At 60.5% G+C, this 114,200-nt stretch carries 106 protein-coding genes, 2 tRNA genes and 1 other RNA gene (2 of these 109 running past the window's edge); 60 read left to right on the top strand and 49 right to left on the bottom strand.

Translation table 11 applies throughout. From position 1 onward, the window contains the following. Both ACJ8HN_RS08120 and ACJ8HN_RS08115 read left to right on the top strand, forming a co-directional pair. Positions 1-203, top strand: partial view of a glycine zipper 2TM domain-containing protein gene (locus ACJ8HN_RS08120; RefSeq protein WP_004928798.1) — the final stretch only. It extends 334 nt beyond the left edge of the window; 203 of the gene's 537 nt are visible here — the last part of the coding sequence; its start codon lies beyond the left edge, outside the window; the stop codon is at positions 201-203. Between the two features lie 264 nt (positions 204-467). Continuing rightward, complete coding sequence (locus ACJ8HN_RS08115) at positions 468-947, top strand: RrF2 family transcriptional regulator (RefSeq protein ID WP_025302433.1); 480 nt, start codon at positions 468-470, stop codon at positions 945-947. Positions 948-1,012: 65 nt separating this feature from the next. On the opposite strand, the gene sdeB is transcribed toward ACJ8HN_RS08115, so the two are convergent. Continuing rightward, positions 1,013-4,156, bottom strand: a complete 3,144-nt coding sequence (gene sdeB, locus ACJ8HN_RS08110; protein WP_039566581.1) for a multidrug efflux RND transporter permease subunit SdeB — start codon at positions 4,154-4,156, stop codon at positions 1,013-1,015. A gap of 24 nt (positions 4,157-4,180) precedes the next feature. After that, complete coding sequence (gene sdeA, locus ACJ8HN_RS08105; protein ID WP_039566579.1) at positions 4,181-5,368, bottom strand: multidrug efflux RND transporter periplasmic adaptor subunit SdeA; 1,188 nt, start codon at positions 5,366-5,368, stop codon at positions 4,181-4,183. A 294-nt stretch (positions 5,369-5,662) separates the two neighbouring features. Here sdeA and ACJ8HN_RS08100 point away from each other — a divergent pair, with 294 nt between their 5' ends. After that, positions 5,663-6,019: a helix-turn-helix domain-containing protein gene (locus ACJ8HN_RS08100; RefSeq protein ID WP_442523249.1), complete on the top strand. Its 357-nt coding sequence runs from the start codon at positions 5,663-5,665 to the stop codon at positions 6,017-6,019. Between the two features lie 219 nt (positions 6,020-6,238). Here the strand turns inward: ACJ8HN_RS08100 and ACJ8HN_RS08095 are convergent. From ACJ8HN_RS08095 to ACJ8HN_RS08085, 3 genes are all read right to left on the bottom strand, one after another. Beyond that, positions 6,239-6,358, bottom strand: a non-coding RNA gene (locus ACJ8HN_RS08095) — RtT sRNA. Between the two features lie 46 nt (positions 6,359-6,404). Further along, a tRNA-Ser gene (locus tag ACJ8HN_RS08090) sits at positions 6,405-6,494 on the bottom strand. A 475-nt stretch (positions 6,495-6,969) separates the two neighbouring features. Beyond that, a tRNA-Ser gene (locus ACJ8HN_RS08085) sits at positions 6,970-7,059 on the bottom strand. A gap of 447 nt (positions 7,060-7,506) precedes the next feature. Here ACJ8HN_RS08085 and ACJ8HN_RS08080 point away from each other — a divergent pair. The 6 genes from ACJ8HN_RS08080 (at position 7,507) to ACJ8HN_RS08055 (ending at position 14,395) form a co-directional block, all read left to right on the top strand. Beyond that, a complete protein-coding gene (locus ACJ8HN_RS08080; protein WP_039567114.1) occupies positions 7,507-8,973 on the top strand; it encodes a peptide MFS transporter in 1,467 nt (488 codons plus the stop codon). Between the two features lie 126 nt (positions 8,974-9,099). Continuing rightward, entirely contained in the window at positions 9,100-10,041 is a 942-nt protein-coding gene (gene ghrA / locus ACJ8HN_RS08075) for a glyoxylate/hydroxypyruvate reductase GhrA (protein WP_060429243.1), read from the top strand. Positions 10,042-10,130: 89 nt separating this feature from the next. Continuing rightward, positions 10,131-10,868: a phosphatase gene (locus ACJ8HN_RS08070; protein ID WP_033638063.1), complete on the top strand. Its 738-nt coding sequence runs from the start codon at positions 10,131-10,133 to the stop codon at positions 10,866-10,868. 42 nt (positions 10,869-10,910) lie between these two features. After that, positions 10,911-11,489, top strand: coding sequence for a TorD/DmsD family molecular chaperone (locus tag ACJ8HN_RS08065; protein WP_033646428.1), 579 nt, complete (start codon positions 10,911-10,913; stop codon positions 11,487-11,489). 150 nt (positions 11,490-11,639) lie between these two features. Further along, positions 11,640-12,293, top strand: a complete 654-nt coding sequence (locus ACJ8HN_RS08060; RefSeq protein WP_033638740.1) for a tellurite resistance TerB family protein — start codon at positions 11,640-11,642, stop codon at positions 12,291-12,293. 68 nt (positions 12,294-12,361) lie between these two features. Beyond that, complete coding sequence (locus tag ACJ8HN_RS08055) at positions 12,362-14,395, top strand: S9 family peptidase (protein ID WP_041034674.1); 2,034 nt, start codon at positions 12,362-12,364, stop codon at positions 14,393-14,395. A gap of 35 nt (positions 14,396-14,430) precedes the next feature. Here ACJ8HN_RS08055 and exoX read toward each other — a convergent pair whose 3' ends face one another. Further along, positions 14,431-15,099: an exodeoxyribonuclease X gene (exoX, locus tag ACJ8HN_RS08050; RefSeq protein WP_004928833.1), complete on the bottom strand. Its 669-nt coding sequence runs from the start codon at positions 15,097-15,099 to the stop codon at positions 14,431-14,433. A gap of 424 nt (positions 15,100-15,523) precedes the next feature. Here exoX and dksA point away from each other — a divergent pair, with 424 nt between their 5' ends. Continuing rightward, entirely contained in the window at positions 15,524-15,949 is a 426-nt protein-coding gene (gene dksA / locus ACJ8HN_RS08045) for an RNA polymerase-binding protein DksA (RefSeq protein WP_033653830.1), read from the top strand. Between the two features lie 193 nt (positions 15,950-16,142). Further along, the gene (pip, locus tag ACJ8HN_RS08040) at positions 16,143-17,096 is read left to right on the top strand and encodes a prolyl aminopeptidase (RefSeq protein ID WP_033646426.1); all 954 of its coding nucleotides are present in this window, start codon (positions 16,143-16,145) and stop codon (positions 17,094-17,096) included. Positions 17,097-17,127: 31 nt separating this feature from the next. Here the strand turns inward: pip and ACJ8HN_RS08035 are convergent, their stop codons facing one another. Next, complete coding sequence (locus ACJ8HN_RS08035; protein ID WP_033642715.1) at positions 17,128-17,358, bottom strand: DNA polymerase III subunit theta; 231 nt, start codon at positions 17,356-17,358, stop codon at positions 17,128-17,130. 345 nt (positions 17,359-17,703) lie between these two features. Here ACJ8HN_RS08035 and ftnA point away from each other — a divergent pair, with 345 nt between their 5' ends. From ftnA to ACJ8HN_RS08010, 5 genes are all read left to right on the top strand, one after another. Further along, positions 17,704-18,222 carry a non-heme ferritin gene (gene ftnA, locus ACJ8HN_RS08030; protein ID WP_025302449.1) on the top strand — a complete coding sequence of 173 codons (519 nt, stop codon included), beginning with the start codon at positions 17,704-17,706 and terminating at the stop codon, positions 18,220-18,222. Positions 18,223-18,547: 325 nt separating this feature from the next. Continuing rightward, positions 18,548-18,931: a CopC domain-containing protein YobA gene (yobA, locus tag ACJ8HN_RS08025; protein ID WP_004940886.1), complete on the top strand. Its 384-nt coding sequence runs from the start codon at positions 18,548-18,550 to the stop codon at positions 18,929-18,931. A 2-nt stretch (positions 18,932-18,933) separates the two neighbouring features. Further along, on the top strand, positions 18,934-19,815 hold the full coding sequence (gene copD, locus ACJ8HN_RS08020) for a copper homeostasis membrane protein CopD (protein ID WP_060425631.1): 882 nt from the start codon (positions 18,934-18,936) through the stop codon (positions 19,813-19,815). 68 nt (positions 19,816-19,883) lie between these two features. Then, positions 19,884-20,225: a YebY family protein gene (locus ACJ8HN_RS08015; RefSeq protein ID WP_025302452.1), complete on the top strand. Its 342-nt coding sequence runs from the start codon at positions 19,884-19,886 to the stop codon at positions 20,223-20,225. A gap of 479 nt (positions 20,226-20,704) precedes the next feature. Next, entirely contained in the window at positions 20,705-21,109 is a 405-nt protein-coding gene (locus ACJ8HN_RS08010) for a hypothetical protein (RefSeq protein WP_442523248.1), read from the top strand. Here the strand turns inward: ACJ8HN_RS08010 and ACJ8HN_RS08005 are convergent. Together ACJ8HN_RS08005 and ACJ8HN_RS08000 are read right to left on the bottom strand one after the other, a co-directional pair. Further along, on the bottom strand, positions 21,106-21,300 hold the full coding sequence (locus ACJ8HN_RS08005; protein ID WP_442523247.1) for a hypothetical protein: 195 nt from the start codon (positions 21,298-21,300) through the stop codon (positions 21,106-21,108). The genes ACJ8HN_RS08010 and ACJ8HN_RS08005 overlap by 4 nt on opposite strands. A gap of 86 nt (positions 21,301-21,386) precedes the next feature. Beyond that, positions 21,387-21,545: a hypothetical protein gene (locus ACJ8HN_RS08000; protein WP_442523246.1), complete on the bottom strand. Its 159-nt coding sequence runs from the start codon at positions 21,543-21,545 to the stop codon at positions 21,387-21,389. Positions 21,546-21,837: 292 nt separating this feature from the next. Between ACJ8HN_RS08000 and ACJ8HN_RS07995 the strand changes: the two genes are divergently transcribed. From ACJ8HN_RS07995 to ACJ8HN_RS07975, 5 genes are all read left to right on the top strand, one after another. Continuing rightward, a complete protein-coding gene (locus ACJ8HN_RS07995) occupies positions 21,838-22,188 on the top strand; it encodes a DUF4377 domain-containing protein (RefSeq protein ID WP_060438790.1) in 351 nt (116 codons plus the stop codon). A 183-nt stretch (positions 22,189-22,371) separates the two neighbouring features. Continuing rightward, positions 22,372-23,571: an enoyl-ACP reductase FabV gene (fabV, locus tag ACJ8HN_RS07990; protein ID WP_033638117.1), complete on the top strand. Its 1,200-nt coding sequence runs from the start codon at positions 22,372-22,374 to the stop codon at positions 23,569-23,571. 227 nt (positions 23,572-23,798) lie between these two features. Next, entirely contained in the window at positions 23,799-24,017 is a 219-nt protein-coding gene (locus tag ACJ8HN_RS07985; protein WP_033646423.1) for a hypothetical protein, read from the top strand. A gap of 171 nt (positions 24,018-24,188) precedes the next feature. Continuing rightward, a complete protein-coding gene (locus ACJ8HN_RS07980) occupies positions 24,189-24,494 on the top strand; it encodes a hypothetical protein (RefSeq protein WP_101426800.1) in 306 nt (101 codons plus the stop codon). Positions 24,495-24,537: 43 nt separating this feature from the next. Continuing rightward, complete coding sequence (locus ACJ8HN_RS07975) at positions 24,538-24,873, top strand: hypothetical protein (protein WP_033638120.1); 336 nt, start codon at positions 24,538-24,540, stop codon at positions 24,871-24,873. A 37-nt stretch (positions 24,874-24,910) separates the two neighbouring features. Here the strand turns inward: ACJ8HN_RS07975 and dcuR are convergent, their stop codons facing one another. The 3 genes from dcuR to ACJ8HN_RS07960 form a co-directional block, all read right to left on the bottom strand. Beyond that, positions 24,911-25,630: a two-component system response regulator DcuR gene (dcuR, locus tag ACJ8HN_RS07970; protein WP_033638121.1), complete on the bottom strand. Its 720-nt coding sequence runs from the start codon at positions 25,628-25,630 to the stop codon at positions 24,911-24,913. After that, positions 25,623-27,236 carry a sensor histidine kinase gene (locus ACJ8HN_RS07965; protein ID WP_033653834.1) on the bottom strand — a complete coding sequence of 538 codons (1,614 nt, stop codon included), beginning with the start codon at positions 27,234-27,236 and terminating at the stop codon, positions 25,623-25,625. The genes dcuR and ACJ8HN_RS07965 overlap by 8 nt, the downstream gene beginning before the upstream one ends. A gap of 125 nt (positions 27,237-27,361) precedes the next feature. Beyond that, complete coding sequence (locus tag ACJ8HN_RS07960) at positions 27,362-28,204, bottom strand: class I fructose-bisphosphate aldolase (protein ID WP_033653835.1); 843 nt, start codon at positions 28,202-28,204, stop codon at positions 27,362-27,364. A gap of 484 nt (positions 28,205-28,688) precedes the next feature. Between ACJ8HN_RS07960 and ACJ8HN_RS07955 the strand changes: the two genes are divergently transcribed. The 5 genes from ACJ8HN_RS07955 (at position 28,689) to ACJ8HN_RS07935 (ending at position 34,124) form a co-directional block, all read left to right on the top strand. Then, the gene (locus tag ACJ8HN_RS07955) at positions 28,689-29,618 is read left to right on the top strand and encodes a sugar ABC transporter substrate-binding protein (RefSeq protein WP_033638124.1); all 930 of its coding nucleotides are present in this window, start codon (positions 28,689-28,691) and stop codon (positions 29,616-29,618) included. Positions 29,619-29,693: 75 nt separating this feature from the next. Further along, entirely contained in the window at positions 29,694-31,178 is a 1,485-nt protein-coding gene (locus tag ACJ8HN_RS07950; RefSeq protein WP_033646419.1) for a sugar ABC transporter ATP-binding protein, read from the top strand. A gap of 15 nt (positions 31,179-31,193) precedes the next feature. Further along, positions 31,194-32,234, top strand: a complete 1,041-nt coding sequence (locus ACJ8HN_RS07945) for an ABC transporter permease (protein ID WP_025160279.1) — start codon at positions 31,194-31,196, stop codon at positions 32,232-32,234. 65 nt (positions 32,235-32,299) lie between these two features. Then, positions 32,300-33,220, top strand: a complete 921-nt coding sequence (locus tag ACJ8HN_RS07940) for a sugar ABC transporter substrate-binding protein (protein WP_033653836.1) — start codon at positions 32,300-32,302, stop codon at positions 33,218-33,220. Positions 33,221-33,359: 139 nt separating this feature from the next. Beyond that, positions 33,360-34,124 carry an SDR family oxidoreductase gene (locus tag ACJ8HN_RS07935; RefSeq protein ID WP_342124222.1) on the top strand — a complete coding sequence of 255 codons (765 nt, stop codon included), beginning with the start codon at positions 33,360-33,362 and terminating at the stop codon, positions 34,122-34,124. A 29-nt stretch (positions 34,125-34,153) separates the two neighbouring features. Here the strand turns inward: ACJ8HN_RS07935 and lhgO are convergent, their stop codons facing one another. The 5 genes from lhgO to metQ form a co-directional block, all read right to left on the bottom strand. Further along, entirely contained in the window at positions 34,154-35,344 is a 1,191-nt protein-coding gene (gene lhgO, locus ACJ8HN_RS07930; protein WP_060425640.1) for an L-2-hydroxyglutarate oxidase, read from the bottom strand. Then, complete coding sequence (locus ACJ8HN_RS07925; RefSeq protein ID WP_033638129.1) at positions 35,344-36,063, bottom strand: FadR/GntR family transcriptional regulator; 720 nt, start codon at positions 36,061-36,063, stop codon at positions 35,344-35,346. Before ACJ8HN_RS07925 ends, lhgO begins: the two co-directional genes overlap by 1 nt. Continuing rightward, on the bottom strand, positions 36,060-38,015 hold the full coding sequence (locus tag ACJ8HN_RS07920; protein ID WP_442523245.1) for a TRAP transporter permease: 1,956 nt from the start codon (positions 38,013-38,015) through the stop codon (positions 36,060-36,062). Before ACJ8HN_RS07920 ends, ACJ8HN_RS07925 begins: the two co-directional genes overlap by 4 nt. A gap of 13 nt (positions 38,016-38,028) precedes the next feature. Beyond that, positions 38,029-39,063, bottom strand: a complete 1,035-nt coding sequence (locus ACJ8HN_RS07915; protein WP_033638131.1) for a TAXI family TRAP transporter solute-binding subunit — start codon at positions 39,061-39,063, stop codon at positions 38,029-38,031. Between the two features lie 185 nt (positions 39,064-39,248). Continuing rightward, positions 39,249-40,064 (bottom strand): methionine ABC transporter substrate-binding lipoprotein MetQ, encoded by an 816-nt coding sequence (metQ, locus tag ACJ8HN_RS07910; protein ID WP_442523244.1) that lies wholly within the window; start codon positions 40,062-40,064, stop codon positions 39,249-39,251. 236 nt (positions 40,065-40,300) lie between these two features. On the opposite strand from metQ, the gene ACJ8HN_RS07905 reads away from it, so the two are divergent. Continuing rightward, entirely contained in the window at positions 40,301-40,819 is a 519-nt protein-coding gene (locus ACJ8HN_RS07905) for a hypothetical protein (protein WP_033638133.1), read from the top strand. A 147-nt stretch (positions 40,820-40,966) separates the two neighbouring features. Further along, positions 40,967-41,392, top strand: a complete 426-nt coding sequence (locus ACJ8HN_RS07900) for a universal stress protein (protein ID WP_033638134.1) — start codon at positions 40,967-40,969, stop codon at positions 41,390-41,392. A gap of 43 nt (positions 41,393-41,435) precedes the next feature. Here ACJ8HN_RS07900 and ygjK read toward each other — a convergent pair whose 3' ends face one another. Continuing rightward, positions 41,436-43,811 carry an alpha-glucosidase gene (gene ygjK, locus ACJ8HN_RS07895; RefSeq protein WP_442523243.1) on the bottom strand — a complete coding sequence of 792 codons (2,376 nt, stop codon included), beginning with the start codon at positions 43,809-43,811 and terminating at the stop codon, positions 41,436-41,438. Between the two features lie 17 nt (positions 43,812-43,828). Beyond that, positions 43,829-44,899 (bottom strand): protein YgjJ, encoded by a 1,071-nt coding sequence (ygjJ, locus tag ACJ8HN_RS07890; protein WP_342170593.1) that lies wholly within the window; start codon positions 44,897-44,899, stop codon positions 43,829-43,831. 337 nt (positions 44,900-45,236) lie between these two features. On the opposite strand from ygjJ, the gene ebgR reads away from it, so the two are divergent. From ebgR to ACJ8HN_RS07855, 7 genes are all read left to right on the top strand, one after another. Then, complete coding sequence (ebgR, locus tag ACJ8HN_RS07885) at positions 45,237-46,217, top strand: transcriptional regulator EbgR (RefSeq protein WP_161765123.1); 981 nt, start codon at positions 45,237-45,239, stop codon at positions 46,215-46,217. A gap of 166 nt (positions 46,218-46,383) precedes the next feature. Then, positions 46,384-49,473: a beta-galactosidase subunit alpha gene (ebgA, locus tag ACJ8HN_RS07880; RefSeq protein WP_442523242.1), complete on the top strand. Its 3,090-nt coding sequence runs from the start codon at positions 46,384-46,386 to the stop codon at positions 49,471-49,473. Beyond that, positions 49,470-49,922, top strand: coding sequence for a beta-galactosidase subunit beta (locus tag ACJ8HN_RS07875; protein ID WP_033646409.1), 453 nt, complete (start codon positions 49,470-49,472; stop codon positions 49,920-49,922). The genes ebgA and ACJ8HN_RS07875 overlap by 4 nt, the downstream gene beginning before the upstream one ends. A gap of 58 nt (positions 49,923-49,980) precedes the next feature. After that, a complete protein-coding gene (locus ACJ8HN_RS07870; protein ID WP_197656064.1) occupies positions 49,981-51,483 on the top strand; it encodes an amino acid permease in 1,503 nt (500 codons plus the stop codon). Between the two features lie 109 nt (positions 51,484-51,592). After that, positions 51,593-51,907, top strand: a complete 315-nt coding sequence (locus tag ACJ8HN_RS07865; protein WP_033646407.1) for an ArsR/SmtB family transcription factor — start codon at positions 51,593-51,595, stop codon at positions 51,905-51,907. Continuing rightward, entirely contained in the window at positions 51,904-52,233 is a 330-nt protein-coding gene (locus tag ACJ8HN_RS07860; RefSeq protein ID WP_033646406.1) for an SRPBCC family protein, read from the top strand. The genes ACJ8HN_RS07865 and ACJ8HN_RS07860 overlap by 4 nt, the downstream gene beginning before the upstream one ends. Before the next feature lie 43 nt (positions 52,234-52,276). Further along, the gene (locus ACJ8HN_RS07855) at positions 52,277-52,870 is read left to right on the top strand and encodes an ATP-dependent Clp protease proteolytic subunit (protein ID WP_033638144.1); all 594 of its coding nucleotides are present in this window, start codon (positions 52,277-52,279) and stop codon (positions 52,868-52,870) included. Positions 52,871-52,875: 5 nt separating this feature from the next. On the opposite strand, the gene ACJ8HN_RS07850 is transcribed toward ACJ8HN_RS07855, so the two are convergent. The 6 genes from ACJ8HN_RS07850 to ACJ8HN_RS07825 form a co-directional block, all read right to left on the bottom strand. Then, complete coding sequence (locus ACJ8HN_RS07850; RefSeq protein ID WP_033638145.1) at positions 52,876-53,742, bottom strand: hypothetical protein; 867 nt, start codon at positions 53,740-53,742, stop codon at positions 52,876-52,878. A gap of 45 nt (positions 53,743-53,787) precedes the next feature. Then, positions 53,788-54,537 carry a fimbrial biogenesis chaperone gene (locus ACJ8HN_RS07845; RefSeq protein ID WP_060427653.1) on the bottom strand — a complete coding sequence of 250 codons (750 nt, stop codon included), beginning with the start codon at positions 54,535-54,537 and terminating at the stop codon, positions 53,788-53,790. Further along, positions 54,537-55,877, bottom strand: coding sequence for a fimbrial protein (locus ACJ8HN_RS07840; RefSeq protein WP_442523241.1), 1,341 nt, complete (start codon positions 55,875-55,877; stop codon positions 54,537-54,539). The genes ACJ8HN_RS07845 and ACJ8HN_RS07840 overlap by 1 nt, the downstream gene beginning before the upstream one ends. Before the next feature lie 29 nt (positions 55,878-55,906). Then, a complete protein-coding gene (locus ACJ8HN_RS07835) occupies positions 55,907-58,441 on the bottom strand; it encodes a fimbria/pilus outer membrane usher protein (protein WP_442523240.1) in 2,535 nt (844 codons plus the stop codon). Between the two features lie 20 nt (positions 58,442-58,461). Then, positions 58,462-59,184 carry a fimbrial biogenesis chaperone gene (locus ACJ8HN_RS07830; RefSeq protein WP_230120579.1) on the bottom strand — a complete coding sequence of 241 codons (723 nt, stop codon included), beginning with the start codon at positions 59,182-59,184 and terminating at the stop codon, positions 58,462-58,464. A gap of 89 nt (positions 59,185-59,273) precedes the next feature. Next, positions 59,274-59,807, bottom strand: a complete 534-nt coding sequence (locus tag ACJ8HN_RS07825; RefSeq protein ID WP_015377562.1) for a fimbrial protein — start codon at positions 59,805-59,807, stop codon at positions 59,274-59,276. Between the two features lie 375 nt (positions 59,808-60,182). On the opposite strand from ACJ8HN_RS07825, the gene ACJ8HN_RS07820 reads away from it, so the two are divergent. Further along, positions 60,183-60,866, top strand: a complete 684-nt coding sequence (locus tag ACJ8HN_RS07820) for a helix-turn-helix transcriptional regulator (protein ID WP_226884614.1) — start codon at positions 60,183-60,185, stop codon at positions 60,864-60,866. Between the two features lie 179 nt (positions 60,867-61,045). Here the strand turns inward: ACJ8HN_RS07820 and ychF are convergent, their stop codons facing one another. Beyond that, on the bottom strand, positions 61,046-62,137 hold the full coding sequence (ychF, locus tag ACJ8HN_RS07815; RefSeq protein ID WP_033646394.1) for a redox-regulated ATPase YchF: 1,092 nt from the start codon (positions 62,135-62,137) through the stop codon (positions 61,046-61,048). 334 nt (positions 62,138-62,471) lie between these two features. Between ychF and ACJ8HN_RS07810 the strand changes: the two genes are divergently transcribed. Beyond that, a complete protein-coding gene (locus ACJ8HN_RS07810) occupies positions 62,472-64,001 on the top strand; it encodes a SulP family inorganic anion transporter (RefSeq protein WP_164096380.1) in 1,530 nt (509 codons plus the stop codon). A 37-nt stretch (positions 64,002-64,038) separates the two neighbouring features. Here ACJ8HN_RS07810 and pth read toward each other — a convergent pair whose 3' ends face one another. Then, positions 64,039-64,629, bottom strand: a complete 591-nt coding sequence (gene pth / locus ACJ8HN_RS07805; RefSeq protein ID WP_004941053.1) for an aminoacyl-tRNA hydrolase — start codon at positions 64,627-64,629, stop codon at positions 64,039-64,041. A 301-nt stretch (positions 64,630-64,930) separates the two neighbouring features. Between pth and ychH the strand changes: the two genes are divergently transcribed. Further along, a complete protein-coding gene (gene ychH, locus ACJ8HN_RS07800) occupies positions 64,931-65,209 on the top strand; it encodes a stress-induced protein YchH (RefSeq protein WP_025302491.1) in 279 nt (92 codons plus the stop codon). Positions 65,210-65,394: 185 nt separating this feature from the next. Here the strand turns inward: ychH and prs are convergent, their stop codons facing one another. From prs to lolB, 3 genes are all read right to left on the bottom strand, one after another. Further along, positions 65,395-66,342 carry a ribose-phosphate diphosphokinase gene (prs, locus tag ACJ8HN_RS07795; RefSeq protein WP_004941061.1) on the bottom strand — a complete coding sequence of 316 codons (948 nt, stop codon included), beginning with the start codon at positions 66,340-66,342 and terminating at the stop codon, positions 65,395-65,397. A gap of 174 nt (positions 66,343-66,516) precedes the next feature. Next, complete coding sequence (gene ispE, locus ACJ8HN_RS07790; RefSeq protein ID WP_060438775.1) at positions 66,517-67,383, bottom strand: 4-(cytidine 5'-diphospho)-2-C-methyl-D-erythritol kinase; 867 nt, start codon at positions 67,381-67,383, stop codon at positions 66,517-66,519. After that, complete coding sequence (gene lolB / locus ACJ8HN_RS07785; RefSeq protein WP_033638163.1) at positions 67,380-68,003, bottom strand: lipoprotein insertase outer membrane protein LolB; 624 nt, start codon at positions 68,001-68,003, stop codon at positions 67,380-67,382. Before lolB ends, ispE begins: the two co-directional genes overlap by 4 nt. 468 nt (positions 68,004-68,471) lie before the next feature. On the opposite strand from lolB, the gene hemA reads away from it, so the two are divergent. The 6 genes from hemA to kdsA are packed head-to-tail and all read left to right on the top strand — an operon-like array spanning position 68,472 to position 73,846. Continuing rightward, positions 68,472-69,734, top strand: a complete 1,263-nt coding sequence (gene hemA, locus ACJ8HN_RS07780) for a glutamyl-tRNA reductase (RefSeq protein WP_033638164.1) — start codon at positions 68,472-68,474, stop codon at positions 69,732-69,734. A gap of 31 nt (positions 69,735-69,765) precedes the next feature. Continuing rightward, on the top strand, positions 69,766-70,851 hold the full coding sequence (prfA, locus tag ACJ8HN_RS07775; RefSeq protein ID WP_033646391.1) for a peptide chain release factor 1: 1,086 nt from the start codon (positions 69,766-69,768) through the stop codon (positions 70,849-70,851). Further along, entirely contained in the window at positions 70,851-71,684 is an 834-nt protein-coding gene (prmC, locus tag ACJ8HN_RS07770; protein WP_033646390.1) for a peptide chain release factor N(5)-glutamine methyltransferase, read from the top strand. Before prfA ends, prmC begins: the two co-directional genes overlap by 1 nt. Positions 71,685-71,725: 41 nt before the next feature. Next, a complete protein-coding gene (locus tag ACJ8HN_RS07765) occupies positions 71,726-72,127 on the top strand; it encodes a SirB2 family protein (protein WP_170310367.1) in 402 nt (133 codons plus the stop codon). Continuing rightward, complete coding sequence (gene sirB1, locus ACJ8HN_RS07760; protein ID WP_442523239.1) at positions 72,124-72,933, top strand: invasion regulator SirB1; 810 nt, start codon at positions 72,124-72,126, stop codon at positions 72,931-72,933. The genes ACJ8HN_RS07765 and sirB1 overlap by 4 nt, the downstream gene beginning before the upstream one ends. A gap of 58 nt (positions 72,934-72,991) precedes the next feature. Then, entirely contained in the window at positions 72,992-73,846 is an 855-nt protein-coding gene (gene kdsA / locus ACJ8HN_RS07755) for a 3-deoxy-8-phosphooctulonate synthase (protein WP_004941087.1), read from the top strand. Positions 73,847-73,893: 47 nt separating this feature from the next. Here the strand turns inward: kdsA and dauA are convergent, their stop codons facing one another. The 4 genes from dauA to ACJ8HN_RS07735 all read right to left on the bottom strand — a co-directional run bounded on the left by dauA (position 73,894) and on the right by ACJ8HN_RS07735 (position 80,183). Then, complete coding sequence (dauA, locus tag ACJ8HN_RS07750; RefSeq protein ID WP_033646387.1) at positions 73,894-75,582, bottom strand: C4-dicarboxylic acid transporter DauA; 1,689 nt, start codon at positions 75,580-75,582, stop codon at positions 73,894-73,896. Between the two features lie 232 nt (positions 75,583-75,814). After that, positions 75,815-76,300 carry a heme-degrading domain-containing protein gene (locus ACJ8HN_RS07745; RefSeq protein WP_033646386.1) on the bottom strand — a complete coding sequence of 162 codons (486 nt, stop codon included), beginning with the start codon at positions 76,298-76,300 and terminating at the stop codon, positions 75,815-75,817. A 138-nt stretch (positions 76,301-76,438) separates the two neighbouring features. Then, complete coding sequence (gene mfd / locus ACJ8HN_RS07740) at positions 76,439-79,912, bottom strand: transcription-repair coupling factor (RefSeq protein WP_442523238.1); 3,474 nt, start codon at positions 79,910-79,912, stop codon at positions 76,439-76,441. Positions 79,913-79,934: 22 nt separating this feature from the next. After that, positions 79,935-80,183 carry a hypothetical protein gene (locus ACJ8HN_RS07735; protein ID WP_048321471.1) on the bottom strand — a complete coding sequence of 83 codons (249 nt, stop codon included), beginning with the start codon at positions 80,181-80,183 and terminating at the stop codon, positions 79,935-79,937. Between the two features lie 38 nt (positions 80,184-80,221). Between ACJ8HN_RS07735 and lolC the strand changes: the two genes are divergently transcribed. Genes lolC through cobB form a run of 5 tightly spaced genes read left to right on the top strand, consistent with a single transcriptional unit; the run spans position 80,222 to position 85,190 of the window. After that, positions 80,222-81,424: a lipoprotein-releasing ABC transporter permease subunit LolC gene (gene lolC / locus ACJ8HN_RS07730; protein WP_442523237.1), complete on the top strand. Its 1,203-nt coding sequence runs from the start codon at positions 80,222-80,224 to the stop codon at positions 81,422-81,424. Next, positions 81,417-82,121, top strand: coding sequence for a lipoprotein-releasing ABC transporter ATP-binding protein LolD (lolD, locus tag ACJ8HN_RS07725; protein WP_442523236.1), 705 nt, complete (start codon positions 81,417-81,419; stop codon positions 82,119-82,121). The genes lolC and lolD overlap by 8 nt, the downstream gene beginning before the upstream one ends. Then, on the top strand, positions 82,121-83,368 hold the full coding sequence (gene lolE, locus ACJ8HN_RS07720; protein WP_442523235.1) for a lipoprotein-releasing ABC transporter permease subunit LolE: 1,248 nt from the start codon (positions 82,121-82,123) through the stop codon (positions 83,366-83,368). Before lolD ends, lolE begins: the two co-directional genes overlap by 1 nt. A gap of 53 nt (positions 83,369-83,421) precedes the next feature. Beyond that, positions 83,422-84,342: an N-acetylglucosamine kinase gene (nagK, locus tag ACJ8HN_RS07715; RefSeq protein WP_033638181.1), complete on the top strand. Its 921-nt coding sequence runs from the start codon at positions 83,422-83,424 to the stop codon at positions 84,340-84,342. Between the two features lie 11 nt (positions 84,343-84,353). After that, on the top strand, positions 84,354-85,190 hold the full coding sequence (gene cobB, locus ACJ8HN_RS07710) for a Sir2 family NAD+-dependent deacetylase (protein WP_033638183.1): 837 nt from the start codon (positions 84,354-84,356) through the stop codon (positions 85,188-85,190). A gap of 48 nt (positions 85,191-85,238) precedes the next feature. Here the strand turns inward: cobB and potD are convergent, their stop codons facing one another. Then, positions 85,239-86,282, bottom strand: a complete 1,044-nt coding sequence (potD, locus tag ACJ8HN_RS07705; RefSeq protein WP_033638184.1) for a spermidine/putrescine ABC transporter substrate-binding protein PotD — start codon at positions 86,280-86,282, stop codon at positions 85,239-85,241. 236 nt (positions 86,283-86,518) lie between these two features. Between potD and ACJ8HN_RS07700 the strand changes: the two genes are divergently transcribed. Beyond that, complete coding sequence (locus ACJ8HN_RS07700; RefSeq protein ID WP_033638186.1) at positions 86,519-87,220, top strand: MurR/RpiR family transcriptional regulator; 702 nt, start codon at positions 86,519-86,521, stop codon at positions 87,218-87,220. Positions 87,221-87,232: 12 nt separating this feature from the next. Here the strand turns inward: ACJ8HN_RS07700 and ACJ8HN_RS07695 are convergent, their stop codons facing one another. From ACJ8HN_RS07695 to ACJ8HN_RS07670, 6 genes are all read right to left on the bottom strand, one after another. Beyond that, the gene (locus ACJ8HN_RS07695; protein ID WP_033646380.1) at positions 87,233-88,618 is read right to left on the bottom strand and encodes a family 4 glycosyl hydrolase; all 1,386 of its coding nucleotides are present in this window, start codon (positions 88,616-88,618) and stop codon (positions 87,233-87,235) included. Positions 88,619-88,642: 24 nt separating this feature from the next. After that, positions 88,643-90,202 carry a PTS transporter subunit EIIC gene (locus tag ACJ8HN_RS07690; protein ID WP_033638189.1) on the bottom strand — a complete coding sequence of 520 codons (1,560 nt, stop codon included), beginning with the start codon at positions 90,200-90,202 and terminating at the stop codon, positions 88,643-88,645. Positions 90,203-90,421: 219 nt separating this feature from the next. Then, complete coding sequence (potC, locus tag ACJ8HN_RS07685) at positions 90,422-91,204, bottom strand: spermidine/putrescine ABC transporter permease PotC (protein ID WP_442523234.1); 783 nt, start codon at positions 91,202-91,204, stop codon at positions 90,422-90,424. Then, positions 91,201-92,061 (bottom strand): spermidine/putrescine ABC transporter permease PotB, encoded by an 861-nt coding sequence (gene potB / locus ACJ8HN_RS07680; RefSeq protein WP_033646379.1) that lies wholly within the window; start codon positions 92,059-92,061, stop codon positions 91,201-91,203. The genes potC and potB overlap by 4 nt, the downstream gene beginning before the upstream one ends. Continuing rightward, positions 92,045-93,160 (bottom strand): spermidine/putrescine ABC transporter ATP-binding protein PotA, encoded by a 1,116-nt coding sequence (gene potA / locus ACJ8HN_RS07675; RefSeq protein WP_033646378.1) that lies wholly within the window; start codon positions 93,158-93,160, stop codon positions 92,045-92,047. The genes potB and potA overlap by 17 nt, the downstream gene beginning before the upstream one ends. Before the next feature lie 25 nt (positions 93,161-93,185). Continuing rightward, entirely contained in the window at positions 93,186-93,458 is a 273-nt protein-coding gene (locus ACJ8HN_RS07670) for a hypothetical protein (RefSeq protein ID WP_101456414.1), read from the bottom strand. Positions 93,459-93,515: 57 nt separating this feature from the next. On the opposite strand from ACJ8HN_RS07670, the gene pepT reads away from it, so the two are divergent. The 5 genes from pepT (at position 93,516) to ACJ8HN_RS07645 (ending at position 100,226) form a co-directional block, all read left to right on the top strand. Further along, positions 93,516-94,745, top strand: coding sequence for a peptidase T (pepT, locus tag ACJ8HN_RS07665; protein ID WP_004941154.1), 1,230 nt, complete (start codon positions 93,516-93,518; stop codon positions 94,743-94,745). A 299-nt stretch (positions 94,746-95,044) separates the two neighbouring features. After that, positions 95,045-96,184 (top strand): tail fiber domain-containing protein, encoded by a 1,140-nt coding sequence (locus ACJ8HN_RS07660; RefSeq protein ID WP_442523233.1) that lies wholly within the window; start codon positions 95,045-95,047, stop codon positions 96,182-96,184. Between the two features lie 205 nt (positions 96,185-96,389). Further along, positions 96,390-98,615 carry an S-type pyocin domain-containing protein gene (locus tag ACJ8HN_RS07655; protein WP_442523232.1) on the top strand — a complete coding sequence of 742 codons (2,226 nt, stop codon included), beginning with the start codon at positions 96,390-96,392 and terminating at the stop codon, positions 98,613-98,615. Further along, positions 98,615-98,872: a hypothetical protein gene (locus tag ACJ8HN_RS07650; protein WP_048321477.1), complete on the top strand. Its 258-nt coding sequence runs from the start codon at positions 98,615-98,617 to the stop codon at positions 98,870-98,872. Before ACJ8HN_RS07655 ends, ACJ8HN_RS07650 begins: the two co-directional genes overlap by 1 nt. A 265-nt stretch (positions 98,873-99,137) precedes the next feature. Next, positions 99,138-100,226, top strand: coding sequence for a malate/lactate/ureidoglycolate dehydrogenase (locus ACJ8HN_RS07645; protein WP_033647436.1), 1,089 nt, complete (start codon positions 99,138-99,140; stop codon positions 100,224-100,226). 77 nt (positions 100,227-100,303) lie between these two features. Here ACJ8HN_RS07645 and ACJ8HN_RS07640 read toward each other — a convergent pair whose 3' ends face one another. From ACJ8HN_RS07640 to phoP, 5 genes are all read right to left on the bottom strand, one after another. Continuing rightward, positions 100,304-102,097: an ATP-binding cassette domain-containing protein gene (locus ACJ8HN_RS07640; RefSeq protein ID WP_442523231.1), complete on the bottom strand. Its 1,794-nt coding sequence runs from the start codon at positions 102,095-102,097 to the stop codon at positions 100,304-100,306. A 181-nt stretch (positions 102,098-102,278) separates the two neighbouring features. Then, positions 102,279-103,070, bottom strand: a complete 792-nt coding sequence (locus ACJ8HN_RS07635) for a Fic family protein (protein ID WP_442523230.1) — start codon at positions 103,068-103,070, stop codon at positions 102,279-102,281. A gap of 185 nt (positions 103,071-103,255) precedes the next feature. After that, positions 103,256-104,377, bottom strand: a complete 1,122-nt coding sequence (locus tag ACJ8HN_RS07630) for a ribosomal protein uL16 3-hydroxylase (protein ID WP_442523229.1) — start codon at positions 104,375-104,377, stop codon at positions 103,256-103,258. Between the two features lie 84 nt (positions 104,378-104,461). After that, positions 104,462-105,919 (bottom strand): two-component system sensor histidine kinase PhoQ, encoded by a 1,458-nt coding sequence (phoQ, locus tag ACJ8HN_RS07625; RefSeq protein WP_033638202.1) that lies wholly within the window; start codon positions 105,917-105,919, stop codon positions 104,462-104,464. A 5-nt stretch (positions 105,920-105,924) separates the two neighbouring features. Then, complete coding sequence (phoP, locus tag ACJ8HN_RS07620) at positions 105,925-106,596, bottom strand: two-component system response regulator PhoP (RefSeq protein ID WP_033638204.1); 672 nt, start codon at positions 106,594-106,596, stop codon at positions 105,925-105,927. A gap of 380 nt (positions 106,597-106,976) precedes the next feature. Between phoP and ACJ8HN_RS07615 the strand changes: the two genes are divergently transcribed. Beyond that, positions 106,977-107,996, top strand: a complete 1,020-nt coding sequence (locus ACJ8HN_RS07615) for an ADP-ribosylglycohydrolase family protein (protein WP_033653865.1) — start codon at positions 106,977-106,979, stop codon at positions 107,994-107,996. 21 nt (positions 107,997-108,017) lie between these two features. Here ACJ8HN_RS07615 and ACJ8HN_RS07610 read toward each other — a convergent pair whose 3' ends face one another. After that, positions 108,018-108,782, bottom strand: coding sequence for a GntR family transcriptional regulator (locus ACJ8HN_RS07610; protein WP_033646376.1), 765 nt, complete (start codon positions 108,780-108,782; stop codon positions 108,018-108,020). Between the two features lie 139 nt (positions 108,783-108,921). Between ACJ8HN_RS07610 and pdxR the strand changes: the two genes are divergently transcribed. The 3 genes from pdxR to ACJ8HN_RS07595 all read left to right on the top strand — a co-directional run bounded on the left by pdxR (position 108,922) and on the right by ACJ8HN_RS07595 (position 111,724). Beyond that, positions 108,922-110,436 carry a MocR-like pyridoxine biosynthesis transcription factor PdxR gene (pdxR, locus tag ACJ8HN_RS07605; protein ID WP_442523228.1) on the top strand — a complete coding sequence of 505 codons (1,515 nt, stop codon included), beginning with the start codon at positions 108,922-108,924 and terminating at the stop codon, positions 110,434-110,436. A gap of 115 nt (positions 110,437-110,551) precedes the next feature. Further along, positions 110,552-111,004, top strand: coding sequence for a GNAT family N-acetyltransferase (locus tag ACJ8HN_RS07600; protein ID WP_049235126.1), 453 nt, complete (start codon positions 110,552-110,554; stop codon positions 111,002-111,004). Positions 111,005-111,019: 15 nt separating this feature from the next. Continuing rightward, complete coding sequence (locus tag ACJ8HN_RS07595; RefSeq protein ID WP_354620390.1) at positions 111,020-111,724, top strand: GNAT family N-acetyltransferase; 705 nt, start codon at positions 111,020-111,022, stop codon at positions 111,722-111,724. Positions 111,725-111,775: 51 nt separating this feature from the next. On the opposite strand, the gene purB is transcribed toward ACJ8HN_RS07595, so the two are convergent. Both purB and hflD read right to left on the bottom strand, forming a co-directional pair. After that, positions 111,776-113,146, bottom strand: a complete 1,371-nt coding sequence (gene purB / locus ACJ8HN_RS07590) for an adenylosuccinate lyase (RefSeq protein WP_033638215.1) — start codon at positions 113,144-113,146, stop codon at positions 111,776-111,778. Between the two features lie 22 nt (positions 113,147-113,168). Beyond that, positions 113,169-113,795 (bottom strand): high frequency lysogenization protein HflD, encoded by a 627-nt coding sequence (hflD, locus tag ACJ8HN_RS07585; RefSeq protein WP_033638217.1) that lies wholly within the window; start codon positions 113,793-113,795, stop codon positions 113,169-113,171. Positions 113,796-114,126: 331 nt separating this feature from the next. Between hflD and kup the strand changes: the two genes are divergently transcribed. Beyond that, positions 114,127-114,200, top strand: partial view of a low affinity potassium transporter Kup gene (gene kup / locus ACJ8HN_RS07580; protein ID WP_033646371.1) — the beginning only. Its footprint extends 1,795 nt past the window's final position; the window shows 74 of its 1,869 coding nt (coding positions 1-74); the start codon lies at positions 114,127-114,129; the stop codon falls past the right edge of the window.

Here is a 114,200-nt window from a genome sequence, read left to right as displayed (position 1 = left end):
TGCAAGGGGCGATGCAGAATAACGACGTCACCACCAGCGTGCAGCAGCGTTGCAAAACGGTCTATGACAAGTCTCAGAAAATGCTGGGCTATGACGTGACCTACAAGATCGGCAATCAGCAGGGCAAGATCCGCATGGATCACGATCCGGGCACGCAAATCCCGTTGGATAAAAACGGCCAGCTGGTGCTGAACAGAGCCTGATCGCCACATTCGAATTAAGCCCGCGGGCAGTGTTAGTTCTGATCGTTTAACCCGGTTAAGCGAGCGGCGTTAACATTGACGCGGGTTTCTGTTTTCTGCCCGCCCAACAATTTGCGATCGTTCTAATGTCTGCGTGCGATATCACTGGGCAAAACTTCAAAAAAGCCCCCGCGTTTGTTATATTATTGTGCAATTAAGCGGTGTTATCGGCGCCAATCGCCACACCGGCCAAACCTGAGTATTTCGTCTCGCAGAGATAACGACATGTTAGATTTTCGCTTTCCGACAGCGTTGCAAATGGTCCTTAGCGTCGCCGTAGCTGAGAAGCAGGGCATGCGTTCGACGAGCGCCACCCTTGCCGCCGCTCTGGAAGCCAACCCCAGCTTTATCCGCAAACTGATGGTGCCGCTGACCAAAGACGGCATCATCGTTTCCACCCTGGGCCGCAACGGCTCTATCCACCTTGGCCGCCCGGCGGAAGAGATCACCCTGCGGGACATCTATCTGGCGGTGATCGACGACAAGCGCATCTGGGCTTCCCGTCCTGAAGTGCCGGCCCGTTGCCTGGTGAGCGCCAACGCCTGCTGGTATTTCAAATCGGTGGTGAACGAAGCCGAACAGGCTTCGCTTGCGGTGCTGGCGCGCCATACCGTGGCCGATTCGCTGGCCGAACTGGAGCGGGGCGACAAGCGTGCCTGCGCGGAGTACGCCGCCGCGCAAGAGGCTGAAACCGCCGACAAATAATCGCGGTTCGCATGCATAAAAAAAGGTCGGGCAATGCCCGACCTTTTTGCATTTTAACGCCGCGTTCAGACGGTCTGCGGCTGCGCTTTGCGCGCCACCAGGCGCCGCAGCGTGACGTAGAACACCGGCGTCAGGAACAGCCCGAACAGGGTGACCCCCAACATGCCGGAGAACACCGTGATGCCGGTGACGCCGCGCACCTCGGCGCCGGCGCCGTGGCCGAGGATCAGCGGGATGGTGCCGGCGATGAAGGCGATGGAGGTCATCACGATCGGCCGCAACCGCAGGCGACAGGCCTCCAGCGCCGCCTCGACGATGCCTTTGCCCTGCATTTCCAGCTCGCGGGCGAACTCGACGATCAGAATGGCGTTCTTGCAGGCCAGCCCCATCAGAACGACCAACCCGACCTGCACGAACACATTGTTGTCGCCGCCGGTCAGCCACACCCCGAACAGCGCCGACAGCATGGTCATCGGCACGATCAGGATCACCGCCAGCGGCAGCGTCCAGCTTTCGTACAGCGCCGCCAGCGCGAGGAACGCCAGCAGCACCGCCACCGGGAACACCACCAGCGCGGCGTTGCCCTGGGTCGATTGTTGGTAGCTCAGATCGGTCCACTGGATGTTCATGCCGTTCGGCAACAGTTTGCCGGCCATCTGCGTCAGCGCGCCCATCGCCTGGGTAGAGGAAAGCACGCGCGGATCGGCGTCGCCGATCAGATCCGCCGCCGGGAAGCCGTTATAGCGGATCACCGGATCCGGGCCGTAGGTAGTGCCGATGTTGACCATGCTGCCGATCGGCACCATTTCACCCTTGTCGTTGCGGGTGCGCAGGTTGGCGATGTCCTCTACGCTGTCGCGGAACTGGCCGTCTGCCTGCGCCATCACTTTCCAGGTGCGGCCATAGCGGTTGAAGTCGTTGATGTAAGACGAACCGAGGTAGGTCTGCAGCGTGCTGAACAGCGCATTGAGCGGCACCCCCTGCGCCTTGGCCTTGTCGCGATCGATTTTGGCGTCCAGCTGCGGCACGTTGGCCTGATACGAGGAGATCGGGAACCCCATCCCCGGCGTTTGCATAATGGCACCGGACATGGTGTTGATCGCCGTTTGCAACGCGCCGTAGCCCAGCCCGGCGCGATCCTGCACGTACAGCGAATAGCCGGAGCCCTGGCCGATGCCGAGGATCGGCGGCGGCATGATTGAGAAGGCGAAGCCTTCCTGGATCTGTGAAATGCGCGCGTTGATCTCGGCGTTGATCTGCGCCGCGGTACGGGTACGGGTGCTCAACGACTCCAGCGCGAAGAACACCGTGCCGGTATTCGGCGTATTGGTGAACTGCAGCGCGTTCAGGCCGGGGAAAGCCACCGCATCGGTGACGCCGTCCACGCTCAGGCCGATGGCGCTCATCTTGCGGATCACCGCATCGGTGCGTTCCAGCGAGGCGCCTTCCGGCATTTTCACGCCGCCGATCAGGTACAGCTTGTCCTGCGTCGGGATAAAGCCGCCGGGCACGGTCTTGAACATCACCCCGGCGGCGGCCAGCAGCAGCAGGTAGACGACAAACACCGCGCCGCGCCGGCCCAGCACGCGGGAGACGCCGCGCTGGTAGCGTTGCGAACTGCTGGCGAAGAAGCGGTTGAACGGCCGGAACAGCCAGCCGAACAGCCGGTCGATCAGGCGCGACGGCAGATCTTTCGGCGCGCCGTGCGGTTTGAGCAAGCGCGCCGCCAGCGCCGGCGACAGAGTCAGCGAGTTGATGGCGGAGATCACCGTCGAGATGGCGATGGTGACGGCGAACTGCTTATAGAACTGCCCGGTAACGCCGGAGAGGAACGCCATCGGTACGAACACCGCACACAGCACCACGGCGATGGCGATGATCGGGCCGGAGACCTCGCGCATCGCCTGGTGCGCCGCCGCCAGCGGCGACAGCCCCTCTTCGATATTACGCTCGACGTTTTCCACCACCACGATGGCGTCATCCACCACGATGCCGATCGCCAGCACCAGCCCGAACAGGCTGAGGGTATTGAGCGAGAAGCCCAGCAGATACAGCGCGGCGAAGGTGCCGACCACGGAGATCGGGACCGCCAACAGCGGAATGATCGAGGCGCGCCAGGTCTGCAGGAACAGTATGACCACCAGCACCACCAGGATCACCGCTTCCAGCAGCGTATCCACCACAGCACGGATCGAATCGCGCACGAACACCGTCGGATCGTAAGGCGATTTCCAGCTCATGCCGTCCGGGAAGCGGGTCGCCAGCTCGGCCATCTTGCCGCGCACCGCGTCCGACAGCTCGATGGCGTTGGCGCCCGGCGACTGGAAGATACCGATACCGACCGCATCCTTGTTATTGAGCTGGGCGCGCAGCGCGTAGCTGCCGGAGCCCATTTCGATGCGTGCCACGTCGCGCAGCCGCACGATCTCGCCGTTGTCGCCGCTCTTGAGGATGATGTTGCCGAACTCTTCTTCGGTTTGCAGGCGACCCTGGGCATTGATCGACAGCAGATAGTCGCTGCGCGTCGGCATCGGCTCCGCGCCGAGCTGGCCGGCGGAGACCTGCACGTTTTGCTCCTGCATGGCGCTCACCACGTCGGAGGCGGTCAGCCCACGCGCGGCGACCTTGTTCGGATCGAGCCAGATGCGCATCGCATACTCACCGGCGCCGAAGATCTGCACCTGGCCGACGCCCGGCAGGCGGGCCAGCTCATCCTTGACCTTCAGGGTGGCGTAGTTGCGCAGGTACAGCGAATCGTACTTGCCGGAAGGCGAGACCAGATGCACCACCAGCGTCAGCGCCGGGGACTGTTTCTGAGTGGTGATGCCCTGGCGGCGCACGTCTTCCGGCAGGCGCGCTTCGGCCTGCGCCACGCGGTTTTGCACCTGCACCTGGGCCTGATCGGGATCGGTGCCCGGGCGGAAGGTGACGGTGGTCACCAGCACGCCGTCGGAACCGGCGACCGATTTCATGTACATCATGTTTTCGACGCCGTTGATCGCTTCTTCCAGCGGCGTGGCCACTGTTTCAGCGATCTCTTTCGGGTTGGCGCCCGGGTATTCTGCGCGCACCTGCACGCTGGGCGGCACCACGTCCGGGTACTCGCTGATCGGCAGCAGCGGGATGGCTATCACCCCGGCGACAAAAATCAGTATCGACAGCACCGCGGCAAAGATCGGTCGGTCGATGAAAAAGCGGGAAAAGTCCATGGGTCAGAAGTCTCTGCTGGGAGCTTAGTTAAGTGCGGAGGCGATAGGGTTCATGGCGACGGTTTTCGCGTCGACCGGCATGCCCGGCATAAATACTTTCTGCATGCCGTCGACGATCACCCGATCGCCGTTTGCCAACCCTTTCTGCACGATGCGCAATCCTTCGGCCATGCGGCCCACGTCGATGTCGCGGCGCTGCGCCTTGCCGTCTTTATCGACGATGTACACGAACTTGCGGTTCTGGTCGGTCATCACCGCTTTATCGTCGATCAGCATGGCGTTGAACTCGGCGCTGCCGGGCATCTGTACCCGGGCGAACAGCCCCGGCGTGAAGCGGCGATCGCGGTTATCGAGCAGGGCGCGCATGCGGATGGTGCCGGTTCCGGCGTTCAGCTGGTTATCGGTGAAATCCACCAGCCCCTGATGCGGGGTGCCGTCTTCGCCTACCAGGCCGACTTTCACCGGCAGGCGCGCGTCGTGCCGGCCCTGCTGCTGATAGCGCAGGAAGGTGGCTTCATCCACGTCGAAATAGACGTAGACCTTGTCGAGCGACACCAGCGTCGTCAGCACGCTGGCGCTGTCGCCGGCGGTGACCAGGTTGCCGGCGGTGATCATTGCGCGGCTGGCGCGCCCGTCAATCGGCGCGGTAACGCGGGTAAAGTCGAGATTCAGCTGCGCCATGTCGAGCTGGGCCTGCGCTGCCAGCACGTTGCTTTGCGCCTGCGCGGCGGATGACCGGCGCTGTTCCCAGACTTCCTGAGAGATGGCCTGAGTGCCGATCAGTTTCTCGGTGCGCGAGGATTCGCTGCGCGCCAGGGCGGCCTGGTTGCGAGCCCGCACCAGCTCGGCCTGCGCCTGTTCGCGTGCGGCGCGGTAGGTGCGATCGTCGATGGTGAACAGCACCTGGCCTTTTTTCACCTCGTCGCCTTCGGTGTAGTTGACCCGTTCGATGTAGCCGGAGACCCGTGGGCGCAGCTGTACGCTCTGCACCGCTTCGACCCGGCCGTTGAAGGCATCCCACTGGCTGATCGGTTTGACCACCACGCTGGCGGCGCTGACCACCGGCGGCGGTGGCGGGGCGTTGTGCGCGACGCTGTTGTCGCACCCGGCGAGCAGGGCGGCCAGCAGCGCCACCCCGGAGAGCCGCTGGCCCAGAGCGACGGCGCGCGAGCGGCCGCCGGCGTTGAACGATGAGTTTGGTTGATTTGCCATTATTTTTATTCCGATGAGTAAGTGCGGTCAGGCCCCATACCCGGCCCTGTTCTCCGGGATTCGCCCCGCGCCGGCGTGCGGTGAGGGGGCGGCTGCGCCATGCAGCGGCGCAACGTTAGGTTTTGAAACACATTGGTGTCACATTAATGTATCAATATCGGTTACATTAATTGGGTGGAGTATAGTGGCGGCTTTCCGGTAAATGCAATAATAAAAATTGCATTTAAAGCGAAACTGTTGCAACGTATGTGCATCGGGCAGAGGGGAACCCTGCCAAATGATGGGAGCATCAGCATGAACACTATGGGCTTTATTACCGATTTGAAGGCGTGGATCGACAACAATCTGGAAGAGAAACTGGATATCAACACCGTGGCGGATCGCGCGGGCTATTCCAAATGGCACCTGCAGCGCATGTTCAAACGCCAGACCGGCTACGCGCTGGGGGAGTATATCCGCATGCAAAAACTGAAAGTGTCGGCGGAGCGCCTGGCCAACAGCGGCGAGCCTATCGTCAGCGTGGCGATTTCGCTCGGCTTCGATTCACAGCAGTCGTTCAACCGCAGCTTCAAACGCCAGTTCGGCCAAACGCCGGGCGACTGGCGCCGCGCGTTGGCGCAGCCGGCGTCTATGGGGCGCACGCATCACTGAGCGGTTGGGCAGTGGGGATAAAAAAGCCTGAATTTGCGTTCGGGCTTTTTTGTCTATGTGGAAGGAGGGATAGATTCGCTGCGCTCACCCTGCGGGCCGCCGTTGGCGGTCCAAAACGCAGGCGTTTTGTCGAACCCTGTCGAGGGTTCTCACCCTCCCGGTCGGTGCGCTATGCATACAAAAAAGCCTGAACGTGAGTTCAGGCTTCTTCGTAGAATATGGCGGTGAGGGAGGGATAGATTCGCTGCGCTCACCCTGCGGGCCGCCGTTGGCGGTCCAAAACGCAGGCGTTTTGTCGAACCCTGTCGAGGGTTCTCACCCTCCCGATCGGTGCGCTATGCATACAAAAAAGCCTGAACGTGAGCTCAGGCTTCTTCGTAGAATATGGCGGTGAGGGAGGGATTCGAACCCTCGATACACTTTCGCGTATACACACTTTCCAGGCGTGCTCCTTCAGCCACTCGGACACCTCACCATATTTTTTTGTTGCGAAATCATCGCTGCAACGGGGCGCTACTATAGGGAGTGGGGCCGATCCGGTCAAGAATAATTTCTGTGTTTTTGTTCGTCCGCTCAAGCCGTGCGCACTTTGCTGAAAACTGCGGCGAACGGCAGGGCAGATGTCATGAATAGGCGAGAAAATCAGCGGTAAGGTTCGTGGATAACCGGCGGAAATGGGGAGCGCGGTCGCAGAGGGTGGGGAGATGCGCTGCGCGCACCCCTCTCGGCGGTGCACCGTGCAAAAAAAAAAGCCTGGACGCGAATCCAGGCTTTCTCTTTGAATTTGGCGGTGAGAGAGGGCTTGATTCGCTGCGCTCACCCTGCGGGCCGCCGTTGGCGGTCCAAAACGCAGGCGTTTTGTCGAACCCTGTCGAGGCTTCTCGCCTCTCTCGGCGGTGCGCCATGCAAAAAAAAAGCCTGGACGCGAATCCAGGCTTTCTCTTCGAATTTGGCGGTGAGAGAGGGGTTCGAACCCTCGATACACTTTCGCGTATACACACTTTCCAGGCGTGCTCCTTCAGCCACTCAGACACCTCACCGTTTTGTTGCCGAAAACGCTTTGCGCTGTCGACGGGCGCTAATGTAGGAGAATCTGATCTCAGCGTCAACCCTCTTATTTCATTCTCATGACTGTTTAGCCAAACTTGCAGCAATTTGCTGATTTACCGAACGATATTCCCACTCGCGGCCGCCAGCGGGCAGGGCTGGCAGCGGTAAGAATCCATGAAAGACGATCGCTTGACCTTTTTCTGTGCAGATAGCTCAATATATCGCCATTGAGGTTGGGTTGTTTGCTGTTATATGCATTAATACTGGATTATTAGTCAGATGTGTCGCTAAATGGAATCATGTCGGCGCGGCGTTTTTGGCAAGGAACATCACGTCGCCGCGCAGATTGCCGGGTGACAGGCCGGCGATATCGCAGACAGGGACAGACTCATTACATAATAATGCAGTAGAGGTTCGTTGTGACTCCTTCAGATGCCATACCGGCGCCGCAAGCGCGCCATGCCATTCCCCCCGGTGCGGGGGCGCTGTTCTTCATCCAAATCTTCGCCACGCTAGGCTTCGCCGTGCTCTACTCCACGCTGGTGCTGTACGCCACCAAGCGATTGGGTTTCAACGAAAGCAGCGCCAACGCCATGATGGGCGTGTTCGGCGCCTTCAACTATGGCCTGCACATGTTCGGCGGTTACCTCGGCGGCCGATTCCTCAGTAACCGCAATCTGTTCGTGCTCGGCATGGTGCTGCAGGTGATCGGCTGCGCGCTGATTGCCGTCGCGGGCGTGTGGGGGCTGTACTGGGGGCTAGCGATGTTCCTGACCGGCAGCGGCCTCAACGTCACCTGCATCAATATGATGCTCACCCAGCGTTTCAAGCCGGACGATGATCGGCGCGAATCGGCGTTCCTGTGGAACTACGCCGGTATGAACCTCGGGTTCTTCGTCGGCTTTACCGTTGCCGGTTATTTCCAACTGACGGAAAACTACCGCGCGCTGTTCCTGTTTGCCACGCTGGGCAACGCCGCGGCGATCGTCGTCGCCGTCTGCCGCTGGCGCATTCTGGCGGATCTCAATACGCCGCTGCGCGACGCCAGCCGCAGCCAATACCGTTGGCGCATGCTGGTCGGGCTGGCGGTGCTGGTGGCGCTGGTGCCGATCATCCGTGTGATGCTGACCCACGCCGAGTTCAGCGGCCACTTCGTGATCGTGCTCGGCGCGCTGATCTTCCTGATGCTGTGCGTGGTGACGCTGCGCCACCATCCGCGCGATGAGCGCCGCAGAATGGCGGCCTATCTGATCCTGGCGCTGGGCTCGCTGGTGTTCTGGGCGCTGTACCAGCTGGCGCCGATGGGGCTGATGCTGTTCTCCGAGCACAACATCAACCTGAACGTTTACGGCATTCAGGTGGCGCCGCAGTGGATCCAGAACATCAACACGCTGGTGATCGTGGTGGGCGGCCCGCTGCTGGCCTGGTGGTTCAACCGCTTGCGCGCTCGCGGTTGCAACATCGACATTCCGCTGCAGTTCTCCGGATCGCTGTTCTGTATCGGGCTCGGCATGCTGGTGCTGCCGCTGGGCATCAGCATGGCGGGCGGCGATGGGCTGGTGGCGTTTAAATGGATCGTCATCAGCTATGTGCTGCAAAGCGTCGGTGAATTGATGATCTCGCCGATCGGTTACGCCATGATCGGCAAGCTGGCGCCGCCGCGCTATCAGGGCGTGATGATGGGCTGCTGGATGATGGTGACCGGCGTCGCCTCGGTGCTGGCGGGCTACGTCTCCGGCCTGATGCCGGAAAACAGCGGCAGCACGCCGCTGCAGACCAACCCCGGCTACAGCGAAATCTTCAGCGCGCTGGGCTGGGGGGCGACGGGCGTCGGCGTTGCGATGCTGATTCTCATTCCGCTGCTGCGGCGCCTTATCCGGCGCGACGGCCCGTCTGCCGCCTGATTGGCTAACATGCACAACAGCCCCACTGGTCGGGGCTGTTTTTATTTTGGGCTTTAACGCTTGCATCCGGCGGCGAATCACGGAAGGCTGGAGGTAAACCAATAAAAACAAACGGGAGCCCGCAGTATGAACATCATTTATTACCACCCCTTGTTTAACGCCCAGGAATGGCTGGCCGGCATCAAGCAACGCCTGCCGCAGGCCGAGATCCGCGAATGGCAGCGCGGCGACGAGCGGCCGGCCGATTACGCGCTGGTGTGGCGCCCGCCGCACGAGATGCTGGCCAACCGCCGCGATCTGAAAGCGGTGTTCGCCCTCGGCGCCGGCGTTGACGCGATCCTCGATCAGGAGCGCAAACACCCCGGCACGCTGCCTGCCGGCGTGCCGCTGCTGCGGCTGGAGGATACCGGCATGGCGCAGCAGATGCAGGAATACGCGCTGAGCTATGTGCTGCGCTATTTCCGCCGTTTCGACGAGTATCAGGCGCTGCAGCAGCGGCAGGAGTGGCAGCCGCTCGATCCGCACTCGCTGGATGATTTCACCATCGGCATCCTCGGCGCCGGCGTGCTGGGGCAGAGCGTGGCGCGCAAGCTGACCGAGTTTGGCTTCAGCGTGCGCTGCTGGAGCCGCAGCGCCAAACAGATCGATGGCGTGCAAAGCTTCGCCGGGGAGGCGCAGCGCGCCGCCTTCCTCGATGGCGTCAAATTGGTGATCAACCTGCTGCCCAATACGCCGGAGACCGTCGGCATTCTCAACCGCGAGCTGTTCGCGCAGCTGAGTTCGGGCGCCTATCTCATCAACATCGCGCGCGGCGCGCACCTGGTGGAAGCCGATCTGCTGGCGGCGCTGGAGCAGGGGCAACTGGCCGCCGCCACGCTGGACGTGTTCGCCCGCGAGCCGCTGCCGCAGGATCACCCGTTCTGGCGTCATCCGCGTGTCACCATTACCCCGCATATTGCTGCCATCACGTTGCCGCAGCAGGCGATGGATCAGATCGCCGCCAACATCCGCGCGCTGGAGGCTGGGCATGCCCCGGCCGGCGTGGTCGACAGGCAACGGGGGTACTGATCCTTCTGCCGCCGTTCGGTAGCTGATAAGCTGTTATCGTCATCGCGCCTGCCCGTGCCTTTGCGGGTGGCCCTCTGGAAGGAGAAACAATGTACCCCGTTGATTTGCATATGCACACCGTCGCCAGCACCCACGCTTACAGCACGCTGCACGATTACATCGCCGAAGCCCAGCAGAAGGGCATCAAGCTGTTCGCCATCACCGATCACGGCCCGGACATGGCCGATGCGCCGCACTACTGGCACTTTATGAACATGCACGTGTGGCCGCGCCTGGTGAACGGCGTGGGCATCTTGCGCGGCATCGAAGCCAACATCAAAAACCTGCAGGGCGACATCGACTGCACCGGCCCGATGTTGACCGCCACCGACGTCATCATCGCCGGTTTCCATGAGCCGGTGTTTGCGCCGCAGGATAAAGCGTCCAATACTGAAGCGATGATCGCCGCGATGGCGCAGGGGGACGTGCATATCATCAGCCACCCCGGCAACCCGCGTTACCCGATCGACATTCCCGCCGTTGCGGCGGCGGCGGCCAAATACGAGGTGGCGCTGGAGCTGAATAACTCGTCGTTCACCCACTCCCGCAAGGGCAGCGAGGCCAACTGCCGGGCGATCGCCGCCGCGGTGCGCGATGCCGGCGGCTGGCTGGCGCTGGGCTCGGATTCACACGTCGCCTTTTCGCTGGGTAACTTTGAGCACTGCGAGCGCATTATCGAAGAGGTGGGCTTCCCGCAGGCGCGTATTCTCAACGTCAGCCCGCGCCGGTTGCTGGACTTTCTCGAGCGGCGCGGCAAGCCGGCGATTGCGGAATTGGCCGATTTGTGACATCGTCCCGGCAAAATTTTCCGTATTGTATAAGGCATTATCATGAATGAGTTTTCCATTGTCTGCCGCGTGCTGGGTACGCTGTTCTACCGTCAGCCGCAGGATCCGCTGCTGGTGCCGCTGTTCGCGCTAATCAAAGAGGGCAAGCTGCAGCAGCACTGGCCGCTGGAGCAGGATGATCTGTTGAAGCGCCTGCAGCAGGGCTGCGACGTCAACCAGCTGGCGACCGACTTCAACGCGATGTTCGTCGGCAGCGAGTGCAGCGTGTCGCCGTTCCGCTCCGACTACGTCGAAGGCGCCAGCGAAGCGGACGTGCGCACCTTCCTGCAGCAGCGCGGCATGCCGCTGGCGGAGGCGCCGGCCGACCATTTCGGCCAGCTGCTGCTGGCGGCGTCCTGGCTGGAGGATCAGTCGCAGGAAGATGAAGCGCAGGCGCAGATCGCCCTGTTCGACGAGTTCCTGCTGCCGTGGTGCGGCCGCTTCCTCGGCAAAGTGGAAGCACACGCCACCACCGGTTTTTACCGCACGCTGGCGCTGATGACCCGCGACGCTATCCAGGCGATGCGCGACGAGCTGGCGGAGTACGAGCAGGACGACGAAGCGGGCGACGAAGAAGCGTAACGCCGCAGCTTACCCAGGCGGGCCGCCCGGCCCGCTAAACACAGGTTTGCATCCCCCAGACGTAAATTGACAAAAGATCCCTTAATCTGGCGGTTTACCGTCGGCTCGGCCGCGCCTGCGCGCCGCGCTTTTTCACGCAAGGGGCAGATGATGAAAAGTAACTGGATGCAGCAGATTCAAACGTTGATCGGGCAGAAGGCCGGCGCGATGGGCGGGGCGGAAGGCATCGGCAAGCTGCTGGCGCCCACGGCGCTGGGCGGCCTGGTCGGCGTGCTGTTGGCCAACAAGTCCTCGCGCAAGCTGGTGGGCAAGTTCGGCAAGAATGCGCTGATTATCGGCGGCAGCGCGGCGGTGGGCGCGGTGCTGTGGAACAAGTATAAGCAGCGGGTGAAAGAGACCCATCAGGACGAACCGCAGTTCGGCCTGCAAACCACGCCGGTGGATCTGCGCGCCAAACGCCTGGTGCAGGCGCTGGTGTTCGCCGCCAAGAGCGACGGCCATATCGATGCCGACGAGCAGCGCGCCATCGATCACAGCCTGGCGCAGCTGCAGGTGGGGGAAGAGGCGCAGGGCTGGGTGCAGGAAGCGATCGAGCAGCCGCTCAACCCGGAATTGATCGCCCGCAGCGTGCAAAACGAAGACGAGGCGCTGGAGGTTTACTATTTGAGCTGCCTGGTGATCGACGTCGATCACTTTATGGAGCGCGGCTACCTCGACGCGCTGGCGCAGGCGCTGAAGATCCCGGCGGACGTCAAGCAGGGCATCGAGAGCGACGTCAACGAGAAAAAGCGCGAGCTGGCGTAGCGCCGCTTGGCAAGCCGGGGGGAATCGTGTCACTCTTGCCGCAATCTATGTAAGCGGATGATTTAGCAATGATGACCCCACCGAAAGCGGAAAAACGCCCTTATCCCATCACCATCCACGGCGACACGCGCGTGGATGACTATTACTGGCTGCGCGACGACGAGCGCGCAGACCGCCAGGTGCTGGACTACCTGCAGGCGGAGAACGCCTACACCGATGCGATGCTGAAACCGCAACAGGCGCTGCGCGAAACCCTGTATGAAGAGATGGTGGCGCGCATTCCGCAGCAGGAACATTCGGTGCCTTACGTGCGCCACGGCTATCGCTATCAGACGCGCTATGAGCCGGGCAATGAATACGCGATTTCCGTGCGCCAACCGCAGGCCGAGAGCGAGCGCTGGGAGGTGCTTATCGACGGCAACCAGCGCGCCGAGAATCACGAGTTTTACACCCTGGGCGGGCTGGACGTCAGCCCCGACAACCAGCGGCTGGGGGTGGCAGAGGATTTCCTGTCGCGCCGCCAGTATGACATTCGCTTCAAGAACCTGGCCGACGGCAGTTGGGCGGACGAAGTGCTGGAGAACACTTCCGGCAGCTTCGAGTGGGCCAACGACTCCTCGACGGTGTACTACGTGCGCAAGCACGCCAAGACGCTGTTGCCGTATCAGGTTTATCGTCACGTGGTGGGCAGCGATCCGCAGCAGGACGAGCTGATTTACGAAGAGCTGGACGATACCTTCTACGTCGGGCTGGAGAAGACCACCTCTGAGCGCTTTATCCTGATCCACCTGAGCAGCACCACCACCTCGGAGATCCTGCTGCTGGACGCCGACCGTGCGGACGCCAAGCCGCAGCTGTTCGTGCCGCGCCGCAAGGATCACGAATACGCCATCGATCACTATCACCAGCATTTCTACATCCGCTCCAACAAGGACGGCAAGAACTTCGGCCTGTACCAGAGCGAACAGGCGGACGAAGCGCAGTGGCAGACGCTGATCGCCCCGCGCGCCGACGTGATGCTGGAGGGCTTTAGCCTGTTCCGCGACTGGCTGGTGGTGGAGGAGCGCAGCGCCGGCCTGACGCTGCTGCGCCAGATCCACTGGCAGACTGGCGAAGAGAAGCGCATCGCCTTCGACGATCCGACTTACACCACCTGGCTGGCGTACAACCCGGATCCGGAAACCTCGCTGCTGCGCTACGGCTATTCGTCGATGACTACCCCGACCACGCTGTACGAGCTGAATATGGACAGCGGCGAGCGGACGATGCTCAAACAGCAGGAAGTGAAGAACTTCACGCCGGAAAACTACCGCAGCGAGCGAGTGTGGGTGAAGGCGCGCGACGGCGTCGAGGTGCCGGTATCGCTGGTGTATCGCCAGGACAGCTTCCAGCGCGGCGCCAACCCGTTGATGGTGTACGGCTACGGCTCCTACGGCAGCAGCATGGATCCGGCGTTCAGCGCCAGCCGCCTGAGCCTGCTCGATCGCGGTTTCGTGTTCGCGCTGGCGCACATTCGCGGCGGCGGCGAGCTGGGGCAGCTGTGGTATGAAGACGGCAAGCTGTTCAACAAGCAGAACACCTTCAACGATTTTATCGACGTGACCGAAACGCTGATCGCCCAGGGTTACGGCGACGGCAAGCGGGTGTTCGCCATGGGCGGCAGCGCCGGCGGCCTGCTGATGGGGGCGGTGATCAACCAGGCGCCGCAGCTGTTCCACGGCGTGGTGGCGCAGGTGCCGTTCGTCGACGTGGTGACCACCATGCTGGATGAGTCGATCCCGCTGACCACCGGCGAATACGACGAGTGGGGCAACCCGAACGAGCAGGCCTATTACGACTACATCAAGCAGTACAGCCCGTACGATCAGGTGAAGGCGCAGGCATACCCGCATCTGCTGGTGACCACCGGCCTGCACGATTCGCAGGTGCAGTATTGGGAGCCGGCCAAGTGGGTGGCCAAGCTGCGCGAGCTGAAAACCGACGATCGGCAGCTGCTGCTGTATACCGACATGGATGCCGGCCATGGCGGCAAGTCCGGGCGCTTCAAGGCCTATGAGGATATTGCGCTGGAGTACGCCTTCATTCTGGCGCTGGCGGAGTAACGGCATTCGGCGGGCGGCCTGCGCCGCCCGCCGTGTTAGCCAATCAGATAGTATTTCAGCGTGTGTTTCATGTCCGGGCTCAGATCGTCGATGGATTTCAGCATCCAGCGCAGATAGCCGGGATCTTCCTGGGCGATGCGATCGATCTCCTGCCCGCGATACTTGCCGAATTTGAACTTCTTCAGCAGCACCGGTTGTTCGGTGATCTGCACCATTTGCTCCGGCGTCCAGCCCGAATCCTTGATGATGCGTTGCAGCAGCGCGGCGGTGACGTAGCAGTCGTACAGCGCGCGGTGCGGGTACAGCGTGGCGTCTGCCGGCAGCTGCACGTCCAGGTTCAGCGCGTAGCGCAGATATTGGTTGCCGTACTTGATGTCCGGATACAGCGTGCGCGCCAGCTTGAGCGTGCAGATCCAGGCGCCGTTCATCTCCGGCAGCACGCCGCGATCGAAAGCGGCGTTGTGCGCCACATAGTAGGGGCTGCCCTGATAGCGGCCGATTGCCACCGCAATGCGCGGTTTGCCTTCCACCATCTGTTCGGTGATGTGATGAATCGCCATCGCGTCGAGGCTGATGGGGCGATCCGGGCTGACCAGATCGCTCATCGGGTTGGTCAATTGGCCGTCGAGCAGATCGAGGGAGGCCACTTCCACCACGCCGCCGTCCAGCCCGCAGGTCTCGGTATCTATTACGCGTAACGTCATGTTTTCCTCCGCGTTGCCGTCAGCCCTCAGCTTAACCGGCACAGGCGGCCGTGCCAACCGCCCCCTCGCTACAGGCAATAAAAAACCCGCCTTGGCGGGTTTAATGACGGATGGAAGGACGCTTACTCACCAGACGGATGCGCTTTTTTGGCGCGTTTCTCCGCACGTTTCTCAGCTGGGGTTTTCAACGGCTTCTTCTTCGCATTCTTTTTGCTATCCATTCCCTTACTCATGATGGCCTCTCGTTACCTATGATTGGGTGGCTTGCTCAGCCATTAACCGCCTAAAGCCAAGAGGATGCAAGCGGCAAAGTGCAGGTTTAGGTTAACCGGCTGTTTGTGCATGAAATTTTGTTTTTGGATGACCGGGTGCTAAAAATAAATATTATGTTATAATGTTACACTTTTGGTGTTGGGAGAGCGCAATGACAGTCATGACGTTACCGGATGCGCAGCAACTGCTGGCCATGCCGGATTCTGATTATATGAACTCGGTTCAACGGGCGTTTTTCCGCCAACTGTTGCAGGACGAGCGGCAAAAGTTGCTGCTGCACATCGATGAGCTGAAAAAAGAGATCGACGGCGGCGAAGCGACGGGCGATGAAGCCGACAAGGCGGCGCGCGAAGAGGATCTGCGCCTGCTGTTCCGCCAGTTGGATCGCGAAAGCCGCCTGCTGCCGAAAATCGACGCGGCGCTGGCAAGGTTGCAGAACGGCGAGTACGGCTACTGCCGGGAAACCGGCGAACCTATCGGGCTGGCGCGCCTGCTGCTGCGCCCGACGGCGGAACTGAGCATCGAGGCGAAAACCGCGCAGGAGATGCGCGAGCCGCATATGCGCAAAGGTGGCTAACTGAGTTCCCGGGGGGGCGAATGCGCCCCTCAACCGATAGGGCCTGTGGGCATTTTGCAGGCAGGTCGTTGCGATTTTGAGCAAACGCGCGCTGAGTTCTCGGCGCGCGTTCTAGTTTTCGGGTTTTACCGTTGACCTGCCGGGCGGCTTCCGCTTTGATGAAAGCATGACTCACAGAGAGACGGAAAGCGCCATGGAACAATTACGAGGTTTGTACCCGCCGTTAGCGGCATACGACAGCGGTTGGCTGGACACTGGGGATGGCCACCGGATCTACTGGGAGCTGAGCGGCAACCCGAACGGTAAGCCGGCGGTCTTCATTCACGGCGGGCCGGGCGGCGGCATCTCCCCGCATCATCGCCAGTTGTTCGATCCCGAACGCTACAAGGTGCTGCTGTTCGATCAGCGCGGCTGTGGCCGCTCCCGTCCGCACGCCAGCCTGGACAACAACACCACCTGGCATTTGGTGGCCGATATCGAGCGGCTGCGCGAAATGGCCGGCGTCGATCAATGGCTGGTGTTTGGTGGTTCCTGGGGGTCGACGCTGGCGCTCGCCTATGCGCAGACCCACCCGGAGCGCGTCAGTGAAATGGTGCTGCGCGGCATTTTCACCCTGCGCAAGCAGGAGCTGCATTGGTATTACCAGGACGGCGCGTCACGCTTCTTCCCGGACAAATGGGAGCGCGTGCTGTCCATTCTGTCGGATGAAGAGCGTAAAGATGTGATCGCCGCCTACCGGCAGCGGCTGACCTCGGCCGATCCGCAGGTGCAACTCGAAGCGGCCAAGCTGTGGAGCGTGTGGGAAGGGGAGACGGTCACGCTGTTGCCGAGCCGCGAATCCGCTTCGTTCGGCGAGGATGATTTCGCGCTGGCGTTCGCCCGCATTGAAAACCACTATTTCACCCATCTGGGCTTCCTGGAGAGCGATGACCAGCTGCTGCGCAACGTGCCGCTGATCCGCCATATCCCGGCGGTGATCGTCCACGGCCGCTATGATATGGCCTGCCAGGTGCAGAACGCCTGGGATCTGGCCAAGGCCTGGCCGGAAGCGGAATTGCATATCGTGGAAGGGGCGGGGCATTCGTATGACGAGCCGGGCATCTTGCACCAGCTGATGATCGCCACCGACCGGTTCGCCGGCAAGTGACGCAAAAAAACCGCCGTAACGGCGGGTTTTGTTATTTGGCCTTCGGCTCGTACGGCAGGCGCGAAAACTTGTGGGATTCCGCGCGGTAGTGCGCCACACGCTCGCGAAAATAGTCGCGCAGCGGTTCCGGCTGCTCGCGCTCCACCACTTCCGGGATCACCGGCATGTTGTAGCGCTCTTTATACGCCACGCCTGAGGCGGCGAGATCCACGTTCACCCTGTCCATCTCTTCTTTGGACAGCTCGGCCAGATTGTAACCCACGCTATGCTCCTTACTTACTTTGCCGTATTGAACCTGCGCAGAAGGTAATCCACCCGGCGACGCTTGGCAAGCCCGTAGCGCCGCCGCGGCGGACGATATTTTCCAAAGAGTAATGCAATCTATTTATTCTTTTAAATAAGAATGATTCACTTTTTGATTAAAATAAAAGATGGGAATAATTATCATAATAATTAGCGTGAATTTCTATATGATTTTATGTGTTTGATTTTAATTAAATAAATAATTAATATTGATCGGGTGTAAATAAGGTGTTTTTATTTTTACGGCAGCAGGGCATAATGCGCGGAAATTAAATTCATGACCTGCAAAATAAAAGGAATCATTATGCTGACGCAAGAAATGACTCAAAAGCTGAATGAGCAACTGAATCTGGAGTTCTACTCCGCCAACCTGTACCTGCAAATGAGCGCATGGTGCAGCGATAAAGGCTTTGAAGGCGCCGCCGCATTTCTTAAAGAGCACTCTCAGGAAGAGATGCAGCATATGCAACGTCTGTTCGACTACCTGAGCGACACCGGCTCTTTGCCGCTGCTGGGCAGCATCGCCGCGCCGCCGGTGGCGTTCGAATCGCTGGCGGACGTGTTCCAGCAGACCTACGAACACGAACAGCTGATCACCCGTCAGATCAACGAACTGGCGCACGCCGCCATGACCGCACACGATTATTCCACCTTCAACTTCCTGCAGTGGTACGTGGCGGAGCAGCACGAAGAAGAGAAACTGTTCAAATCCGTGCTGGATAAGCTGGCGCTGGTGGGCACCAGCGGCAAAGGCCTGTTCTTCATCGACAAAGATCTGAAGAAAATGGGCGCGATGGGCCAGGGCGGCAACGGCCAGGCTTAATCTGCAACAAAACACCGAAAAACCGCGCGCGGGCGAGCCTGACGCGCGGTTTTTTTTACCCTGCGTTTATCGCGGTTATGCGGCGATACGTGCTGCCGGATCGCAAAATGCCAGCGATGCGCTCGACTTGCCGCAGCACGGTCGTTATGATTTACCGCGATACGCTACAGGGATGGTAGAGTCAAAACAGCGGGTTAGCCGATACAACCCGTTTTTCTGTTTACCCGTGGCGCAATCATTTGCGGTGGGTTGGGGCCGCTGATACATCGCCTTGGCTGTGGCCTTAACCCTTATGACCCTCTTTATACTGTTAAGGGATACCACTGTGATCGGTAAAATTCGTTCCTCTTGTCGCCTGCTTTCCACCGTTTTCGTCCTGTTCGTCGGCCTGTCTTCGCAGCAAGCGCTGGCGCACGCCCACCTGAAAGTGGAAACGCCGAAGGCCGACGCCAGCGTCAGCCCGGCGCCGAAGGCGCTGACCCTCAGCTTCTCCGAAGGCATCGAACCGAACTTCAGCGGCGTGAAAATCACCGGCCCGGACAACGCCGTGGTGAAAACCGGCAAGCTGCAGCTCGATCCGAACAACAACACCCAGGTCAATGTGCCGATCGAAGGCGAGCTGAGCGCGGGCAAATACAACGTCAGCTGGCATGTGGTTTCGGTCGACGGGCATAAAACCAAAGGCCAGTACAGCTTCACCGTAAACTGATCGTGAGTCTGGCGACCCTGTTCGTTCTGTGTCGCTTGGTGCACTTTGCGGCGGTGATGCTGATGTTCGGCATCAGTCTGTTCACCGCCTTATTGTCACCGCAGCGCCTCTCCCCGATCCTCTCCCGCGATGTGCGCCCGCTGCTGCTTGCCGGCACCTGGATTGCCGGGCTTTCCGCCGTGGCGCTGCTGGCCATTCAGGCCGGGCAAATGGGCGACGGTTGGGAAGACGCCTGGCGGCTGGAGGTCTGGTGGGCGGTGCTCGGCACCACCTTCGGCGAAGTGTGGCGCTGGCATCTGGGGCTGTCGCTGCTGGCGATCCTGAGCCTGCTGCTGCCGGAACGGCCACGTGCGCAGGCGTTGGCGCTGTGTTCGGCGCTGCTGCTGGTCAGCCTGGCGTTCATCGGCCACGCGGCGATGCACGAAGGCGCGCTGGGCGCGCTGCACCGCGCCAACCATGCGGTACACCTGCTGGCCGCCGGCTACTGGTTCGGCAGCCTGGCGCCGCTGCTGGTTTGCCTGCGCTATCTGCAGCCGCCGCAGTGGCGCAGCGACGCCATCACCACGCTGATCCGTTTCTCGCGCTGGGGACACCTGGCGGTGGCGGCGGTGATCGTCACCGGCATCGTCAACAGCCTGATCATTCTCGGCGGTTGGCCGCTCAACCTCAGCTCGCCTTATCAGCGCCTGCTGCTGATTAAAACCGCGCTGGTGGCGCTGATGGTGATGGTGGCGCTGGCCAATCGCTACGCCATCGTGCCAGCAATGAGCCGCGTACCGGCGCTGGCGCAGCGCGGCGTGGTGCTGGCCTGCTGGCTCGAAGTCGGGCTGGGGGGGGCGGTGCTGCTGCTGGTCAGTTTATTTGCAACCTATGCGCCGGTTTGAATTTCGGCTTGCCGCAACCGGGCAAGCTGCGGGAAAATCGACGTGAATAGCAACCTTAAGGCCAACACATGAAATCGGTATTACTCGGCATTACGCTGCTGGCAACCGCGACCGGCGCGCTGGCGGCAGACAAACTGGTGAACATCACCAAACTGGAGTACGGCAAACAGTGGGCGTTCACCAAGGAAGAAGTGACGCTGCAGTGCCGCAGCGGCGGCGCGCTGTTCGTGCTGAATAACAGCACCCTGATGCAATACCCGCTCAACGACGCAGCGGAGCAGCAGGTGAAGAAGGGCCATCAGCGTGCGCAGCCGCTGGAGGTGCTCCTGCTGGACGACCCTGCCGAACCGGGGAAAAAAATGAGCCTGGCGCCGTTTATCGAACGCGCCGAGAAGCTGTGCGCTGACTAACCGCTTGTTTGCCAACGCCTTGCCCAGCGCGCGCGGATTGATGCGCATTTGCCGCATAGTTATTTCGTCACGAAACTATCACGCGGCCGCCGGGCGGCTGGCAAAACTGGCGCGGTAGGCTACTCTTAAAGTGCACGGCTGAACAAGCCCTGCATTAAATGCCAACTTTTAGCGCACGGCTCTCTCCCAAGAGCCATTTCCCTAGACCGAATATAGGAATCGTATTCGGTCTTTTTTTGTGTGATTGATTTATAAGGAAATTCCACTTAAAGCGCCAATAAAACTTTGGTTTCTCTTTCCAGTCGTAACACCTCAGCTCCGCACTCCTCACCCGCACATATCGCTAATTTAGCCGCACCAAAAGTCATTACGTCATTTATGGCGCTGATAAGCTCCGGTCATTGCTCCCATCACCGGTTAAACGAGAGTGACATTATGGGGAATATCAAGGCATTGGGCGTTGTAAAAGGAAACCTGCGTTGAACGATCGGCTGAGCCAGTTGAAGAGGGCGCTGCCAGGTTATCTCGAGGCGTGGCGTGAGGGCGCTTTACCCTCTGACTGGGGGCAGGTGGCTAATCCTGGAGTGGTTGCCGCCCTGTTGGCGGAGTGGGAGGCGCTAAGCGAATTGGCGTCGCTGTTCGAAACCGCGACTGAAACCCCAACCGATCCCGCCGCGTTTTGGCAGGCGCGCGCCGAGCTGATGGCGCAGCGCAATCGTGAACTCCGTGCCCAACTGGCGACGCCAATCCGTTTGCCCGGCGCACGGGTAGCCTTCTTTGGCTATGTGAAAACGGCGGTGATGGACGCCAGGCAGGTGAAGGCGGCAATTCGCGATGCCGGTTTTACCATTGCGGGCGACGACCAAAGTGAGAACACGACTTAACGCGGCTTCTTCTCAAATTTCTCGGCAAAAAAGAACCGCAGCAATTTATGGGTCCACAGCAGGATGGCGCCGACCACCACCAGCGAGACGACGAAATGCGACAGGTTTTTCGGCGCGGCGTAGCCGTGAGTAAAGAAACCCCGGCGCCGTTGAGCAGCAGGGTGGCGATCCAAAAGCCGAGTAGCAGGCATAAGGTACGGAACAGTTTAAACATCGTTATCACCGAAATACTGAAAGTACCGACCGAGCGGAGAGACTCAGCCGGAGCTCTGATTAGTTAAAACAGCTGAGTGTGAGCAGGTATTGCTGCCTTATTGCTGTTGCTGTTGTTCTTGTTGCCACCGTTGTTGTTGACGCGGCCGTTGCTGACGCGGTTGTCGGAAAAGTTACCGGCACCGGCGATCAGGTGGAAGTATTTAGCCTCGATCTCTTGCATAAAACTCCCTCTTTATCGATACGGTTAAATAGCGTAAAGCTTGCGCAAGCCAACTGTTTTTAACAGAAAAAACGGCGGGGATAATTACCGGTTCGGATAAGAACAGGGGATTTATTTGCAGGTATTTACCAGGCTGATAAGCGTGCCGGAGATTGATATTCCTGCGTGAGTCATTTCGCTTAACAAGACGTTCTTTACGATGAATGGCGCCGCCACCGGCGCGCAGCAAGGTTCAATTCACCCAGCCAATTTGTTAGGATCGCCCGACCTACATGACTATTGGTGCAGTACATTGAAAATTAAAGCGTTGTTATTTGTTGCGTTGGCCGCACTGGCCGGCTGCAGCCAGGAGGGAACCTCGATGAATCAGCCCGCAAACGAGAAAGACGGCCAAACGGAAGTGTTGCTGGTGAACAGCGCGCTGGTGGACTGCGTGGGCGTCGCCCCGATGAAGTGCATGCAGGTGCGCCGCTCCGCGCAGCAGCCGTGGGAGTTGTTCTATACCGGCATCGAAGGTTTCACCTTCGAACCGGGCTATCAGTATCGGCTGAAAGTGCGCGTTACTCCGGTAGAGAACGTGCCGGCCGATGCCTCATCGCTGCGTTACACGCTGATTGAGCAGTTGGAAAAGAACAAGGCGTGACCCTCGACAGGCCGGGTAATCGCAATCCGGCCTGCCATGATTATCCCTTTACCATCATGACATGCCTCGGCGGTGGGCTTGCCGACTGGTCTGTTCACTGCGCTTGTTTTCGCACTTTCTTAAGTATATTGAGAAAATCAGGTATATTGTCCTTCGGTTTTTAGCTACCAAGAAAAAATTACTATGATTATCAAACCTAAAATTCGTGGTTTTATCTGCACCACCGCTCACCCAGCAGGCTGTGAAGCCAACGTCCGTGAGCAAATCGCCTACGTTAAGTCGCGCGGCGAACTGAAAAACGGGCCTAAAAAGGTGCTGGTCATTGGTGCATCCACCGGTTACGGTCTGGCCTCGCGCATCAATGCCGCTTTCGGCAGCGGTGCGGCCACCATCGGCGTATTTTTCGAGAAGCCTGGCAGCGAAGGCAAAACCGGTTCCGCCGGTTGGTACAACTCCGCCGGTTTCGACAAGGCAGCTAAAGAAGAAGGCCTGTACGCGAAAAGCATCAACGGCGACGCATTCTCCAACGAGTGCCGTCAGACCGTGATCGATCTGATCAAAAAAGACCTGGGTCAGGTTGACCTGGTGGTTTACTCGCTGGCTTCGCCGGTGCGTAAGATGCCGGAAACCGGCGAAGTGGTGCGTTCCGCACTGAAGCCGATCGGCGAGCCGTACAAATCCGTCGCGCTGGACACCAACAAAGACGTGCTGGTTGAAGCCGTGGTCGAGCCGGCCAACGAGCAAGAAATCGCCGACACCGTGAAGGTGATGGGCGGCCAGGACTGGCAGCTGTGGATGGACGCGCTGGACGAAGCGGGCGTGCTGGCGGATAACGCGCAGTCTGTCGCTTACTCCTACATCGGTACCGATCTGACCTGGCCAATCTACTGGCACGGCACGCTGGGCAAGGCGAAAGAAGATCTGGATCGCGCGGCGCACGCCATCAACCAGAAGCTGCAGGCCAAAGGCGGCGCGGCTTACGTTGCGGTGCTCAAGTCGGTGGTGACTCAGGCTTCCTCCGCCATTCCGGTGATGCCGCTGTATATCTCCATCGTGTTCAAAATCATGAAGGAGCAGGGCATTCACGAAGGCTGCATCGAGCAGATCCAGCGTCTGTTCGCCACCAAGCTGTACAGCGGCGCGGCGCCGGACACCGACGAGAAACACCGCCTGCGTCTGGATGACTGGGAACTGCGCGACGAAGTGCAGGAAACCTGCCGTGCCATCTGGCAGCAGCTGAACGACAACAACATCAACGAACTGACCGATTATCAGGGCTACAAGGCGGAGTTCCTGCGCCTGTTCGGCTTTGGCCTGCAGGGCGTTGACTACGACGCCGATCTGAGCGGCGAAGCCAATTTCGACGTGATCGAGCTGGTCTAAGCGCGTCGAGCGGTCAAATAAGGTCGGGTTAGCCCGGCCTTTTTTATTGCCTGCGAATTATCGGGTGGCTAAGCGAAAATGTTTATTTTGGGTTAACAGACGAACCGGGTGATTAACATCGGCAGTCGGATGGTGAAATAACGGCGGTTATTAAACTAAAGAAAGTCATTTTTTTATTTACCCTTGCCGCCGGCTGCGGGTATTTTATTTCCTTTAAGGAGGAAATTATGACATGGCGTTATTGTGCCACGGTATCGTTGTTTTTGTTGAGCGGCTGCAGCGCGATTCAGCCGACGTCGACGTCCCCAGACTGGTCTCAGCCTCAGCCTGCCACGCGGGAGCAGCGGCAACGCATCATGGCGGGTGAGTCCGCCTCCTCGGTATTACATGAAGGAAACGTCGGCATTGGCGGCACCTTTGATGGGGCGAAAATATTCGATCGTTAAGCCGCTAAATATATTCAGCCAAATTAATGCGCGCATTCTGCCGATATTGTCGGAGGGTTTACCTTTCCTGCGTTATTCTGCCGTGGCCCAACCATTCATTGCGTTAACAGACAATTCGTTTTCCTTATAGGGAACCGCCGGTTTATTTCGGCGTAATCAAAGGAGTTGCCCATGGCGAAGGAGATGGCCGCGATCTTTCTCTTGCTGTTATCGCCGCTAAGCCAAAGCGCCGGCGCGGCGCGTTACGACAGGCCGTGCGAAGGCGTGTCGCCGGTGCTGTTTCAAAAGCGCCTGAAAGCGTTGGCGCAGGATCTGCGGCAGGAAATGAGTGAGGAAGCGACGCCGACAGAGCGCGATGCGGAGGAGCTGGCGCGCTTGGCGGAGTGCGGTATCGAGCCCGGCAAAGCGCCCGTCACCGGTGGGCAGCGAGCGCCGCATTCCGAGGAAAAACCGCCGGCATCGCCGAACGGTTGTTGAGCCGGCGTGCGCGCAGAGTCAAGCGATGTAAAAGGAGTCATTGATGAAAAGGATTGTGTTGGCCGGCGTGGCCTTGTGTAGCTGCTGCTTCGCGCAGGCGCGGGTGGATTTGGAATACCATGCGGCGCCGCCGAAGGACAGTAAGGTCACCGAGGAGTACCAGAAAAAGCGCGACGCATTGCGCCACAAGGTGTGGAATGTCGATAACCTGACGCTGGCCAACGAGCAGGCGATTGCGCGCGAACAGCAGCGCGAGGCGGCAGAGACCGCCGAGCGGCAGCAGCGGAACCTGGAGCAGCAGCAGAAAAAGCAGCGCTGCCTGCGGAGACACTCGAAAGATCCTCACCGCGAGGCGAAGTGTTACACGCACAGCTTCTAACATTAATCGTCCGGGCGCCATCAGCGCCCTGCGTCGTTTAGGCCGGGCGGCAATGCTCCTTCAGCATGGCGATCGCGTCCGGTTTCAGCTGATACAGATAGACCGGGCGGCCGGTGGCGCCGTACAGAATACGGGTGCCGAGAATGCCGCTCTCCGCCAGATAGATGAGGTACTTGCGGCAGGAGACCCGCGAAATGCCGATGGCGTTGGCCAGATTGTCGGTGGAAAACTCGTTATCGTGCTGCTGTTCGATCCACTCGCACACCGTGCTCAGGGTGATGCTGGTCAGCCCCTTCGGCAGCTTTTTGCTCTCCTGGCCGCCGGGCTGGCGGCGCAGCAGGCTGTCGACGTCGGCCTGCGAAAACTCGCGCTGCGCCAACAGCTGCGACTGCTGCCGGTAGTGGCTCAGCGCCTCCTTGAAGCGGCTGAACTGGAACGGTTTGATCAGATAATCCACCACCCCGTAGTGCAGCGCTTTTTGCACCGTGTTCACGTCGCTGGCGGAGGAGATGATGATCACGTCGGTCTTCTCGCCCAGTTCGCGCAGGCCGGGCAGCAGATCCAGCCCGTTCTCCTGCTGCATGTAGATATCCAACAGCACCAAATCGATGCTGACGCCGGCATCGGCCAGCAGCGCGCGCGCCTGGCTCAGAGTGGCGACCGTCGCCTGGCAGTGAAAACCACCGACCTGGCTCAGGTAGTATTTGTTCAGCTCCGCCACCATCGGGTCGTCGTCGACAATCAGTACGTTAATCATGGGTTCTGCTCTTGGCCTGATAGGGAAGGTGCACGAAAAATTGGGTCAGCTCGCCCGGTTCGGACTCGAAATCGATGCTGCCGCCCAGTTTCTCCAGATGGCTGCGGATCAGCGCCAGGCCGATGCCGCGTCCGGTTCCCTTGGTGGAAAATCCGTGTTCGAAGATGCGCGCGCCGATCGCCGGATCGATGCCGGGGCCATCGTCGCTGACGATACAGTGTAATTGATCGTCGTGATGATGGAAGCTCAGGCCGATCTCGTGGCCCTCAACGCCGTCGATGGCGTCGATGGCGTTTTCGATCAGGTTGCCGAGCACGCTGATCAGCACGTGGGTGGTTTCCGCATCGTCGGTTTCCGGCAGCAGGCTGGTTTCCTCGATGGTCAGCTCAACACCGGCTTCGTGGGCGCGGCTGATTTTGCCGATGAAGAAGCCCGCCACTTCCGGCGAGTGGATCTTGCGCAGCAGCGCGCCGATCTCTTCCTGATAGTTGCTGGCGGTGTTGATGATGTAGTTTTCCAACTGCTGATAGGCCTTCATGTGCAGCATGCCGAGTATCACATGCAGCTTGTTCATAAATTCGTGCGACTGCACCCGCAGCGCATCGGCGTAGTGCGCCATGCCGCTCAGCCGCTGCAGCAGGCGGCTGACCTCGGTCTTGTCGCGGAAGGTGGCGATGGCGCCGGTCACCTGGCCGTTGACGATCACCGGCACGGTATTGGTCAGCAGTTCGCTGCCGTTGAAGCCGATCTGCCGATCGCGCAGCGGTTGGCCGCTGGCCAGCACCTCCGCCAGATGCAGCTGCGCCGGCCAGTGCTTGCTGGCGGCTTCCAGCAGCAGGTTTTCCACCGGGCCGCTCTGGCGCAGCAGGCGCTTGGCTTCGTCGTTGACGATGGTGATGCGGGATTCGTTATCGACCGCGATCACGCCTTCTTTAATCGACTGCAGCATGGCGTTGCGCTGTTCGAACAGGTTGGAGATTTCGTAAGGCTCGAAACCCAGCATGATGCGTTTGAGCGCGGAGACCAGGAAGAAGGTGCCCAGGCTGCCGACCAGGGCGGCGAAGGCGATGGTCCAATAGATGATCCAGCGGCTCTCCGCCACCACCCGCTGCACGGTGTCCAGCGCGATGCCGAGCGCCACAACGCCGATTTGTTGTTTCTGCGCGTCATACACCGGCACGAACACCCGCAGCGCCGGGGCCAGCGTGCCGCGGTTGATGGCACTGTTGACGTGGCCTTGCAGCGCGGGCGCCAGATCGTCGCCGATAAAATGCTTGCCGATCAGCCAGGGTTTGGGGTGCGAATAGCGGATGCCCTGCATATCCACCACCACCACGAACAGCAGCTCGTTTTGATGGCGCACCTGCTCGGCGAAGCGTTGAATGGCGCCGCTTTGATCGCGCCGCTGCAGGCCGTCAACCACGGTGCTGGAGAGCGCCAGCGTATTGGCGACGGCGATGGCTTTCTGCTGCAGCTGATCTTGCCCCTCGCGGCTCATCTGCACGAAAAACAGCGCGAACACCACCAGCAGCACCGAAGCGATGATGGCGGACACCATCAGCGTGATGGAGGTGCTCAGCTTGAGCGGCACCCGTTGTTTTGGCATGGCGGTTCTCCGAATGGCGATATCACGGCGTATTCTAGCGAGGAATGAGGCAAGCTGCAGTTACCGGCAGCAGGTTATAGCATGCTGCCGGGGAGCGGGGGGCTTATTTTAGTTACAAAAGCGGGTCACTGCTGGTGGTAGATCTCCAGCGCCTGTTGGCCGCTGGCGCCCTGATGGATGATTGCCATCAACGCGCGCACCACCTGCGACGGATTGCTGTGTTGATAGACGTTGCGGCCGTAAACCATGCCGGAGGCACCCTGGGCCATCAGCGCGGCGGATTTCTCCAGCACCGGCCCCAGCTCCCCCTTGCCGCCGCCGCGCACCAGCGTCGGGCAGCGCGCCGCTTCCACCACGCGGTGGAAATCGTCCACCCGATCGGTCGGGTCGGCCTTGATGATGTCGGCGCCCAGCTCGCGCGCCAGCCGCACCAGCGGCACGATCTTCTCCACGTCGCCGAGCGAGCCGTAGGCGGCGCCCTGGCCGGCCGGCGCCATCACCAGCGGTTCGATCATCAGCGGCATGGCGTAGCGATCGCAGGCGTGGCGCAGGCGGCCGATGTTCTCCACGCACTGGCGGAAAATGCCGGGCTCATCCGGGATCATATACAGATTGACCACCACCGCGGCGGCGTCCATTTGCAGCGCCGCCAGGATTGGCGCCTCCGGATTGTGCAGCACTGCCCACATCTCGCGGTGGCGGGCGGCGTTATAGGCGTTGCCGACGTCGGTGCGCATCACCAGCGCCGGTTTTTCGCGCTGCGGCGCGCGCTGCAGCAGATCCGCCTGGCCGTAGTTGACCTGAATGGCGTCGGGGCGCGCGGCGATCAGGTTGCCCATCACCCGTTCGATATCTTCCAGGCCGATCAAGAAATCCGGTTCGTTGGCGATGCCGTGATCGATCGCCACGTCCAGGCACTTGCCGTTGTTGAACAGGCGGTTCATCCGCACCTTGCTGCTGAGCTGCATGTCAGGTCCTCCTGAGATAGGGATATGTCCATTATTGCCGAATAAGGATGGTCGGGAAACGCGGAAACCGCAAACTGCGCGGCCGCTCGCAGTTTTTGCCGGCGCACGAAAGGAGCACGCTCGCCGGCGGCTTGCACTTCATTTGTTAGATCCGTGTCATGTTTTTGTTAATAAGCCATTCCAAAATGCATGTTTCGCTTGTTTGGGTTAAAAAGTTTCAATAATCTCAATTATGAAATAAACATTTAAAAAAGCGGTAAGGACGCCGTTTGTTGTGCCAGGGGTTTATTTCAATTGGTTGTTTTTAATCTGTTTTGAGACATCGATCACCATTTTTACAACGGCCTTGATACGGCGATAACGCGGTAAATTCGCCGTATCAAAGGGATAACACCGACCGTATTGTTGTTTGAATGTAAAAAATATTTTTCATTAGCTGTCAACCAACAGACCTCTTCATTCTAACGATTAAAGGGTAACGAACATGAAGCTGAAGAAACTGATCGCCGCCTCGGTACTGATGTGCATGCTGCCGGCCAGCGTGCTGGCGAAAGACATCAAGATCGGCGTTTCCATGGCTTACTTCGATGACAACTTCCTCACCATTCTGCGCCAGTCGATGCAAAACAAAATGAAGGCCGACGGCAACGTCAGCGGCCAGTTCGAAGACGCCAAGGGCGACATCGCGCAGCAAATTCAACAAATCGAAAACTTCGTCAGCCAGGGCGTCGACGCCATCATCCTCAACCCGGTGGATACCCAGGGCGTCAAGCCGATGATCAAGCTGGCCGAGAAGGCCAAGATCCCGCTGGTGTTCGTCAACCGCAAGCCGGAAGTGGCGCTGCCGGCCGGCATGGCCTACGTCGGCTCCGACTCCAAGCTGGCCGGCAAGCTGCAGATGGAGGAACTGGCCAAGCTGATGAACGGCAAGGGCAACGTGATGATCCTGATGGGCGAGCTGTCGAGCGAAGCCACGCGCGACCGCACCCGCGGCGTGGAAGAGGTGGCGGCCAACTACCCCGGCATCAAGATTATCGATAAGCAAACCGCCAAATTCTTCCGCAAAGAGGCGGTAGACGTCACCACCGACTGGATTTTGTCCGGCCAGCAGATCGACGCCATCGCTTCCAACAACGACGAAATGGCCATCGGCGCTATTTTGGCGCTGAAGCAAGCCAAGAAATCCGGCGTGCTGGTGGCCGGCGTTGACGGCACGCCGGACGCGCTGGAGTTCATCAAGAAGGGCGATCTGGCGCTGAGCGTGTTCCAGGACGCCAAAGGCCAGGGCGAAGGCGCGGTGCAGACCGCCGTTCAACTGGTGAAAGGCGAGAAAGTGGAGAGCAACGTGCTGATCCCTTACCAGCTGATCACCCAGGCCAATTACCAGCAATTCGCCGATAAAAACAAGAAATAAGCCTTGAAGCCCGCCGCGGGCGCCGGTGTGGGGCGCGTGCGGCGGAAAACGTGGGTCAGTGCGGAGGTAAGCGGTATGTACCCTTATGTTCTTGAGGCCGAAGGCATCAGCAAGCAGTTCCCCGGCGTCAAAGCGCTGGATAAGGTCTCGATTAAAATCAAACCCGGCAGCGTGCACGCGCTGATGGGGGAAAACGGCGCGGGCAAATCGACGCTGATGAAATGCCTGATCGGCATCTACCACCCGGACGAAGGCTCGATAAAAATCAAAGGCCGGCCGGTCACCTTCAGCGACACGCTGCAGGCGCTGCATTCGGGCATTTCCATGATCCACCAGGAGCTGAACCTGGTGCCTTACATGACGGTGGCGGAAAACATCTGGCTGGGGCGCGAGCCTGCGCGGCTGGGGTTCGTCAACCACGAACAGCTGAACGAACAAACCCGCGAGCTGCTGGCGCGGCTGAACATCAAACTGCAGCCGGACACGCTGGTGGGCGAGCTGAGCATCGCCAATCAGCAGATGGTGGAGATCGCCAAGGCGGTGTCCTACAACGCCGATGTGCTGATCATGGACGAACCGACCTCGGCGCTGACCGAAGGCGAAGTGGTGCACCTGTTCGCCATCATTCGCGAACTGCGTGAGCAGGGCAAAGGCATCATCTATATCAGCCACAAGATGGACGAGATCTTCGCCATTACCGACGAAGTGAGCATTTTCCGCGACGGCACCTTCATCGCCTGCGACAAAACCGAAAACCTGACCAAACAGTCGCTGATCACCATGATGGTGGGGCGCGAACTGACGCAGATGTTCCCCAAATTCAACAACAATATCGGCGAGGAAGTGCTGCGGGTGGCGGGGCTGCGCCGCAGCGGCTGGTTCCATGACGTGTCGTTCAGCGTCAAGCGCGGCGAGATCCTCGGCGTCGCCGGGCTGGTGGGCGCCGGGCGCAGCGAAGTGATGGAAAGCCTGTTCGGCATGCACCCGGCGGACGGCGGCGAGATCTTTATCGAAGGCCAGGCGGTGAAGGTGGATTCCCCGGCGAAGGCGATCGAGAGCGGGCTGGCGTTCCTCACCGAAGACCGCAAGAAATCCGGCCTGTTTCTGGTGCTGTCGGTGGTCGAGAACATGAGCATCGTCAACCTGTCGGAATACATCGGCAAGAACGGTTTCGTCAGCCATGTGCAGATGGCCAAAGACTGCATGGAGCAGATTAAAAAGCTCAACATCAAAACGCCGACCATGGATCAGATCATCAATAACCTCAGCGGCGGCAACCAGCAGAAGGTGCTGATCGCGCGCTGGCTGCTGGCGCAGCCGAAAATCCTGATCCTCGACGAACCGACGCGCGGCATCGACGTGGGGGCGAAAGCGGAAATCTACCGCCTGATCAGCGAGCTGGCCAACCGCGGCGTCGCCATCATTCTGGTCTCCTCCGAGCTGCCGGAGATCCTCGGCATGAGCGACCGGGTAATGGTGATGCACGGCGGCCGCATCACCGGCATTTTGGACAAAGACGACGCGGACCAGGAGAAGATCCTGGCGCTGGCCTCAGAATAACGAAGGGTGAACATCATGAGTAACGTAAAGATTGAGAAGCCGCTCTCCGCCGATTCAACGGGCAAGGGAACGCTGTTCTCCGGGCTGAGCGGCAAAATGCCGAAGGATACCGGCATCTTCATCGTGATGATCGGCATCGCGCTGATCTTCGAAATCCTCGGCTGGTACATGCGCGATCAGTCGTTCCTGCTGAATCCGAACCGCCTGCTGCTGATCGTGCTGCAGGTGGCGATCATCGGCATCATCGCGGTGGGCGTCACCCAGGTGATCATAACCACCGGCATCGATCTCTCCTCCGGCTCGCTGATTGCGCTGACCGCAGTGGTGGCGGCCAGCCTGGCGCAGACCTCGGACAGCATCTCGCCGATGTATCCGGGGCTGCTCGATCTGCCGGCGGCGATCCCGATCGGCGCGGGGATCGGGGTGGGCATCGTCTGCGGTTTTATCAACGGCTTCCTGATCACCCGCACCGGCATTCCGCCGTTCATCGCCACGCTGGGGATGATGGTGTCGGCGCGCGGCCTGGCGCAGTATTACACCAAGGGCAACCCGGTCAGCTTCCTGTCGGACGGCTTCACGTCAATCGGCCAGGGGGCGATGCCGGTGATCATCTTCCTGGTGATTGCGGTGATCTTCCATATCGCGCTCAAGCACACCCGCTACGGCAAATACATCTACGCCATAGGCGGCAACATGACCTCGGCGCGGGTCTCCGGCATCAACGTCAACAAGTACCTGGTGACGGTTTACACCATCGCCGGCGGCCTGGCGGGGTTGGCGGGTGTGGTGCTGGCGGCGCGCGTCAGCAGCGGCCAGTCGAGCATGGGGATGTCGTATGAGCTGGACGCCATCGCCGCGGCGGTGATCGGCGGCAGCAGCCTGATGGGCGGCGTCGGGCGCATCACCGGCACGCTGATCGGCGCGGTGATCCTGGGCCTTATCAAAAGCGGCTTCACCTTTATCGGCGTCGACTCTTACATTCAGGACATCATCAAGGGCGTGATTATCGTCGCCGCCGTGTCGATCGACATGCGGCGCAACCGTAAAAAACACTGATTGCCGTGAATTGCCGCCGGCGTCAGGGGTGGCCGGCGGCGTTTTTTTTACCTGGGGGGCACATCATGAACTACCTGAAAGGGCTGTGGCTGGCGGTGGCGCTGTGCGCGTCTACCCCGGCATGGGCGCAAACCATCGGCGTGTCGATGGCCTATTTCGACCAGAATTTCCTCACCATCATCCGCCAGGCGATCGACAAGGAGGCCAAGGCGCGCGGCATCACCGTGCAGTTCGAGGACGCGCGCGGCGACGTCGGCCGCCAGACCGATCAGGTGCAGAGCTTTATCAGCGCCGGGGTGGACGCGATTATCGTCGATCCGGTCAACTCGGCCAGCACGCCGGTGATGACCAAAATGGTGCAGGCCGCCGGCGTGCCGCTGGTGTACGTGAACCGCACGCCGGGCGATGCCAAACTGCCGCAGGGCGTGGTGTTCGTCGGCTCCGACGAGCGGGAATCCGGCACGCTGCAGATGGAAGAGCTGGCGCGGCTGGCCGGCTATCAGGGCAACGTGGCGGTGATGATCGGCAACCTGACCGACGCCGGCGCGCTGCAGCGCACCAAAGACGTGGAGCAGGTGGTGAGCAAGTACCCGAAAATGAAGGTGGTGCAGAAGCAGAGCGCCAACTATTCACGCAGTGAAGGCATGGATCTGATGATGAACTGGCTGACCAACGGTGAAGCGATCGACATCGTCGCCGCCAACAACGACGAGATGGCGATCGGCGCAATCATGGCGCTGCAGCAGGCGGGCAAGGCGGACAGGAAAGTGCTGATCGGCGGCATCGACGCCACGCCGGACGGCCTCAAGGCGCTGGCCTCCGGCAAGATGCAGGTCACGGTGTTCCAGGACGCGGTCGGCCAGGGCAAAGCCTCGGTCGATGTGGCGCAGCGCATGATCAACGGGGAAAAACTCGAGCCGTATTACTGGATCCCGTTCGAGCTGGTGACGCCGGCCACGATGCAGAAGTATGCGGCCAGGCCGTGAGTTAACCGTCAGATTCGCGTTGCCGGGGCGCTGCTTGCAGCGCCTTTTTTATTGGCGTCAGTTACATGTCCGCTTGCGGCCAGCGCGGCGCCGGATCTTGCTTCACACTGAGGATCTTTAAACCGTGTGAGGATGAGCGATGAACGCATTAAACGGCAAGGTGGCGGTGATCGGCGGCGCCAGTTCGGGGATCGGCAAAGCGGCGGCGCTGCTGTTCGCCCGCCAGGGCGCAGCGCTGGTGTTGGGCGCGCGGCGCGAGCCGCTGTTGGCGGAGCTGGTGGAGGACATTCGGCGCGAGGGCGGCCGGGCGCTTGCGGTGGCGGGCGACGTGCGCGACGAAGCCTTCGCCGAACGGCTGACGGCGACGGCGGTCGACGAATTCGGCGGGCTGGATATCGCCTTCAACAACGCCGGCACCTTGGGGCCGCTGGGGCCATCGCTGGCGTTGAGTGCCTCAGAGTGGCGCGAGGTGCTGGAAACCAACCTGTCCAGCGCCTACTACGGCGCCAAATATCAAATCCCCGCCATGCTGGCGCGCGGCGCGGGCTCGGTGATTTTCACCTCCACCTTCGTCGGCCACACCGCGGCGTTTCCCGGTACGGCGGCCTATGCGGCCGGCAAGTCGGGGCTGATCGGCCTGACGCAGGCGCTGGCGGTGGAATTCGGCGGGCGCGGCATTCGGGTGAACGCGCTGCTGCCGGGCGGCACCGATACGGCAATGGGGCGGCAGATGAGCCATACCCCGGAGGCATTGGCGCAGGTGGCCGATCTGCACGCGCTGAAGCGGCTGGCGATGCCGGAGGAGATCGCGCAGGCGGCGCTGTATCTGGCGTCTGACGCAGCTTCATTCGTCACCGGCACCGCGATGCTGGTGGACGGCGGCGTGTCCATCCAGCGCGGCTGAGGCCACGGGCGCCGTGGCCTCAGTGGGCGTCAGAAAGCGGACAGGTGGCGGCGCACGATCTCGCGGCCGATCTCCAGCGAGGCGGTCGCCGCCGGAGAGGGGGCATTGCACACGTGCAGCGAGCGTTTACCCTGCACGAAGTGGAAGTCGTCCACCAGCTTGCCGTCGGCGGTCAGCGCCTGGGCGCGCACGCCGGCCGGGCCGGGGCGAATATCCTGCTCCTGCAGCGCCGGGATCAGCCGACGGGCGTTCTCGGCAAAGCGGCGGCGCGACAGCGAACGGCGCATTTCCGCCAGCCCTTCGCCGAGGTAGTTGCCGGCGATTTTCCAAAAGCCGCGATAGCCGAGCACCTCGCTCAGATCGCGCAGGCTGAAGTCGCATTTGCGGTAGCCTTCGCGTTTGAAGGCCAGCACCGCATTGGGGCCGACGTCGCGCTTGCCGTTATACATACGGGTAAAATGCACGCCGAGGAAAGGGAAATCCGGGTTGGGCACCGGGTAGATCAGATGGTTGACCAGGTGATTTTTCGCGTCGTCCAGCACATAGTATTCACCGCGGAACGGCACGATCTTCATGCCGGTTTCGTAACCGGCCAGTTTGGCGATGCGATCGCTGAACAGCCCCGCGCAGTTGATCAGCAGTTTTCCCTCGAAGGTGTCGCCGGCGGCGGTGACGGTGACGCCGCCGGCGTGTTCGCGGATGGCCTCAACCTGATGGCCGTAGGCGATCTCGCCGCCGCGCCGCACGATGATCTCCGCCAGCTTGGCGGCCACCTCCGCGTAGTTGACGATACCGGCGTCGGGCACCAGCAGCGCTTCAAGGCCATTGACGTGCGGTTCGCGCTCCCGCAGCTGCGCCTGCGACAGCCGGGTGACCTGCAGGCCGTTTTGCAGGCCGCGCTGATAGATGTTCTCCAGCCGATCCAGTTCGTTTAGCTGGGTGGCGACAATCACCTTGCCGCATTGGTCGTGATACAGGTCGTGTTCGCGGCAGAAGGCGAACATGCTGCGGTTGCCCTGTTTTGCCAACTGCGCTTTCAGGCTGCCGGGCGTGTAGTAGATGCCGGAATGCACCACGTTGCTGTTGTGGCCGCTTTGGTGCGCCGCCGGGCCGCGCTCTTTTTCCAGGATCAGAATGCGCCGCTGCGGATCCGCTTCCTGCAGCGCATTCACCACGCCGAGCCCCACCAGGCCGGCACCGATAACGATCGCGTCGTACATCACGGCTCTTGCTCCTCGTTTTCCAGGCGGCGTAATTTGCCGCGTACGTTGTTCAGATGGCTTTGCATGGCGGCGGTGGCCGCCGCCGCATCGCCGTCGCGAATGGCGATAAATACCCGCTCATGTTCGTCGATCACCCGCTGGCGCTCGGCCTGCCGCCCTAGGTTTTTGCTGAGCGAGTACACCAGCACCCCCAGATACAGCTCGTGCATGTTATCGAGGATCTGCACGAAAAACGGGTTATGCGAAGCCTGCATGATGGCGCGGTGGAACAGGTAGTCCTGCCGATAGCCGATCTGGCCGTCGTTGAGCGTACAGTCACGAAAGGCGAGGTGCGCCTGTTCGATCGCCTGCAACTCCTGTTCGGTGCGGCGCTCGGCGGCCATGCGCGCCGCCTGCTGTTCCATGACTTCGCGCATTTCCAGCAGCGCTTCCACCTCGCGGCGGTCGGCTACCTCCATCACCAGCGGTTCGTATTTGCTCAGCAGCGAATGCTGTTCCACCCGGTGGCCGCCGCCCTGGCGTGAGGAGATGATGCCGCTGACCTCCAGCACGCCGAGCGCCTCGCGCACCGGCACCCGGCTGACGCCGAACGCGTCCGCCAACACGTTTTCCGACGGCAGCTTCTCGCCGACCGGAAAGGTGCCGTCGTTGATGCCGGCTTTCAGCTGCGCCAGCACCTGATGAGAGGCTTTCTGGCGCGTGACCTTGCGGATCATGACGCGCCTCCCGGCAGCGCGGCGCGCTGTTTATAGCGCAGCAGGTGCATGGCGGCGGCGGCGGCGATCAGGGCCGCGCCGCCCAGATCGGTCATCAGGCCCGGTTTGATCAGTAAAATCGCCGCCGCGGTAAACAGCACCCGCTCCAGCCAGTGGGTCTTCATCAGCCAGAAATTGGCGCTGGCGATCGACAGGGCGTAGATCCCCACCAGCGCGCTGATCACCATATGCAGCACCGACAGCGGGTTGAGATCGTCGCCCTGCATCAACAGCGTCGGGTTGTAGACCAGAATGAACGGGATGATAAAGCCCGGCAGCGCCAGGCGCACCGCGTCCCACGAGGTTTGCATCGGATCGGCGCGGGCGATGCTGGCGGCGGTGTAGCTGGCCAGCGCCACCGGCGGCGTGATGTTGGACAACGCGCCGAACCAGAACACGAAGAAATGCGCCGCCAGCGGCAGCACGCCGGCTTTGATCAGGATCGGCGACACGGTGACCGCTACCACGATGTAGAGCGCGGTGGAGGGTAGCCCCATGCTGAGCACGATGCACACCAGCATCACCACCAGCAGGATCATCCACAGGGTGTTGTCGGTCATGGCGACGATGTTGAACGCCAGCGTGGAGCCGATGCCGGTCATGGTCACCACGCAGATGATCACGCCGATGGCGGCGCAGGCGATGGTGACCTGGATCGAGCCGCGTGCCGCGTCGTTCAAGGCCAGCGCGATTTTTTTCGGCGTCATGCGCACCGAACTGTCGGGGGTGAGCCAGCTGGCGACGATAATGGCAATGATGCCGAGGAAGCCGGCATAGATCGGCGTTTTGCCCAGCAGCAGCGTGCCGATGACGATGACGAGCGGCAGCAGCAACAGCCCGCGCGCCTTCAGCACCGCGCGCACCTGAGGGATGTTCTCCTTGTTGATGCCCTTCAGGCCCTGTTTCTTGGCCTCCAGGTCGATAGCCATGATCAGCGCGGCGTAATAGAGCAGCGCCGGCACGATGGCGGCGATGACGATGGTGGTGTACGAGATGCCGAGGAAGCCGGCCATGATAAACGCCGCCGCGCCCATGATGGGGGGCATGATCATGCCGCCGGTGGAGGCGGTGGCTTCCACGGCGCCGGCGAAGCGGGACGACAGCCCGATGCTTTTCATCAGCGGAATGGTGAAGGTGCCGGTGGTGGCGACGTTGGCCACCGCGCTGCCGCTCAATGAGCCGGTCAGTGCCGACGAGATCACCGCCACCTGGGCCGGGCCGCCGCGGCGGCGTCCGGCGGCGGCCAGCGCCAGATCGTTGAACAGCGCGGTTGCGCCGCTGACGCTGAGAAAGGCGCCGAACAGAATAAACACCACGATGGCGGTGGAGGCGGTGGACAGGGTGATGCCGAAAATCCCCTCGCTGGTCATGAACAGCCGATACAGCAGGCGTTCCACCGAGAAGCCACCGTGGCCGAAGATGCCCATGAAGTACTGCCCGAACAGCGCATAGAGGATGGCGAAGCTCGCCAGGCCGGGGATGAAATAGCCGGTGGTGCGCCGCGCGGCTTCGAACAGCACGCCGATACCGATCGCCGCCATCACATAGTCGGTGGCGTTGGGGATGCTCTTGCGCACCACGTGCAGATCGACGTAGTTAACGTAGAAATAGCCGTAGCTGACCAGCGTCAGGATGATGAACAGATAGTCCCAGCGGTTGAAGCTGCGGGTGGCGTGCCGGGCCGAGAAAGGGAACAGGATAAAGCCCAGGATCAGAATGCCGCTCAGGAACGTGGTGTTGCGGTAGAACTCCTGCGTGTTGGACAACGCGTTGGCGTAGATGGCATAGGCGGAAATGGCGATCGCCAGGACGGTTGCCAGCTGCAAATAGATGCCGCTCAGCGGCCGGTTGCCGGCGCCGGCTTCCTTGTCCAGATCGACGGCGGGCTGCGGTGAAGAAGGGTGAGTGCTCATACGTCCTCCTGGGTTAGGGATTGGCGGCCAGCGCGGCGGCTTCCGGCGGGATCAGATAATCGGGTATCTCGACGCCGGCTTCGCGGTAGTAGCGATAGGCGCCGAGGTGCAGCGGCACGGAAACGCCTTTCAGCGCATTTTCCAGCGAGATGTATTTGGCCGAGCTGTGCACCTGGTGCACTTCCGGCAGGTTTTCGAACATCGTTTTGGTCAGGTCGTACACCAGCTTTTCATCGAGCCGGCTGAGGGCCACCAGAATATTGGGCTGCGCGATGGTGGCGACCGCCTTGGGCTGGCGCGGGTAGGTCTCTGCCTTGATGTCGAAGCGGAACCAGGAATTGGCGATGGCGTTGATGCTGGCCAGCTGTTCGTCGGTGACTTCCAGGATGCGTGCCGGCACGCCGCTGGCATACATGTCGGTGACGGCGGCGGCCGGCACCCCGGCGGGCAGGGCGCCGCCGTCCAGGCGCCCGTCGCGCATCGCGGAAACCGTATCGCCGTAGCCGAGGTATTCCGCCGACAGCGACTTTTTGGTCAGGTTAACGCCCTGCAGGATGATCATCGTCGACTGTTCGGTGCCGCTGGCCTGCGGCCCGACGGAAAAGCGCGTGCCGGCGATATCGTTCAGCGTGCCGTCTTTGACCCGGCTTTCCAGCATCACGAAGTGTTCGACGTTGGGCCACAGCATGGAGATGGAGCGCAGATCGCCGTAGGCGCGGCCGTCGAAGTTGCGCACGCCCTGATAGGCTTCGACGGCGATCAGGCTCTGCAAAATCGCCAGCTGCGCCTCGTCTTTTTGCAGCAGGTCGATATTCTCGATCGAACCGGCGGAGGATTGGCCGGTGACCTGTATCCCCTGGCGTTTCAGCCGGTTGCTCCAGACGTTGGCCAACCCGACGCCCATCGGGTAGTAGGTGCCGCCGGTGGAGGCGGTGGCGACGGAGAGGAAGGTTTTATCGGCGTTTTCCGCTTTACCGGCGATGGCCAGCAACGCGGCGCCGACCACGGCACAGGTAACAAGCAACGCTTTGATTTTTCTATTTTTCATCATTTTCCCCAGCGGTTTTTTGAAACAAATAGAAAACATTTACGCAAACTTGTATACAACATGGCAGCTTTATTCACCTAAAGCGCCGTGCTTGATTTGTGATCTGAGTGGGCGAAAATTGAACGGCGCGGTGGAGGGCGGAAATGGAAAACCCGTGGCGGGCGCCACGGGCATGCGGGGGAGGGTTACCAGCCTTTGACGGCGTCGCCCTTGTAGATATCGGCGGCGCTGGCTGCCACTTCATCGGTCTGATAGGCCTTGACCAGATCCTTCACTTTCTCGCTGTCTTTGTTGTCGATGCGGCTGGCGAAGATGTTGACGTACGGCGAGTTTTTGTCTTCGACAAACAGCCCGTCCTTGGCCGGCGACAGGCCGATCTGGCTGGAATAGTTGGTGTTGATGATCGCCAGCGTCACTTTCTGATCGTCCAGCGCGCGCGGCAGCTGCGGCGCTTCAATCTCGACGATCTTCAGCTTTCTCGGGTTGCCGACGATGTCCAGCGCGGTCGGCAGCAGGCCGACGCCGTCTTTCAGGGTGATCAGCCCCTGTTTTTGCAACAGCAGCAGCGAGCGGCCCAGGTTGGTCGGATCGTTCGGCACCGCCACCTGCGCGCCGTCCGGCAGCTGGCTGAGTGCGGTTATCTTCTTCGAATAGCCGGCGATCGGGTAGACGAAGGTGTTGCCCACCGCGGCCAGCTTGTAGCCGCGCTCCTGCATCTGCTTGTCGAGATACGGCTTGTGCTGGAAGGCGTTGACGTCCAGATCGCCGTTATTCAGCGCTTCGTTCGGCAGCACGTAGTCGTTAAAGGTCACCACCTCCACGTCCAGATCGTATTTCTGCTTGGCGACCTTTTGCACCACCGCCCACAGCGACTGATCGATGCCGGCGCTGATGCCGACCTTGATGTGGTGATCGTCCTGTGCGGTCGGGCCACAGGCGGTCAGCAGCAGCGTGCCGGCGGCGGCCAGCGCCAGGGTGAGGTTTTTCAGCGTAAATGTCATTTTCCCAGGGTCCTTGTCAACATTGCCTGCTAATTTGGGCGGGCAGAATAGTGGCAGTGACTGTAGGTGAGCGTCGGGATAAAACAAAATACTGATTCACTATGACTCATAGCGATTAGCTATGAGCGGCCGCCGCCTGGCGCGGTGCGGATTGTTTTGACGGCGAATCGGCGGGCTTATTATGATAGCTGTTGGCCCGCGAGGGCAGACTGGGTACTGAAACGAAGGAAAAAACAATGCGATTGAACACTTGGAGCAAGGCGCTGCTGCCGCTGGTGGTGTTGGCCTGCGTCTCGGCGACTCAGGTTCGGGCGGCGGAGAGCGATACCGGGCCGATCCCCAAACAGCTGCTGGGCAACTGGCGCGTCAGCAAGATCGTGCCGACTCAGACCACCGGCTGCTGGGATCAACAGCAGGCGCAGAGCCTGATCGGCGGTAAAATCAGCTATAAGGCGGATGCATTCAGCTGGAACGGCACGGCGCTGAAAAGCGAAGGCGCCACCGTCAGCACCGTAGAAGCGCAGGAGTTCGTCGAGGACAATTCCGGCAGCAGTTCCTACATCGATTTCCCGATGCTGGGCATCAGCACGCCGTCGGTCGAGCGCGTGGCCATTCAGCACGCGGATACTGTCATCAAAGGCATCACCGATCAGGGCACCGATGGGGTGCCCGGCGATAACGTGCTGGTGAAAGACGCCAACACGCTGATCCTGTCGCTGTGCAACGTCTGGTTTGAGGCGCAGCGCGAAAAGTAATCTCTCCCTTCCGCCCCGGAAACGGGGCTTTCCCGCCGTTATCTCTCCCGCCGCGCGCGCCGTTTCTGAACTAAAATTAACCATAACGATATGACTCTGACGTGATATCGGAGCCTCGGCTCTACCGAGTCCATGACAGGAGGCGCTATGTGTTACCACCATATTGTCATCGCCACCGATCTGAGCGATGACGGCAAACGATTGGTCGAAAAGGGGGCGCTGTTAGCGGAGGCGCTGAAGGCCAAACTCTCGCTGATCTATGTGGACGTTCACTACGACACCTACCACGCGGCGATCGGCTTTTCGGAGCACAGCTATGAGGGCGCGTCGTTCGAAGAGAAGATCCGCAAAGAGCTGGAACCCACCACGCAAAACGTCAATTATCCGATCGCGGAAGTGATTATCGGGCGCGGCGGCTTTGTTGACGAACTGCGCACGGCAGTGGTGGACAAGAATATCGATCTGCTGGTGTTCGGCCACCACCACGATTTGTGGAGCAACCTGTTTTCTTCCACCCGCAACGCCATCAACCAGCTGAATATCGACGTGCTGGTGATCCCGATCCGCTCATAAACGCGGGCCACCGCCGGGCAACGATGGCGGTGGCCGCTGCGGCTTATTGCGTGAAGAAGTCGTTATACAGCATGTACAGGTGCGCCGCGCTCCAGGAGAAGTTCGGCGCGCCTTGTTGCTTGCCGGTGAGCGGGTTGTAGTTCTCGCGGATCGGCCCGTCGGCGACCAGGCCGTCGGCGTGGCGGAAGAAAGCCTGCGCCATCGCCACCGCATCGTCGCGATAGCCGTAGCGTTCCATGCCCTTGAGGCCGAAATACAACTGATCGACCCACACGCGGCCGCGCCAGTAGATGTCCGCGCCGAACGCCGGATTGGTCAGCGCCGCGGTGCCGAGCGGCACGTAGGTATTGAACTCGCGCGGATCCTTCATCACCCTGACCACCGCATCGGCGTGCGGCTGGCTGGCGGCGCCGTTGAACAGCGGCGACCAGCCTTCCGGCCCTTTTCCGCGTTCGACGATCGGTTTGCCGGCGCAGCCGTTGGCCAATGGCCGCTTTTCGATGCGGATGTCATAGAAGAAACCGCTGTGCTTGTCGAACATGCAGGTGTTGATGTAGGCCGCCAGCCGGTCGGCTTTGGCGCGGAAGGCGGCGGCCTCGGCGCCGTGGCCCAGAATATCGGCCATCTCCGCCAGATAGCGGTTGTCGCTGTACATGTAGCTGGCCTGATCCACCGATTCCTGCAGCAGCGAGTAGCCGAGCAGCGTGCCGTCCGGCGCGCGGTTTTCGGCGAATTTTACCTGCCAGTCTTCGCGTTTGCCGCCCTGCGCCAGGTAGCGCGCCAATTGATCCGGATCGATAAAGCCGAATACCGCCGCGTCGTCGCGGCCCGACTCCCAGGAGGCGGCGGTCTGCGCCGGGATCTCGATGCTGTCGTACTGCCCCTCGCGCACGATGCGATCGTAATTGTCGAGGCCGGCCAGCGTTTGCTCGCGCTGCCCGCGCTTGACGGTGAACAACATGCGTCCGTCGGGGGTATTGTGCGCTTTGTCGCGGGTGGCGCCGTACTCCGGCACGCCGTTGCCGTTGTGGTCACGGTTGCGCAGCCACCAGTCATGGTAGGCCACCAGCTTCGGGTACATCTCCGCCAGCCAGCCCTTATCGCCGGTGACGCGATACACCTCCATCACCGCCCAGGCCGCCAGGCTCGGCTTGGTGTTGCGCTCGTTCCAGTTACCGCCGTCGCCGCCGCGCTCCGGGCTGGGGTTGTAGGCGATAAGGTCGGGCAGGAAACCGGCGTCCCACGGGCGCAGGGCATCGCCCGGCCGGATCTGGAAGGCGAACACTGCGCGGATGTTGTCCTTGGCCACGTCCGGGTTGAAGTGCGCCATGGCGTAGGCCTGTTTCCAGGTGTCCCACGGCCAGGTCTGGTTGCCGGAGAACCAGCGTCCGGTCACCGAGGGGGTGACCGAGTCGAACTTCATCGCCCCGGCGGCACCGCGCCAGTTGCCGTTGAGCGTTTCCATCGCTTTGACCGCCACGCGGGTTTGTTCCGCCGTGGCGTGCGGGTTGCTGAGCCCTGTGGCGAGATAGCGTTCCCAACGCTGGGCCGACGCGGCCATATAGCGCTGCGGGTGAGCGAGGATGTCGGCGATGGCGCGTTGTTCGCGCCGCGCTTCTTCGGCGGTAAGCAGGTGCGAGTAGGTGGTGTACAGGGTGGTGGAGCCGGCGATGCGCGCCGTGGCGCGGAAGCGATGGCCGTCGACCGTGGTGCGCTGCGGCAGCGATTTGTGGATCTGATACTCGGACTGGCCGGAAGTCATCAGCTGCGACGGCGCGCGCACTTTGCCGAAGTTGACGCGCAGGCCGTCAGCCGTCGGCACAATGCGGCGCGTGTAGTCAGGAAATGCCTGCGCGAGGGTCGCCGGCGGCTGCGGTTTTTGCTCTTTGGCCGCGTAGCGCTCCAGCAATTCACCGTCCCACACCAGCTCCAGCGGCGTGTCGGTCAGGATTTGGGTTTCCAGCAGCGAAGTGCGCGCGCCAGCGAAGCGCAGCGTCAGGTTGACGGTCACGCCCGGCGCGCTGAGCCGCTGCACCAGCGCGCCGGGCAGGCTGTAGGCCGTCATGGTGAAATGCACCGGTTTACCGTCTCGATAGACGCTGAGCCGATCGAAATTGTTGGCCATAAAGTTGATGTACTCTTCGGTCAGCAGCGCCGGGCCGGGGAAACCGCCCATGCCTTCCGGCCCGCTCGGCAACAGGTGGCCGTGCCAGGCGCCGAGATCGAAGAACGGATTGAAGCGCTGGTGATCGTCGAAATCGTAATCGAGCATAAAGTGCGGCGCGCCGCGGCGGTCGATGACGTTTTTATAGCGCTCGGCCAACGGGGCGTCGGCGTCGGGCGTTTTCGGCGCGCAGCCCGTCAGCGTCAGCGCGAGGGTGAGGGCAGTGGCCAGCGGGGTCAGGGGAGTCATGTTCATCGTAGGAGCCTCAACGGTTACCAATAGAAATATTGCATCAGGAACACCGAGTTGCTGGCGCCGGTGCTGTCGTTGCGCATGAAGAATTTGCTGTCCAGCGCGGTGGCCAGCTTGCCGCCGGCGTATTCATACCAGACGCCGAACTGGGCGTATGAGGTGGCGGTATCCGCCGCATTATCAAACCGGTGGCGGGCGTAGCTGTAGGCGGTGGAGAGATACAGCCCTTTGGCAGTTTCCGTCATCGCGCTGAGCATCAGACCCGATTCGCTGCCGGGATGGCCGCCGCTGTCGCCTTTGCCGGTGTGGTGCCAGACGCGGCCGGCCAGGTGTTGGCCGCGCAGCCCCAGCAAAAATAGCTGCCCCAGGCCGTCGGTCACTTCCAGGCCGTTCAGCAGCGTCAGATTGTCCTGCAGGTCGTACTGGGTGTAGCCGTTGATCATCGCCCGATAGGTGTACTTGTCGGAATAGCGATCGTATTTGCCGAAGTGCAGCAGCGCCTTGCTCTCGTCGATGCGGCTTTCCGGCGCCGCCGTCACGCTGTAGCGAAAGCGCCCGGTCAGGTTTTGCAGCTTGGCAGCGTAGCTGAGATCGCGGGTGTTGGGGATCACGTAGCCGTATTCCGGCGTGAAGTCGCCCCACCATTGCAGGTCGTCGAGCGACGAGTCGTTGCGCACGCTGAGCATCATCTCGGTGCCGTCGTCGGTGCGGTAACCGCCGTAAAAGCGGTTCAACCCGCCCTCGAAGCCGCCCCAGCCGTGGCCCGGCGTCCAGGCGTGGCCCTGGCTGTCCGCCTGCACGGTCCAGCCTTCGCCGTAAATCAGGCCGAACCAGTGGCCCCGTTTGATCTCCAGGCCACCTTCGATATAGGTGCCGTCGCTGTATTGATGCTGATGTTCGCCGTTCAAATAGACGCTGCCGCCGATGCCTAGCTCGCCGTAAAAACGCAGGGCGGTCGCGGCGCTATCGGGTAGCGGCGGCGGTGGGAGCTGATTGCGCTCCGCCGGGGTCACCGGTTCCTGCGCCGCCCAGGCGGGCGCGTTAACGAGCAGCAGCAAGGGCAACAGGGCGTGATGGCTTAGTGGTTTCATGGGGCATAGGCCTGATGTTGGATGGATCGGAACGTCAGCCGAGCGGCGGCTCACGCGAGGTCGCTCCCGGCTCCCTGGGAGAAGAGAAAAAGTCCGCCTTCACGGGGCGGTAAACGGCAGGTATATTAGTAAAATTTTTAGTAAAAAATATGCTTTAATCAGTAAATCGTTAACTTGATCACAGCGGGTGAAATGGGTATCTTTCGCTGCAGGCGCCCGGCAACGGCTGGCATGAGCGTGTTCTGGCCCGGTCTGGGAAGGAGAGGTCGCGAGTGGCGCTGTACGCCACATCGCTATCCGATTAAGCTACCGTTTTTCGTCTGTGCATTGGGACTCTATGGCCACACTGAAGGAAATTGCTGAAGCCGCTAATGTGTCCGTCGCCACCGTTTCGCGCGTGTTGAATGACGACCCCACCCTGAGCGTGAAGGCGCAAACCCGCCAGAAGATCCTGGAAGCGGCGGAACGCCTCGAATACAAGATCGCGCCTTCCAAACGGCAAAGCGGGCAACGCCTGCATTTCGCCGCGCTGTTCACCTATACGCAGGGCGTGGAGATCAACGATCCCTATTACCTGGCGATGCGCTACGGCATCGAGACGCAGTGCGAAAAGCTGGGCGTGGCGCTGAGCGCCGGTTACGACTTCAACGGCGACAAGGCGCTGCCGGCGGCCGACGGCCTGCTGGTGATCGGCCGGCCACAGCCCGCGCTGTATGAGCAGCTCGGGCAGCAGGAAACGCCGGTGGTGTTCATCGACGGCGTGGTGGAGGATGAGCGGTTCGACTGCGTCAATGTCGACCTGTACAAGATCAGCCGCAAGGTGATCGACTACTTCATCGGCCGCGGCTATCAGCGCATCGGCTTTATCGGCGGGCGCGACCATCCGGCCGGCATCGACCAGCGCGAGCAGGCGTTCGTCGAGTATGGCCGGCAGCAAAATGTGGTGCGAGCGCAGGACATTTACCACGGCGATTTCAGCAGCCAGTCGGGCTACCAGTGCGCGAAAGCGATGTTGCAGAGCCAGAATGGCTATCCGCCGGCGCTGCTGGTGGCGACCGATTCGATCGCGATCGGCGTGCTGCGCGCGCTGCATGAACACGGCATTCAGGTGCCGGGGCAGATCGCGCTGATCAGCGTCAACGATATTCCCACCGCCCGCTTTATTTTCCCCGCCTTGTCCACGGTGCGCATCCCTTCGGAAACCATGGGCGCACAGGCCGTCAACCTGCTGACGGAGCGGCTGCGCGATGAGCGCGCCGTCCCGCTGTCGATCTTCGTTCCCAGCTCGCTGCAGCTGCGCGACACCACCGTCGCCTGACCGGCCCCCGCCTCGGCGGGGGCGTTGGCGCTCAAAATTAACGTCATGATAAAAAAAGGCCTTTGAGATTTATTGTGATCCTGTCGTCATTTGGTAAATATCAACTGTAATTTTTACTAAATATTTACTATCGTTTCCGCATTGCACAGGTGTCGGGAGACGTGACGTGAATAATTGGGAAAACATTGAAAAACAGTCGGAGCACCGGTTGGCGCCGCGCGCGAGCTTCTTCAGCTACGCGGACGCCGGGCAGGCGCTGAGCTTCGATCGCAACGCCAGCCGGCGTTTCCAACTGCTGAGCGGCCGCTGGCGCTTTCGCTTCTTCGAGCACCCGGCGCAGGTGCCGGCGGCGTTTTACCGAGAGCCGATGAACGACTGGGGCGATATGGCGGTGCCGGGCATGTGGCAGTTGGAAGGGCACGGCCACCTGCAGTACACCGATGAGGGCTTCCCGTTCCCGATCGACGTGCCTTACGTGCCGACCAATAACCCCACCGGCGCCTATCAACGCCACTTTACGCTCGACGCCGGCTGGCAGGATCAGCAAGTGCTGATCAAATTCGACGGCGTGGAAACCTACTTCGAGGTGTACGTCAACGGCGACTATGTCGGCTTCAGCAAGGGCAGCCGGCTGTGCGCCGAGTTCGACATCAGCCCCTATGTGCGGCAGGGCGAGAATCTGCTGTCGGTGCGGGTGATGCAGTGGGCCGACTCCACCTACATCGAAGATCAGGACATGTGGTGGATGGCCGGCATTTTCCGCGACGTCTATCTGATCGGCCAGAGCGCTACCCACCTTCACGATCTGACGCTGGTCACCACCTTCGATGAGCGCTATTGCGACGCGCAGTTGGCGATCGATGCCGAGCTGCGCCATCTCGGTGTGCAGGCCGCCGAGGGCTGCCGCCTGCAGGCGCAGCTGTTCGACGGCGATCGCTGCGTGGCGGAGCAGTGGCACGACGATCTGCGCATCGAGCGGGCGCTAAGCTGCCGTTTCGAATTGCCGGTCAGCTGCCCGCAGCAGTGGAATGCGGAAAATCCCTATCTGTATCAGCTGTTGCTCAGCCTGTATGACGGCGCCGGCAACCTGCTGGGCGTGGTGCCGCAGCGGGTGGGGTTCCGCGAGATTGCGGTGCGCGACGGGCTGATGTACGTCAACGGCCGCTACCTCAAGCTGCACGGCGTCAACCGGCACGATCACGATCACCGCAAAGGGCGCGCCGTCGATATGGCGCGGGTGGAGCGCGATATCGTGCTGATGAAGCAGCACAACATCAACTCGGTGCGCACCGCCCATTACCCCAACGATCCGCGCTTTTACGAGCTGTGCGATCTCTATGGCCTGTTTGTGATGGCGGAAACCGATTTGGAGAGCCACGGCTTCGCCAACGTCGGCGATCTGAGCCGCATCACCGACGATCCGCGCTGGGAGCAGGCCTACGTCGAGCGCATCGAACGCCACGTGGCGGCGCAGAAAAATCACCCGTCGATCATTATCTGGTCGCTGGGCAACGAGTCCGGCTACGGCTGCAACATTCGCGCCATGGCCCGGCGCTGCAAGGCGCTCGATCCGACCCGTCTGATCCACTATGAAGAAGATCGCGACGCCGAAGTGACCGACGTGATCAGCACCATGTATTCCCGCCTGGCGATGATGAACGCCTTCGGCGAATACCCGCACCCCAAACCGCGCATCCTGTGCGAATACGCCCACGCGATGGGCAACGGCCCCGGCGGGCTGTTCGAATACCAGTCGGTGTTTAACAGCCACGCCAGTTTGCAGGGGCACTACATCTGGGAGTGGTGCGATCACGGTCTGCTGAGCCACGACGAACAGGGGCGCGAGCGCTACCAGTACGGCGGCGATTACGGCGACTACCCGAACAACTACAACTTCTGCATGGACGGCCTGATCTACCCGGACCAGCGCCCCGGCCCCGGCCTGCGTGAATACCAGCAGGTGCTGTGCCCGGTGGAGGTGACGGCGGAGGAAGGCGCAGGCGACGTGCTGCGGGTGAAAAACCGCTATTGGTTCAGCTCGCTGGCGGACATCACGCTGAAGGTCAGCGTCAAGACCGACGGCCGCCAGGTGGCGAGTTACGAATTCAAGCTGCCGCACCTGCAGCCGGGCGAGAGCGAAGACATGCACCTGCCGGTGTTGGCGCTGGGGCAGGGGGAAACGCTGATCGACGTGGCGGTGCATAAGGACAGCGCCACCCGCTACAGCGAGAGCGGCCAGCGGCTGGGACATTATCAGCATCTGCGCCGGGCGGCGACGCGGCGACCGGCTCCACCACCGGCCGATGCGCCGGTGCTGCAATGCCGCGAGGAAAATCATCGGCTGATCGTCAGCGGCGGCCGGTTCCAGCTGGCGTTCTCGCTGCTGAGCGGCGAACTGCTGTCGTGGCGGGTAGACGATGAAGAAGTGGTGGGGCGCGCGCCGCGCATCACCTTCTTCAAACCGGTGATCGATAACCATAAACAGGAATATGAGGGGATTTGGCTGCCGCATCACTTCCCCATCATGCAGCAGCACTTCCGCCGCCTCACTCGGCAATGGCAGGGCGAGGATCTGCTGATCGAGGTACATAGCCTGATCGCGCCGCCGGTGTTCGACTTTGGCATGCGCTGCACCTACCGCTGGCGCATCTCCCCGCAGGGCTACGTCAGCCTGGATCTGGCCGGTGAGCCTTACGGCGATTTCCGCCAGATTATCCCGAAAATCGGCCTCGATTTCGGCATCAGCCGCCGCTTCGAGCAGGTTGAATACTACGGCCGCGGGCCGGGCGAGAACTACCGTGACAGCTGCCGGGCCAACCTGATCGGCCACTACCGGCAGCGCGCCGACGCGCTGTTCGAACACTATCCGTTCCCGCAGGACAACGGCAATCGGCAGGACGTGCGCTGGCTGAGTTTGCAGGACGCGGCGGGCAAGGGGATCTTCATCCAGCCGCGGCGGCCGATCAACTTCAGCCTGTGGCCCTACAGCGCCGAGATGCTGCACCAGGCCCAGCACATCAACGAGCTGGAGCCTAGCGACTGCCTGACGCTGAACCTGGACGACCAGATCCTCGGCCTCGGCTCCAACTCCTGGGGCTCCGAAGTGCTGGATACCCACCGGGTCTATCTGGCGCCGTTCAGCTACGGCTTCACGCTGGTGCCGTTCGACGGGCGGCAAACGCAGGGCGCCGCGCTCGCCGGTTATGACTTCGCGCCCGCTCACCACCACCCGCAGTCTGCGGAGGAAAACGCATGATCATTCTCGAATCCCTGGCGGAGTTCCAGCGCATCTATCACAGCGGCAAGAAGTGGCTGCGCTGCATGGAGGCGATCGCCAATGTCGATCGCATCAGCCCGAACGTGTGCCATTCGATCGGCGACTCGCTGACGTATCGGCTGAGCGTCGGCGCCGGCCGCCAGCACGGTTGGCTGGAGGGCAACCGCCGCTACTTCGACGTGCACTATTACCTCGAGGGGGAAGAGACCGTCGAGGTGGCCGACAAGCGGGCGCTGACGACGGTGGCGCCCTATCAGGACGAAACCGACCGCGAGTTTTTCAGCGGCGAAGGCGAGAGGCGCCGGGTCGGCAAAGGCAACGTGGCGATCTTCGAAAATCACCAGGCTCACCGCTTCACAGAAAGCGGCAAGGTAAAAAAAGTCATTTTAAAAGTGACGGTGGAAGACAGCTATTTCGTTAACAAATAGCGAGCTCGCCGATCGATAACAACAAACCGAAGTCCCCTACACCATTCGGAGAATCTCTATGGCTGCGTCGAACAGAAACACCATCGGCAAGTTTGGCCTGCTGTCGATGACGTTTGCGGCAGTGTTCAGTTTCAACAACGTGATTAACAACAATATTCAGCTCGGGGTCGCCTCGTCGCCGGTGTTCCTGGTGGCGACCATCATTTACTTCATTCCCTTTTGCCTGATCATCGCCGAGTTCGTCTCGCTCAACCGCAACTCCGAGGCCGGCGTTTATGCCTGGGTGAAAAGCGCGCTCGGCGGGCGCTGGGCGTTTATCACCGCCTACACCTATTGGTTCGTGAACCTGTTCTTCTTCACCGCGCTGCTGCCGCGCGTCATCGCCTACGCTTCTTACGCGTTCCTGGGCTATGACTACGTTTTTACCCCGCTGACCACGGCGATCATCAGCATCTTCCTGTTCGCCTTCTCGACCTACATCTCCAACAGCGGCGCAAAATTGCTGGGGCCGATGACCTCGGTGACCTCGTCGCTGATGCTGCTACTGACGTTTTCCTACATCGTTCTGGCGGGCGCGGCGGTGCTGGGCGGCATCGAGCCGGCCGACCCGATCAACGTGCAGGCGATGACGCCGAACTTCAACTGGGCGTTCCTCGGCATTACCGCCTGGATCTTCCAGGCGGCAGGCGGGGCGGAGTCCGTGGCGGTGTACGTGAACGATGTGAAAGGCGGCAGCCGCGCCTTCGTGAAGGTGATCATCGTTTCCGGGCTGTTCATCGGCGTGCTGTATTCGGTGTCTTCGCTGCTGATCAACGTGTTCGTCCACCGCGCTGACCTGCATTTCACCGGCGGCACGGTGCAGGTGTTCGAAGGCCTGTCGGCGCACTTCGGCCTGCCGACGGTGCTGATGAACCGCTTTGTCGGCATCGTCTCCTTCACCGCCATGTTCGGCTCGCTGCTGATGTGGACGGCGGCGCCGGTGAAGATTTTCTTCACCGAGATCCCGAAGGGCATTTTCGGCGAGAAAACCATTCGTCTGAACCGGCACGGCGTGCCGACGCGCGCTGCCTGGATCCAGTTCTTCATCGTCATCCCGCTGATGCTGATCCCGACGTTGGGTTCCAGCAGCGTGCAGGATTTGATGAACACGCTGATCAACATGACCGCCGCCGCCTCGATGCTGCCGCCGCTGTTCATCATGCTGGCCTACCTGAATCTGCGGCTGAAGTACGACCGGGTGGCGCGCGATTTCAAAATGGGCTCGCGCCTGCAGGGCATCGCCATCGTCAGCGTGCTGATCGCCATCTTCACCGTCGGCTTCTTCGCCTCGACGTTCCCGACCGGCGCCAGCATCATGACCATCGTGTTCTATAACGTCGGCGGGCTGGTGGTGTTCCTCGGCTACGCCTGGTGGAAGTACAACCGCTACGCGAAAAGCCTGAGCGCCGAGGCGCGCTACCACGAAGACATGCCGTTGGCGCGCCTCGCGCTCGAAGCGCAGGAAGGGGCGCAGGCCGGGCAATCCGTGCTGACCACGCCCGCTTGCAATAAGCCGCTGTAATCTCTCCTCTATCGGCTCCGCGCTCCGCGCTCCGGCGCGGAGTCTCGCTTTGCGCAAAAATCCTGCCCTGGCGCTTGCATAATACATAAGTGAATACTAATGTGTTTGTATGAACGAAAATGACATCTTCAAGGCGCTGGCCGATCCGACTCGCCGCACCATCTTCGACAAGCTCGCCGTCGGCAGCATGAACGCCAGCGCGCTGCGCGAAGGGCTGCCCATCAGCCAGTCCGCGATGTCGCAACACCTGGCGGTGCTGCGCAATGCCGGGCTGGTGCGCGAGACGAAGCAGGGGCGCTTCGTCAATTACCAGGTCGACCCGGAAGGGCTGGCGCAGATCGCCGATTGGCTGGCGAAGTACCGCGCCTGGTGGCCGGCGCGCATCGACGCGTTGCAAACCTTGCTGAAGGATATGGATCAATGAACAAACAGGCTGAGCAGCCGCCGCGCGATCGGCTGATATTGGAGTATTCGCTCGATGCGCCGCCGGAAAAAGTGTGGCGAGCGCTCAGCATTCCCGAGCTGCGCGAGCAGTGGCTGCCTCCGGGGGATTTGGCGCAGGCCGAACCGCTGGCCGCCACGCCGGGCGAAGCGGTGAGCTACCGTCTGCGTGACGACCGGCCGCCGTTCCTTGAAAGCGTGGTGACGCTGCAGATAGTGCCGGACGCCGCTGGCGGCAGCCTGCTGCGGATTATCCACCAGCTCGACGCCGCCAATGACGGTTCGGTGACGATGATGCTCGCCGCCTGACGCGTTAAATTCATTTCCCTTTTGCCAACCCAGGAGTTCACCGATGCGTGAGAAGATGATGCTCGTCCCGATGGTGGTGGAACAGACCAGCCGGGGAGAACGTTCCTTTGATATTTATTCGCGCCTGCTGCGCGACCGGATCGTTTTCCTCAATGGCGAAGTCAACGACGACGTGGCCGAAATGCTGTGCGCCCAACTGCTGTTTCTGGAAGCGGAAAACCCGGAGAAACCGATCCACCTGTACATCAACTCGCCGGGTGGGGTGATCACCAGCGGGCTGGCGATTTACGACACCATGCAGTATATCCGCGCGCCGGTGCATACGCTGTGCATGGGCACCGCGCGCTCGATGGGCTCGTTCCTGCTGATGGCCGGAGAGCCGGGCCACCGCATGGCGCTGCCCAACGCCAGCCTGCACGTGCACCAGCCGCTGGGCGGCTTTCAGGGGCAGGCCTCCGACATCTTGATTCATGCCGAAGAGATGAAACGCACCAAAGACACGGTGATCCGGCTGTACGCCAAACATTGCGGCCTCAGCTACGAAGAGGTGGAGCGGGTGTTGGATCGCGATCGCTTTATGACCGCCGACGAAGCGGCGGCCTGGGGGTTGATCGATCGGGTGCTGCGGGAAAGGTAAACGGCTCAGCGGGGCTCGGCGGCCTGCGGCGTGTGCCAAACCCGTTCAAGCCCGAATTCGACCATCGCGAAATAGAGGCTGAAATAGCGCTCCGCCATGATAAAGAACGAACTGTTGAGTTCGATCACCACGTTATTGGTGGTGGTCAACAGGCCGGATTTTTCCGCCGCCTGCAGAATGCGATTCACGTGCGCGCGTGAGACGGAGCACGACTTGGCGATTTTCGCCGAGGAGAGCAGCAGAAAGGGGGAGTCCTGCCGGATGCTTTCGATATGCAGCATCAGCAGCACCATGTGGCCGGCGTCCTTGCTGATAAACAGCCCGGATTGCGGCACCAGATCGATCAGGTAAATTTCCTTGAGCATCAGCTGCCCGTAGGCGGCGAAAAAGGTGGGCAGAAAGTCGGGCGCCGCCAGCAGCGCCGCGATAGGCATCTGTGGCGCCAGCGCTTGGTAGGGCCGCGCCATCGAGGCGATCAGCGCCTGGGTTTCCGCCAGCGCGTGCGGCGTAGGCTTATAGCGCAGCTGGCGCTTGTCATGTTCACAGGGTTTGACCTCCAGCCGGCGGCCGACCCGCAAAAAGAACAGAAAGGAGTCCAGGGAGTTCTCGCTGATGATGTTCTTCCCTTTAAAAAAGGCTTTGATGTCTTTCAGCCCGGCGGCGGGCTGGTGGTAGTAAATGGACAGGATGGTGGAACAAATGATGAACCGGCTGTTCCTGAAGATGATTTTGTAAAACAGCGGATGCTTCTTGTAGGTCTCCTTCAATAATTCCCCGTGTTTGACGATGGCGGTATGAAATGCCGGTGACTGCCTGATGTTGTTGGCCTGTTTCTCCAGGTGAAACTGTAGCTGGAATCTGCTTAGACTCATTTTTCCCTATTTCCTGTACTTAAAAAAATGTACTGCTTTTTATCGTTATGGGGTTGCTGTGTATGACTTGACGATCTGCTGGCCCTGGTCGTTGATGAAGGTGGCCTGAACGGTGATCTGAGAAGGGAGCGTCGGCGCCGCAACGCCGTCGAGGTGATAATCCCGCATGCTGAACGGTGCGGTCATCATGTCGCTTTCTTGCCGCACCGGGTAATCGCGCCTGCCGGTTTGCACGGCGATGCGGGCGAAGGAGAGATAAAACGCCGACCGGTTGTGACAGCGCAGCAGATAGCCGCCCGGCGATTTTTGCAGCGAGAACGAGACGGCCTCGGCCGCGTTTTCGGCGTTTCCCTTTAGCGCTTTGGGGCGGTAGAAGATTTTCATCTGCGTGTTCATCGCCAGCGTCACGCGCGACGTCAGCGGCGGCCTGGTCGGCTGGCTGGGCGGGATCTCATACAGATTAAGCCAGAACACCGACTCCCGGTCGGTGGGCAGGTTCGCGCCGGCAAACAGGATCCGCAGCCCTTTCAGCGCCGAAGGCGGCAGGGCGAATACGCTGGGCAGGGTGACAAACGGCGCGCGCGACAGTTCGGGGGCGGCGTTGACGTCGCCGTTATCGACCCAGGTTTGCGCCACGATCGGATAGCCGTTGGTGTTGAGCAACATCAGGGTTTTTTCCGTGTCGCCCTCGCGGAAAATCACCCGGGTGGCGGAGGCGATGATGCCCGCCTGCGCGCCCATGGCCGCCAGCGCCAGCAGCAGGGCGCATCCCATCGTCAGATATTTCTTTCTCATCATTGCACCTTAACCCAGACGTAGGCCCTGGCGTCCACTTTGCCGGCGGTGACCGTTTGCCCGGGCAGCCGGGCGAGCGTGGCGGTGAGCTGGGTGGTGTAGTGGGTGAACCCTGCCGCGGTGCTGCCGCCGCCGCTGGCGCCGTTGAGCACCGGATACCAGCCGGCGTCGTTGCCCTGCGGGCATTGCCCGGCGCTGCAGCGCGCCCAGCCGACGAAATTCATCGGCGCGCCGTTGCCGGCGTTGGCGAGCGCGATGCCCACGCCGGTGGCGACGCTGCTGTCGGTGCCGTAGCCGCTGGAGAGCAGGTAGCTCACGCCGCCGTTGGCGCTGACCAGCCCGAGCTGCTGCGCCGCAACGTAGCTTTCATACGGCACCTGCAGGCCGAGGGCGGTATTGTTGCTGCTGACGCCGGACACGGCGGCATTGTCGCATTCGATATTGATGGTGAACTGCGCCTGTGAGGTTTGCCCGGCGGTCAACTGGCTGACGGATATGGTCGGCAGGATCACCAGCGGCGTGACGTTGCGCGCCACGCAGGTGGCGGTATAGGTCAATGAGGAGATTGGTGCGGTGCCCATGCCCATTGCATTCCAGCGCCCGGTGCCCCAGGTGGCGTAGTTGGTGGCGGAGTCGCTGCCGATAGGATCCGAGGCGATGCCGGGCCCCTGAAAGGTGACATAGCCGTTCGGCTGCGTGCAGGTATAGTTCGAATTGCCGGTGGTCGAGGCCATGCCCACCAGCGGGTTGCTGGTGCTGTAGCCGCAGTAGTTGCTGGCGCCCGCGCCCGGCAGCGAGCTGATGCGGATCAGATCGGCGCGGATGGCGCTGAAGTCTTTCACCCGGATCTGAATTTTGCTGCCGACGGTGGCGTAGCGGGTAATCGGCGCCGACTGCCAGTAGCGGGTAAAAACCTTGCCGGAATCCAGATGGGTCAGGCGGATGCCGACGTAGGGGAAGTAGGTGGCGTAGTAGTTGGGGTTACCGTCCTGGGCACCCAGATCGTAATAGCCGCCGACGCGATCGTCGCCGTTGGTGGCGAAGACTTCATAGATCTGCCCCGCGTCGCCGGCGTCGCACTCATACAACACCTTGTTGGGGTCGGGATAGCGCGTGCCGGAGGTGAGATCGAACACGCTGGTGCCGAGCGGCGTGCCGACGGGCTGCAGGTAAGTGCTGGTCAGGTTAACCCGGCCCAGCGCCGTGCCCACCCCGCAGGGATCGCAACCGGAATCGATCCAGGGGGCGACCCGGGTGCATTGCGCCAGCGCGGCGGGCGCGCCGAACAGCGACAGGGCGAGCAGCGCCAGGGCGGCGATCGGGTAAAAAATGCGTTTCATCGTCTCTCCTGAGAATCAGTGTGAACGGGCTAGCGGCACGGGGCGCTGAGCCGTTGAATCGGGCCGTCTTCCCCGGCGGGCAGGCGGTAATGCAGCGTGCACTGTTGGCCGGGCGCGTCGCCCCAGTTCAGCGTCAGCGCGCCGGCATTCCGGTCGCTGCGCAGATACACCTGATTGGCCTGGCCGACCATGCCCACGCTGTTGCCCGTTGCGTCGAGGACGTTGGCGCCCATCGGGATCGGCGCGTTATCGGGCCGCTGCGCGGTGATCAATAGCGCCTGGCCGCGCACGGTGTTGAAGCGCAGGCGCACCGTGGCGCCGGCGTACGGGGCGACGCGCCGCTGGCCGTCTTCCAGCTCCGCTTTGTCGTTCATGCCCTCGGGGTTCAGCGCGACGGCGTTGTAGTGATAGGGCACCAGCGACGGCGCCAGCGCGTAGCCAAAGCGATCGACGCGCGCCCCCTGGCCGTCCATCACCCGTGCGCCGCTGGCGCCGGGCGCCTCGATCAGGGCGAAGGTATCGCCGACATACGGCCCTAATGTCACGCCGCCGCGGTGCGCCACCACCGCCCCCTGCAGCGACAGGGAGCCTTGCCGGTACTGGCGCGCGGTGGAGAACGAGCCGGTGACGTTGGCGTAAGGCAGACGGGTTTGCAGGTTGCCGCCCCAGATGCTTTGTTGGCGATCGTCGTCGGTGGTGAAGTTCAGGCCGTAGCTGACCGGCTGTTCGTCGCCGACGCTGCCCGACAGCGCGGCCTGATAGTTGCCGCCCTGGCCCTGGCTGTGGTTGGCCAACAGCGAGACGCTGGGGGCGGATGACGAACGCCCGAGCGGGAAGCTCAGCGACAGGGCGGTGACGGTCTGCGCGCTCTGCGCCAGCGGCGCGCTGTAGACGTTATCCAGCGGCCCGTAGCCGCGGTAGTCGCCGTTGCTGTAGCCCAGGCTGCGGGTGCGGGTGACGGAGAGGTTAAGCGCCACGCCGTTGCCGAAGGTTTTTCCCCAGCCCAGCTGGAGCTGATTGTCGCGGCCGCGCTGATCGCGGTAGTCCTGAGTCGAGCCGGACATCGTCAGGCTGCCGAACGCGCCCATTCCCTGATTGACGGCGACCTCGAAACGCGACCGCTGGCGGTAAGAGTCGGACTGCCAGCTTTGGCCGGTGGCGGCGGCGCGCCGCACGCCGAGCACGTCGCTGAGATCGCGAAAGCCTTCGGTGGAGTAGCGGTAGCCGGCGATGGACAAGGTGGTGTCCGTCGGGCTGAAGGTTCGGCTGTAAGAGAGGTGCAGCATCCAGCCGGCGGCGCCGCCGTCCGGCAGGCTGGCGTGGGAATAGGTGGTATCCATGCCGAAGGCGCCCAGCCAGCTGCTGTACACGCCGCCCAGCATCATCGCCTGATAGCCGTCCGCCAGCTGGTTGCCGAGGTTGAAGGTCAGGGCGTTGGTCAGGCCGTGCTGCCAGGTCACTTCGCTGAACAGATCGTTGTCGCCGACGTAGCGGGAACGGCCGACGATCGCCGAGTAGCGCGACTGGCCGGGGCGGATGGATTCCGGCACCGCGGCGAACGGCACGGTGAAGGTGCTGACGCTGCCGTCGGCTTCCGTCACCACCACGGTGAGATCGCCGGCGTAGTTGGTGGCGTACAGATCGTTGATGGCGAACGGCCCCGGCGCGACGGTGGTTTCATACAGCGTGCTTTTGCCCTGCAGCACCGTCACGCGCGCGTTGCTTTTCGCCACGCCGCGCACCACCGGCGCATAGCCGCGCTGCGAATCCGGCAGCATGCGGTCGTCCGAACTGAGCTGAATGCCGCGAAAGCCCAGGCCGGAGAAGAAGTGCCCGTCGGTAAAGCCTTCGCCCAACAGCATTTCGCTGCGCCAGGGCAAGATCGCGCGCTGCACGTAGCGGCGGCTGGTATCCAGATGGCCGCCGAACTCCCGATCGTAGCGGTAGCTGGACTGCTGGCGGTAGCGCCATAGCCCGAGGTTGAAGCCGCCGTTCAGGTTGGCGTAGGTCGAGTCGAGATCGCGGGTTTGCCCCTGTCGGTAACTGACGTGGTACTGGTTGAGGTTGTAATTGACGAAGGCCATCGATTCGCCGCTGTCCAGGCTGGCGGGATTGACGTTGCCGCGCGGCCGGCCGTTCAACAGCGCCTGCGGAATGCTCAGATCCAGCCGCAGCCGCGAGATATCGGCGTTCACCGTGATGTCCTTCAGATCCCGGCCGGGCAGCAGGCATTCCGCTTCGGCGGCCGCCGGCGGATTTTTCAGCCCGAAGCGCGCCAGCTGCGCCCGATCGAAACAGGGCAGCACCTGCTTGCCTGCGCGTACGAAGCGAATTTGATCGCGTTCGAGAAACTGGCCATTGAGGTACAGATCGATCTGATAGCTGCCGGGAGCGACGGCGTCCTGTTGGTTGAACTGGCTCAGGGCGCTGTTGCTCAGCACGCTGCCGCGCAGCAGCGCGGGATCGAAGGTATAGCCGTCGGCGGCGGCGCAGCCCAGCGGCAGCGCCAGCAGCGCGCAACACCAGCGTGCGGGCAGCGGCGTCGCCTTGCAAGCATCGAACATGAATACCTCCCTGTCTGGTTTCAGCGCGCGACGTCCAGGGTGCGTGAGATTTCCACCCCATAGTCATTGATGACGCGCAGTGCAACCTGCCGCACCTCCCCGTTCACCGGCCAACTGGCCTGTGAAAACGGCGGGATCAGATCCGCCTGCGGGATGGCGATGCGCTTCGCGCCGCTCAGGATCGCGGCCTGGCTGACGTTGGCGTAGTAGCCGGTCGGGTTGTCGACGCGCAGCGCGTTGCCAGCCTGGCGCAGGCTGAGCCGATCGATGACGTGGTTGGCGTCGCCGGCCAGCCCGGCGGGGCGATAGAACACCTTCAGCCGATTGGTGACCACCAGCAGCAGTTTGTTTTTGTCGCTGTCCGTCTGGCGCACGGCGGGCACCTGCAGGAAGTTGAGGTAGAACAGCGATTCGCGATCGCGCGGCAGCGGCTGGCCGACGAACGACAGCCGCACCATCTGCCCGCTGTGCGGATTCATGCGGAAGATCTGCGGCGAGGCGACGAAAGGCGCATCGGCGTTTTCCGGCGTGGATTTGGGGTTATTGATGTCGAGCCAGATCTGCATCAGCGCCGGGGTGCCGTCGTCGTTGGTGAACTGCAGCGTTTTTTCCCGCGCCTCGGCGGGGTAGATCACGCGGTTGCCGAGCAGCGTCACGCTGGCCGAGGCGTGGGTAGCGGCAAAACTCATCAGGCAAAGCGACAGGGCGGCCCATCGGCGGGCGGAGCGGATTATCTGCGGCATAAACGTGAACCGATATAGGGAGCGAGTCATTCAGCGCCGCCCGGCGAAGGGCGGCGCTGGCATCAACAGGTATGGCGCCTGACGCCGGCTTATTTGTAGCTAATGGCGAACTGTGCGGTGGCGATCACCGAACCGGCCGCCACGCCGGTGTCTTCCGCGTAGTAGCGGGCCACCAGGTTCTGCGAGGTGGAGGTGGCGTCTTTGGCCAGCGTCATCGCCGACGTGGTGACGGTCGAACCGCTGGCGAACGACAGCGGCGTAGTGGCGTCGCTGTCCAGCAGTTGAATGGACACCTTGGCCGCATCGCCCGCGTTGCCCAGGTTGCCGTTGGTGGTCGGGTTGTTGCCCGCCAGCACGGTTTTGATCGCCGTATCGCTGGTTGCCGCCGCGCAGCCGGTCACGTTGACGGTGAAGGTGGTGTCGCCGGCGGTGGCGCCTTTGGTGGCGAGTTTGCTGGCGGCGACGGTCGGCAGCAGAACGACCGGATTGGATTGGTTACCGTTAATATTCACCGAGCAGGTTTGCGTGCTGACTTCGCCTTTAAATTGCACCGTATTGGACGAAGCGGCCGCACAGGCGCCGGAGAGAGCCAGCATGGATAATGCGACTAATTTAACATTCATGTGAAATGCCCTTTAATTTACTTTAGATAAAAGCTTTCCTGACAGTAATAAATTACTGACGTGCGGTTGTTGATTAATCATGTTGCGCAATTGTTTTTTAAACGCGTCGGCAAACATGGATTTTCATCCTAACAAACTAAGAATTTTCCCTATAGATGTTTTGAATAAGGCAATAAGGTTATGGTGCCCGTTGTTACATTTTTTTTCATTTCCGCTTATATCATACAAAATAGAAAATAGATCTATATCATTGCATTGCGTTTTTATTGGATCGCCAGTTTTTTCTGTGGAAATAATTTGAAACATTCATGCCTTTTTTGCGTATTAATCAACATGCTGACGGTTGCGTGATTATTTGAAAAACATGTTATCAAGATGTTTTATATCGGTGTGCTTTGCAGGCGAATTACCCCAAAAAAGAGCAACGACAAGCCGCCTGAGGTGTGGAAGCATGCTTTCATGCTGATAAGGAGAATTAAAGTGAGAGTGATTTATATCGACGGTTCACCGCTGTGCCGGCTGGGTATGAAAACATTACTGGGCGGCGGCGTGATAACCTTATCCTCACCCAATATGAATATTATTAAAAATATAATTCCGGCGCCTGATTTAATTATTACGGAGTTTCCTCAGGAGATTTACCGGTTCGAGGCGTATTTAAATTTCATTAAATATTCACGTGGTGAATATAAAGATGTCCGGTTACTGTTCTTTATCGATAAGACTTCGCCGCTGATCCTGGCGTTTATCGCCGCGGCGCAGCCGGATGCGATTTTGCACAAACGGGAAACGCTGCAGATGGTGCGGGAAACCTGCGCGGCGCTGGTCTGCCGTGAGGAGGAAGGTGAGCGGCGCGTGATGAACCGGCAGCAGGCGGCGGCAATCACGCCTGGCGAGGCGGCGGTGCTGTGTGAAACCGCGCGCACGGAAGATATTCGCCTGACCGCGCGGCGGTTGAACCTGCACCCGAAAACCGTTTATTCGCACCTCAACAATGCCGGGAAGAAGTTCGGCACCCGCAATCGGGTGGAACTGCTGAAGATGATTGCGCTGCTGTAGCGCGCCGCTAACGGGTTTTGCGGCGGCAGCGATTCGCCGGTCACTCGGCGGCAAACCGGCCCTCGGCGTGGAAGGGGGAAATGGGGGAGTCTGAGTCTGGGGAGATAAAAACAAAAATCCACGCCGAAGCGTGGATTTTTCCGTTTCCGGCAGCCGAGAGCAATGCTACGGGGAAGGGCTTAGACGTTGAACAGGAAGTTCATTACGTCGCCGTCTTTGACGATGTAGTCTTTACCTTCGGAGCGCATTTTGCCGGCTTCTTTGGCGCCTTGCTCACCCTTGTAGGTGATGAAGTCGTCATAAGAGATGGTTTGCGCGCGGATAAAGCCTTTTTCGAAGTCGGTGTGGATCTTGCCGGCCGCTTGCGGAGCGGTGGCGCCGACCGGGATGGTCCAGGCGCGCACTTCTTTCACGCCGGCGGTGAAGTAGGTCTGCAGGTTCAGCAGCTCATAACCGGCGCGGATCACGCGGTTCAGGCCCGGCTCTTCCAGGCCCAGCTCGGCCATGAACTCGTCGCGCTCTTCGTCTTCCAGCTCGGCGATGTCGGATTCCACGGCGGCGCACACGGCAACCACCACGGAGCCTTCGGCGTCGGCGATTTTACGCACGGTGTCCAGGTACGGGTTGTTCTCGAAGCCGTCTTCGTTGACGTTGGCGATGTACATGGTCGGCTTCAGCGTCAGGAAGCTCAGGTATTTGATCGCCGCTTTGTCTTCGTCGCTCAGATCCAGCGCGCGCAGCATGCCGGCGTTTTCCAGGTGCGGCAGGCATTTCTCCAGCGCCGCCAGCTCGGCTTTGGCGTCTTTGTCGCCGCCTTTGGCTTTCTTCTGCACGCGGTGGATGGCGCGCTCGCAGGTGTCGAGGTCAGACAGCGCCAGCTCGGTGTTGATCACATCGATGTCTTCGGCCGGATCGACCTTGTTGTTGACGTGAATGATGTTGTCGTTCTCGAAGCAGCGCACCACGTGGCCGATGGCTTCGGTTTCGCGGATGTTGGTCAGGAACTGGTTGCCCAGGCCTTCACCCTTGGACGCGCCTTTCACCAGGCCGGCGATGTCGACGAATTCCATGGTGGTCGGCAGAATGCGCTGCGGCTTGACGATCTCGGCCAGCTTATCCAGACGCGGATCGGGCATCGGCACCACACCGGTGTTCGGTTCAATGGTGCAGAACGGGAAGTTGGCTGCTTCAATGCCCGCTTTGGTCAACGCGTTGAACAGGGTGGATTTGCCTACGTTAGGCAGGCCGACGATACCGCATTTGAATCCCATGTTATAATCACCTTAAATATCTTAACTATCAGCCGGTTAGATTTAATCGGCTGCATAAAGGGCAAAATAATGCCGCCATTATACACGTAATGGGCGTTTATCTCGATCAGACTTGTTTGGCCGGGGCGAGCCCAGCGCCCGCGGCCGGTTTTTGATTGAGATTTGGATCACATTTACCCATACTGGCCGTTCCGATTAACCGACAGGAAACGCGCCGGATGTATTTCTTGCCTACGCCACCCTGAGCTGTGCCCGCCTGCAGTCTGCCGCACCTTGCGGTACCCCATACCCGCTACGCGGGGAGATGATGTCATCTGTCATAAGTGAATAATGCATGTTTAACCTGAGTAACGTCAGGATCGCGGACGTTAAAAATGAAGTCCTGGCGGGCTTTGTGGTGGCGGTTTCGATGATCCCCGAGGCGGTCGGCTTTTCGCTGGTCGCCGGTCTTTCGCCGATCGTCGGTTTGCATACCGCGTTTATTATCGGCCTGGTCACGGCGCTGTTCGGCGGCAAGCCGGGCATGGTTTCCGGCGCCGCCGGCTCCATTGTGGTGGTGCTGATGAGCCTGGCGGCGCAGTACGGCATGGGCTACGTGCTGTGGGCCACGCTGTTTGCCGGGGGCATTCAAATCCTGATCGGCGCCTTCCGGCTGGGCAAGTTCATTCGTCTGGTGCCGCTGCCGGCGATCCACGGCTTCGTCAACGGTCTGGCGATCGTCATCATGCTGGCGCAGCTGAAGATGATCGCCGGGCAGGGGCCGCTGATGTACGGCCTGGTGGCGCTGGCGATTGCGGTGGTGGTGCTGTTCCCGCGCCTGACCAAAGCCATTCCGTCTTCGCTGGCGGCGCTGCTGGTGGTTTCGGCGTTAGCGATCGGCCTCAATCTGCACACGCTGCGGGTGGGCGATCTGGCGGACATTTCCGGCGCGCTGCCGCACTTCAGCCTGCCGACGGCGCCGTTCACCCTGGAAATGGTGCGGGTGGTGCTGCCCTATGCGGTGGTGATTGCCCTGGTTGGTTTGATTGAATCGCTGCTGACCATGACGGTGCTGGATGAAATGGGCGGCAAGAAGGGCAACGGCAATCGCGAAAGCATCGCGCAGGGCGCCGGTAACGCGGTGTGCGGCCTGTTGGGCTGCTTCGCCGGCTGCGCGATGATCGGCCAGTCGATCATCAACTTCACCTCGGGCGGGCGCGGGCGCCTCTCCGGCACGGTGGGCGCCATCCTGCTGATTCTGTTCGTGGTCAGCCTGTCGCGCTATATCGGCCTGCTGCCGGTGGCGGCGCTGGCCGGGGTGATGCTGGTGGTGTGTTACAACACCTTCGAGTGGAGTTCGCTGCGCCGTTTGCGCCGTATGCCGAAGGCGGACGCGCTGGTGATGCTCGCCGTCACGCTGATCACCATCTTTACCGATCTGGCGGTGGCGGTGATCAGCGGGGTGATTATCTCGGCGCTGGTGTTCGCCTGGCAGCAGGCGCGCATTCGCGTGCGCCAGCGACAGGTAACGGGCGATGTGGCGGTGTATCAGCTCGATGGCCCGCTGTTCTTCGGCTCTGCCGCCGCTTTCGCCGAGCTGTTCGAGCCGCAAAGCGATCCGCAGAACGTGGTGCTGGATTTTGCCGGCACCCGGGTGATGGATTCCAGCGGCGTAGAGGCGATCGATAAGCTGACGGCGCGTTACCTGGCGGCGGGGAAAAGCATTCGGCTGCGCCACCTGAGCGGCGACTGCGTGCGCCTGCTCAAGCGCGCCGGGCCGTTTTGCAGCCATGAGCTGGACGATCCGCAGTATTACGTGGCGGAGGAGGGCTTCACCGCCGATGACCGCCGCGTGAGCGAGGAGACCTTCAACCCGCGCGGCTAGAAGCAGGCAGCGGGCAGGGCGCCCGCTGCGGCAAGGTTCAGGCCTGCGCCTTGAAGCTGTGCAGGCGCTGAACGGTTTTTTCCAGCCCGTCCTTCATCAGCATCTCGGTGCAGCGCAGTGACTCGTCGATCGCTTCGTCGATCATCTTCTGCTCGCTGGCCGGCGGCTTGCCGAGCACGAAGCCCACCACCTTGTTCTTGTCGCCCGGATGGCCGATGCCGATGCGCAGGCGGTAGAAGTTCGGGTTGTTGCCGAACTTGTTCTGGATGTCTTTCAGGCCGTTGTGGCCGCCGTTGCCGCCGCCGAGCTTGATTTTGGCGACGCCGGGCGGCAGATCCAGCTCGTCGTGCGCCACCAGGATCTCGTTTGGTTCGATGCGGTAGAAGTTGGCCATCGCCAGCACCGCTTTGCCGCTCAGGTTCATGAAGGTGGTCGGCACCAGCAGGCGCACGTCGTTGCCCGCCAGGTTCAAACGAGCGGTATAGCCGAAGAACTTGCTCTCTTCTTTCAACTGCTGATTGTGGCGCTGGGCCAGCAGATCGACGTACCAGGCGCCGGCGTTGTGGCGCGTTTGGGCATATTCCGCGCCCGGGTTGGCCAGGCCAACTATCAATTTAATACTGCTCACTGGGAGATTCACTATGATCAGGGTAATGGAAAGGGTCTTAGTCTACCTGCCGGGGCGGCGAATGACAAAATCCGATCCCCGCCGTCGCCTTAGGTAAGAAAGACGAATGATTCATTAGCTGAATAATTCAATTTGTCCGCTAATTTTCAGCGGCGCGTTAAGAAGTGTCAATAATTCTTTACCATTTGTGATCGCCTCCGCAATCCCCTTGCCGCAACAAGGACTATACTTAACTTATCAAAGTGGGTTAACAAGTTGCAGCGTTATCCCGGTTGGCACATGGCAATCATGGAGGTGGCATATGAAACGTAGAAGCGCGGACAGAATGGGCAACTTTTTTATGGGGCTGGGGCTGGTCGTGATGATCGGCGGTGTCGGATACTCCATTATTGCTGAAGTATCCCAGTTCAATTTACCGCAATTTTTCGCCCACGGCGCCATCATGAGTATCTTCGTCGGCGCGCTGTTGTGGCTGGTGGGCGCGCGTATCGGCGGCCGCGAGCAGGTGGCGGATCGCTACTGGTGGGTAAAACACTTTGATAAACGGTGCCGTAACGACCAACATCGTTCGTCGCATTGATTAAAAAATCAGAAGGGAAGCGAGAGCAGGGCAAGGGAAAATCTGCCGTGCATTAAGGTTTGAAGTCATGTTGGACTACGAGTAGAAAACCCGTTGTTGCTTACGCACCAACGGGTTTTTCTTTTTCTGCTGTCGGGCACGCTATCTTTCCGGCGCGGTGGGCGCCGCACCGGAAAGACGACGAATCAATGCTCGAACATTGCAGAGATCGACTCTTCGTTGCTGATGCGGCGGATGGCTTCAGCCAGCATGCCGGACAGGGTCAGAGTGCGAACGTTTTTCAGTGCCTTGATTTCCGGCGACAGCGGAATGGTGTCGCAGACGATCACTTCATCAATCACCGAGTTCTTGATGTTGTCCACGGCGTTGCCGGAGAAGATCGGGTGCGTCGCGTAGGCGAATACGCGCTTGGCACCGCGTTCTTTCAACGCTTCAGCCGCTTTGCACAAGGTACCGCCGGTGTCGATCATGTCGTCGACCAGCACGCAGTCGCGGCCTGCCACGTCACCGATGATGTGCATCACCTGAGAAACGTTCGCGCGCGGGCGGCGTTTGTCGATGATGGCCATGTCGGTGTCGTTCAGCAGTTTGGCGATGGCGCGGGCACGCACTACGCCGCCGATGTCCGGGGAAACCACGATCGGGTTTTCCAGGTTCTGCTGCAGCATGTCTTCCAGCAGGATCGGGCTGCCGAACACGTTGTCTACCGGAACGTCGAAGAAGCCTTGAATCTGCTCAGCATGCAGATCCACCGTCAGAACGCGGTCAACCCCTACGCTGGAGAGGAAATCGGCAACCACCTTGGCGGTGATCGGCACACGCGCGGAACGCACGCGGCGATCCTGGCGGGCATAGCCGAAGTAAGGGATAACGGCGGTAATACGACCTGCGGAGGCGCGACGCAGGGCGTCGACCATCACAACCAGTTCCATCAGGTTGTCGTTGGTCGGGGCACAGGTGGACTGGATGATGAAAATATCACCGCCGCGTACATTTTCGTTGATTTGCACGCTCACTTCGCCGTCGCTAAAACGACCTACAGCGGCGTCACCAAGGCTGGTGTACAAACGGTTGGCAATACGTTGTGCTAGTTCCGGGGTGGCGTTACCAGCAAAAAGCTTCATATCAGGCACGAGAAGAACCTCAGGCTTGCGTCCAGAGAAGATATTGTCATACGACATCGCCAAGGGGCAGTCGGCGACGCCGGCGCAATATACATACGGGTATGTAAAACTAAAATTGAGACCGCAGGCAGCGCAGGGATAACAGGGCCAGGTGTGCATGACCCTGCGCAGCGAAACGTTGAGCTACGACTCAAACCGCCCGGAACGAATGCGATGTAGTGGGGAGACGTTAACGCCGCGCGCTACAAAACCACACAACCACTCCGGGGCTTGATTTAACACCTGACGGGCGGCGATTTCTGTGTCGAATTCAGCAAACACACAAGCACCTGTGCCAGTCAGGCGTGACGGGGCGTATTCTAACAGCCATGAAAGAAGCTGTTCAACCTCGCGAAAACGTTTTCTTGCGATCGGTTCGCAATCATTTGCGTACGGTGCCTGCAACAGCTCACTTAAGGAGCGAACCGGGGTGTCTCTTTTCAATTCGGGGTCGCCGAAGATAACCGGCGTCGGGATGCCGACGCCGGGATGCGCCACCAGATACCACTTTTCCTGCGGCTCGGCCGGCTGCAGGCGCTCGCCGATGCCTTCGGCGAAGGCGGCGTGGCCGCGCACGAACACCGGCACGTCGGCGCCGAGGCTGAGCCCCAGCTCGGCCAATTGGTCGTCGCCAAGACCGCAGCGCCACAGTTCGTTCAGCGCCACCAGCACGGTGGCGGCGTTGGAGGAGCCGCCGCCCAAACCGCCGCCCATCGGCAGGCGCTTGTCGATGCTGATGTCGGCGCCGCGCGGTGCGGTCTGCAGGCCGCGTTCATCGCAATAGCGCTGCAGCAGGCGGGCGGCGCGCACGATCAGGTTCTGCTCGTCCGGCACGCCGTCGACCGGCGTCAGCAGATGAATGCGATCGTCCTGGCGCGGGTCAATGGTCAGGGTGTCGCCGTAGTCCAAAAACTGGAACAGCGTCTGCAGCAGGTGATAGCCGTCTTCACGACGGCCGGTGACGTACAGAAACAGGTTGAGTTTCGCGGGGGAGGGCCACTGGCGGATCATTTGAGCGTCCAGTTATCCATTTTCAGCTTGATGCGCTGGTCGCCCTGCTGCAGCTCCAGACGGTTCGGCAGCGTCGGCTGCACCTCGTTGCTGTAGCCCTGGTAATCCACTTTCCAAGTCTGGCCGCCTTGCTGGTAGGTCAGCTTGCTCAGGCGATATTGGTCATCCAGCGCAAAATCGCCGGCTTCGCCCGGCAGGCCGAGCATCCACTGGCGCAGGTTGTTCAGCGGGATCGCCATGCCGGTCAGCTTGCGGATCATCTCTTCCGGATTGTCGCTGACGTAGCGTTTGCCCTGGTTGTCGGTCAGCTGCACCACGTTTTTCTGCACGTTGAGATCCATTTCCGTGCTGCCGAGCGGGTTGGTCAGCAGCAGGCGGTAGCGCTCCGGCGAGAACTGCTGCCAGAAGAAGCGGGCGTAGACTTTTTTCTGATCAGACAAGTAGGCGAAGGAGCCGCGGGTCTGATAGGTGCTGAGCTGCTGCACCGCCTGCTCATGGGCGCGCCACTGCGGTGAGGTCGGGCTGGTGGCCGGGCCGGTCGGCTTGGTGGTGGTACAGGCGGCCAGCACCAGGCTGGCCAGCGGGATCAGACGGAGCAAACTAACTTTGCGTATTGGCATAACTTTCTCTTGTCCTTTTGTCCTTGCGGGCATGCGCAACGAAACCCGGATTCAGCGCTCACGCTAACGGGGCGGCGGCGGCGCGTCAATTTTTTGCTGCATCGCGTTGAATCTTGCCGCTTTTACCGGCGCAATGCCAACCCGGCACGCGCGTCGGGGTCGCCATTAAGCGTAACACAATCGCCTGAAGGCGGGGGAGGCGCGCCCGATAAGCGGTGCCTTCGTTGCGCAAACGCCGCCGTTGTGTACGCCGAATAGCGTGCGCGTTATCGCAAACTGCGCTAAAATTTAAGCAATCGACCTACCTCATGACTATTTATCCTGCTGTATTTATTGCTTATTCATTAATTGATGTCATCTATGACAGCGATTGAACGGAAGATGCGGTTGTTACTTTTATTGATCCCGCGCATCAAGTAGAATGCCGTTCAACGAGAACCCGTACCAAGATAAGTATTACTCGAAGCAATGACCCTGCTGGCGTTAGGTATAAATCACAAAACCGCTCCGGTTTCTCTGCGTGAAAGGGTGACCTTCTCGCCAGAGTCCATCGATGAGGCGCTGACCAGCTTGCTCCAACAACCGTTGGTGCAGGGCGGCGTCGTGTTGTCCACCTGCAACCGCACCGAGCTGTACCTCAGCGTAGAGCAGCAGGAACACATGCACGAGCAACTGGTCGCCTGGCTGTGCGCCTATCACAACCTGCGTCCGGAAGAGGTGAAGAAAAGCCTGTACTGGCATCAGGGCAACGACGCGGTCAGCCATCTGATGCGGGTGGCCAGCGGGTTGGACTCATTGGTACTGGGCGAACCGCAGATCCTCGGCCAGGTGAAAAAGGCCTTCGCCGAGTCGCAACGCGGCCAGTCGCTCTCCGGCGAGCTGGAGCGTCTGTTCCAGAAATCCTTCTCTGTCGCCAAGCGCGTGCGCACCGAAACCGACATCGGCGCCAGCGCGGTTTCCGTGGCGTTCGCCGCCTGTACGCTGGCGCGCCAGATCTTCGAATCGCTGGCCGATCTCAACGTCTTGCTGGTGGGCGCCGGCGAAACCATCGAGCTGGTGGCGCGCCACCTGCGTGAGCATAAAGTGCGGCACATGATCATTGCCAACCGCACCCGCGAGCGCGCGCAGCTGCTGGCGGACGAGGTCGGCGCGGAGGTGATCACCCTGCCTGAGATCGACGAACGTCTGGCGGACGCCGACATCATCATCAGTTCCACCGCCAGCCCGCTGCCGATCATCGGCAAGGGCATGGTGGAGCGCGCGCTGAAGGCGCGCCGCAACCAGCCGATGCTGCTGGTGGATATCGCCGTACCGCGCGACATCGAGCCGGAGGTCGGCAAACTGGCCAACGCCTATCTGTACAGCGTGGACGATCTGCACGCCATCATTCAAAGCAATCTGGCGCAGCGCAAAGCGGCGGCGGTGCAGGCGGAATCGATCGTGCAGCAGGAAAGCACCAACTTCATGGCCTGGCTGCGCTCGCAGGGCGCGGTGGAAACCATCCGCGACTACCGTTCGCAGGCCGACCAAATTCGCGCAGAGATGGAGGCCAAAGCGCTGGCCGCCATCGCGCAGGGCGCCAACGTGGAGCAGGTGATACACGAGCTGGCCCATAAACTGACCAACCGTCTTATTCATGCCCCCACCAAATCCCTCCAGCAGGCCGCCGGCGACGGCGACGTGGAGCGGTTGCAGTTATTACGCGACAGCCTCGGGCTGGATCAGCATTAGTTTTCTCTATTAACAGGGTTTATTACCACGCATGAAGCCTTCTATTGTTGCCAAACTGGAAGCGTTACAAGAGCGCCATGAAGAAGTGCAGGCGCTGCTCGGCGATGCCGGCGTTATCGCCGACCAAGACCGGTTCCGCGCGCTGTCGCGAGAATACGCGCAGCTGACCGACGTCAGCCGCTGCTTCCTGGAATGGCGTCAGGTGCAGGAGGATCTGGAGACGGCGGAAATGATGCTGGACGATCCGGAGATGCGCGAGATGGCGCAGGAAGAGCTGAAACAGGCGCGGGCGGCCAGCGAAGAGCTGGAGCAGCAGCTGCAGGTCTTGCTGTTGCCGAAAGATCCAGACGATGAGCGCAGCTGCTTCCTCGAGGTGCGCGCCGGCACCGGCGGCGATGAGGCGGCGATCTTCGCCGGCGATCTGTTCCGCATGTACAGTCGTTACGCCGAAGGCCGCCGTTGGCGCGTCGAGGTGATGAGCGCCAACGAAGGCGAGCACGGCGGCTTCAAGGAAGTGATCGCCAAAGTCTCCGGCGATGGCGTGTACGGCCAGCTGAAGTTTGAATCCGGCGGCCACCGCGTGCAGCGCGTGCCGGAAACCGAATCCCAGGGGCGCATCCACACCTCCGCCTGCACCGTGGCGGTGATGCCGGAAGTGCCGGAAGCCGAGCTGCCGGACATCAACCCGGGCGATCTGAAAATCGACACCTTCCGCTCCTCCGGCGCCGGCGGCCAGCACGTTAACACCACCGACTCGGCGATCCGCATCACCCACCTGCCGACCGGCATCGTGGTGGAGTGCCAGGACGAACGTTCACAGCACAAAAACAAAGCCAAGGCGATGTCGGTGCTGGGCGCGCGCATTCGCGCCGCCGAGATGGCCAAGCGCCAGCAGGCCGAGGCGTCCACTCGCCGCAACCTGCTGGGCAGCGGCGATCGTTCCGACCGTAACCGCACCTACAACTTCCCGCAGGGGCGGGTGACCGACCACCGTATCAACCTGACGCTCTACCGTCTGGACGAGGTGATGGAAGGCAAACTGGACATGCTGATCCAGCCGATCGTGCAGGAGTATCAGGCCGACCAGCTGGCTGCGCTGTCCGCCGAGCAAGAGTGATGGACTATCAACACTGGCTGAAAGCCGCCGCCGCGCGTTTGACCCACAGCGACAGCGCCCGGCGCGACGCGGAAATCCTGTTGGGTTTCGTAACCGGCAAGGCCAGAACCTTCCTGATGGCGTTCGGTGAAACCCTGCTGACGCCGCCGCAGCAACAGCAGCTGGAGACGCTGCTGGCGCGCCGCGAGCGCGGTGAGCCGGTGGCCTATCTGGTGGGCGAGCGCGAGTTTTGGTCGCTGCCGCTGTCGGTTTCGCCCGCAACGCTGATCCCACGCCCGGATACCGAATGCCTGGTGGAATTGGCGCTGGCGCGTCTGCCGCCGCAACCCTGCCACTTCCTCGATCTCGGCACCGGCACCGGCGCCATCGCGCTGGCGCTGGCCAGCGAGCGCCCAGATTGTTCGGCAATCGGCGTCGATGTGCAGCCGGAGGCGGTCGCGCTGGCGCAGCATAATGCGCGCAAGCTGAAGATCGACAACGTCCGATTTCTACAGGGCAGCTGGTTTGCGCCGGTGGCGGGGCAACGCTTCGCGCTGATCGCCAGTAATCCGCCCTATATCGACGCCGCCGATCCGCATTTGTCGCAGGGCGACGTGCGCTTCGAGCCGGGCAGTGCGCTGGTCGCCGCCGATCATGGGCTGGCGGATCTGGCCGCCATCGTGGGCCAGGCGCCGCACCATTTGCAGCCCCAGGGTTGGCTGCTGTTGGAACATGGCTGGCAGCAGGGCGAGAGCGTGCGCGCGCTGCTGCAGGCCGCCGGATTTTCCGCTGTCGCCACACACCGTGATTACGGCGACAACGACCGCGTGACGCTCGGCCAATGGCCGGGATAATCGCCACTGATAATAACGACGCCCGGGCCATTTAAGGGAGCATCATGACTGCATACACCGCGTTGAAACATTTCCATTTGCTGACGGTCGCCATCAGTATTACCTTGTTTGTGCTGCGTTTCTTTTGGCAGTGGCGCCGCTCGCCGATCATGGGCCGCCGCTGGGTCAAGGTAGCGCCGCACCTGAACGACACGCTGCTGTTCGTCAGCGGCATCGCGCTGGTGGTGACGTTCGGGTTTTATCCGCTACTGGGTATGGACTCATGGCTGACCGAGAAGCTGTTTGGCGTTATTATCTATATCCTGCTTGGCTACGTCGCATTGGGCAAGAAGACCAAAAGTCAGCGGCTGCGAACCGTGGCGTTCGTGCTGGCGTTGGGCTGCCTGTACCTGATAATTAAACTTGCCACGACGAAAATACCGTTTCTGATGGGATACCTATGAGTAGCATTGCTGATTTTGAATTTAACGCCTCGCCGCTGAGCGAAGGGGTGATCCTGGTGTCGCAGTCGGTGCGGCGCGATTTCCCGGCTGCCGACGTGGAGCGCAAGCTGCAACAGCTGGTGGACGAAGCGCGCGCGGTGGTGCCGGTCGATATCACTCAGGAGCAGCAACTGGATGCGCTCATCGAGCTGTTTTACAAGACCTGGGGCTTCGGCGGCGCCAGCGGCGTGTACCGCCTGTCGGACGCCATCTGGCTGGACAAGGTGCTGGAAGGGCGGCAGGGCACGCCGGTCTCGCTGGGCACCATTTTCCTGCACATCGCCAACGCGCTGGATCTGCCGCTGCTGCCGGTGATTTTCCCCACTCAGCTGATCCTGCGCGCCGACTGGCTGGACGAGGAGCTGTGGCTGATCAACCCGCTGAACGGCGAAACCCTGAGCGAACACCAGCTGGAAGTGTGGATCAAGGGCAACCTGGGGCTGGGCGCCGAGCTGGAAGACGACGACCTCGACGAGTCGGAGAACATCATGGTGGTGCGCAAGATGCTCGATACGCTGAAGGCCGCCCTGATGGAAGAAAAACAGCTGGAAATGGCGCTGCGCACCAGCGAAACGGTGCTGTGCTTCGATCCGGAAGATCCGTACGAGATCCGCGACCGCGGGCTGATTTACGCCCAGCTGGAGTGCAACCATATCGCGATTTCCGATCTCAACTATTTTGTCGAGCAGTGTCCTGAAGACCCGGTCAGCGAAGTGATCAAAGTGCAGATCCATTCGATTGAGCCGAAACAGGTGACGCTGCATTAATTCAATGACTCCGCGCAGTGTGCAAGGCGACGGTTACAACCTTAACAAAGGCGAAAGCATGAAACAGAAAGTGGTTAGCATTGGCGATATCGACGTAGCAAACGATCTGCCGTTTGTGCTGTTTGGCGGTATGAACGTGCTGGAATCGCGCGATCTGGCGATGAGCATCTGCGAACACTACGTCACCGTGACGCAAAAACTGGGCATTCCTTACGTATTCAAGGCCTCTTTCGACAAGGCCAACCGCTCTTCCATCCACTCGTACCGCGGTCCGGGCCTGGAAGAAGGGATGAAGATCTTCGAAGAGCTGAAAAAAACCTTCGGCGTGAAAATCATCACCGACGTGCATGAAGCGGCGCAGGCGCAGCCGGTTTCCGAAGTGGTTGACGTGATCCAGTTGCCGGCCTTCCTGGCGCGCCAGACCGATCTGGTGGAAGCGATGGCGAAAACAGGCGCGGTGATCAACGTCAAGAAGCCGCAGTTCGTCAGCCCGGGGCAGATGGGCAATATCGTCGACAAGTTCAAAGAGGGCGGCAACGACCAGGTGATCCTGTGCGATCGCGGCAGCAACTTTGGCTATGACAACCTGGTGGTCGACATGCTGGGCATCAACGTGATGAAAAACGTGACCGGCGGCCATCCGGTGATCTTCGACGTGACCCACGCGCTGCAGACCCGCGATCCGTTCGGCGCCGCGTCCGGTGGCCGTCGCGCTCAGGTGGCCGAGCTGGCGCGCGCCGGCATGGCGGTCGGCCTGGCCGGTCTGTTCCTCGAAGCGCACCCGGATCCGAACAACGCCAAGTGCGACGGCCCGTCCGCGCTGCCGCTGGACAAGCTGGAGCCGTTCCTGGCGCAGATGAAAGCCATCGACGACCTGGTGAAGAGCTTCCCGGAGCTGGATACCAGCAACTAAGCGCTCGTCGCCATAAAAAAAGCCCGACTCGTCGGGCTTTTTTACGTTTAGGCACCGGTGGCCGCCAGCGCTTCCGGCAGCGTCGGGTAGAACTGCAGGCGGCCCTCTATCGGTTGCACCCGCGCGCGCGCCAGGGTTTTCAGCGGCTGGAACGGCACGTCGGTGATCACCAGCTTTTTGTCCGCCGGCAACTCGTCGATAAAGCGCCGCAGGGCGCTCAGGCCGCCGGCGTCGAGCACCGGCACCGCATCCCATTGCAGCACGATCGTGCGGTAGCCTTCGCTGCGCGCCAGCAGTTCGGTAAAGATGCGCTCGGCGGCGGCGAAGAACAGCGGGCCATTCACCCGCAGCACCAGGCGGCCGTGGTCGGCGCTCAGCTCACTCAGCTTTGTCATACGGGCGATACGGCGCATAAACAGCAGCGACGCCAGCACTATGCCCACGGTAATGGCGATCACCATGTCGAACAGCACCGTCAGCGACATGCACAGCAGCAGCACCAGAATGTCGTCCTTCGGCGCCCGGCGCAGCAGGTAAACCACCTTGTGCGCCTCGCTCATGTTCCAGGCGACCATCAGCAGCAGCGCCGCCATCGCCGCCAGCGGCAGGTAAGAGAGCCACGGCGCCAATACCAGCAGCGCCAGCAGCACCAGCAGCGCGTGGATGATGGCGGACACCGGCGAGGTGGCGCCGGCGCGCACGTTGGCCGCCGAACGGGCAATCGCGGCGGTGGCGGTAATGCCGCCGAAGAACGGCGCGATGATGTTGCCCGCGCCCTGGCCGATCAGTTCGCTGTTCGAGTTGTGCTTCTTGCCGGTCATGCCGTCGAGCACCACCGCGCACAGCAGCGATTCGATCGCGCCGAGCATCGCCATCGAAAACGCCGCCGGCAATAGGGCGGAAACGGTTTGCCAGCTCAGGGTGAACGGCTGCCCGCCGCCGCCCGGCAGATCCCAGGGCAGTAGCAACTGCGGCAGGATCGGCGGGATGCCCTGTCCGCTGCTGCCGTCGGCCAGCAGGTAGCTGAAGCGCGAGCCGATGGTCGCCACCGGGTGATCAAACAGCGCCAGCAGCCCCATCAGCGCAGTGCCCGCCAGCAGCGCCGGCAGGTGGCCAGGCACCCGCAGGCCGAGCTTGGGCCAGAAGATCAGGATCAAGAGCGTCACCGCGCCGATCAGGGTATCGCCGAAATCCAGCGTCGGCAGGGCCTGCAGCAGGGCGTGCAGCTTGCCGACGTAATTTTCCGGCGTGTGCGCCAGCTGCAGGCCGAAGAAGTCCTTGATCTGCATGGTGGCGATGGTGATGGCGATGCCGGAGGTAAAGCCGAGCGTCACCGGCAGCGGAATGTACTCGATCAGCCGGCCCAGGCGCGCCAGCCCCATCAGCAGCAGAAACACCCCGGAGATCAGCGTGGCGACCAGCAGGCCGGCCAGGCCGAACTGCTGCGAAACCGGATACAGGATCACCACGAAGGCGGCGGTGGGGCCGGAGACGCTGTAGCGCGAACCGCCGCTGACGGCGATGACGATACCGGCGATGGCGGCGGTGTACAGGCCGTACTGCGGCGGCACGCCGCTGGCGATCGCCAGCGCCATCGCCAGCGGGATGGCGATAATACCGACCGTCACCCCGGCGATAGCGTCTTTCAGCAACCGCGCCAGGCTATAAGGTTCCCGCCAGCAGGCGTCTATCAGCGCGCTGAAGGGGCGAATTCTGTTTATTTCATGCGTTTTCATCTACGGTGCGTACCAAATCTTCAAAAGTGAAAGGAATGGCGGGCCCGATGAGGTCCGTCTTGTCACGTGACAGATACCATACGCCTTTTGCTCAGCGGATTACCAGACCTGTGTCAATTTGGCGCAGGAAATCGGAGAGTCGCCATTTTGTTTGGGGCTAAATGCCGATAATAGATAAGTCGGCCGCAGATTCTGCGGCTGAAAAGGAAAGGAATAATCGAGGTTTTAACGGCTAGTGGAGTTCGGGCAGGGATAAGCCGAGAAAGTTCGCTAAAGTACTCACCAGCAACTGATGGTCTTCTTTCTGCGGCGCGCCGGAAATGCTGATGCTGCCGACGCAGCCGAGGCCGGTCAGGGTGAGCGGGAAGGCGCCGCCGTGCACCGAATAGTCGCGCACGCTCAGCCCGTAGCGTTCCTCCAGCGACGTTTGCCGCTGCTGCAGGCGCAGGCCGATGGCGTAAGAGCTTTTGTGAAAATGATTCACCAGATTACGCTTGCGCCGCACCCAGTCGGCAATGTCCGGCGTGGCGCCCGGCATGGCGTAATAAAACAGCGTTTGCCCGGCCAGTTGGATCTCGATGGCGATGCTCAGGCCGCGCCGCTCGGCGGCGGTTTTCAGCGCCGCGCCCAGTTCCCAGGCGGTGGCGGCGTCAAAATGGGTAAAGGCCAGCGTCGCTTCCTGTTCGCTGAGCGCCTGCAGTTCATCGTCGATATTCATGCGGTTCTCCCCCAATAACACAGGGCACAGAGTAGCCTGAAGCGTCTGGGGAGGGATAGAAGGCTTGGCGATAAGATAGAACCGCCCGGCCGCAGCCGGGGATGGGAGTGTGCGCCCCGGCGAGCGGGGCGCGTGGCCTCAGGCCGCCAGCGTGTGTTCGCGGAAGGCGTCCAGCAGCTCTTCGGTGAACGTCAGGCGTTTTTGGCGATCGGCCAGATCGAGCGTGAACTTCAGCTTGCTCGGGCCGTCCAGGCGGTAAACCTGCGGATTGCCCTGCAACAGGCCGATCAGATAACCAGGATCGACGCGGTTGTTGTCGCCGAACTCGATAAAGCCGCCGCGCTCGTTGCTCTCGATGCGTTTGATGCCCAGCTTCTGCGCATGCAGGCGCAGCGCCGCGCACTGCAACAGGTTGCGTGCCGCGTCCGGCAACTGGCCGAAGCGGTCGATCAGCTCGACTTTCAGCTCATCCAGCTCGCCGTCGCTCTTAGCGCTGGCGATGCGCTTGTACAGCGACAGGCGGGTATTGACGTCGGGAATGAAATCTTCCGGCAGCAGCGCCGGCATGCGCAGTTCCACCTCGGTCTGGCTGCTGGTGAGATCTTCCAGCGACGGTTCGCGGCCATTTTTCAACGCATCGACGGCGCTTTCCAGCAGCTCCATGTAGAGCGAGAAGCCGACGGTGGTCATCTGGCCGCTCTGGTCTTCGCCCAGCAGTTCGCCGGCGCCGCGGATCTCCAGATCGTGGGTCGCCAGCGCGAAACCGGCGCCGAGATCTTCCAGCGACGCGATGGCCTCGAGCCGTTTATGGGCGTCGGCGCCCATGGCTTTCGGGTTTGGCGTCAACAGATAGGCGTAAGCCTGGTGGTGCGAGCGCCCGACGCGGCCGCGCAGCTGGTGCAGCTGCGCCAGGCCGAAGCGATCGGCGCGCTCGATGATGATGGTGTTGGCGCTGGGAATATCGATGCCGGTTTCGATGATGGTGGTGCACACCAGCACGTTGAAGCGCTGGTGGTGGAAATCGTTCATCACCCGTTCCAGATCGCGCTCGCGCATCTGGCCGTGGCCGATGGCGATGCGCGCTTCCGGCACCAGCTCCGCCAGGCGCTGCGCCGCTTTCTCGATGTTTTCGACGTCGTTGTAGAGGTAGTAAACCTGGCCGCCGCGCAGCACTTCGCGCAGGATCGCCTCGCGCACCACCAGGCTGTCGTATTCGCGCACGAAGGTCTTCACCGCCAAGCGGCGTGCCGGCGGGGTGGCGATGATCGACAGATCGCGCATGCCGCTCATCGCCATGTTCAGGGTGCGCGGGATCGGCGTGGCGGTCAGCGTCAGGATATCGACGTCGGCGCGCATCGCCTTGATGCGCTCCTTGTGGCGCACGCCGAAGCGGTGCTCCTCATCGACGATCAGCAGCCCCAGGTCTTTCCAGCGCAGATCGCTCTGCAACAGCTTGTGGGTGCCGATGATGATGTCCACCTTGCCTTCTGCCGCGTCGTCCAGCACCTGCTGCTGCTCTTTGGCGCTGCGGAAGCGCGACATCATCTCGATGCGAATCGGCCAGGTGGCGAAGCGATCGCGGAAGTTGTCGAAGTGCTGCTGCGCCAGCAGGGTGGTCGGCACCAGCACCGCCACCTGCTTGCCGTTTTCCACCGCCAGGAAGGCGGCGCGCATCGCCACTTCGGTTTTGCCGAAGCCGACGTCGCCACACACCAGGCGATCCATCGCCAACGGCTGACACATGTCGCTCAATACGGCATTGATCGCCTGTTCCTGATCCGGCGTGGTTTCGAACGGGAAGCTCTGGCAGAACAGCTGATACTGTTCGCGGTTGTGTTTGAAGGCGAAACCGGCCTTGGCGGCGCGCTGGGCGTAGATATCCAGCAGCTCCGCCGCCACGTCGCGCACCCGCTCGGCCGCTTTCTGCCGCGCGCGCGTCCAGGCGTCGCCGCCCAGTTTGTGCAGCGGCGCGTTTTCGTCCGCGCCGCCGGCGTAGCGGCTGATCAGATGCAGCGAAGAAACCGGCACATACAGCTTGTCCTCACCGGCGTAGGAGAGGATCAGGTATTCGGCCTTGATGCCGCCGGCCTCCAGCGTGGTCAGGCCGACGTAGCGGCCGACGCCGTGCTCCAGGTGCACCACCGGCTGGCCGGGATGCAGTTCCGCCAGGTTGCGGATCAGGGTATCGGTGTTGATGGTGCGCCGGTTGTCCTGCCGGCGGCGGCTGACGCGCTCGCCGAGCAGATCGCTTTCGCAGATCAGCGCCCGCCGGCGCAGGCCGTCGAGGAAGCCGTGTTCGGCGGCGCCGACCATCATGTAACGGCCCGCCGTTTCCGTCTGATCGAGGCGCTGAATCAGCGCCGGCGCCAGCTTGATGCGGCCGAGCAGATCCTGCAGCGTTTCACGCCGCCCCTCGCTCTCGACGGAGAAAATTACGCTGCCGTCGAAGCCTTCGATAAAGCGCCGCAGGTTATCCAGCGGAGATTTATGCTGCCCCTGCACCGCCAGATCGGGCAGGGCATGGTAGTCCAGATTGGTATTGCCGGCCTTGGCCGGCAGCTCATCGGTTTTCAGCGCGATGCGCGGCCAGGCCTTCAGCTCGCCGAACAGCGCGTCGACGCGCAGCCACAGCGTATCCGGCGCCAGCAGCGGGCGCATCGGATCGACGCGGCGGCTTTCGTAACGCTGGTTGACGTCTTGCCAGAAGCGCTCGGCGGCGCCCTCCAGATCGCCGGTATTGACGATCAGCGTGTTGGCCGGCAGGTAGCTGAACAGCGACGGCAGCGGCTGGCTGAAGAACAGCGGCTGCCAGTATTCGATGCCGGCCGGCCAGGCGCTTTTGCTGACCTGCTGATAGATGTGTTCGGCGTCGCGGCGCACCTCAAACTGCTCGCGCCACTGGCTGCGGAACAGCTCGATGGCGTTCTTGTCGGTGGGGAACTCGTGGGCCGGCAACAGATTGATGGCCTCGACTTCGCTCAGCGTGCGCTGGGTATCGACGTCGAAGATGCGCAGGCTGTCGATTTCGTCATCGAAAAAGTCGATGCGGTAAGGCTCATCGCTGCCCATCGGGTAAAGATCGAGCAGCGCGCCGCGGGTGGCGAATTCGCCGTGTTCCATCACCTGATCGACGCTGCGATAGCCGGCCTGTTCCAGCTGCGCGCGCAGCTTGTCGCGCGACAGGCGCTGGCCTTTCTTCATCACCAGCGCGTGGCCGTGCAGGAACTCGTGCGGGCAGACGCGCTGCATCAGGGTATTGACCGGCAAAATGATCACGCCGCGCGCCATGGTCGGCAGATGATACAGGCTCGACAAACGATCCGAGATGATTTCCTGATGCGGCGAGAAGCTGTCATACGGCAGGGTTTCCCAGTCGGACAGCGTGGTCACCATCTGGTCGGTGAACTGCTGGATCTCGTCGCGCAGCCGCAGGGCGTTTTGCATGTCCGGCGCGATCAGCATCACCGGGCCAGGGTGGCGTTCGACGATCTCGGCGCACTCCACGGCGCACGCCGCGCCGGTCAGTTGCCCCAGCTGGCGCAGATCGCCTGCGCGATCGGGCAGAGAATAACGAGGGGATGAGGAACGGTTACGGCTATCGGAAGTGCTCATTCAGGTATCTTTAATCAATGTGTTAGAGGGCGTTCCGGCACGGATAACCCAGCGCCTTTATGCTGTTTATAGTAGCCCAGCGGCCGGCAAACTGACACAGCAAAAAGCGCTGCTCATCGCTTTTTTGCCGGTTATTTAACCGGTTGACGCCGTCGACTTTTTGCGGCGACGGGTCAATATTGCGCTCATCTGCCGCCGCCGTTCTCCTCTGCGCCACGCAATAAAAGGCCGTCGGGTGTTCCCTAAACGAGGGAGAGCCTTTATCATCCATGATCACTTTGCTTAAGCCACGGCTATCAAACGGATTTCATGTATCAACCTGTCGCGTTATTCATTGGCCTGCGCTACATGCGCGGGCGAGCCTCAGACCGCTTCGGGCGGTTTGTTTCCTGGCTTTCCACCATCGGCATTACGCTGGGGGTGATGGCGTTGGTCACCGTGCTGTCGGTGATGAACGGATTCGAAAAGGATCTGGAGAACAACATCCTCGGCCTGATGCCGCAGGCGTTGATCACCAGCCCGCAAGGATCGGTTAATCCGCAGCAGCTGCCGGCCTCCGAGGTGCAGAAGCTGCAGGGCGTCACGCGCGTTGCGCCGCTGACCAGCGGTGACGTGGTGCTGCAAAGCGCCCGCAGCGTGGCGGTCGGGGTGATGCTCGGCGTCAATCCCGACGAGGCCGATCCGCTGACCCCGTATCTGGTCAACGTCAAGCAGCAGCAGCTGCAGCCGGGCCAATACAACATCATCATCGGCGAACAGCTGGCGGGGCAACTCGGCGTCAAGCGCGGCGATTCGCTGCGCGTAATGGTGCCGAGCGCCAGCCAGTTCACGCCGATGGGCCGCATTCCCAGCCAGCGCCTGTTCACCCTTATCGGCACCTTCCACGCCAACAGCGAGGTGGACGGCTATCAGCTGCTGGTCAACCAACAGGACGCTTCGCGCCTGATGCGCTACCCGGCCGGCAACATCACCGGCTGGCGCCTGTTCCTGCAACAGCCGCTGACGGTCGATACCCTCAGCCAACAGCCGTTGCCGGCGGGCACGGTCTGGAAAGACTGGCGCGATCGCAAGGGCGAGCTGTTCCAGGCGGTGCGCATGGAGAAAAACATGATGGGGCTGCTGCTCAGCCTGATCGTGGCGGTGGCGGCGTTTAACATCATTACGTCGCTCGGCCTGCTGGTGATGGAAAAGCAGGGCGAGGTCGCCATTCTGCAGACCCAGGGGCTGACTCGCCGCCAGATCATGTCGGTGTTTATGGTGCAGGGCGCCAGCGCCGGTATCATCGGTTCGCTGCTCGGCACGCTGCTTGGCGTGCTGCTGGCCACCAACCTGAATAACCTGATGCCGATCCTCGGCGCCCTGATCGACGGCGCTTCGCTGCCGGTGGCGGTCGATCCGCTGCAGGTGACGATCATCGCCGTGGTGGCGATGGCGGTTTCCCTGTTGTCCACGCTTTATCCTTCATGGCGCGCTGCCGCCGTACAACCCGCTGAGGCTTTACGTTATGAGTAACCATCTTTTGCTGCAGTGTGACAACCTGTGCAAGACCTATCAGGAAGGCAATCTGCACACCGACGTGCTGCGCAACGTCAGCTTTGCCATGCAGCAGGGCGAGATGATGGCGATCGTCGGCAGCTCGGGTTCCGGCAAGAGCACCCTGTTGCACCTGCTGGGCGGGCTGGACTCGCCGACCTCCGGCGAGGTGATCTTCAAGGGCGCATCGCTGAACGCCATGTCTTCGGCGGCCAAGGCCGAGCTGCGCAACCGCCAGCTCGGCTTCATCTATCAGTTTCACCATCTGCTGCCGGACTTCACCGCGCTGGAAAACGCCGCCATGCCGCTGCTGATCGGCGGCGCCAAGCCGGCGCAGGCGCAGGAGAAGGCGCGGGAGATGCTGGCGGCGGTCGGGCTGGAAAAACGCAGCAAGCACCGCCCGTCCGAGCTCTCCGGCGGCGAGCGTCAGCGCGTGGCGATCGCGCGCGCGCTGGTCAACAACCCGGCGCTGGTGCTGGCGGACGAACCGACCGGTAACCTGGACAAACGCACCGCAGACAGCATCTTCGATCTGCTGGGCGAGCTGAACGTGCGTCAGGGCACCGCTTTTCTGGTGGTGACGCACGATCTGCTGCTGGCCAAGCGCCTGAGCCGCCAGCTGGAAATGGCCGACGGCCACCTGCAGGCGCAGCTGACCCTGATGGGGGCCGAGTAATGGCGGGAGCCTCACTGTCCTTCCTGACGGCCCTGCGTTTCAGCCGCGGCCGTAAACGCGGCGGCATGGTGTCGCTGATTTCGGTCATCTCCACCATCGGCATCGCGCTGGGGGTGGCGGTGTTGATCGTCGGCCTGAGCGCGATGAACGGCTTTGAGCGCGAGCTGAAAAACCGCATTCTGGCGGTGGTGCCGCACGGCGAGCTCGAGCCGGTCAATCAGCCGTTCAGCGGCTGGCCGTCGATTCTGCAGCGGGTGGAGAAGGTGTCGGGCATTGTGGCCGCCGCGCCGTACATCAACTTTACCGGCCTGATGGAGAACGGCGCGCAGCTGCGCGCGGTGGAAGTCAAAGGCGTTGATCCGCAGCAGGAGAGCCGGCTGAGCGCGCTGCCGCAGTATGTGCAGGGTGATGCCTGGGCCAACTTCAAGGCCGGCGAACAGCAGGTGATCCTCGGCAAGGGCGTGGCCGACGCGCTGGGCGTAAAGCAAGGCGCCTATGTGACGGTGATGATCCCCAACAGCGACCCGGAAATGAAGCTGCTGCAGCCGAAGCGCATTCGCCTGCACGTGACCGGCATTTTGCAGCTCAGCGGCCAGCTCGATCACAGCCTGGCGCTGGTGCCGCTGGCCGATGCGCAGCAGTATCTCGACATGGGTGACAGCGTCACGGGTATCGCCCTCAAGATGAACGACGTGTTCGCCGCCAACAAACTGGTGCGCGACGCCGGCGAAGTGACCAACGCCTACATTTACATCAAAAGCTGGATCGGCAAGTACGGCTACATGTACCGCGATATCCAGATGATCCGCGCCATTATGTACCTGGCGATGGTGCTGGTGATCGGCGTGGCCTGCTTCAACATCGTTTCCACGCTGGTGATGGCGGTGAAAGACAAAAGCGCCGACATCGCGGTGCTGCGCACCCTGGGCGCCAAAGACGGCTTTATCCGCGCCATCTTCATCTGGTATGGGCTGCTGGCCGGGCTGCTGGGCAGCCTGAGCGGCGTGGTGATCGGGGTGATCGCCTCGCTGCAGCTGACCAACATTATCCGGGGCATCGAGAAACTGGTCGGCCACTCCTTCCTGTCGGGCGATATCTACTTCATCGACTTCCTGCCTTCCGAGCTGCACTGGCTGGACGTGCTGATCGTGCTGGCGACCGCCATCGTGCTGAGCCTGTTGGCCAGTTGGTATCCGGCGAGGCGCGCCAGCCGCATCGATCCGGCGCGGGTGCTCAGCGGACAATAAAACCTACGGGGAGGCAGCGATGCCGCCCCGTTTTTTTAGCCTGGGGATGGGTTATGTACTACGGTTTCGATATGGGCGGCACCAAGATTGAGCTGGGGGTATTCGACGACAACCTGCAGCGCATTTGGCAAAAGCGGGTGCCGACGCCGCGTGAAGACTACCGGCAGCTGCTGGCCACGCTGGGCGATCTGACCCTCGAGGCGGATGCGTTTTGCGGCCGGCGCGGCAGCGTCGGCATCGGCATTCCGGGCCTGCCCAACGACGATGACGGCACGCTGTTTACCGCCAACGTGCCGGCGGCGATGGGGCGGCCGTTGCCGCGCGATCTGGCGGCGCTGATCGGGCGCGAGGTGCGCGTCGATAACGATGCCAACTGCTTTGCGCTGTCGGAGGCCTGGGACGACGAGTTTCGCCGCTACCCGACGGTGCTGGGCATCATCCTCGGCACCGGCGTTGGCGGCGGCCTGATCGTCGATGGCAAGACGGTGCCTGGGCGCAACTATATCGCCGGCGAGTTCGGCCATTTGCGCCTGCCGGTGGACGCGCTCGAAGTGCTGGGGCGTGATGTGCCTCGCGTCGCCTGCGGGTGCGGCCACCAGGGTTGCATTGAAAATTACATATCGGGCCGCGGTTTCGAATGGATGTACGCCCATTTCTATGGCCGGCACTTGCCCGCCACCGAGATCATTGCGCATTATCAGGCGGGTGAGCCGCAGGCGGTGGCTCACGTCGACCGCTTTATGGACGTGCTGGCGATCTGCCTGGGCAACCTGCTGACGGTGCTGGATCCGCACCTGGTGGTGATCGGCGGCGGGCTGTCGAACTTCGACGCCATTTACCAGGCGTTGCCGCAGCGGTTGCCGGCGCACCTGCTGCGGGTGGCCCGGCTGCCGCGCATCGAGAAGGCGCGCTATGGCGACGCCGGCGGCGTGCGCGGCGCAGCGTTCCTCAATTTGGTAAACAGGGAAAAGTAAGGAGAGAGTTAATGCACACTCGCCATCGGCTGTGTCAGTTTCGCAAGAGTAAGCATGTGCTGCATCAGCGCTTTCGTTCACGCATTTTTCACCGTGACACCATGGCGGCGGCCGAGCTGAAAAAGCCGTTTGTGGTGGTGTTGACCGGGGCCGGCATTTCGGCCGAGTCGGGCATTCGCACCTTCCGCGCCGCGGATGGGCTATGGGAAGAGCACCGGGTGGAGGACGTCGCCACGCCGGAAGGTTTTCAGCGCGATCCGGCGCTGGTGCAGGCGTTTTACAACGAACGCCGCCGCCAGCTGCAGACGGAGGAGATCGCCCCGAACGCCGCGCACCGCGCGTTGGCGGATCTGGAGGAGTGGCTGGGGGAAAACTTCCTGCTGGTCACGCAAAACATCGATAACCTGCATGAACGCGCCGGCAGCAAGCGGGTGCTGCACATGCACGGCGAACTGCTGAAGGTGCGCTGCACCCAGTCGGGGCAGGTGTTCGAATGGCCCGGCGATCTCAGCGTTGACGACCGTTGCCACTGCTGCCAGTTCCCGGCGCCGCTGCGGCCGCACGTGGTATGGTTCGGCGAGATGCCGCTGGGCATGGACGACATTTACCAGGCGCTGAGCAAGGCCGATTTCTTCGTCGCCATCGGCACCTCCGGCCATGTCTACCCGGCGGCCGGCTTCGTGCATGAGGCGCGGCTGGGCGGCGCCTACGCCATGGAGCTGAACCTGGAGCCAAGCCAGGTGGAGAGCCAGTTCGACGAGAAGCACTACGGCCTGGCCAGCGAAGTGGTGCCGCGCTTTGTGCACAAGTTCCTGGTGGGCAAGGTAGCGCGGGCCGACAGGCCCTGATAAAGGCATCAGGGCGCACTGCGCGCCCTGATGGGATGGCGGGGCGTATTAGCGCCCGGCTTTCAGCTTTTGGAAGTAGCTCTCATACAGCGTGCTGGCGTCGCCGACGTCGTTTTGCCACTCGCCGTGCTCAATCACCGCCTTGTCCGGGTAGAGTGACTTGTCGTTGGCGATCTCCGGCGACAGCAGCTTTTTCGCCGCCAGGTTCGGCGTCGGGTAACCGATGGTTTCCGCCACCTGCACCGCGATTTCCGGCCGCAGCAGGAAGTCTATCAGCTTCAGCGCCCCCTCGACGTTGCGCGCGTTGGCCGGAATGGCCAGGCTGTCCATCCAGAAGATCCCGCCTTCCTTCGGCCAGACGATCTCAAGCGGCGTGCCGGCCTGGCGCGCCACGAAGGCCGAACCGTTCCACACCATACCGACGTTGACTTCCCCTTCCATAAACGGGTTGCCCGGGTTGTCGGAGTTGAAGGCCAGCACGTTCGGCATCAATTTCTGCAGTTCGTGATAGGCGGCTTCGATCTCTTTCGGGTCGGTGGTGTTGCCGGAATAGCCCAGCTTGAGCAGCGCCATCTGGAACACTTCGCGCGCGTCGTCGGTCAGCAGCAGGCGGCCCTTGTACTGCGGCTGCCACAGATCGGCCCAGGCGGTAACGGTAGAGGGATCCTGCTCGTCGCTGTTGACGCCGATGGCGGTAGCGCCCCAGATGTAAGGAATGGAATAGTCGTTGTTGGGATCGAACGGCTTGTTCAGCAGGGTAGGATCGAGATCCTTGAAGTGGCTGAGCTTGCTCTTGTCGATTTTTTGCAGCATGCCTTCCTTGCTCATCTTGGCGATGAAGTACGTGGAAGGCACCACCAGATCGTACGCGCCGTCTTTATAGGTCTTCAGCTTGGCGTACATGCTTTCGTTGGATTCATAGGTGGAATAAATCACCTTGATGCCGGTTTCCTTGGTGAACTGCTCCAGCAGCCCCGGCGGGACGTATTCAGTCCAGTTATAGAAGTACAGTGTTTTGCCGTCAGAGGCGTTTGCAGAGCAGATACTCAGCGCCATCATCCCGGCTGCGAGCAGATGTGACCACTTTTTCATGCAGCGTATCCTTCAGCAGTAGTGAGCAGAACCCGTATGAGCCGCCGTTTTCGGCCGCGCCATACCCCAGAAAGGGGCCATTATAGGGGGCGGGGCGGGGTGGGTAAAGGCGGTTATCCCGCAGGCAAATCAAGGGGTTTGGCGGCTTAAAGCGCATCACAATTTGATTGTCTCGCGCTGGACAGGCGGTGAAGCGCGTGCGAAACAATAATTTTGGCGAATAAACGAGGGCGGCGATGAATTTCAAACAGGTCTTCAGCCAGGCGGAGCTCAGCAAGACGGATCTGACGATTTTGCACTGCATTCTCGATAATCCGGACGCCTGCATCGACGACGGCATCCGTGCGGTGTCCGCACGCTGCTACAGTTCCCCCTCGACGCTGGTGCGGCTGGCTAAAAAGCTGGGCTTTCGCGGCTATCTCGAACTGGTCTATTTCATCAAATTCAACCTGACGATGGCGCCGGCCTATCAGGCGGAGCGCGCTACGCCGGCGGCACCGCCGGCGCAGTTTCTCGATCTGCTCGACAGCGGCAAGATCCTGATCCACGGCAGCGGATTTTCGCAATTGGTGGCGCAGTATATGTACAACAAGTTTATGACGCTGGGCGTAGACAGTTACCTGTCGCTGTGGCCGGATTTCGACATTCTTGACCGTGAGACGCGCTTTCGCTTCGATATGGTGATCGTGATTTCAAAGTCGGGCAACAGCGGCTCGGCGCTGAGCTGGAGCGAGGCGGTGAAGCGTAACCGCATCCTGTTGGCGGCCTTTTGCGGCGATGGCGACAGCCCGCTGGCGCAGCAGGCCGACATGACCTTTCTGTTTGAGGACCGGCAAAAATACGATCACGATATCTACTATCCCAATCCGTTTTTCGGCCACTGTCTGTTGGGATTCGAGAATGTGATCACCGCCTGGTTTGAACGACGCGGCCGCTGACGGCCGCGCCGTTTAGCGCCAGTGCCCGGCATACTGACGGTGAGCCTGCAGGTACTCCTCCACCAGCGTTTTCGCCAGCGAGTAGGAGTTGACCAGCGGGTGCACCATCAGCGCCTTGATGGCCAACTGGCGGTTGCCGGTCAGGATCGCCGCCACCGCCAGCCGTTCGTACTCTTTCACCTGCGAAATCAGGTTCTTCTGGGTGTCGGGAATATCGCGCATTTTGACCGGCTGAATGCCGGCGCTGCTCAATTCGCAGCTGATTTCGATCACGTCTTCCGGGTGCAGAAAATCGAGCGTGTCGCGGTTTTGCATCGATACCACCACGCGTTTTTGCCGGCCGCTGTTGACCGCCTCCAGAATATCGATCGCCACCCCGGCATAGCCGCCGCTGTCCGGCTGTTCGATAAACTGTTGCAGCGTCAGCATCTCACGCGTTTTCACCTTGCCCTGGCTGGACTCGCGCTGCATGTAGGAATTTTCGCGCTGCAGGTAATGGCTGAAGTAGACAGAGAAGGCGTGCTCCAACTGACGGGGGATGTCCAGCTCGCCCAACGCCGACAGCATTTGGCGGTTGATCGCCGCGATTTGTTCGCCGCGGGTCTCGCCGCCCTCGACGATGGCGGCGATCGCCTGCTCACGGTAGTAGTAATAGTAGAGATACTCGTTGAGCATCAGGTTGTCCGACAGCGCCACCAGCTCCGGCGAGAAGTATTTCATGCAGGTTTCGCGATACAGACGCGGATCCGCCAGCAACCGTTCCGTGACCGGCTCGCCGTTGACGCGCGCATTGCGGAACCAGGAAAGGTGATTGAGGCCGAAGCAGTCGACGCTCAGCTGGTCTTCGCGGCAGTCCAGCAGTTCGGCCAGTTCGCGGATGAACTCGCTGGGGGCGTCGCAGATGCCGTAGACCCGGCGCTGGAAGCCGGATTTGATGATCGCCTCGGTCACCATGCCGGAAGGATTGGTGAAGTTGAACAACACCGCGTCCGGCGAGGAAAGCTGCTCGATCAGGCGGCAATAGTCGAGGATCGCCGGAATCGAACGCATCGCCATGGCGAAGCCGCCGGCGCCGGTGGTTTCTTGCCCAAGCAACTGGTGATTGAGCGCGATGCGCTCGTCATGGATGCGGCCTTCCTCGCCGCCGATGCGCAGGGTGGTGATGATGTAGTCGGCGCCTTGCAGCGCCTGGCGCGCATCGCTGCTGAGGCTGAAAGCAATGTCGCCGCGAATGCGCTGGAATACGCCCTGCGCCAGGGCGCCGTAGATCGCCAGATGGCGCTCATCGGTATCCATAAACACCACTTCGGTAATGCCGATGCGATGGGCGTTATAGGCGATGGATTTGGCGAGGAACGGGGAACGCACGCCGCCGCCGCCGAGAACGGTTAATTTCATTCGATATCTCCCATTAATAAAGCGTTAGAGTGCCGCTAAATATTTCTCTACCTGATTTTTGACCTTGCCGACCGTGACGCCGTAAATCACCTGCACTTCACGGCGATTCTTCACCACGCCTTTGGCACCGGTGCTTTTCAACGCGGCTTCATCCACCCGCGCCATATCCTTTAATTCCACCCGCAGCCGGGTGAAGCAGTTGTCGACGGAAATAATGTTTTCCTTACCGCCCAGCGCGCGAATAATGATGCCGCTCAGTTCGTCCGGGTTATTTTTGCGGTTCCGGTAATCCTGTTTGGAATAGAGTTTGACGTCCTGATCATCTTCGCGGCCCGGCGTCTTCAGATTGAGCTTCAGCACCAGCGTTTTGAACACCAGGTAATACACCGCAAACTGCACCAGGCCGATGACCACATACAGCGGCCAGCGGGTGAGGGAGACCGGCAGCGGCAGGTTGTAGGCCAGGAACTCGACCAGCCCGCTGGCGCCCCAGGGGCGCACCTGGAACAGGTTGCAGGCCACCTGCGACAGCGCGGTCAACACGGCGTGGATCACCCACAGCAGCGGAGAGATAAACAGGAAGGTGAACTCTATCGGCTCGGTGATGCCGACCAGGATCGAGGTGGTGATGGCCGGGATCAGAATCGCCTTGGCCAGCATTTTCTTTTCCGGTTTGGCGGTGTGATAGAAAGCCAATGCCGCGCCCGACAGGCCGAAGATGGTCACCATCCCTTGCTGCGAGAAGCGCAGCGCTTCGTTCATCAGCGGCGAGATGCTCGGGTCGCGCATATAGGCCAGGAAAATTGCCTGCGAGCCGGAGACGGTCTGGCCGTCCTGCACGATTGAACCGCCGATGCTGGTGAGCTGGAACGGCGACCAGATAAAGTGGTGCAGCCCGGTGGGGATGAGGAATTTTTCGAAGAAGCCGTAGACGAAAACCCCGAGCGAGCCGGAGCTTTTCATAAAGCCGGTCAGCGCGATCAGGCCCTGTGAGATGGCCGGCCACAGGTAGCTGAAGGCGACGGCGTACAGCATGATGATCGGCGTCATGGCGATCAGTACCAGTTTGGCGCCGCCGTAGACCGAGAACACGCCGTTGAGTTCGACGTTGCACAGGCGGTTGTGCACCCAGGCGATGGTGACGCCGAGGATAAGACCGAGGAAAATGCCCATATCCACCACGGTAAAGCCCAGCAGTTCCGTCTGCCCGGTGCCGTAATATTCGCCGTTGATCTTGGCCGCGACGTGGCCGCTGAGTTGCAGATAAGACGAATTGGCGCCGAGGAACATGATAAAGCACATCACCGCAACCAGCGCCGCTTCGCTTTTTTTGTCTTTGGCCAGGCCGTAGGTAATGCCGATGCAGAAAATCAGCCCGAGATTGCCGAATAACGGCCAGAAGGTATCGCCGATCATTTTACCGATAGAGAACACGGCGGAATGTTCATTGATAAGTGTGGCATTGGTGAGAATAGAACTGAGCGCCAGAATCAGACCGATCACCGGCAGGAAAAATATCGGCCCCATCATGGCTTTGGAGAAAAGCTGCAGCTTGCTTAAGATATTATCGATAATACCTTTCATGGCAGTTCCTTTTTATATTTTAATGGATGACGACGTTGCTGAATAAACTCCCTGGAAGCGAGAAAAAAATAAGGCACCTTGCCTGGATTCAGTTATAGGGGGAAGTTTTCGCCGCTGCAATCGGCGGGGCGGAAATAGGCACCGATGGTCAGGGAGTGACAACCGGTGCCGATTGTGAAGGGGATCACAACCGGGCGCCGCAGCGCCCGGCGGGGAGGATTATTCGGCCTTGGGCGCGCGATCGCGCATCACCCACTGGCTGGCGATCACCATCACCAGCGACAGCAGCAGCAAAATGGTGGCCAGCGCGTTGACCTCCGGCGAGACGCCGACTTTCACCATCGAATAGATCTTCAGCGGCAAGATCTCGTAGCTCGGGCCGGTAACGAAGGAGGAGACGACCACGTCGTCCATCGACAGGGTGAAGCTCAGCAGCCAGCCGGCCGCCACCGCCGGCATCGCCAGCGGCAGGATGATCTTGCGCAGAATGGTTAACTCGCTTGCGCCGAGATCGCGCGCGGCCTCCAGCATTTTCACGTCGAAGCCTTTCAGGCGCGCGTAGACGGTCACCACCACGAACGGCAGGCAGAAGGTGATGTGCGAGAACAGCAGCGACCAGAAGCCGAGCGAAATGCCCAGCAGCATGAACAGCACCAGCAACGAGATGGCCATCACGATGTCCGGCGACATCATCACCACGAACAGCATGCCGCCGACGAACGGCTTGCCGCGGAAGCGGTAGCGGTACAGCGCCACCGCGGTCAGCGAGCCGATCAGCGTGGCGAAGGTAGCGGAGAGCACTGCCATAGTCAGCGAATGGCCGGCGGCCTGCAGCAGGCTGTCGTTGTTGAGCAGCGTGCTGTACCACTGGGTGGTGGCTCCTTGCCAACTGATGCCGAAGCGCGAGGCGTTGAAGGAGTTGACGATCAGGATGACGATCGGGATATACAGATAGGCGTACACCAGCGCCATAAAGCCGCCGCGCAGCAGACGTCCGATCATGCCAGATCCTCCTTCTTGTTCAGCAGGCGGGCGGCCCGGTAATAGACCAGCAGCAACAGCCCCATCACCAGCGTCAGGCAGATGCTGGTGGCCGCGCCGAACGGCCAGTCGCGGATATTGAGGAACTGGCTTTTAATCACGTTGCCGATCAGCAGATTCTTGGCGCCGCCCATCAGATCGGCGACGAAGAACAGCCCCATCGCCGGCAGCACCACCAGCAGGCAGCCGGCGATAATGCCCGGCATGGTCAGCGGCACGATGATGCGGATAAAGGTCTGCAGCTTGCCGGCGCCGAGATCGCGCGCCGCCTCCAGGCAGGACTTATCGAGCTTTTCGATGCTGGAGTAGAGCGGCATCACCATAAACGGCAGCAGGATATACACCAGGCCGAGGATCACCGCTTCCGAGGTGTACATGATGCGCAGCGGCTTGTCGATGACGCCGATCCACAGCAGCGCGTCGTTGAGATAGCCGCGGGTGCTGAGAAACAGCTTCAGGCCGTAGATGCGGATCAGCGAATTGGTCCAGAAGGGCACGATCAGCAGAAACAGCAGCAGCGGCCGCACCTTCTGCGGCAACCGCGCCAGGATAAAGGCGAACGGGTAGCCGATCGCCAGGCAGCACAGGGTGGCGATCAGCGCCATGTTCAGCGAGTGCAGCAGCACCTGGGCATACAACGGATCGAACAAGCGCCGATAGTTGTCCAGCGTGAACACCATCTGCACCAGGTTGGCGTCGTCGCGGGTCAGGAAGCTGGTGGCGATGATCATCAGGTTCGGCATGAACACGAACAGCAGCAGCCAGGCGACGACGCCGACGATCACCACATTCTGGAAGACTTTACGCGATTTCTTCATCGGCCAGCACCACCTCCCAGCTTTCAACCCAGGTCACCGCCATCTTCTGATTGAGCGAGTGATCGACGTCCGGATCGTCTTCGTTGAAGAACTCGCTGACCATCACCGTTTTACCGCTCTCCAGCTCGACCACCGATTCCAGCGTCATGCCTTTGTAGTTGCGCTCGCGCACGTAGCCGATCAGCCCGTCGTGCTGCGCGCTGTCGTTCACTTCTTCCACCCGCAGGTCTTCCGGGCGCAGCAGCACCTTCAGCTTTTGGCCCGGCTCCACCGGCAGATCGGCGTAGATGTCGCACTCGCGGCCTTCGACGTTGGCGCGCACCCGCCGCGGATCGAGGCGCTGCAGAACCACCGCGTCGAAGATGTTGATCTCGCCGATAAAGCTGGCGACGAACAGGTTCTTCGGCTCTTCGTAGATCTCGCGCGGCGTGCCGTCCTGCTCGATGCGGCCTTCGCGCATCACCACGATGCGATCCGACATGGTCAGCGCTTCCTCCTGATCGTGGGTGACGAACACGAAGGTGATGCCCAGCTTGCGCTGCAGCGCCTTCAGCTCGTTCTGCATCTGTTTGCGCAGCTTATAGTCCAGTGCCGACAGCGATTCGTCCAGCAGCAGCACCTTCGGCTTGTTGACCACCGCGCGGGCGATGGCCACGCGCTGCTGTTGGCCGCCGGAGAGCTGGCCCGGCCGCCGCTGGGCGAAGGCATCCAGCTGCACCATGCGCAGCGCCTCTTCGACGCGCGGCGTCAGTTCCGCCGCCGGCACCTTTTGCATGCGCAGGCCGAAGGCGACGTTGTCGAACACCGACATGTGCGGAAACAGCGCATAGCTCTGAAACACGGTGTTGACGTGGCGATGCTCGGCCGGAATGGCGGTGATGTCCTGGCCGTCGAGCACGATGCGGCCCAAATCGGCGTCTTCCAGACCGGCGATCAGGCGCAGCACCGTGGTTTTGCCACAGCCGGAGGGGCCGAGAATGGTGAGGAATTCGCCGTGGTTAATCGTCAGTTCGAGATCGGCAATGATGGTTTTGCCATCGAACGCTTTGCTCAGGGCATGCAGTTCAACAAGGGGTGCTCGAGAGGATGTCTCAGTCATTTATCGTATTACTCTATCCCGTGGGCTAATGCAGATAGAACCGCAACTGGAAAAGACTGCCGGAGCTTGCGGGATGCCCGCTGATCAAATGAAGCTCAAACCAGTTGCGCCAATGGAAATTTTTCGAGCGCGCATGATAGACGCTGAATGCCGGAATTGAAAGCCGATCCGGCCCAGATGCCGCGTTTTTCATCATGATAGCGACAAATGACCCTGTGATGACAGTGTTATTTCCCTCAGAAATCATCACAAAGATTAATGATATTGGCGAATTCTGGTTAAAAATGACCTGACGCAATATTTGATCCTGATCGGTTCCGCATAATGAAACGCGATATTCTGAGGGGCCGCTACCATGGACAAATTACTTGACCGCTTTTTCAACTACGTCTCTTTCGACACCCAGTCCAAAGCGAACGTAAAGCATGTGCCGAGCACCGACGGGCAGTTGAAGCTGGCGCGTGCGTTGCAGCAGGAAATGATCGCGCTCGGCTTCGAGCGGGTGTCGCTCAGCGAACACGGTTGCGTGATGGGCACCTGGCCGGGCAACGTCGCCTGGCCGGTGCCGGCGGTCGGTTTTATCGCCCATCTGGATACCTCGCCGGATTTCAGCGGCAAACACGTCAATCCGCAGATCGTCGAGAACTATCGCGGCGGCGACATCGCGCTCGGCATCGGCGATGAAGTGCTGTCGCCGGTGATGTTCCCGATCCTGCACCAGATGCTGGGGCAAACCCTGATCACCACCGACGGCAAAACGCTGCTGGGCGCCGACGACAAGGCCGGCATCGCCGAGATCCTCACCGCCATGGTGCGCCTGCGCGCGCGCAAAATCCCGCATGGCGACATCCGCGTAGCCTTCACCCCGGACGAGGAGGTAGGCAAGGGGGCGCAGCTGTTCGACGTGGCGGCCTTCAATGCCGAATGGGCTTATACCGTGGACGGCGGCGGCGTCGGCGAGCTGGAGTGCGAGAACTTCAACGCCGCCTCGGTGACGATCAAAATCCTCGGCAACAGCGTGCACCCCGGCAGCGCCAAGGGCGTGATGGTCAACGCGCTGTCGCTGGCCACCCGCATTCATCAGGCGCTGCCGGCGGACGAAGCGCCGGAGACCACCGAAGGCTACCAGGGCTTTTATCACCTCAGCAGCATCAAGGGCAGCGTGGAGCGCGCCGAAATGCACTATATCCTGCGCGACTTCGAGCGCGAAGGATTCGAGGCGCGCAAGCGCAAGATGGTGGACATCGCCCGTGAGGTCGGCAAAGGCCTGCCGCGCGATTGCTATATCGAAGTGAGCATCGAAGACAGCTATTACAACATGCGCGAACAGGTGGCGGAGCACCCGCACGTGATTGCGCTGGCGCAGCAGGCGATGCGCGACTGCGACATCGAACCGGTGATGAAGCCGATCCGCGGCGGCACCGACGGCGCGCAGCTGTCGTTCCGCGGCCTGCCGTGCCCGAACCTGTTCACCGGCGGCTACAACTACCACGGCAAGCACGAGTTCGTGACGCTGGAAGGCATGGAGCAAGCGGTGGCGGTGATCATGCGCATCGCGGCGCTGGCCGCCGAGCGGGCGCGGTAAACACCTTCGTTCCCCGGCCGGCTTGCGCCGGCCCGCATTCCCTTTTCTGATACGCCCGGCGGGCACAGCGCGCCCGCCGTTCTCTTATCGTTCCCTGCCTCATTGTTGTCCCCTTCACCATACAACCCGTGGTGAGGGAATCCCGTTATCCTCAGAGATAGAGTGCTGGTTATGCATACAGGATTGCTGTGTGCTTAACCGGTTTTACAGCTTCGGTGCGGTGAGCCCAGTGGCCAGGGAATGCTGGGGGAATGAGCGCTGTTAACCGCCATCAAACAGGACGTAAGAGGGTAATAATCATGGCAGAAGAAAAGAAAAATGCTCAGGTGATTAACGGCGTTAACGACGATATTGCCGAACTGAAATCGCTGTCTACGCTGCGCCAGCGCGTGGTCAGCGACGGTGAAATCGTCTCCAAATCAGCCAACGGTTTTCGGCTGGCAAATGGCAATACCGGTGTGATGCTGCGTAATGATGGACGCGATTTTTATGCGCTGACGACGCCGGGTGGCCAAGCGCTTAACGGGCAGTGGAACACCCTGCGCCCGTTCTCATTCAATTTGGCGTCGGGCCGGGTTGCGATGCAAAACGGTGTGGACATTTCCGGTGGGGCGGTGGTGTCACATAACGCAGGTATCTCCACCTCGACCACCGGCCCGACCCCGCTTATCAATGGACAAATCTATAACTCCGCACCTATAAAAAGTGATTTCACTAGCGGCAATGTCACCACAACCACCATGTTGGGATCCCGCGTCATTCCGGGGAAGGATAACTTCGGGTTAATTTCTTACCGCGACTGGCAGGGGAATTGGAACGAACTTCAGGTCAGAACTAACGCGGAACTTTCCGTCGGGCAATTGACCAAACGCAATTCTGACGGCTGGTTTTTTGCCAGCCCTCCTCAGAATGCAGATAGCAATAAAGAATCCCTTACCAAGGGATTGTACTTGCAAGCCCCGAATAACAAGCATGCCAATATTTATCACCATGACCATGTGAAATACAACGAACTCGTTATCAACGTGGGCAATGGCGGTCGGAATAGTTGGTTCGTTTTCAAAGAAGATGGCTATGCCGTTACCGGAGGTGGTTGGAACAGCAGCTCCGACGCCCGCATGAAAACGGACATCACCCAAATCGAAGGCGCATTGGACAAACTAGCCCGCATCGGCGGCTACACCTACCTCAAACAGGGCGTGCCGGAAGCCGGGGTGATCGCTCAGGAAGTGGAGAGCGTATTGCCACAGTCGGTCACCCAAACCGAATTGAAGCTCAATGATGGCACCGTATTGCAAGATGCCCGCAGTATCAATATCAACGGCGTGGTGGCGTTGCTGGTTGAGGCGCTTAAGGAGGAGCGCTCACTTCGAGATGCCGAGCGCGAAGAATTTGAAGCTCGATTGGTTGCTTTGGAAAAAGCGATTGCGATCGCCTGATGAATAAACTTTTTTGTAGGTTGCGCAGAGTATTAATCGATGGTGTTGCTGGTAATAAGCACTTAAGAATTTACTCTGCTGCCGAATAACGAAATAAAAGGACTGACACATGAGTGGCGGAGATGGAAAAGACAGCCGTGGCCCAACTGGCGGTATTAAAGGTGGGGCTTCAGACCAGGGGCCCAATGTAGGACACGGTGGATCTATGGATACAAATATTCCTGGCATGGGGGATGTGCATATCGATGGAGTACACGGTTTAAATCCCGGTCAAGATAACAGTACCAACTGGGAGGGGGGGAACGGTAAGGGTGGCAGGGACAGTAGCAGCAGTGGAGACTCCCAAGGAGCGGCAATACGGCGACAGGTGAACGCAATCAAAAATGACCCTAAAGTTAGTAATATCCTGAAGGAGTTACAAAAAAAAGTACGTGCGGTTACAGCTTATGCAAAGGTAGCTTTGAAAAGTGTGGAGGCTGACGGAAAAATACAGGTACAGGTTGGTGAAATTCGTACAAGCGATGAAGCCGCCGTTAGCAGGGCTATTACCTCTGTCTCACAAGTTAAAAATGTACTTGGCGTGGGGTTGCCTGCTCAAGGCGGGATCGTGTTCGCTGGCAATATCGATACCAATCATAGAATCGGTAATTATCAGAACGTACCCAACGGGAACAATAACGGCAACAATTCTGCCGCAGAGGATAAGGCGTCATTAGCCACCTATTCCGAGGTGCTTAATGGGAAAATTCCACCGGGCTTCTGGCTTGATAATAATAGGGTAATGACCGAAATTACTGAGCAGTATGAGATCAACGGCGGCGGCAAAGGGAGCGATCGCACAGGGTATCGGCAACGTAATGTCGAAGTGCCTTCTTTAACCTCGGCCTACCAGCAATTTAAACAGGTAGAACGAGAAGTGGCCGAAGAGGCCCGTAAGGCTGAAGAAGCTCGGAAAGCAGAAGAAGCCCGCAAGGCCGAGGCAGCCCGTAAGGCTGAAGAGGCTCGGAAAGCAGAAGAGGCCCGCAAGGCCGAAGAAGCTCGTAAGGCTGAAGAGGCTCGAAAAGCAGAAGAAGCCCGCAAGGCCGAGGCAGCCCGTAAGGCTGAAGAGGCTCGAAAAATAGAAGAAGCCCGCAAGGCGGAAGCAGAAAGAAAAGCGTTGTTCGCCAAAGCAGGAGTTTTGGACTCTCCGGCCTACACCCCGGAAAAGCTTAAGGCAGCGAACGCTGCGCTGACAGCTGCAGGCGCCGTGGTGCTCAACCGTGCGCCCGCGATGCTGCAGACGTCGATAGTCGGGCAAGGTGTGATGACGACCACGAGCGAACTGGCTGGCTGGGCAGCCAGTGCGTCGTGGCGGGCGGCCTACGAAGTTGGCAGTATACGCGCCGGCACCGTAGTCGCCGCCGGATCGGTGCTGGGGGCTTTTGCCCTCGGCTTCTACCCGACGGAGGTCGGTGCAGGGAGCGATCGGGTGCCAGGGCGTGATGTCAATCTGTTTGCCCTCCAGGCGAGCCTGGCGGCGGCGGGCAGGGCGACCATCCAGCCCGGCATGACCTCGGTCGATTTGCCGGTGCGCGGATTTATCACCACTGACGAGGATGGGAGACAGAGCGTCAACTTCGTCAGAACGGGCGTCGGCGGCGTATCGCCGAGCGTGCCGGTATTCAGACCTGTTCGCGATGAGCTGACGGGGCTGGACAAAATCACGCTGCCCGCAATGGCGGGGGTGCCGGCGAGGACGATACTGATTAACCCTGTGCCGACCGGGCCGGCAGCGCCGGCGCATACCGGTAACGGCTCACCGGGGCCCAAATCGCCAGTGCATACCGGCACCGGCATCAGGCAGGCGGACAGCATCGTGGTCACCACCTTCCCGGCGGATGTGGTGCAGGATCTGCAAGACTTTATCCTGTGGCAGCCGGATGCGACGGAGGTTGGTGTAGAGGCCATCTATGTGATGGTGAGCAAGCCCTATGGTGAAACCAACGCCAGGGGCAAATACAGCGGTCGTGAATACAACACCAATAAAGCTGGAGGCCCCATCCAGAATCTGGATTGGAAAGGGGCCAGCATCGACCGTGCCGGCGTGGATAAGGTGAAGCTGCATACTGGGCGTTTTGAACGGACCCCGGAAAACCAAGTGATGATTGACCGTTTGGATAAAATTTTGAAAGGGGAGCTACAACCTACTGACACTGACAGGCGATTTTATACACATGAAATCAGAGAGTTGGAGAGGTACAGGAATCTTGGCATAAAAGATGGTGAGGTTCCGCACAGTGTTCAAGAACAGAAGGCCGTATGGAATAATACACATACCGCTACGCTTGAAGACTATAGAATAAATGAAAAAGAACAGGCACTTTATACAGATGGGGCCCTACAAGCCGCATATGAACAGGAGCTGAAAGATGCTATGGGAGGGAAGAAATAATGCCTTTAAAAGATATCGTTAAAAATGAAAGTGTAGAAGATGTGCTAACTTTTTTGGGGCCGACCTCTGATTACCGGAAATTGGATCGTCTATATACCTATAATCGCTTTGATGCAATTTCCAGCGGGGAACTCTCTTCTACTTACGATGCATTATTCCAAAAAGGGGTGCTTCAAGATCAAGATGGAAAAGTAGTTAAAGGCCCCAACTGGAAAGAGCCGAAATTCGTAACCGAGAAAAAATACGGTATCGAATAGCCGTGGTTATGGTCTGATTCGTGCATTTTTAACCCCCAGCAAACGAAATTTTGTTGGGGGTTTCCTTTTTTGGAAGGTGGGGGGGCACCATAACGCGAGCCTTGTGCCGGGTGGCTAAAGTAGCGGTCCTCGCTCTTTTTGTCGCCTGGGCTAACGTGCGGATACTGTAGTTAAAACGGGACGCTTGCGATCGGCATAATCGCTTGCCGCAACAAGGCGTTGCTCATAGTGTGGAAGCACATTCCCCACGCATAAGGACCGCATGATGAGCACCGAATACCGTATCGCCAGCCCGCATTTGGCGCAGTTCGTTCAGGCGATTTGGCGCCAGGCCGGCAGTACGGCGCGCGAAGCCGAGCTGGTGGCCGATCATCTGGTGCAGGCCAATCTGGCCGGGCACGACTCACACGGCGTCGGCATGATCCCCAGCTACATGGCGTCGTTGGCGCAGGGGCAATTGCAGCTCAATCAGCACGCCGAAGTGGTGCGCGACGCCGGCGCGGTGCTGACGCTCGACGGTGCGCGCGGTTTCGGTCAGGTGGTGGCCAGCGAAGCAATGGCGCTGGGCATTGAACGCGCCGGCAAGCTGGGCCTGGCGGCGGTGGCGCTGCACAACGCGCACCATATCGGCCGCATCGGCCATTGGGCGGAGCAGTGCGCCCGCGCCGGTTTTATCTCGATTCACTTCGTCAACGTGGTGGGCGATCCGATGGTGGCGCCGTTCGGCGGCAGCGATCGCCGCTTCGGCACCAACCCGTTCTGCGCCATTTTCCCGCGGCCGGGCCGCACGCCGCTGCTGTTGGATTTCGCCACCAGCGGCATCGCCTTCGGCAAGACTCGGGTGGCCTATAACAAAGGGTTGTCGGTGGTGCCGGGCTATCTGATCGACGAACACGGGCGGCCGACTGCCGAACCGAAGGTGATGCACGAAGCGCCGTTCGGTTCGCTGCTGCCGTTCGGCTTGCACAAAGGCTACGCGCTGGCGGCGATGTGCGAAATCCTCGGCGGCGCGCTCTCCGGCGGCCGCACCACCCACGCCGCCACGCTGAAAGCCGACAGCGACGCCATCTTCAACTGCATGACCACCCTGATCCTCGATCCTCAGGCCTTCGACGCCCCGCAAATGCAGGCCGAGGCCGAAGCGTTTATCGGTTGGGTGAAGGCTTCGCCGCCGAGCGGCGAACAGCCGATCGCGGTGCCGGGAGAATGGGAAGAGGCCAACCGCGCGGCGCGGCTGGAGCAGGGCATACCGATCGATGCCAATACCTGGCGGCAGATTTGCGCGGCGGCGGAGCAGGCGGGCATGACGGCGGGGGAACTGGCGGATTACCGCGCGCAGGCGCGCCAGGGATAAAAACTTTATGATTGGTACATTGGATGACGAGCCTGGTTACGCTACTGATGCTGTCGGGGTGTTTGGTATTGATTCTTTCAGACAGCGGCGTCCAATGTATTTTTATGCAGAATGGATTGAATATAGATGTTTCTATCAGCCAATGAGGACAGCTCCCCCCTATCTGCAATGCCTTGTTGATCCAGCACGATGATTTCATCTGAGTAATCGAAGGTGGAACGTCGATGGCTGATATTAATCACGATAGAAGATGGATAAGCGGCTTTGATGTTTTCCAGTACCTCTCTTTCATTAATGATATCAAGAGATGAAGTCACTTCATCCAAAATGATGATTTTAGGTTGACGTAAAAACAGTCGAGCCAAAGATAATCGCTGGCGCTGCCCTCCGGATAATGTCATGCCATTGTCGCCAATTCTGAGATCCAATAACGAGGTTGAGTTATTAAGTGGAAGGTCATTGAGCTGTGCGTGCTTCAAAGCCATAAGGAGTTTTTCATCAGAGGCATCTGGGCACGCAATTTGCAGGTTAAATCGGAGTGTATCCATAAATATATAGTCATTTTGAGCGACGTGGAAAATTATTTCAGCCCGCTGCTTAATTGAGAGTGCATTTATTTCACTGCTGTTTAAATATATCCTTCCCGCATCAGGTTCCAGTTCACCTGAAATCAATTTTGCTAACGTGCTTTTTCCTGCTCCGCTAGGTCCCGTTAAAGTGAAAAAGCCAGCGTGCGAGAATTCAATGTTCATATTTTTAATGGTATATGTCCCGTTTTTATCATATGAATATTGCACATCTCTTAGCGTGATCGAAACTGCCGTGTCTTGTAAATCGGTGGTGTGTGAGTTTTGAGTTGTCGGCGGCTTGATTGATGTAATAAATGTATATAAGGATGCTGTGGACTTTTGCATCGCCGTATACATGGAACCGATGTTCTCTAAGGGAGTCGCCAATAACATGATGTAAGAGGCTATCATGACAAAGTGACCTAAGGTAATCCCCTTGCTTATAACAAAATAAAGAGAAAGTAAAAACGATGAGCCGAAGAAAAAGATACTTAGTAATGCTTCAATAAGTAAGAGTTTGAAATCTGTTTTGAGTAATGCCTCATGTTTATCTTCAATCTTGTTAAGGAGTGTTTTGTATCTGTTAAATAAAAATTCATATGTATTGCAAACTCTGGCAGCCTCCATGTTCTTAACGCTGTCAGTGATGATGCTGTATTTTTTTACCGAGGTAGAGTAAAAATCAGAGTAAAGTTCAGAGATTTTTTTGTTGAACTTTTTCTTAGTGTGAAGGTAAAGGATAAAATAAATTAAGAATAGTGATGATACGAGATAGTCTCCGGATAATAAAATAATTGAAATGCTGAATCCTAGCTGGAATAGAGGGGGGAGTAGGTTGTGTGAGATATTCCTCAGTAAAATTGTCAATTCATCTATAGCCTGATTTAAACGTTGGGTGATATCTCCCGTATTTTCATGGCTATTTACTTCTTTCAAATTGAAAAGGCTTTTAAAATAATTATCAGTCATGTTGATCACGATATTGTTACGTAGCGATGTGATTAATATGAAGTTTAATGCGGAAGAGAGCTTTCGCATGCTCATAATGGCGATATAACTGATAGCAAGGGTAATGATGGAAAGAGATAAACTGAATTCCTTTTCCTCAATGGCATTAATTAGGTAAGCCATAATTACCGGTTGTACAGAAAATAAAAATGTGGCGATCACTGAGATTAAAATCAAAGTGTAAAATTGACGTTTTACTGTGTAACTTGATGACTTGTTGAAATATTTCAATAAAAATAGTATTTTTTCCATCTTTTTACCTTTAATCTTCTTTACAGTATGATGCGGGCCCACACCATACTCTTGAAAATTATTTGATAAACAAATTCTATTTCATGCCAAGCTCAGTTATCGCTGCGTACTGATTTTATCGACCTGAGTATCGGTCATGGTGGTTGTCTTGATTAACAGAATGTCTTTTTCAGTTAACATAAATACTCCATTGTCATTAAATTAGCTAAGTAGCATGCAATTTTTACTGCATGCTAGTTAACTCACTCGTTGCAGAGCCGTAAAGCAGGTGGATGCAATTACAATAAAACTTAATAATATTGTCCCATTCGGAAAATAAAAAGGCTTCGCGTAAGCTAAGTACATAACCACTACGTGCAAAATGACAAAGCTCAGTAAGAGGGAGGTAGCTAAGCGGCTTTATTTGTAACATGAGATTAAAAAGGATTCTGGCGGCGCGTCCATTCCCATCTTGCAGAGGGTGGATATGCATAAACATGACTGCGAAAATGATAGCATGAAGTAATTTGTTATCATCGCTATTTCCCTTTGCGTACTCTCGCAGGTTGGAGAGTGATTCGCTTAATAGTGAAATATCAATGAATTCAGTGTAGTTTCCATCCTTATCGGGGACAGTTCTTATATTTTCTTTCCTAACGGGGGTCGCGCGTCTCGTTATTTCACTTCCTATTTTTTCAATGAATTGGATAAATGATAGGTTATTGTTAACGATGTCGGAAAGAGTGGGGTAAAACTGATGATAGAAGATGGCTTCGTTCTGGCTTGTTGAGTTTTCGCTGGGAAATATATCGAGATCCACATAGGCGCTTAAGCGATGCTGTAATGGTTGGATCCTTTTATCCTCAATTACCTGGTTTGCATTTTCCAGTAACTGCTTGTATTCAAAGGATGTATTCTGAATCAATACTTGTGTTCTGTCTAAAAGTAAGCGTGTATCCGTATGAAAATGATTAACTTTGGGGTAGTCCATACGTAGTAATTTAATGACCTTTCCTTGTATTACGTAATTTTCCATTTTTCATCGTCCATGAAATTTCGTTAATGTGTTAAAAAGGTAGGTTAATATTATTTCGTTTAGGTTTCACAACTATTAATATTTTGTTTCCATGTGTCGAAGTGTTGCCAACTTTTTACCCCCAAAGAAAAGGCCCGCCTAAGCGGGCCGGTATTATGTTCAACAGGAACCACGGCCCCGAGAACTCAGTCGTTAAAGTACCAATACCCGCTGTTGACCAGCGCGGTCAGCAGCGCCAGGAACGACGGGTCGTCCACCGCTTCGCCGAGCAGGGCGGCGTCGACGCTGAAGTGCTGGCACAGGGCGTCTGCGGCCTGCAGCTGGTCGGTGTCGATCAGCTCGCCGTTGACGAAGCAGCGATCGCCGACGCGCAGCACGCGCAACCCGCCCAGGCGCTGCAGCGCTTCACCCTGCTGCAGCAGCTCGTAGATTTCCCCGGCCTGATACGGCGGCTCCGGCGGCGCCAGATCCAGCTCGTGGCGCGACTGGGAGATAAACTCGCCGAACCAGTGCTGGAAGTGTTCCGGCTGTTGCACCAGATCCAGCATCATCTGCCGTAAGGCGTCCACTTCCTGCGGCAGGATCTCCGCCGGGTGTTCGCGCAGTTTAACGTCCGGATCGCCGTAGCGTTTGCTGCCCAGCTCGCGCGCCAGCACGTAGTCGGCGAAGCCGCTCACCAGCTCGCGGCCGTTCGGCGCGCGGAAGCCCACCGAATAGTTGAGCGCGTTTTCCAGCGCGTAGCCTTCATGCGGGAAGCCCGGCGGAATGTAGAGAATGTCGCCCGGCTCCATCTCTTCGTCGATGATGGCGTCGAACGGCTCCACCTGCAGCAGATCCGGGTGCGGGCAGTGCTGTTTCAGCGGCGTTTTTTCCCCGACGCGCCAGCGGCGGCGGCCGGTGCCCTGAATGATGAACACGTCGTACTGATCGAGGTGCGGGCCGACGCCGCCGCCCGGTACCGAGAAGGAGATCATCAGGTCATCCATCCGCCAGTCCGGCAGCTGGCGGAACGGGCGCATCAGCGCCGCGGAAGGCTCATGCCAGTGGTCCACCGCCTGCACCAGCAGCGACCAGTTGTTTTCGCTCAGGTGATCGAAGCTCTCGAAGGGGCCGTGCGCGACCTGCCAACGGCCGTCCTGGTGGCTGACCAGGCGGCTGTCCACTTCGTTTTCCATCGCCAGCCCGGCCAGCTCATCCGGGGAGATCGGATCGATAAAGTTTTTGAAGCCGCGCTTCAGAATCACCGGACGCTTTTGCCAATAACGTTGCAAAAAATCGTTCCAGTCCAGGTCTAATTGATAATCCATGTTCTATTCCAGGAGAGAGGAGTGAGCCTGTGTGCGATTATAACGGAAGTTTGGCCCCGTGGATCGGGGCCGCAGCGGCATAATTTACTCGTTGTGGTGGGTGTCGTGCTGGCGGGCGAAGGTGACCTGCATGCGCGCGCCGCCGAGCGGGCTGTCGCTGATAACGATTTCGCCGTCGTACTGCTCGATGATCTCCGCCGCCACCGACAAACCCAGGCCCTGGCCGGGGCGCAGAGTATCCACCCGCTGGCCGCGCTGGAAGATCAGCTGGCGCTTGCTTTCCGGGATCCCCGGGCCGTCGTCGTCGATAACGATGGTGAGGTTTTTCTCGGAGTGCAGCGAGGTGATCTCCACGAACTCCAGGCAGTATTTGCAGGCGTTTTCCAACACGTTGCCCATCACTTCCATAAAGTCGTTTTTCTCGCCCATAAAGGTCACTTCCGGCGAGATGTCCAGCGTGATCACCACCCCTTTGCGCTGATAAACCTTATTCAGCGCCACCACCAGGCTGTCGAGCAGCGCCGGCACCGAATGGATCTCGCGCGTCAGCACCGTCTGGCCGGAGTTGATGCTGGCTCGGTGCAGGTAGTAACCGATTTGCTGCGAGATGCGCCCGATCTGATCCAGCATGATCGGCTCGGCTTCTTCGATGGTGGTCTGTTTGCCGCTGCGCAGCGAGCGCAGGGTGCTTTGCAGCACCGCCAGCGGCGTTTTCAGGCTGTGGGTCAGATCCGACAGGGTAGTGCGGTACTTGGTGTAGCGCTGGCGTTCGTTGCGCACCAGAATGTTCAGATTGCGCACCAGCCCGCGCAGCTCGCTGGGCGGGTTCTCATCCAGCTGATCGCGCTCGCCGTTCTCCAGCTCGCCCACCTGATTGACCAGCGCCTTGATCGGCCGCAGGCTCCAGTAGGCCGCCAGCCACAGCAGCGGCACCACCAGCAGCAGGTTGGCCAGCAGCACGTAGCTGAACCACTCCCACACCACGTCGGATCGCTGCAGCTCCTGCGGAATGCTGTCGACCACCACGATGGTCAGCGCCGGCAGGCGAGGCGTGGCGGCATAGGTGTTGACCGCCACCGAGTGGGTCAGCGCGTTCTGATCGGTATCGTCGTAATTTTTCAGCTGATCCTGCGCTTTTGGGTTGTCCCCCAGCACTTCGCTACTGACGCGGGTGTCGGTGTCGATTTCGTAAAAGCCGGACTCCTCCAGCCATTCCTTGTTGATCAGCTTCTCCAGCTCCGGCACCTTGCGCTGGCTCCACAGCAGGTTGCCTTTATCGTCGTAGATAAATACCAGCGTCGGGAAATTGAGATCGATATCGGGGGGAATGGCGATGGTGAGCTTGTTGTCTTTCCACTGCGCCAGGCTGAAGAACAGGTTGCTCTCGCCGCGCAGCAGGCGGAAGGCGGTTTTGTCGAAGCTGACGATATAGCCGACGACCGCCACCAAACCGTAAGAGAGCGACAGCGCCAGGATCACCCCGGCGGTCGCCATCAGGAAGCGGGCACGCAGCGAAAACGGTTTTTTATTCTTGTTGAACATTATGTTCACTTCGCGTCAAAACGATAGCCCTGGCCACGTACCGTGGTGATCACTTCATGCGGGTATTCCGCCTGCACTTTTTTACGCAAGCGGCCCATCAGCACGTCGATGGTGTGGCTTTCGCGCAGCTCGGCGTCCGGGTAGAGCTGCAGCATCAACGAATCCTTGCTCACCACCTTGCCGGCGTTGCGGATCAGGGTTTCGATGATGGTGTATTCAAAGGCGGTCAGCTTGATTTGCCGATCGTTGACGCTCAGTTCGCGGCGCGACAGATCGATCTGGAACGGCGGCAGCACGATCACCTGCGAAGCCAGGCCGCTGTTGCGGCGCATCAGCGCCTGCATGCGGGCGATCACTTCTTCCAGGTGGAACGGCTTGGTGACATAGTCGTCGGCGCCGGCTTCCAGCACCGCCACTTTGTCCTGCCAGCTTTCGCGGGCGGTCAGCACCAGGATCGGCAGCTTGGCCTGGTGCGCGCGCCAGCGGCGGATCAGGCTCAGGCCGTCTTCACCCGGCAGGCCGAGATCGACGATGGCGATATCCGGCGCGTGCTCCTGCAGGAAGTAATCGGCTTCCTTGGCGTCTTCGGCCGCGTCGACCTGATGGCCCATCTCGCGCATCTGAACGGAAAGGTGGTGGCGCAGCAGACCATTATCTTCAACAACCAGTACTCGCATGGCGAACTCCTGTGACTATGCGGGTGAACGTCCTGTCACCCACGCGATAAAAAGGGAACACGCTCTGCGGCGTGTCAGGGGATAACGCGGCCACCTGAACCATGTTGACAAAAAGTGCTGAGGCTATGGTAGGTATAACCCGCCCGGCTCGCAAGAGAGCCGAAGCAATGTATTAAAATAAGCGTTATCAATTTGTTCGCCGACATTATCGACAAGTTCTGATAAACGTCGGATAAACAGCGGCGGGGCGACGTTAAACGCAACTTAAACGCGCCGGGCATTGCCCGCGGAAAGAACGTGTGAGCCGGGGCGCTTGATAAGCTTTAAAGGTACTAATAAGGTATTATTGAGGCATCGGCACATTTTCTCAGGAGCGACGGATGAAGCAGTTAACCCAGGCGGAACGCATAGCGGGCGCACTTTACGGACAGATGCTGGGCGACGCGCTCGGCATGCCTTCCGAGCTGTGGCCGCGCGAGCGGGTTAAGCGCCACTTCGGCTGGATAGACGGCTTTCTCGACGGGCCGGCGGAGAACACCGCCGCCTGTTATTTCAAGGCCGGGCAATATACCGACGATACCGCGATGGCATTGGCGTTGGCCGATGCGCTGGTGGAGGCGCAAGGCGAGGTGGTGCCGGAGCTGATCGCCCGCAACGTGATCCGCTGGGTGGACGGTTTTGACGCTTTCAACAAGAACATTCTCGGCCCCAGTTCCAAACTGGCGCTGAGCGAGCAGAAAGCGGGCACACCGATCGCCGAGTTGGAAAACAACGGCATCACCAACGGTGCGGCGATGCGCATTTCGCCTTTGGGCTGCGTGCTGCCTTCCGCGCCGCTGGAGGACTTCTGCCGACAGGTGTGGCTGGCCTGCAGCCCGACGCACAAATCCGACATCGCCGTCGCCGGTGCGGTGGCGATCGCCTGGGCCGTGGCGCGGGCGGTGGAAGGGGCTGACTGGGCCTCCATTCGCCTGGCGTTGCCGGGGGTGGCGGAGTATGCCCAGCGCCGGCAGGAGACGACGTTCAGCCCTTCGCTGGCGGCGCGCATCGAACTGGCGTTTCAGGTGGTGGATGAAGCCACCGGCACCGAGCAGGCCTCCGAGCGGGTATATCAGCTGATCGGGGCCGGGGTGAGCACCATCGAGTCGGTGCCCGCAGCGCTGGCGATGGTGCAGCTGGCGCAAACCGATCCTACCCGGTGCGCCGTGCTGTGCGCCAACCTGGGCGGCGATACCGACACCATCGGCGCGATGGCCACCGCGGTTTGCGGCGCGCTGCACGGCGCCGAGGCGATTGAGCCGGGGCTGCTGGCGGAGTTAAAACGGGTGAATCCGCTGGATATCGGGGCTTACGTTCAGGCGTTCGCGCGTTTTCGCCGCCGCCGGCAGGGCGAGTCGTAAGCCGCCGCGTGACGCAACGGGTCAGCTTTCGCTGGTAAATTCGTACATGTCGCTGCGGCAGAAGCTTTCACTGTATTCGATCGGCTTTTTTTGGTGGTCGAACAGCGTCTGGCGCACGATCAGCAGCGGCATCGGCTCCGAGAGCCGCAGCGCCTGACGGATATCGTCGTCGGCCATCGCCGCGCTGACCTGGCTGCGCAGCGATCCCATCTCCACCTTATTGCGCCGGAAGTAGTCGTACAGCGAGATGCCGATCTCGTCGACGTTGGCAATTGCCGTCACCACCACGTAGGACACCGCCACCGACATTGGCCGCCGATCGATCAGGTGAATGCGTTTGAGCTGGTAGATCGGCGTTCCGGCCGCCAGCTGGAGCTTTTCAGCCAGTTCAGCGCCGGCGGGTATCCGTTCGCGGCTGATCCACTGTGTATCCGGCCGGCGCCCCTGCTGTATTACCTCGCGCGAGAATCCTTTGACGTCCGCCAATGAATAGAACAGCTTCGGCTCGGGCCGCTGCGGTTGGATAAAGGTGCCGTAGCCGCGCGAACGGCCGATGATGCCGTCCTGCTCGAGGCAGGCCAGCGCCTTGCGCACCGTGATGCGCGAGATGCCGAGCCGTTCGGTGAACAGGCGCTCGCTGGGCAAAAAATCCCCCGCATTCAGCAACCCCTGCTCGATGGCCTGGCGCACCGAGGCGTTGAAGCGCAAATACAGCGGCATCGCGCCCGCGCTGGCCAGATCCTGCTGCAGTTTGTCCAGCAGACGCTGGTTGGTCTCCTTGCTCATAGCCGACGGAAGTCCTGTAGCCGCAATGCGATGGCTTATTTAAGGGGATTTCGCCGGGCAGCGCAACTGCCGCCGCCGCCGGGGTGAAATGAGGTAGAGTAGTGCGTCGGCCCCCTGAGCCAGGAGAAACAAATACCCCATGAGCGATACCCCACGACACGCGGACGACGCGGCGATCCTGGCCGCCTTCGCGCAGCAGCGGCGGCAAGGTCTGACCCGGCGTTCGGCGCTGCATCAGGCCCTGATACAACTAATCGCCGCCGGAGAACTGCCCTGGCGGACGCAGCTGCCGCCGAGCCGTGCGTTGGCGGCCCGGCTGACGGTGGCGCGCGACACGGTGGAACAGACCTACGCGCGGCTGGAAGCGGAGGGGTTCATCAGCCGAACGGTGGGGCGCGGCAGCTTTGTGCGTTATCGCTGCGACACGCTGCTCGGCCGTGAACTGCTGGCGACGGCGGCAGGGCAAGAGGCGCGGCTGGCGGAGCGCGAGCTGAGCGATCGCGGCCGGGCGCTGCTGGCGGTCAGCCATACGCCGCACACCAGCCGCCAGGCTTCGCTGACGCCTTCGCTGGCGGACCTGCGGGCGTTTCCCATCGAGCAATGGCTGCAGCAGGAAAAGCAGGCGCTACGGCGGCACGGCGAGCGGCTGTTGGGGTATGCCGATCCGCAAGGGTTGCCGGAGCTGCGCGCGGAGATCGCGCGCTATCTGCAGCGGGAGCGGGGCGTGAAGGCGACGGCGGAACAGGTGATCGTGGTGACCAGCTCTCAGCAGGCGTTGGCGCTGTGTACCCAGGTGCTGTTCGATCCCGGCGATGCGGTGTTCGTCGAAGAGCCGGGTTACCAAGGGGCGAAAAAGCTGGTGCAGTCGGCGGGGCTGCAGGCGCGGCCGATCGGTATCGACGAGCAGGGACTGGACGTTGGGCAGTTGATGCAGGCCTCGGGCGGCGGACGGGGCGTTTACATCACGCCGTCCCATCACTACCCGCTGGGGTATTCGCTGAGCCTCGAGCGGCGGCTGGCGCTGCTGCAGTGGGCGCAGCGGCAGCGGGCCTGGATCATCGAAGACGACTACGACGCCGAGTTCAACTATGACCGGCAAACCAAGGCGGCATTGCAGGGGCTGGACAGCGGCGGGCGCACGTTGTACATCGGCACCTTCAGCAAGACGCTGTTTCCGGGGCTGCGCATCGGTTTCATGATTGTGCCGCCGCAGCTGGTGCGGCCATTGGTCGCCGCCAGGCAGTTTCAGGACGGCTACACGTCGGCGCTGGCGCAGATGACGCTGTTCCACTTCCTGCACGAGGGAGGCTACGCCGAGCATCTGCGCAATATGCGCACGCTGTACAAGGCGCGGTTGGACGTGCTGTACGACGCGGTGCATCGTCACCTGGCGGCCTGGACGCGCCCGGCGTTGCCGCAGGGCGGGCTGCAGCTGGTGTGCCCGTTGGCGGATGCGGCGACGGAGCGGCGGCTGGTGGCGGCCGCCGCCGAACGGGGGATTCGGCTGTACGGCCTGGCGGACTTCTACACCGGCACGCCGCAGCGCGGGGCGCTGGTGCTCGGCTTCTCGGCCTATACGCCGGATGAGATCGTGCGCTTTATCGCGACGCTGGCGCAGGTGTTCAACGCGCTGCCGGTGGCAAGCGACGGCTAAAATTGGTCTGCTCTGTGTTTCGTATTGGTCCGTATTGTACCGTCGCCGCGCGGTGTATTCTGCCGCTATCCGGTTATTTCCCCAATGGAAATAACATCTTACTCCGTGAGGCGCTATGAACCCATACAACCCTGAAGTGACTATCCGCAGAATCAATGGCGACGACAAAGCGCAATGGCTGGCGCTGTGGCAGGGCTATCTCGATTTTTACCGCGCCGACGTGGCGCCGCAGGTGACCGATCGCACCTTCGAACGCCTGGGGCAGGATGAACAGGTGTACGGGCTGGTGGCGCAGGATGCCGACGGCCAACTGCTCGGGCTGATGAACCTGGTGTTCCACCCGTCCACCTGGAGCGCGGTCGGCTATTGTTATATCGAGGATCTCTATGTGTCGCCGCAGGCGCGCGGCCACAAGGTGTCGGAAAAGCTGTTCGAACAGGCGTATCGACTGGCGGAGGCACGCGGCAGCGATCGGGTCTACTGGATGACCCAGGAGTACAACGCGCCGGCGCGTTCGCTGTACGACAAAATCGGCAGAAGAAGCTCGTTTATCGTTTATACCCGTTAACCGCAGGAGGCGTTTATGGCAATGAATCGTTATGGTCAGCCGGTCGGAGAACCGATGCCGGATTGGCAGCCGGCTCGCCGCCCCGGCGGCGCGACGCTCGGCGGGCGTTTCTGCTCGCTGGCGCCGCTCGAGCCGCAGCGGGATTACGCCGCGCTGTTCGAGGCGTTTCAACTGGCGCCGGACGGCCGCGACTGGACCTATCTGTCCATCGAACGGCCCGATACGCCGGCGGCGATGTTGCAGCATCTGGAGACGCTGCAGGCCAACCCGGCGCTGGTTAATCTGACGGTGTTCGACGCCGCCAGCGATGCGCCGGTGGGCACGGTGGCGCTGATGCGCATCGACGAAGCCAGCGGGGTGCTGGAGATCGGCCACGTCAGCTGGTCGCCGTTGATGAAACAGCGCTCCAGCGCCACCGAAGCCATCGCGCTGCTGCTGCGCTATGCCTTCGACACGCTGGGCTACCGCCGCTGCGAGTGGAAGTGCGACAGTCATAACGCGCCGTCCCGCCAGGCCGCGCTGCGCTTTGGCTTTCGCTACGAGGGCAACTTCCGCTTCGCGGTGATCGTCAAGGGGCGCAGCCGGGATACCGACTGGTTCGCCATCACCGCCGACCGCTGGCCGACGGTGCGGCAGGCGCTGGCGCGCTGGCTGAGTGCGGACAACTTCGATGCGCAGGGGCGGCAGATAGCCCGGCTGCAGGTGCTGCGCGGCGAATAGCAAAGAAAAAGGCGGCCCGCAGGCCGCCTTGTCGTTGTCAGGCTAAAGCGCTTATTTCAGCTCGTCGACCATGGTGGTGGCGCGGCCGATGTAGTTGGCCGGGGTCATCGCCTTCAGACGGGTTTTCTCTTCTTCCGGCAGCGCCAGGCCATCGATGAACGCCTGCATGCCGGCGGCGTCCACGCGCTTGCCGCGGGTCAGCTCTTTCAGCTTCTCGTAAGGTTTCTCGATGCCGTAGCGGCGCATCACGGTCTGGATCGGCTCGGCCAGCACTTCCCAGTTGTGATCCAGTTCGTCCAGCAGGTGCGCCTGGTTCACTTCCAGCTTGCTGATGCCTTTGAGGGTGGCCTGATAGGCGATCAGCGCGTAGCCCAGGCCTACGCCCAGATTACGCAGCACGGTGGAGTCGGTCAGGTCGCGCTGCCAGCGGGACACCGGCAGTTTGCCCGCCAGGTGGCCCAGCACGGCGTTGGCCAGGCCCAGGTTGCCTTCGGAGTTTTCGAAGTCGATCGGGTTGACCTTGTGCGGCATGGTGGAAGAACCGATTTCGCCGGCGATGGTCTTCTGCTTGAAGTGGTTCAGGGCGATGTAGCCCCAGATGTCGCGGTCGAAGTCGATCAGAATGGTGTTGAAACGCGCTACGCAGTCGAACAGCTCGGCGATGTAGTCATGCGGCTCGATCTGGGTGGTGTACGGGTTCCAGGTGATGCCGAGCGAGGTCACGAACGCTTCGCTGAACTGATGCCAGTCCACTTCCGGGTAAGCGACGATGTGGGCGTTGTAGTTGCCGACCGCGCCGTTGATTTTACCCATGATCTCCACGCGCTCCAGCTGGCGGTACTGGCGCTCCATGCGGTAAGCCACGTTGGCGAATTCTTTGCCGACGGTCGACGGGGTCGCCGGCTGGCCGTGGGTGCGCGACAGCAGCGGAATATCGCGGTATTCCAGCGCCAGCCCTTTCAGCGCGTCGATGATCTTGCGCCAGTAAGGCAGCACCACGTCCTGACGGGCGCTTTGCAGCATCAGCGCATGCGACAGGTTGTTGATGTCTTCGGAGGTGCAGGCGAAGTGGATGAACTCGGACACCGCGTGCAGCGCAGGCACCGCCGCCACTTTTTCCTTCAGGAAATACTCGACCGCTTTCACGTCGTGGTTGGTGGTGCGCTCGATGGTTTTGATGCGCTGAGCGTCTTCTTCATTGAATTCCGCGACGATTTTGTCGAGGAAAGCGTTTGCGTCGGCGTCAAAAGCGGGAACTTCCTTGATTTCTGCGCAGGCCGCCAGTTTTTGCAGCCAACGTACTTCAACCTGTACGCGGAATTTCAGCAGACCGTATTCGCTGAAAATGGGGCGCAGTGCGCTGACTTTATCACCGTAGCGTCCATCAACGGGGGAAACGGCGGTCAGTGAGGATAATTCCATCGGTAGCAACTCCTGGGATCGATTAACAATGAGCAACGATATTTTGCGCCTGCTTGAACAGACGATTACGGGAAAACATTAACTGCAGGCGGCTGCCGCCGACCTGTTGCCACAGCACGGCGGCGCGAATGCCGGCCAGCAGCGTGGCACGAACCTTGGCCTGCACCTGCGGGTTCTGCAAGATAGCCGGCGAGCCGGTCACCTGGATGCGCGGCCCGAGCGGGCTGACCACGTCGACGTAAATGCCGGCCAGCGCGCTGATGATGGTGTCCGACTCAAGATCGAAGTGCGCCAGCTGGCGTTCGAGCTGGCTGAGGCGTTCACCGAGCGTGTTCATCGCCTGTTTGTTGGCGTTGAGTTTGCGCTCCAGCACCATCAGGCTGATGGTGTAGCGGGTCAGTTCCGCGCCCGGCCCTTTGTTGTTGGCGTTAAGCACGCCCATCAGGGTTTCGAGGCCGACCATCAAATTGCGTTCTTCACCGCCGAACACCGCCAGCGTGGAGGGCGGGTCCATCTGCAGCAGGCTTTTCAGCGAGGTCTGAAAGGCTTCGCGGTTGCATTGCCCTTCATGGGCCAACTGCTGAACCAAACGCGCCGACTGGCTGATACCCGCCATGGCCAGCGTGATGTCATAATAATTCTTCGCCACGATTACTCCTGTAAACGCTGTGAACGGTACATGGCTTACTGCATAAGGTTGTGTGTATCGCAGGGGTAACGGCGGCGGCCGCGAACGGTAACGAACGGGCGTGGCTGTAACAACGATGACAACGAATGCCGCGGATCATGCCACAAAATCGAGGCTAAACCCAGCGTCTAATACGCCCGAGACGAGGCGGAGGCGCCGTACGGCGCAGAACTGCGCAGACAGGCGGCGAAAATCGCCGGCGCGGCGGCGCGAACTTATTGTTGCGGCGGCAAATAAAGTGCGGCGGCTGCATCTATACTGCCAACGTGAGCCCTCAAATAAAGATCTTCATATGCACGTAAAAAACAAGCAGCCGCTGCCGGCGGTAACGCTGGCGGCCATCGGCGTGGTGTACGGCGATATCGG

The sequence above is a fragment of the Serratia sp. CY29653 genome (genome assembly GCF_052169255.1).
GTDB classification, from domain to species: domain Bacteria; phylum Pseudomonadota; class Gammaproteobacteria; order Enterobacterales; family Enterobacteriaceae; genus Serratia; species Serratia sarumanii.
The sequence above is the reverse complement of the archived record's forward strand: the minus strand, read 5'-3'. Positions and strand labels throughout refer to the sequence as shown.

Coding starts and splice junctions, on each gene's coding strand:
- ACJ8HN_RS08115 (WP_025302433.1), top strand. CDS start 468: ATGTTAGATTTTCGCTTTCCGACAGCGTTGCAAATGGTCCTTAGCGTC.
- sdeB (WP_039566581.1), bottom strand. CDS start 4,156: ATGGACTTTTCCCGCTTTTTCATCGACCGACCGATCTTTGCCGCGGTG.
- sdeA (WP_039566579.1), bottom strand. CDS start 5,368: ATGGCAAATCAACCAAACTCATCGTTCAACGCCGGCGGCCGCTCGCGC.
- ACJ8HN_RS08100 (WP_442523249.1), top strand. CDS start 5,663: ATGAACACTATGGGCTTTATTACCGATTTGAAGGCGTGGATCGACAAC.
- ghrA (WP_060429243.1), top strand. CDS start 9,100: ATGAACATCATTTATTACCACCCCTTGTTTAACGCCCAGGAATGGCTG.
- ACJ8HN_RS08070 (WP_033638063.1), top strand. CDS start 10,131: ATGTACCCCGTTGATTTGCATATGCACACCGTCGCCAGCACCCACGCT.
- ACJ8HN_RS08065 (WP_033646428.1), top strand. CDS start 10,911: ATGAATGAGTTTTCCATTGTCTGCCGCGTGCTGGGTACGCTGTTCTAC.
- ACJ8HN_RS08060 (WP_033638740.1), top strand. CDS start 11,640: ATGAAAAGTAACTGGATGCAGCAGATTCAAACGTTGATCGGGCAGAAG.
- ACJ8HN_RS08055 (WP_041034674.1), top strand. CDS start 12,362: ATGATGACCCCACCGAAAGCGGAAAAACGCCCTTATCCCATCACCATC.
- exoX (WP_004928833.1), bottom strand. CDS start 15,099: ATGACGTTACGCGTAATAGATACCGAGACCTGCGGGCTGGACGGCGGC.
- dksA (WP_033653830.1), top strand. CDS start 15,524: ATGACAGTCATGACGTTACCGGATGCGCAGCAACTGCTGGCCATGCCG.
- pip (WP_033646426.1), top strand. CDS start 16,143: ATGGAACAATTACGAGGTTTGTACCCGCCGTTAGCGGCATACGACAGC.
- ftnA (WP_025302449.1), top strand. CDS start 17,704: ATGCTGACGCAAGAAATGACTCAAAAGCTGAATGAGCAACTGAATCTG.
- ACJ8HN_RS08015 (WP_025302452.1), top strand. CDS start 19,884: ATGAAATCGGTATTACTCGGCATTACGCTGCTGGCAACCGCGACCGGC.
- ACJ8HN_RS08005 (WP_442523247.1), bottom strand. CDS start 21,300: ATGCCTGCTACTCGGCTTTTGGATCGCCACCCTGCTGCTCAACGGCGC.
- ACJ8HN_RS08000 (WP_442523246.1), bottom strand. CDS start 21,545: ATGCAAGAGATCGAGGCTAAATACTTCCACCTGATCGCCGGTGCCGGT.
- fabV (WP_033638117.1), top strand. CDS start 22,372: ATGATTATCAAACCTAAAATTCGTGGTTTTATCTGCACCACCGCTCAC.
- ACJ8HN_RS07985 (WP_033646423.1), top strand. CDS start 23,799: ATGACATGGCGTTATTGTGCCACGGTATCGTTGTTTTTGTTGAGCGGC.
- ACJ8HN_RS07980 (WP_101426800.1), top strand. CDS start 24,189: ATGGCGAAGGAGATGGCCGCGATCTTTCTCTTGCTGTTATCGCCGCTA.
- ACJ8HN_RS07975 (WP_033638120.1), top strand. CDS start 24,538: ATGAAAAGGATTGTGTTGGCCGGCGTGGCCTTGTGTAGCTGCTGCTTC.
- dcuR (WP_033638121.1), bottom strand. CDS start 25,630: ATGATTAACGTACTGATTGTCGACGACGACCCGATGGTGGCGGAGCTG.
- ACJ8HN_RS07965 (WP_033653834.1), bottom strand. CDS start 27,236: ATGCCAAAACAACGGGTGCCGCTCAAGCTGAGCACCTCCATCACGCTG.
- ACJ8HN_RS07960 (WP_033653835.1), bottom strand. CDS start 28,204: ATGCAGCTCAGCAGCAAGGTGCGGATGAACCGCCTGTTCAACAACGGC.
- ACJ8HN_RS07955 (WP_033638124.1), top strand. CDS start 28,689: ATGAAGCTGAAGAAACTGATCGCCGCCTCGGTACTGATGTGCATGCTG.
- ACJ8HN_RS07950 (WP_033646419.1), top strand. CDS start 29,694: ATGTACCCTTATGTTCTTGAGGCCGAAGGCATCAGCAAGCAGTTCCCC.
- ACJ8HN_RS07945 (WP_025160279.1), top strand. CDS start 31,194: ATGAGTAACGTAAAGATTGAGAAGCCGCTCTCCGCCGATTCAACGGGC.
- ACJ8HN_RS07940 (WP_033653836.1), top strand. CDS start 32,300: ATGAACTACCTGAAAGGGCTGTGGCTGGCGGTGGCGCTGTGCGCGTCT.
- ACJ8HN_RS07935 (WP_342124222.1), top strand. CDS start 33,360: ATGAACGCATTAAACGGCAAGGTGGCGGTGATCGGCGGCGCCAGTTCG.
- lhgO (WP_060425640.1), bottom strand. CDS start 35,344: ATGTACGACGCGATCGTTATCGGTGCCGGCCTGGTGGGGCTCGGCGTG.
- ACJ8HN_RS07925 (WP_033638129.1), bottom strand. CDS start 36,063: ATGATCCGCAAGGTCACGCGCCAGAAAGCCTCTCATCAGGTGCTGGCG.
- ACJ8HN_RS07920 (WP_442523245.1), bottom strand. CDS start 38,015: ATGAGCACTCACCCTTCTTCACCGCAGCCCGCCGTCGATCTGGACAAG.
- ACJ8HN_RS07915 (WP_033638131.1), bottom strand. CDS start 39,063: ATGAAAAATAGAAAAATCAAAGCGTTGCTTGTTACCTGTGCCGTGGTC.
- metQ (WP_442523244.1), bottom strand. CDS start 40,064: ATGACATTTACGCTGAAAAACCTCACCCTGGCGCTGGCCGCCGCCGGC.
- ACJ8HN_RS07905 (WP_033638133.1), top strand. CDS start 40,301: ATGCGATTGAACACTTGGAGCAAGGCGCTGCTGCCGCTGGTGGTGTTG.
- ACJ8HN_RS07900 (WP_033638134.1), top strand. CDS start 40,967: ATGTGTTACCACCATATTGTCATCGCCACCGATCTGAGCGATGACGGC.
- ygjK (WP_442523243.1), bottom strand. CDS start 43,811: ATGAACATGACTCCCCTGACCCCGCTGGCCACTGCCCTCACCCTCGCG.
- ygjJ (WP_342170593.1), bottom strand. CDS start 44,899: ATGAAACCACTAAGCCATCACGCCCTGTTGCCCTTGCTGCTGCTCGTT.
- ebgR (WP_161765123.1), top strand. CDS start 45,237: ATGGCCACACTGAAGGAAATTGCTGAAGCCGCTAATGTGTCCGTCGCC.
- ACJ8HN_RS07875 (WP_033646409.1), top strand. CDS start 49,470: ATGATCATTCTCGAATCCCTGGCGGAGTTCCAGCGCATCTATCACAGC.
- ACJ8HN_RS07870 (WP_197656064.1), top strand. CDS start 49,981: ATGGCTGCGTCGAACAGAAACACCATCGGCAAGTTTGGCCTGCTGTCG.
- ACJ8HN_RS07865 (WP_033646407.1), top strand. CDS start 51,593: ATGAACGAAAATGACATCTTCAAGGCGCTGGCCGATCCGACTCGCCGC.
- ACJ8HN_RS07860 (WP_033646406.1), top strand. CDS start 51,904: ATGAACAAACAGGCTGAGCAGCCGCCGCGCGATCGGCTGATATTGGAG.
- ACJ8HN_RS07855 (WP_033638144.1), top strand. CDS start 52,277: ATGCGTGAGAAGATGATGCTCGTCCCGATGGTGGTGGAACAGACCAGC.
- ACJ8HN_RS07850 (WP_033638145.1), bottom strand. CDS start 53,742: ATGAGTCTAAGCAGATTCCAGCTACAGTTTCACCTGGAGAAACAGGCC.
- ACJ8HN_RS07845 (WP_060427653.1), bottom strand. CDS start 54,537: ATGAGAAAGAAATATCTGACGATGGGATGCGCCCTGCTGCTGGCGCTG.
- ACJ8HN_RS07840 (WP_442523241.1), bottom strand. CDS start 55,877: ATGAAACGCATTTTTTACCCGATCGCCGCCCTGGCGCTGCTCGCCCTG.
- ACJ8HN_RS07835 (WP_442523240.1), bottom strand. CDS start 58,441: ATGTTCGATGCTTGCAAGGCGACGCCGCTGCCCGCACGCTGGTGTTGC.
- ACJ8HN_RS07830 (WP_230120579.1), bottom strand. CDS start 59,184: ATGCCGCAGATAATCCGCTCCGCCCGCCGATGGGCCGCCCTGTCGCTT.
- ACJ8HN_RS07825 (WP_015377562.1), bottom strand. CDS start 59,807: ATGAATGTTAAATTAGTCGCATTATCCATGCTGGCTCTCTCCGGCGCC.
- ACJ8HN_RS07820 (WP_226884614.1), top strand. CDS start 60,183: ATGTTTTATATCGGTGTGCTTTGCAGGCGAATTACCCCAAAAAAGAGC.
- ychF (WP_033646394.1), bottom strand. CDS start 62,137: ATGGGATTCAAATGCGGTATCGTCGGCCTGCCTAACGTAGGCAAATCC.
- ACJ8HN_RS07810 (WP_164096380.1), top strand. CDS start 62,472: ATGTTTAACCTGAGTAACGTCAGGATCGCGGACGTTAAAAATGAAGTC.
- ychH (WP_025302491.1), top strand. CDS start 64,931: ATGAAACGTAGAAGCGCGGACAGAATGGGCAACTTTTTTATGGGGCTG.
- ispE (WP_060438775.1), bottom strand. CDS start 67,383: ATGATCCGCCAGTGGCCCTCCCCCGCGAAACTCAACCTGTTTCTGTAC.
- lolB (WP_033638163.1), bottom strand. CDS start 68,003: ATGCCAATACGCAAAGTTAGTTTGCTCCGTCTGATCCCGCTGGCCAGC.
- hemA (WP_033638164.1), top strand. CDS start 68,472: ATGACCCTGCTGGCGTTAGGTATAAATCACAAAACCGCTCCGGTTTCT.
- prfA (WP_033646391.1), top strand. CDS start 69,766: ATGAAGCCTTCTATTGTTGCCAAACTGGAAGCGTTACAAGAGCGCCAT.
- prmC (WP_033646390.1), top strand. CDS start 70,851: ATGGACTATCAACACTGGCTGAAAGCCGCCGCCGCGCGTTTGACCCAC.
- sirB1 (WP_442523239.1), top strand. CDS start 72,124: ATGAGTAGCATTGCTGATTTTGAATTTAACGCCTCGCCGCTGAGCGAA.
- kdsA (WP_004941087.1), top strand. CDS start 72,992: ATGAAACAGAAAGTGGTTAGCATTGGCGATATCGACGTAGCAAACGAT.
- dauA (WP_033646387.1), bottom strand. CDS start 75,582: ATGAAAACGCATGAAATAAACAGAATTCGCCCCTTCAGCGCGCTGATA.
- ACJ8HN_RS07745 (WP_033646386.1), bottom strand. CDS start 76,300: ATGAATATCGACGATGAACTGCAGGCGCTCAGCGAACAGGAAGCGACG.
- mfd (WP_442523238.1), bottom strand. CDS start 79,912: ATGAGCACTTCCGATAGCCGTAACCGTTCCTCATCCCCTCGTTATTCT.
- ACJ8HN_RS07735 (WP_048321471.1), bottom strand. CDS start 80,183: ATGGATGATAAAGGCTCTCCCTCGTTTAGGGAACACCCGACGGCCTTT.
- lolC (WP_442523237.1), top strand. CDS start 80,222: ATGTATCAACCTGTCGCGTTATTCATTGGCCTGCGCTACATGCGCGGG.
- lolD (WP_442523236.1), top strand. CDS start 81,417: ATGAGTAACCATCTTTTGCTGCAGTGTGACAACCTGTGCAAGACCTAT.
- lolE (WP_442523235.1), top strand. CDS start 82,121: ATGGCGGGAGCCTCACTGTCCTTCCTGACGGCCCTGCGTTTCAGCCGC.
- nagK (WP_033638181.1), top strand. CDS start 83,422: ATGTACTACGGTTTCGATATGGGCGGCACCAAGATTGAGCTGGGGGTA.
- cobB (WP_033638183.1), top strand. CDS start 84,354: ATGCACACTCGCCATCGGCTGTGTCAGTTTCGCAAGAGTAAGCATGTG.
- potD (WP_033638184.1), bottom strand. CDS start 86,282: ATGAAAAAGTGGTCACATCTGCTCGCAGCCGGGATGATGGCGCTGAGT.
- ACJ8HN_RS07700 (WP_033638186.1), top strand. CDS start 86,519: ATGAATTTCAAACAGGTCTTCAGCCAGGCGGAGCTCAGCAAGACGGAT.
- ACJ8HN_RS07695 (WP_033646380.1), bottom strand. CDS start 88,618: ATGAAATTAACCGTTCTCGGCGGCGGCGGCGTGCGTTCCCCGTTCCTC.
- ACJ8HN_RS07690 (WP_033638189.1), bottom strand. CDS start 90,202: ATGAAAGGTATTATCGATAATATCTTAAGCAAGCTGCAGCTTTTCTCC.
- potC (WP_442523234.1), bottom strand. CDS start 91,204: ATGATCGGACGTCTGCTGCGCGGCGGCTTTATGGCGCTGGTGTACGCC.
- potB (WP_033646379.1), bottom strand. CDS start 92,061: ATGAAGAAATCGCGTAAAGTCTTCCAGAATGTGGTGATCGTCGGCGTC.
- potA (WP_033646378.1), bottom strand. CDS start 93,160: ATGACTGAGACATCCTCTCGAGCACCCCTTGTTGAACTGCATGCCCTG.
- pepT (WP_004941154.1), top strand. CDS start 93,516: ATGGACAAATTACTTGACCGCTTTTTCAACTACGTCTCTTTCGACACC.
- ACJ8HN_RS07660 (WP_442523233.1), top strand. CDS start 95,045: ATGGCAGAAGAAAAGAAAAATGCTCAGGTGATTAACGGCGTTAACGAC.
- ACJ8HN_RS07655 (WP_442523232.1), top strand. CDS start 96,390: ATGGATACAAATATTCCTGGCATGGGGGATGTGCATATCGATGGAGTA.
- ACJ8HN_RS07650 (WP_048321477.1), top strand. CDS start 98,615: ATGCCTTTAAAAGATATCGTTAAAAATGAAAGTGTAGAAGATGTGCTA.
- ACJ8HN_RS07645 (WP_033647436.1), top strand. CDS start 99,138: ATGAGCACCGAATACCGTATCGCCAGCCCGCATTTGGCGCAGTTCGTT.
- ACJ8HN_RS07635 (WP_442523230.1), bottom strand. CDS start 103,070: ATGGAAAATTACGTAATACAAGGAAAGGTCATTAAATTACTACGTATG.
- ACJ8HN_RS07630 (WP_442523229.1), bottom strand. CDS start 104,377: ATGGATTATCAATTAGACCTGGACTGGAACGATTTTTTGCAACGTTAT.
- phoQ (WP_033638202.1), bottom strand. CDS start 105,919: ATGTTCAACAAGAATAAAAAACCGTTTTCGCTGCGTGCCCGCTTCCTG.
- phoP (WP_033638204.1), bottom strand. CDS start 106,596: ATGCGAGTACTGGTTGTTGAAGATAATGGTCTGCTGCGCCACCACCTT.
- ACJ8HN_RS07615 (WP_033653865.1), top strand. CDS start 106,977: ATGAAGCAGTTAACCCAGGCGGAACGCATAGCGGGCGCACTTTACGGA.
- ACJ8HN_RS07610 (WP_033646376.1), bottom strand. CDS start 108,782: ATGAGCAAGGAGACCAACCAGCGTCTGCTGGACAAACTGCAGCAGGAT.
- pdxR (WP_442523228.1), top strand. CDS start 108,922: ATGAGCGATACCCCACGACACGCGGACGACGCGGCGATCCTGGCCGCC.
- ACJ8HN_RS07600 (WP_049235126.1), top strand. CDS start 110,552: ATGAACCCATACAACCCTGAAGTGACTATCCGCAGAATCAATGGCGAC.
- ACJ8HN_RS07595 (WP_354620390.1), top strand. CDS start 111,020: ATGGCAATGAATCGTTATGGTCAGCCGGTCGGAGAACCGATGCCGGAT.
- purB (WP_033638215.1), bottom strand. CDS start 113,146: ATGGAATTATCCTCACTGACCGCCGTTTCCCCCGTTGATGGACGCTAC.